Source organism: Streptomyces sp. NPDC007189 (assembly GCF_040703635.1).
In the GTDB taxonomy this organism is placed as follows: domain Bacteria; phylum Actinomycetota; class Actinomycetes; order Streptomycetales; family Streptomycetaceae; genus Streptomyces.
On record NZ_JBEYEY010000021.1, the window covers coordinates 56,223 to 158,211 of the forward strand.

General features: G+C 71.3%; 99 protein-coding genes and 1 riboswitch (1 of these 100 running past the window's edge). Of the genes, 65 read left to right on the forward strand and 34 right to left on the reverse strand.

Translation table 11 applies throughout. The annotated features are described in order from the left end of the window. A protein-coding gene (locus tag AB0950_RS33560) for a hypothetical protein (RefSeq protein ID WP_366780114.1) crosses the window boundary here: on the reverse strand, nt 1-244 show its 5' portion. It extends 20 nt beyond the left edge of the window; only the first 244 of its 264 coding nucleotides appear in the window; it begins with the start codon at nt 242-244; its stop codon lies beyond the left edge, outside the window. 10 nt (nt 245-254) lie between these two features. Between AB0950_RS33560 and AB0950_RS33565 the strand changes: the two genes are divergently transcribed. After that, nucleotides 255-803, forward strand: a complete 549-nt coding sequence (locus AB0950_RS33565; protein ID WP_366780115.1) for a carbonic anhydrase — start codon at nt 255-257, stop codon at nt 801-803. Between the two features lie 75 nt (nt 804-878). Here AB0950_RS33565 and AB0950_RS33570 read toward each other — a convergent pair whose 3' ends face one another. Continuing rightward, nucleotides 879-1,316, reverse strand: coding sequence for a hypothetical protein (locus AB0950_RS33570; protein WP_020941521.1), 438 nt, complete (start codon nt 1,314-1,316; stop codon nt 879-881). Nucleotides 1,317-1,933: 617 nt separating this feature from the next. On the opposite strand from AB0950_RS33570, the gene hemL reads away from it, so the two are divergent. From hemL to AB0950_RS33610, 8 genes are all read left to right on the forward strand, one after another. Continuing rightward, nucleotides 1,934-3,250 carry a glutamate-1-semialdehyde 2,1-aminomutase gene (hemL, locus tag AB0950_RS33575; RefSeq protein WP_360159610.1) on the forward strand — a complete coding sequence of 439 codons (1,317 nt, stop codon included), beginning with the start codon at nt 1,934-1,936 and terminating at the stop codon, nt 3,248-3,250. Nucleotides 3,251-3,294: 44 nt separating this feature from the next. Beyond that, nucleotides 3,295-3,954 (forward strand): histidine phosphatase family protein, encoded by a 660-nt coding sequence (locus AB0950_RS33580; protein ID WP_360575273.1) that lies wholly within the window; start codon nt 3,295-3,297, stop codon nt 3,952-3,954. Nucleotides 3,955-4,102: 148 nt separating this feature from the next. Continuing rightward, the gene (locus tag AB0950_RS33585; protein WP_366780116.1) at nt 4,103-5,368 is read left to right on the forward strand and encodes a hypothetical protein; all 1,266 of its coding nucleotides are present in this window, start codon (nt 4,103-4,105) and stop codon (nt 5,366-5,368) included. A 113-nt stretch (nt 5,369-5,481) separates the two neighbouring features. Then, nucleotides 5,482-6,072: a TlpA disulfide reductase family protein gene (locus AB0950_RS33590; protein WP_366780117.1), complete on the forward strand. Its 591-nt coding sequence runs from the start codon at nt 5,482-5,484 to the stop codon at nt 6,070-6,072. 1 nt (nt 6,073) lies between these two features. Continuing rightward, nucleotides 6,074-6,844, forward strand: coding sequence for a cytochrome c biogenesis protein CcdA (locus tag AB0950_RS33595; protein WP_360159400.1), 771 nt, complete (start codon nt 6,074-6,076; stop codon nt 6,842-6,844). Nucleotides 6,845-6,847: 3 nt separating this feature from the next. Beyond that, a complete protein-coding gene (locus AB0950_RS33600) occupies nt 6,848-8,572 on the forward strand; it encodes a cytochrome c biogenesis protein ResB (RefSeq protein ID WP_360159403.1) in 1,725 nt (574 codons plus the stop codon). Then, entirely contained in the window at nt 8,569-9,651 is a 1,083-nt protein-coding gene (ccsB, locus tag AB0950_RS33605) for a c-type cytochrome biogenesis protein CcsB (protein ID WP_360159406.1), read from the forward strand. The genes AB0950_RS33600 and ccsB overlap by 4 nt, the downstream gene beginning before the upstream one ends. Nucleotides 9,652-9,676: 25 nt before the next feature. Then, nucleotides 9,677-10,165: a hypothetical protein gene (locus AB0950_RS33610; RefSeq protein ID WP_360159409.1), complete on the forward strand. Its 489-nt coding sequence runs from the start codon at nt 9,677-9,679 to the stop codon at nt 10,163-10,165. 15 nt (nt 10,166-10,180) lie between these two features. Here AB0950_RS33610 and AB0950_RS33615 read toward each other — a convergent pair whose 3' ends face one another. The 5 genes from AB0950_RS33615 to AB0950_RS33635 all read right to left on the reverse strand — a co-directional run bounded on the left by AB0950_RS33615 (nt 10,181) and on the right by AB0950_RS33635 (nt 14,954). Then, a complete protein-coding gene (locus AB0950_RS33615) occupies nt 10,181-11,587 on the reverse strand; it encodes a condensation domain-containing protein (RefSeq protein WP_366780118.1) in 1,407 nt (468 codons plus the stop codon). Nucleotides 11,588-11,745: 158 nt separating this feature from the next. Next, nucleotides 11,746-12,711, reverse strand: a complete 966-nt coding sequence (locus tag AB0950_RS33620) for a 2-oxoglutarate and iron-dependent oxygenase domain-containing protein (RefSeq protein WP_366780119.1) — start codon at nt 12,709-12,711, stop codon at nt 11,746-11,748. A 91-nt stretch (nt 12,712-12,802) separates the two neighbouring features. Then, nucleotides 12,803-13,147, reverse strand: a complete 345-nt coding sequence (locus AB0950_RS33625; RefSeq protein WP_360159418.1) for a hypothetical protein — start codon at nt 13,145-13,147, stop codon at nt 12,803-12,805. After that, nucleotides 13,144-13,848: a DUF6232 family protein gene (locus tag AB0950_RS33630; RefSeq protein ID WP_360575244.1), complete on the reverse strand. Its 705-nt coding sequence runs from the start codon at nt 13,846-13,848 to the stop codon at nt 13,144-13,146. The genes AB0950_RS33625 and AB0950_RS33630 overlap by 4 nt, the downstream gene beginning before the upstream one ends. A 131-nt stretch (nt 13,849-13,979) precedes the next feature. Then, the gene (locus tag AB0950_RS33635) at nt 13,980-14,954 is read right to left on the reverse strand and encodes a zinc-binding dehydrogenase (protein ID WP_366780120.1); all 975 of its coding nucleotides are present in this window, start codon (nt 14,952-14,954) and stop codon (nt 13,980-13,982) included. A gap of 97 nt (nt 14,955-15,051) precedes the next feature. Here AB0950_RS33635 and AB0950_RS33640 point away from each other — a divergent pair, with 97 nt between their 5' ends. The 5 genes from AB0950_RS33640 to AB0950_RS33660 all read left to right on the forward strand — a co-directional run bounded on the left by AB0950_RS33640 (nt 15,052) and on the right by AB0950_RS33660 (nt 20,182). Then, nucleotides 15,052-15,414 (forward strand): transcriptional regulator, encoded by a 363-nt coding sequence (locus tag AB0950_RS33640; RefSeq protein ID WP_366780121.1) that lies wholly within the window; start codon nt 15,052-15,054, stop codon nt 15,412-15,414. A gap of 126 nt (nt 15,415-15,540) precedes the next feature. After that, nucleotides 15,541-16,809 carry a hypothetical protein gene (locus AB0950_RS33645; protein ID WP_366780122.1) on the forward strand — a complete coding sequence of 423 codons (1,269 nt, stop codon included), beginning with the start codon at nt 15,541-15,543 and terminating at the stop codon, nt 16,807-16,809. After that, the gene (locus AB0950_RS33650; protein ID WP_360159432.1) at nt 16,806-18,398 is read left to right on the forward strand and encodes a VWA domain-containing protein; all 1,593 of its coding nucleotides are present in this window, start codon (nt 16,806-16,808) and stop codon (nt 18,396-18,398) included. Before AB0950_RS33645 ends, AB0950_RS33650 begins: the two co-directional genes overlap by 4 nt. Then, a complete protein-coding gene (locus tag AB0950_RS33655) occupies nt 18,385-19,143 on the forward strand; it encodes a hypothetical protein (RefSeq protein ID WP_366780123.1) in 759 nt (252 codons plus the stop codon). The genes AB0950_RS33650 and AB0950_RS33655 overlap by 14 nt, the downstream gene beginning before the upstream one ends. 91 nt (nt 19,144-19,234) lie before the next feature. Further along, nucleotides 19,235-20,182: a DMT family transporter gene (locus tag AB0950_RS33660; protein ID WP_360575242.1), complete on the forward strand. Its 948-nt coding sequence runs from the start codon at nt 19,235-19,237 to the stop codon at nt 20,180-20,182. On the opposite strand, the gene AB0950_RS33665 is transcribed toward AB0950_RS33660, so the two are convergent. Both AB0950_RS33665 and AB0950_RS33670 read right to left on the reverse strand, forming a co-directional pair. Further along, on the reverse strand, nt 20,079-20,960 hold the full coding sequence (locus AB0950_RS33665; protein ID WP_366780124.1) for a LysR family transcriptional regulator: 882 nt from the start codon (nt 20,958-20,960) through the stop codon (nt 20,079-20,081). The genes AB0950_RS33660 and AB0950_RS33665 overlap by 104 nt on opposite strands. Further along, on the reverse strand, nt 20,960-21,253 hold the full coding sequence (locus AB0950_RS33670; protein WP_360159443.1) for a PLD nuclease N-terminal domain-containing protein: 294 nt from the start codon (nt 21,251-21,253) through the stop codon (nt 20,960-20,962). The genes AB0950_RS33665 and AB0950_RS33670 overlap by 1 nt, the downstream gene beginning before the upstream one ends. Before the next feature lie 77 nt (nt 21,254-21,330). Here AB0950_RS33670 and AB0950_RS33675 point away from each other — a divergent pair, with 77 nt between their 5' ends. The 9 genes from AB0950_RS33675 to AB0950_RS33715 all read left to right on the forward strand — a co-directional run bounded on the left by AB0950_RS33675 (nt 21,331) and on the right by AB0950_RS33715 (nt 28,493). Beyond that, nucleotides 21,331-22,782 (forward strand): menaquinone biosynthesis decarboxylase, encoded by a 1,452-nt coding sequence (locus AB0950_RS33675; RefSeq protein ID WP_360159446.1) that lies wholly within the window; start codon nt 21,331-21,333, stop codon nt 22,780-22,782. Then, nucleotides 22,779-23,672, forward strand: coding sequence for a menaquinone biosynthesis prenyltransferase MqnP (gene mqnP / locus AB0950_RS33680; protein WP_360159449.1), 894 nt, complete (start codon nt 22,779-22,781; stop codon nt 23,670-23,672). The genes AB0950_RS33675 and mqnP overlap by 4 nt, the downstream gene beginning before the upstream one ends. A 130-nt stretch (nt 23,673-23,802) precedes the next feature. After that, nucleotides 23,803-24,477, forward strand: a complete 675-nt coding sequence (locus AB0950_RS33685) for a UbiX family flavin prenyltransferase (protein ID WP_366780125.1) — start codon at nt 23,803-23,805, stop codon at nt 24,475-24,477. A gap of 57 nt (nt 24,478-24,534) precedes the next feature. Next, nucleotides 24,535-24,990 carry an Lrp/AsnC family transcriptional regulator gene (locus AB0950_RS33690; protein WP_330338438.1) on the forward strand — a complete coding sequence of 152 codons (456 nt, stop codon included), beginning with the start codon at nt 24,535-24,537 and terminating at the stop codon, nt 24,988-24,990. Between the two features lie 41 nt (nt 24,991-25,031). Continuing rightward, on the forward strand, nt 25,032-26,195 hold the full coding sequence (mqnE, locus tag AB0950_RS33695) for an aminofutalosine synthase MqnE (RefSeq protein ID WP_360159456.1): 1,164 nt from the start codon (nt 25,032-25,034) through the stop codon (nt 26,193-26,195). 26 nt (nt 26,196-26,221) lie between these two features. Next, the gene (locus tag AB0950_RS33700) at nt 26,222-26,878 is read left to right on the forward strand and encodes a UdgX family uracil-DNA binding protein (RefSeq protein WP_360159459.1); all 657 of its coding nucleotides are present in this window, start codon (nt 26,222-26,224) and stop codon (nt 26,876-26,878) included. Between the two features lie 16 nt (nt 26,879-26,894). Then, nucleotides 26,895-27,419 (forward strand): GNAT family N-acetyltransferase, encoded by a 525-nt coding sequence (locus AB0950_RS33705; protein WP_360159462.1) that lies wholly within the window; start codon nt 26,895-26,897, stop codon nt 27,417-27,419. A gap of 89 nt (nt 27,420-27,508) precedes the next feature. Further along, nucleotides 27,509-27,817 (forward strand): DUF4229 domain-containing protein, encoded by a 309-nt coding sequence (locus AB0950_RS33710; protein WP_360159465.1) that lies wholly within the window; start codon nt 27,509-27,511, stop codon nt 27,815-27,817. Nucleotides 27,818-27,827: 10 nt separating this feature from the next. Continuing rightward, a complete protein-coding gene (locus AB0950_RS33715; RefSeq protein WP_360159468.1) occupies nt 27,828-28,493 on the forward strand; it encodes a TetR/AcrR family transcriptional regulator in 666 nt (221 codons plus the stop codon). Here AB0950_RS33715 and AB0950_RS33720 read toward each other — a convergent pair. Continuing rightward, complete coding sequence (locus AB0950_RS33720; RefSeq protein WP_366780126.1) at nt 28,490-29,302, reverse strand: MaoC/PaaZ C-terminal domain-containing protein; 813 nt, start codon at nt 29,300-29,302, stop codon at nt 28,490-28,492. The two genes, AB0950_RS33715 and AB0950_RS33720, sit on opposite strands and share 4 nt — an antisense overlap. 268 nt (nt 29,303-29,570) lie before the next feature. On the opposite strand from AB0950_RS33720, the gene AB0950_RS33725 reads away from it, so the two are divergent. Continuing rightward, the gene (locus AB0950_RS33725; RefSeq protein WP_366780157.1) at nt 29,571-31,496 is read left to right on the forward strand and encodes an AMP-dependent synthetase/ligase; all 1,926 of its coding nucleotides are present in this window, start codon (nt 29,571-29,573) and stop codon (nt 31,494-31,496) included. A gap of 161 nt (nt 31,497-31,657) precedes the next feature. Then, complete coding sequence (locus AB0950_RS33730) at nt 31,658-32,542, forward strand: LysR family transcriptional regulator (RefSeq protein ID WP_360159474.1); 885 nt, start codon at nt 31,658-31,660, stop codon at nt 32,540-32,542. Here AB0950_RS33730 and AB0950_RS33735 read toward each other — a convergent pair. Then, a complete protein-coding gene (locus AB0950_RS33735) occupies nt 32,490-32,966 on the reverse strand; it encodes an ATP-binding protein (protein ID WP_366780127.1) in 477 nt (158 codons plus the stop codon). The two genes, AB0950_RS33730 and AB0950_RS33735, sit on opposite strands and share 53 nt — an antisense overlap. 106 nt (nt 32,967-33,072) lie before the next feature. Between AB0950_RS33735 and AB0950_RS33740 the strand changes: the two genes are divergently transcribed. From AB0950_RS33740 to AB0950_RS33760, 5 genes are all read left to right on the forward strand, one after another. Beyond that, entirely contained in the window at nt 33,073-33,927 is an 855-nt protein-coding gene (locus AB0950_RS33740) for a helix-turn-helix transcriptional regulator (protein WP_360159616.1), read from the forward strand. Further along, nucleotides 33,924-34,193: a DUF397 domain-containing protein gene (locus tag AB0950_RS33745; RefSeq protein WP_366780128.1), complete on the forward strand. Its 270-nt coding sequence runs from the start codon at nt 33,924-33,926 to the stop codon at nt 34,191-34,193. Before AB0950_RS33740 ends, AB0950_RS33745 begins: the two co-directional genes overlap by 4 nt. 43 nt (nt 34,194-34,236) lie before the next feature. Beyond that, a complete protein-coding gene (locus tag AB0950_RS33750; RefSeq protein WP_360159483.1) occupies nt 34,237-35,067 on the forward strand; it encodes a hypothetical protein in 831 nt (276 codons plus the stop codon). Between the two features lie 75 nt (nt 35,068-35,142). After that, complete coding sequence (locus AB0950_RS33755) at nt 35,143-35,937, forward strand: AfsR/SARP family transcriptional regulator (RefSeq protein ID WP_360159485.1); 795 nt, start codon at nt 35,143-35,145, stop codon at nt 35,935-35,937. A gap of 142 nt (nt 35,938-36,079) precedes the next feature. Continuing rightward, nucleotides 36,080-39,127, forward strand: coding sequence for a BTAD domain-containing putative transcriptional regulator (locus AB0950_RS33760; RefSeq protein WP_360159488.1), 3,048 nt, complete (start codon nt 36,080-36,082; stop codon nt 39,125-39,127). A 172-nt stretch (nt 39,128-39,299) separates the two neighbouring features. On the opposite strand, the gene AB0950_RS33765 is transcribed toward AB0950_RS33760, so the two are convergent. From AB0950_RS33765 to AB0950_RS33780, 4 genes are all read right to left on the reverse strand, one after another. Further along, a complete protein-coding gene (locus tag AB0950_RS33765) occupies nt 39,300-39,503 on the reverse strand; it encodes a hypothetical protein (RefSeq protein WP_360159491.1) in 204 nt (67 codons plus the stop codon). Between the two features lie 215 nt (nt 39,504-39,718). Next, complete coding sequence (locus AB0950_RS33770) at nt 39,719-40,393, reverse strand: methyltransferase domain-containing protein (protein ID WP_360159494.1); 675 nt, start codon at nt 40,391-40,393, stop codon at nt 39,719-39,721. A 557-nt stretch (nt 40,394-40,950) separates the two neighbouring features. Beyond that, nucleotides 40,951-41,265, reverse strand: a complete 315-nt coding sequence (locus AB0950_RS33775; RefSeq protein ID WP_366780129.1) for an AzlD domain-containing protein — start codon at nt 41,263-41,265, stop codon at nt 40,951-40,953. Beyond that, a complete protein-coding gene (locus AB0950_RS33780) occupies nt 41,262-41,939 on the reverse strand; it encodes an AzlC family ABC transporter permease (protein ID WP_360159501.1) in 678 nt (225 codons plus the stop codon). Before AB0950_RS33780 ends, AB0950_RS33775 begins: the two co-directional genes overlap by 4 nt. Before the next feature lie 116 nt (nt 41,940-42,055). On the opposite strand from AB0950_RS33780, the gene AB0950_RS33785 reads away from it, so the two are divergent. Continuing rightward, nucleotides 42,056-42,637: an XRE family transcriptional regulator gene (locus AB0950_RS33785; protein ID WP_360575233.1), complete on the forward strand. Its 582-nt coding sequence runs from the start codon at nt 42,056-42,058 to the stop codon at nt 42,635-42,637. 115 nt (nt 42,638-42,752) lie between these two features. On the opposite strand, the gene AB0950_RS33790 is transcribed toward AB0950_RS33785, so the two are convergent. Beyond that, nucleotides 42,753-42,956, reverse strand: coding sequence for a cold-shock protein (locus tag AB0950_RS33790; RefSeq protein ID WP_176189615.1), 204 nt, complete (start codon nt 42,954-42,956; stop codon nt 42,753-42,755). Between the two features lie 289 nt (nt 42,957-43,245). Between AB0950_RS33790 and AB0950_RS33795 the strand changes: the two genes are divergently transcribed. The 5 genes from AB0950_RS33795 to AB0950_RS33815 all read left to right on the forward strand — a co-directional run bounded on the left by AB0950_RS33795 (nt 43,246) and on the right by AB0950_RS33815 (nt 48,533). Then, on the forward strand, nt 43,246-44,094 hold the full coding sequence (locus tag AB0950_RS33795; protein ID WP_360575232.1) for a menaquinone biosynthesis protein: 849 nt from the start codon (nt 43,246-43,248) through the stop codon (nt 44,092-44,094). A 78-nt stretch (nt 44,095-44,172) separates the two neighbouring features. Next, complete coding sequence (locus tag AB0950_RS33800; protein WP_366780130.1) at nt 44,173-45,924, forward strand: protein kinase; 1,752 nt, start codon at nt 44,173-44,175, stop codon at nt 45,922-45,924. Next, a complete protein-coding gene (locus AB0950_RS33805) occupies nt 45,921-46,649 on the forward strand; it encodes an A24 family peptidase (protein WP_360159513.1) in 729 nt (242 codons plus the stop codon). Before AB0950_RS33800 ends, AB0950_RS33805 begins: the two co-directional genes overlap by 4 nt. Nucleotides 46,650-46,720: 71 nt before the next feature. Next, nucleotides 46,721-47,920, forward strand: coding sequence for a cyclic dehypoxanthinyl futalosine synthase (gene mqnC, locus AB0950_RS33810; protein ID WP_360159516.1), 1,200 nt, complete (start codon nt 46,721-46,723; stop codon nt 47,918-47,920). A gap of 7 nt (nt 47,921-47,927) precedes the next feature. Further along, nucleotides 47,928-48,533 (forward strand): hypothetical protein, encoded by a 606-nt coding sequence (locus AB0950_RS33815; protein ID WP_360159519.1) that lies wholly within the window; start codon nt 47,928-47,930, stop codon nt 48,531-48,533. Here the strand turns inward: AB0950_RS33815 and AB0950_RS33820 are convergent. Further along, nucleotides 48,530-49,498 carry a chitinase gene (locus AB0950_RS33820; RefSeq protein WP_366780131.1) on the reverse strand — a complete coding sequence of 323 codons (969 nt, stop codon included), beginning with the start codon at nt 49,496-49,498 and terminating at the stop codon, nt 48,530-48,532. The genes AB0950_RS33815 and AB0950_RS33820 overlap by 4 nt on opposite strands. Before the next feature lie 220 nt (nt 49,499-49,718). Between AB0950_RS33820 and AB0950_RS33825 the strand changes: the two genes are divergently transcribed. The 4 genes from AB0950_RS33825 to AB0950_RS33840 are packed head-to-tail and all read left to right on the forward strand — an operon-like array spanning nt 49,719 to nt 54,105. Further along, complete coding sequence (locus tag AB0950_RS33825) at nt 49,719-50,030, forward strand: hypothetical protein (RefSeq protein ID WP_366780132.1); 312 nt, start codon at nt 49,719-49,721, stop codon at nt 50,028-50,030. 19 nt (nt 50,031-50,049) lie between these two features. Then, complete coding sequence (locus AB0950_RS33830) at nt 50,050-52,293, forward strand: glycosyltransferase (RefSeq protein WP_366780133.1); 2,244 nt, start codon at nt 50,050-50,052, stop codon at nt 52,291-52,293. A 1-nt stretch (nt 52,294) separates the two neighbouring features. Then, entirely contained in the window at nt 52,295-53,413 is a 1,119-nt protein-coding gene (locus AB0950_RS33835) for an acyltransferase (RefSeq protein WP_366780134.1), read from the forward strand. Continuing rightward, nucleotides 53,410-54,105: a demethylmenaquinone methyltransferase gene (locus tag AB0950_RS33840; RefSeq protein ID WP_360159530.1), complete on the forward strand. Its 696-nt coding sequence runs from the start codon at nt 53,410-53,412 to the stop codon at nt 54,103-54,105. Before AB0950_RS33835 ends, AB0950_RS33840 begins: the two co-directional genes overlap by 4 nt. Nucleotides 54,106-54,120: 15 nt before the next feature. Here AB0950_RS33840 and AB0950_RS33845 read toward each other — a convergent pair whose 3' ends face one another. Both AB0950_RS33845 and AB0950_RS33850 read right to left on the reverse strand, forming a co-directional pair. Continuing rightward, nucleotides 54,121-54,429 carry a PASTA domain-containing protein gene (locus AB0950_RS33845; protein WP_330338414.1) on the reverse strand — a complete coding sequence of 103 codons (309 nt, stop codon included), beginning with the start codon at nt 54,427-54,429 and terminating at the stop codon, nt 54,121-54,123. Nucleotides 54,430-54,538: 109 nt separating this feature from the next. Beyond that, complete coding sequence (locus AB0950_RS33850; RefSeq protein WP_360159532.1) at nt 54,539-55,057, reverse strand: GNAT family N-acetyltransferase; 519 nt, start codon at nt 55,055-55,057, stop codon at nt 54,539-54,541. Between the two features lie 97 nt (nt 55,058-55,154). Between AB0950_RS33850 and AB0950_RS33855 the strand changes: the two genes are divergently transcribed. Beyond that, nucleotides 55,155-56,447: a geranylgeranyl reductase family protein gene (locus AB0950_RS33855; protein ID WP_360159534.1), complete on the forward strand. Its 1,293-nt coding sequence runs from the start codon at nt 55,155-55,157 to the stop codon at nt 56,445-56,447. Here AB0950_RS33855 and def read toward each other — a convergent pair whose 3' ends face one another. Together def and AB0950_RS33865 are read right to left on the reverse strand one after the other, a co-directional pair. Beyond that, nucleotides 56,448-57,071, reverse strand: a complete 624-nt coding sequence (gene def, locus AB0950_RS33860) for a peptide deformylase (RefSeq protein WP_360159536.1) — start codon at nt 57,069-57,071, stop codon at nt 56,448-56,450. It lies immediately after the preceding gene. Nucleotides 57,072-57,221: 150 nt separating this feature from the next. Then, the gene (locus AB0950_RS33865) at nt 57,222-58,031 is read right to left on the reverse strand and encodes a C40 family peptidase (protein ID WP_361989759.1); all 810 of its coding nucleotides are present in this window, start codon (nt 58,029-58,031) and stop codon (nt 57,222-57,224) included. 753 nt (nt 58,032-58,784) lie between these two features. Here AB0950_RS33865 and AB0950_RS33870 point away from each other — a divergent pair. The 15 genes from AB0950_RS33870 to recQ all read left to right on the forward strand — a co-directional run bounded on the left by AB0950_RS33870 (nt 58,785) and on the right by recQ (nt 76,980). Next, nucleotides 58,785-59,144, forward strand: a complete 360-nt coding sequence (locus AB0950_RS33870) for an NADH-quinone oxidoreductase subunit A (RefSeq protein WP_003992243.1) — start codon at nt 58,785-58,787, stop codon at nt 59,142-59,144. 13 nt (nt 59,145-59,157) lie between these two features. Continuing rightward, entirely contained in the window at nt 59,158-59,712 is a 555-nt protein-coding gene (locus AB0950_RS33875) for an NADH-quinone oxidoreductase subunit B family protein (protein ID WP_007383964.1), read from the forward strand. After that, entirely contained in the window at nt 59,709-60,479 is a 771-nt protein-coding gene (locus tag AB0950_RS33880; protein ID WP_360159540.1) for an NADH-quinone oxidoreductase subunit C, read from the forward strand. The genes AB0950_RS33875 and AB0950_RS33880 overlap by 4 nt, the downstream gene beginning before the upstream one ends. Continuing rightward, nucleotides 60,476-61,807: an NADH-quinone oxidoreductase subunit D gene (locus AB0950_RS33885; RefSeq protein WP_360159542.1), complete on the forward strand. Its 1,332-nt coding sequence runs from the start codon at nt 60,476-60,478 to the stop codon at nt 61,805-61,807. The genes AB0950_RS33880 and AB0950_RS33885 overlap by 4 nt, the downstream gene beginning before the upstream one ends. Further along, nucleotides 61,804-62,670, forward strand: coding sequence for an NADH-quinone oxidoreductase subunit NuoE (gene nuoE, locus AB0950_RS33890; protein WP_360159544.1), 867 nt, complete (start codon nt 61,804-61,806; stop codon nt 62,668-62,670). The genes AB0950_RS33885 and nuoE overlap by 4 nt, the downstream gene beginning before the upstream one ends. Beyond that, nucleotides 62,667-64,016: an NADH-quinone oxidoreductase subunit NuoF gene (nuoF, locus tag AB0950_RS33895; RefSeq protein ID WP_366780135.1), complete on the forward strand. Its 1,350-nt coding sequence runs from the start codon at nt 62,667-62,669 to the stop codon at nt 64,014-64,016. The genes nuoE and nuoF overlap by 4 nt, the downstream gene beginning before the upstream one ends. Then, on the forward strand, nt 64,013-66,517 hold the full coding sequence (locus AB0950_RS33900; RefSeq protein ID WP_366780136.1) for an NADH-quinone oxidoreductase subunit G: 2,505 nt from the start codon (nt 64,013-64,015) through the stop codon (nt 66,515-66,517). Before nuoF ends, AB0950_RS33900 begins: the two co-directional genes overlap by 4 nt. After that, complete coding sequence (gene nuoH, locus AB0950_RS33905; protein ID WP_360159550.1) at nt 66,514-67,878, forward strand: NADH-quinone oxidoreductase subunit NuoH; 1,365 nt, start codon at nt 66,514-66,516, stop codon at nt 67,876-67,878. The genes AB0950_RS33900 and nuoH overlap by 4 nt, the downstream gene beginning before the upstream one ends. After that, nucleotides 67,871-68,512: an NADH-quinone oxidoreductase subunit NuoI gene (gene nuoI, locus AB0950_RS33910; protein ID WP_360159552.1), complete on the forward strand. Its 642-nt coding sequence runs from the start codon at nt 67,871-67,873 to the stop codon at nt 68,510-68,512. Before nuoH ends, nuoI begins: the two co-directional genes overlap by 8 nt. Next, nucleotides 68,509-69,351: an NADH-quinone oxidoreductase subunit J gene (locus AB0950_RS33915; protein ID WP_330338403.1), complete on the forward strand. Its 843-nt coding sequence runs from the start codon at nt 68,509-68,511 to the stop codon at nt 69,349-69,351. Before nuoI ends, AB0950_RS33915 begins: the two co-directional genes overlap by 4 nt. Further along, nucleotides 69,348-69,647 (forward strand): NADH-quinone oxidoreductase subunit NuoK, encoded by a 300-nt coding sequence (gene nuoK / locus AB0950_RS33920; protein ID WP_023547474.1) that lies wholly within the window; start codon nt 69,348-69,350, stop codon nt 69,645-69,647. The genes AB0950_RS33915 and nuoK overlap by 4 nt, the downstream gene beginning before the upstream one ends. A gap of 15 nt (nt 69,648-69,662) precedes the next feature. Further along, nucleotides 69,663-71,609 (forward strand): NADH-quinone oxidoreductase subunit L, encoded by a 1,947-nt coding sequence (gene nuoL / locus AB0950_RS33925; protein WP_366780137.1) that lies wholly within the window; start codon nt 69,663-69,665, stop codon nt 71,607-71,609. Nucleotides 71,610-71,614: 5 nt separating this feature from the next. Continuing rightward, entirely contained in the window at nt 71,615-73,186 is a 1,572-nt protein-coding gene (locus tag AB0950_RS33930) for an NADH-quinone oxidoreductase subunit M (protein ID WP_366780138.1), read from the forward strand. After that, nucleotides 73,183-74,832 (forward strand): NADH-quinone oxidoreductase subunit NuoN, encoded by a 1,650-nt coding sequence (nuoN, locus tag AB0950_RS33935; protein WP_366780139.1) that lies wholly within the window; start codon nt 73,183-73,185, stop codon nt 74,830-74,832. The genes AB0950_RS33930 and nuoN overlap by 4 nt, the downstream gene beginning before the upstream one ends. A gap of 168 nt (nt 74,833-75,000) precedes the next feature. Continuing rightward, nucleotides 75,001-76,980: a DNA helicase RecQ gene (recQ, locus tag AB0950_RS33940; RefSeq protein WP_366780140.1), complete on the forward strand. Its 1,980-nt coding sequence runs from the start codon at nt 75,001-75,003 to the stop codon at nt 76,978-76,980. Between the two features lie 30 nt (nt 76,981-77,010). Here the strand turns inward: recQ and AB0950_RS33945 are convergent, their stop codons facing one another. From AB0950_RS33945 to fahA, 8 genes are all read right to left on the reverse strand, one after another. Beyond that, on the reverse strand, nt 77,011-79,776 hold the full coding sequence (locus AB0950_RS33945; RefSeq protein ID WP_366780141.1) for a fumarate reductase/succinate dehydrogenase flavoprotein subunit: 2,766 nt from the start codon (nt 79,774-79,776) through the stop codon (nt 77,011-77,013). A gap of 11 nt (nt 79,777-79,787) precedes the next feature. After that, complete coding sequence (locus AB0950_RS33950) at nt 79,788-80,579, reverse strand: ABC transporter ATP-binding protein (protein ID WP_366780142.1); 792 nt, start codon at nt 80,577-80,579, stop codon at nt 79,788-79,790. Then, on the reverse strand, nt 80,563-81,483 hold the full coding sequence (locus tag AB0950_RS33955) for an ABC transporter permease (protein WP_366780143.1): 921 nt from the start codon (nt 81,481-81,483) through the stop codon (nt 80,563-80,565). The genes AB0950_RS33950 and AB0950_RS33955 overlap by 17 nt, the downstream gene beginning before the upstream one ends. Continuing rightward, nucleotides 81,480-82,823, reverse strand: a complete 1,344-nt coding sequence (locus tag AB0950_RS33960; RefSeq protein ID WP_366780144.1) for an ABC transporter substrate-binding protein — start codon at nt 82,821-82,823, stop codon at nt 81,480-81,482. The genes AB0950_RS33955 and AB0950_RS33960 overlap by 4 nt, the downstream gene beginning before the upstream one ends. A gap of 14 nt (nt 82,824-82,837) precedes the next feature. Next, nucleotides 82,838-83,065, reverse strand: coding sequence for a ferredoxin family protein (locus AB0950_RS33965; RefSeq protein ID WP_067119265.1), 228 nt, complete (start codon nt 83,063-83,065; stop codon nt 82,838-82,840). Nucleotides 83,066-83,112: 47 nt separating this feature from the next. Then, nucleotides 83,113-83,901: a GntR family transcriptional regulator gene (locus AB0950_RS33970; RefSeq protein ID WP_360159572.1), complete on the reverse strand. Its 789-nt coding sequence runs from the start codon at nt 83,899-83,901 to the stop codon at nt 83,113-83,115. A gap of 133 nt (nt 83,902-84,034) precedes the next feature. Next, entirely contained in the window at nt 84,035-84,973 is a 939-nt protein-coding gene (locus AB0950_RS33975; RefSeq protein ID WP_360159574.1) for a M56 family metallopeptidase, read from the reverse strand. 297 nt (nt 84,974-85,270) lie between these two features. Continuing rightward, on the reverse strand, nt 85,271-86,488 hold the full coding sequence (fahA, locus tag AB0950_RS33980; protein ID WP_366780145.1) for a fumarylacetoacetase: 1,218 nt from the start codon (nt 86,486-86,488) through the stop codon (nt 85,271-85,273). 315 nt (nt 86,489-86,803) lie between these two features. Here fahA and AB0950_RS33985 point away from each other — a divergent pair, with 315 nt between their 5' ends. The 3 genes from AB0950_RS33985 to AB0950_RS33995 all read left to right on the forward strand — a co-directional run bounded on the left by AB0950_RS33985 (nt 86,804) and on the right by AB0950_RS33995 (nt 90,277). After that, entirely contained in the window at nt 86,804-88,048 is a 1,245-nt protein-coding gene (locus AB0950_RS33985; protein WP_366780146.1) for an ATP-grasp domain-containing protein, read from the forward strand. A 45-nt stretch (nt 88,049-88,093) separates the two neighbouring features. Next, the gene (locus tag AB0950_RS33990) at nt 88,094-89,296 is read left to right on the forward strand and encodes an FAD-dependent oxidoreductase (RefSeq protein WP_366780147.1); all 1,203 of its coding nucleotides are present in this window, start codon (nt 88,094-88,096) and stop codon (nt 89,294-89,296) included. Nucleotides 89,297-89,464: 168 nt separating this feature from the next. After that, complete coding sequence (locus AB0950_RS33995; RefSeq protein WP_366780148.1) at nt 89,465-90,277, forward strand: HAD family hydrolase; 813 nt, start codon at nt 89,465-89,467, stop codon at nt 90,275-90,277. A 427-nt stretch (nt 90,278-90,704) separates the two neighbouring features. Here AB0950_RS33995 and AB0950_RS34000 read toward each other — a convergent pair whose 3' ends face one another. Beyond that, entirely contained in the window at nt 90,705-91,193 is a 489-nt protein-coding gene (locus tag AB0950_RS34000; RefSeq protein WP_366780149.1) for a transglycosylase SLT domain-containing protein, read from the reverse strand. Nucleotides 91,194-91,196: 3 nt separating this feature from the next. Continuing rightward, nucleotides 91,197-91,408, reverse strand: a riboswitch (cyclic di-AMP (ydaO/yuaA leader). A gap of 580 nt (nt 91,409-91,988) precedes the next feature. Between AB0950_RS34000 and AB0950_RS34005 the strand changes: the two genes are divergently transcribed. From AB0950_RS34005 to AB0950_RS34020, 4 genes are all read left to right on the forward strand, one after another. Then, nucleotides 91,989-92,999: a polyprenyl synthetase family protein gene (locus tag AB0950_RS34005; protein ID WP_366780150.1), complete on the forward strand. Its 1,011-nt coding sequence runs from the start codon at nt 91,989-91,991 to the stop codon at nt 92,997-92,999. Nucleotides 93,000-93,357: 358 nt separating this feature from the next. Continuing rightward, complete coding sequence (locus AB0950_RS34010) at nt 93,358-94,572, forward strand: sigma-E factor regulatory protein RseB domain-containing protein (RefSeq protein ID WP_360159586.1); 1,215 nt, start codon at nt 93,358-93,360, stop codon at nt 94,570-94,572. A 70-nt stretch (nt 94,573-94,642) separates the two neighbouring features. After that, nucleotides 94,643-95,665 carry an ABC transporter ATP-binding protein gene (locus tag AB0950_RS34015; RefSeq protein WP_366780151.1) on the forward strand — a complete coding sequence of 341 codons (1,023 nt, stop codon included), beginning with the start codon at nt 94,643-94,645 and terminating at the stop codon, nt 95,663-95,665. Continuing rightward, nucleotides 95,652-96,623: an ABC transporter permease gene (locus AB0950_RS34020; RefSeq protein WP_366780152.1), complete on the forward strand. Its 972-nt coding sequence runs from the start codon at nt 95,652-95,654 to the stop codon at nt 96,621-96,623. The genes AB0950_RS34015 and AB0950_RS34020 overlap by 14 nt, the downstream gene beginning before the upstream one ends. A gap of 24 nt (nt 96,624-96,647) precedes the next feature. On the opposite strand, the gene AB0950_RS34025 is transcribed toward AB0950_RS34020, so the two are convergent. After that, nucleotides 96,648-97,235 (reverse strand): NAD(P)H-dependent oxidoreductase, encoded by a 588-nt coding sequence (locus tag AB0950_RS34025; RefSeq protein WP_366780153.1) that lies wholly within the window; start codon nt 97,233-97,235, stop codon nt 96,648-96,650. A gap of 221 nt (nt 97,236-97,456) precedes the next feature. Between AB0950_RS34025 and AB0950_RS34030 the strand changes: the two genes are divergently transcribed. Then, complete coding sequence (locus tag AB0950_RS34030) at nt 97,457-98,608, forward strand: hypothetical protein (RefSeq protein WP_366780154.1); 1,152 nt, start codon at nt 97,457-97,459, stop codon at nt 98,606-98,608. A 43-nt stretch (nt 98,609-98,651) separates the two neighbouring features. Here the strand turns inward: AB0950_RS34030 and AB0950_RS34035 are convergent, their stop codons facing one another. The 3 genes from AB0950_RS34035 to AB0950_RS34045 all read right to left on the reverse strand — a co-directional run bounded on the left by AB0950_RS34035 (nt 98,652) and on the right by AB0950_RS34045 (nt 101,390). Next, on the reverse strand, nt 98,652-99,137 hold the full coding sequence (locus AB0950_RS34035; RefSeq protein WP_360575211.1) for a VOC family protein: 486 nt from the start codon (nt 99,135-99,137) through the stop codon (nt 98,652-98,654). Nucleotides 99,138-99,304: 167 nt separating this feature from the next. Then, nucleotides 99,305-100,357, reverse strand: a complete 1,053-nt coding sequence (gene rarD / locus AB0950_RS34040; protein WP_360159596.1) for an EamA family transporter RarD — start codon at nt 100,355-100,357, stop codon at nt 99,305-99,307. A gap of 178 nt (nt 100,358-100,535) precedes the next feature. Continuing rightward, nucleotides 100,536-101,390, reverse strand: coding sequence for an SDR family oxidoreductase (locus AB0950_RS34045; RefSeq protein ID WP_366780155.1), 855 nt, complete (start codon nt 101,388-101,390; stop codon nt 100,536-100,538). Between the two features lie 91 nt (nt 101,391-101,481). On the opposite strand from AB0950_RS34045, the gene AB0950_RS34050 reads away from it, so the two are divergent. Further along, the gene (locus AB0950_RS34050) at nt 101,482-101,886 is read left to right on the forward strand and encodes a helix-turn-helix domain-containing protein (protein WP_360575209.1); all 405 of its coding nucleotides are present in this window, start codon (nt 101,482-101,484) and stop codon (nt 101,884-101,886) included. Nucleotides 101,887-101,989: the final 103 nt, after the last annotated feature.

The following is a 101,989-nucleotide window of genomic DNA, read 5'->3' on the forward strand; positions in this document are numbered from 1 at the left end:
CACCCATGGACAATGGCGGACGCCTGGAGCGCAGAGCCCTGCTTGCCGGCGGACTTGCGGGGGCCACGGTCGCGCTCGCGGGATGCTCGTCGACCAGCGCCGCCACGTCGGCGACCAGCGCCGCCACGTCGGCGACCAGCGCCGCCACGTCGGCGACCAGCGCCGCCACGTCGGCGACCAGCGCTCCGCCGGAACCGCGTCCGACCACGCCCGCCGCGGCGTTCGCGAGACTGATGGAAGGCAACAAGCGCTGGGTGAGCGGAGACCTTCACCACCCCGACCGGGATCCGGACCGGCGTCAGCTCGTGGCCCAGACGCAGCATCCCTTCGGGGCGATCCTCGCGTGCATCGACTCCCGAGTGCCGCCCGAACTCCTCTTCGACACAGGCCTGGGTGATCTGTACGTGATGCGCACGGGCGGGGAGGCGGTCGGCCCGGTGGTCACCGGTTCCGTCGAGTACGGGCCCATGACGAGTGGCACGCCCCTCATCGTGGTCCTCGGGCATCAGCGCTGCGGCGCCGTCGAGGCGGCGTACAAGTCCATTCGTGACGGCAAACCGCTGCCCGGCAACCTGCAGGCGATCGCCAAGGCTCTACGGCCGGCGTACGAGCAGGCAGTGAGGGAAGGCGGCGCCGACCCGGTCGAGACCATGGCCCGCGCCCAAGCCAGGCTGACCGCGACCGATCTGCGCTCCAACCAGGACCTCGCCCCCCTCGTGCACAAGGGCGCCCTTGCCGTGGTCGGCGCCTACTACTCGCTCGACACCGGCAAGGTCGAAGTCCTGACGGGCGCGCCCTCCTGAACCTGCCGGACGCCCTTGAGCTGCTGCAGCCCACGGGTTCCAGGGCTGCGGCAGAGGCCGTAGAACCAGCGGGGCTCAGGGCCAAACCAAGCAATAAGGCTGATGCCCCGCCTCATGCAACCGATGGCTGAAGTCCTGCCACTCGTGCAGCAGCTGGTACACGTTGAAGGCGTCCCGTGGGCCGCCGCGGTCCGGGACCGTGGACCAGATGAAGGCCGCCGCGCCGACCGCCTCCTCGCCGATGCCGCGCAGGGGGTCGACGACGGTCGTGGGGAGTTTGACGACCGCGTAGTCGGGGTGCAGGACGACCAGTTCCAGGGGCGGGACCTTGTGCAGGGGGACGCCCTGGATGCCGGTCAGCACCATGGCCGCCATGGTCTCCGGCTTGATCTTGGTGAACATGCCGTTCATGCCCAGCTCGTCGCCGCCGAGTTCCTCGGGGCGCATCGAGATGGGGACCCGTGCCGCGGTCGCGCCGTCCGGCGCGCCGAAGTATTTGTACGTCACCCCCACCCGACCACCATTCCTGCTCCCCGCCCTCAGGCGGTCGGCCCGGTGGTCGAGACGGCGGTCCGCCGGCCGGTCCAGCTGGCTCTCCAGCTGCCGGTCGGTCCGCCGGTCGTACCGCTCGGGCTCACCCGGTACACCCTGTGTATGACGTGCGTCGCTCTGCCGTGCCTCGGTCGTTTCCTCCGCGTCGCGCCGGTGCCTTCCCCGCCGGGCACGTCGAGGACCCAGGTCATCAGTCCCCTCGCCCAGTCCGCCACCGCGATGCATATCTCCACCCGACTGCTTTTCTAGGACGCGTGGCCCCCGCCGCGCAACCCGATCATCGTGTCAGTGACCTCCCCCACGGCCGCCCGCCGAAACGTGCGGTGGAACAACAGTCCACGGGTTTTCCCGGCCCCTGATCATTACGTGAGTTTGAGCTGTCTGTATCAGCTCTCAGTCTCGCAGATGGCGGATCGCGGCGCTGTGATCAGTCGCCCGGCCGGTGGCGCGGGGCAGGCCTGCCGTCCGCGGCTCGAGGCGGAGGCGCGCCGCGTTCGTGCCGGGCCGCGGCCTACCCTGAGGGGGTCACCACGCAACCGGAGTCAGAGAAGCCGGAGAAGCCGCACGTCATGAGTGCCCTGAGCGAAACGCCCTATCCCTACGATGCGCCCGCCTCCCAGGCGCTCTTCGACCGCGCCAGTGCCGTCACGCCCGGCGGGGTGAACTCCCCGGTGCGCGCCTTCCGCGCCGTCGGCGGCACGCCCCGCTTCATGGTGTCCGGCAAGGGCGCCTACCTCACCGACGCCGACGGGCGCGAGTACGTCGACCTCGTGTGCTCCTGGGGGCCGATGATCCTCGGGCACGCGCACCCCGAGGTCATCGCCGCCGTGCAGGAGGCCGTCGCCCGCGGTACGTCCTTCGGCACGCCCGGCGAGGGCGAGGTCGCGCTCGCCGAGGAGATCGTCGCCCGGGTGGAGCCCGTGGAGCAGGTGCGGCTCGTCAGCAGCGGCACCGAGGCGACCATGAGCGCCATCCGGCTCGCCCGCGGGTTCACCGGCCGGTCCAAGGTGATCAAGTTCGCCGGGTGCTACCACGGGCACGTGGACGCCCTGCTCGCCTCCGCCGGTTCCGGGGTCGCCACCTTCGCGCTGCCGGACACGCCCGGTGTCACCGGTGCGCAGGCCGGCGACACGATCGTGCTGCCGTACAACGACCTGGAGGCCGTGCAGGAGGCCTTCCACCGGCACCCCGGCGAGATCGCGTGCGTGATCACCGAGGCCTCGCCCGGCAACATGGGCGTCGTCCCGCCGGACCCCGGGTTCAACCAGGGGCTGAGGGACGCCTGCCGGAAGAACGGCGCCCTGTACATCTCCGACGAGGTGATGACCGGCTTCCGGACCAGCCGCGCCGGGTGGTACGGGATCGACGGGGTCAAGCCCGATCTGATGACGTTCGGGAAGGTGATGGGGGGCGGGTTCCCCGCCGCCGCCTTCGGGGGGCGGGCCGATGTCATGGCCCACCTCGCCCCCGCCGGGCCCGTGTACCAGGCCGGCACCCTCTCCGGTAATCCCGTCGCCACCGCCGCCGGGCTCGCCCAGCTGCGGCTGCTGGACGACGCCGCGTACGAGAAGGTGAACGCGGTGTCCGCGCAGCTCCAGGGCCTGGTCACCGAGGCGCTGAACAAGGAGGGCGTCGCGCACCGGCTGCAGAGCGCCTCCAACATGTTCTCGGTGTTCTTCACCGACCGGCAGGTGCGTGACTACGAGGACGCCAAGCGGCAGGAGTCGTTCCGCTTCACCGCGTTCTTCCACTCGCTGCTGTCGAACGGCGTCTATCTGCCGCCGTCGTCCTTCGAGTCCTGGTTCGTGTCCACGGCCCACGACGAGCGGGCCATCCAGAAGATCGCCGACGCCCTTCCGGCGGCGGCCCGGGCGGCTGCGGAGGCCACCGCGTGACCATCCCCACCCACAGCGAAAAAGACGTCACCGTCGTCCACGTCATGCGGCACGGCGAGGTCGAGAACCCGACCGGGATCCTGTACGGGCGGCTGCCCGGCTACCACCTCTCCGAGCTGGGGCGGCGGATGGCCGACCGGGTCGCCGAGCACCTCGCCTCGCGGGACGTGACGTACGTGTGCGCCTCGCCGCTGGAGCGGGCGCAGGAGACGGCCGCCCCGATCGCCAAGGCGCACGGCCTGGACCTGGACACCGACGAACGGCTCATCGAGGCCGACAACGTCTTCCAGGGCAAGACCTTCGGCGTCGGCGACGGCGCGCTGCAGCGGCCCGAGAACTGGAAGCACCTGGTCAACCCGTTCCGGCCGTCCTGGGGCGAGCCGTACGTCGACCAGGTCGTGCGGATGATGGGCGCGCTGAACGCGGCCAAGGACAAGGCGCGTGGGCACGAGGCGGTGCTGGTGAGCCATCAGCTGCCGATCTGGATCGTGCGGTCCTATGTGGAGCGGCGGCGGTTGTGGCACGATCCGCGCAAGCGGCAGTGCACGCTGGCCTCGCTGACGTCCTTCACGTTCCTGGGCGACCGGATCGTGTCGGTCGGGTACAGCGAGCCGGCCATCGATCTGGTCCCGGCCCATCTGCGGGCCGGCGCCAAGCCGCAGAAGGGCCAAGGCACCGCTCAGGGGAAGGCCTTCGGGGCCTGAGGCCCGTTTTCTGACGGTCCGTTTGGCCGGGCTTGGATCATTATTGCCGTAACTGTTGCGAAAAACATAAGAATTACCGGAACCTCTCCGATCGCTGTGCCCTCTCTGTGGGTGACCGACAGCAGGCGCGACGAATCGGGGACCTTCCATGCGCACCTCCCGCACCCTCTCCCGCAGGGGAATACTCGGCCTCGGCGCGGGCGCGGCGACCGCCGCGACCCTCGCCGGCTGCGGGAGTCAGAAGCCGTCCGGCAAGACCGGTGGCTCCGGCACATCCGGCGGCGGCCGGTCCGGGAAGGGCGGCGGCGCGACCGCCGCGCCGCAGGGCCGGCTCATCGGCGACGGCTCCACGTCCTTCACCGGCAAGCAGCCGCACCAGCCGGCCGCGCCCGAACCGCTGGAGCCCGGCCAGACGCCGCCGCAGTTCGTCGTCTTCTCCTGGGACGGCGCCGGCGAGGTCGGCAACGGGCTCTTCCCCCGCTTCCTGGACCTGGCCAAGGAGCACGGCGCGAGCATGACCTTCTTCCTCTCGGGGCTGTATCTGCTGCCCGAGTCGAAGAAGCGGATGTACCTGCCGCCCAACAACGCTCCCGGCGCCTCCGCCATCGGCTACCTCAGCGACCCGCACATCAAGTCCACGCTGGAGAACGTCCGCCGCGCCTGGCTCGAAGGCCACGAGATCGGCACCCACTTCAACGGCCACTTCTGCGGCGACGCCCGCACCTCGGTGAAGTGGTGGACCCCGCAGCAGTGGCGCAGCGAGATCGACCAGGCCAAGTCCTTCGTGAAGAACTGGAAGACCAACACGGGCCTCCACGACATGCCGCCCCTGCCGTTCGACTACGACAAGGAGCTGGTCGGCGGCCGTACGCCCTGTCTGCTCGGCCAGGACAATCTGCTGCCCACCGCCCGCGAGCTGGGCTGGCGCTACGACGCCTCCTCGCCGGGCGGCCTGCAGATGTGGCCGGTGAAGAAGCACGGGCTGTGGGACCTGCCGCTCCAGGAGGTCCCCTTCCCGGGCCGCACGTTCCAGGTCCTCTCGATGGACTACAACATGATGTTCAACCAGTCCCAGTACTCGACCAAGGCGCCCGCCTACCACTACCCGGCCTGGCGCGAGCAGGCGGCCGGTGCGTACATCGCGGGATTCAAGCGGGCCTACGAGACAAACCGGGCGCCGCTCTTCATCGGCAACCACTTCGAGCAGTGGAACGGCGGCATCTACATGGACGCCGTCGAGCAGGCCTTCAAGCGCATCGCCCGGGAGAAGGAGAAGGGCGCCGACGTCCGGCTGGTCTCCTTCCGGCAGTTCTGCGACTGGATGGACGTGCAGAAGCCCGAGGTGCTCGCCAAGCTGCGGACCCTGGCGCCGGGTCAGGCCCCGGCCGGCGGCTGGAAGACCTTCCTGGCGTAGGCGGCACCGGGCGGCCGCCGGAAATGTCCCGTGTAAATACGCCCTGAAATGCGGTTTTCCGCCCGGCAGGGGGGTGCCACAGATCGCCGGAGGGGACATGCGAAACTTTTCACATGAGTACCCGTAGCCGCGCCGTCCTGCTCAGCGCCGTGGCCGGCGCCCTGGCCCTGACCCTGTCCGCGTGCGGCAAGGGCGGCACCTCGGGCGGCGGCGGCAACACCAACTTCGTCACCGGCAACAACGGCATCGCCACCGTGCCGGCGGGCGAGCGCGCCGCGGCCCCGGACCTGTCCGGCAGGACCATCGACGGCAAGACCCTGGACATCGCCGACTACAAGGGCCAGGTCGTCGTCATCAACGTGTGGGGTTCCTGGTGCGGTCCGTGCCGGGAGGAGGCGCAGTACTTCTCCAAGGTCTCCCAGCAGTACCGGGGCAAGGGCGTGCAGTTCGTCGGCATCAACACCCGCGACACCAGCACCACTCCCGCGGTCGCCTTCGAGGAGGAGCACGGGATCAGCTACCCGAGCCTGTACGACCCCACGGGCAAGCTGATGCTCCGCTTCAAGAAGGGCACCCTCAACCCGCAGCTGATCCCCTCCACGCTCGTCATCGACAAGCACGGGAAGGTCGCCGCGCGGGCCCTGGAGGCGCTCGACGACACCTCCCTGCTGAAGATGCTCAAGCCGGTCCTCGCGGAGAAGTGACGTGAGCGCCCTGGTGACGCTGGCCGTGACGGGCCAGAACGAGACGGTCCTCAACGGCGCCCTGCTGATCGCCCTGCCGGTCGCGCTGCTCGGCGGGCTCGTCTCCTTCTTCTCGCCCTGCGTCCTGCCCCTGGTCCCCGGCTACCTCTCCTACGTCACCGGAGTCGCCGGCACCGACCTCGCCGAGGCCCGGCGGGGCCGGATGGTCGGCGGGGCCGCGCTGTTCGTGCTCGGCTTCAGCGCCGTGTTCGTCTCCGGCGGAGCGCTGTTCGGCTTCTTCGGCTCCACCCTGCGCGAGTACCAGGGCACGCTGTCCAGGGTGCTCGGCGTACTCATGATCATCATGGGTGTCTTCTTCATGGGGCTGATGCCCTGGCTCACCCAGCGCGAGTTCCGCTTCCACAAGCGGCCGGCCGCGGGCCTGATCGGCGCGCCGCTCCTCGGCGCGCTGTTCGGCATAGGCTGGACGCCCTGCATCGGCCCGACCCTCGCGTCCGTGAACCTCCTGTCCATGAACCAGTCGAGCGCCGGACGCGGCGCGCTGCTGATGATCGCCTACTGTGTGGGCCTCGGCGTGCCGTTCGTGCTCGCCGCGATCGCCTTCCGCAAGGCGCTCGGCGCCTTCGGCTGGGTCAAGCGCCACTATGTCTGGGTCATGCGCATCGGCGGCACGATGATGATCGTGACCGGCGTGCTGCTGCTGACCGGCGCCTGGGACAGTCTGGTGCAGCAGATGCAGACCTGGTCCGACGGCTTCACTGTGGGGATCTGATCGATGAGCACGACCGAAACCGACAACAGCCGGGACCCCGGCGGCCAGGACCAGGAGGACCTCGGCGCCGCCGGGTCCCAGCTGTCCACCGCCCCGCGCGAGGAACTCTCCGCCGCCCCCGGCCTCGGCGTGATCGGCTGGATCCGCTGGTTCTGGCGGCAGCTGACCTCGATGCGGGTGGCGCTGCTGCTGCTCCTGCTGCTCTCGCTCGCCGCGATCCCCGGCTCGCTCATCCCGCAGTCCGGTGCCGACCTCAACAAGGTCGACGACTTCCGCAAGGCCCACAAGACGCTCGCGCCGGTCTACGACAAGCTCGGCCTGTTCCACGTCTACAGCTCGGTGTGGTTCTCCGCGATCTACATCCTGCTGTTCGTCTCCCTCATCGGCTGCATCGTCCCGCGCACCTGGCAGTTCGTCGGCCAGCTGCGCGGCCGGCCGCCGGCCGCGCCCAGGCGCCTGACCCGGCTGCCCGCCTACACGACCTGGCGTACGACGGCCGGGCCCGAGCAGGTCCGCGAGGCCGCGCTCGCCCTGCTGAAGAGGCGCCGCTTCCGCGCCCATGTCGCCGGTGACGCCGTCGCCGCAGAGAAGGGCTATGTGCGCGAACTGGGCAACCTGGTCTTCCACATCGCCCTGATCGTGCTCCTGGTCGCCTTCGCCTGGGGCCAGATGTACAAGTCGGACGGCACCAAGCTGGTGGTCGAGGGCGACGGGTTCTCCAACGCCCTGTCGCAGTACGACGACTTCAAGTCCGGCAGCCTGTTCCAGAACGACGACCTCGTGCCGTTCAGCTTCGACCTGAAGAAGTTCACCGGCACCTACGAGGTCAACGGCCCGAACCGGGGCACGCCGCGCACCTACCAGGCGAAGATCGACTACAGCCAGGGCGCGTACGGCAAGCAGAAGACGACCACCATCAAGGTCAACTCCCCGCTGCACATCGGCGACGCCAAGGTCTACCTCGTCAGCCACGGCTACGCGCCGGTCATCACCGTCCGCGACGGCAAGGGCGACGTCGTCTACCACGACGCCGTACCGCTGCTGCCGCTCGACGGAAACGTCACCTCCAACGGCGTGGTCAAGGTGATGGACGGCTACAGGAACGCCCAGGGGCAGAAGGAACAGCTCGGCTTCCAGGCCTTCTTCGTGCCGACCTTCGACCCGAAGAGCGGCACGATGCTCTCCCAGTTCCCCGCGCTGGTGAACCCGCTGCTCGCGGTGAACGCCTACCACGGCGACCTGGGCGTGAACTCCGGCATCCCGCAGAGCGTGTACCAGCTGGACAAGACGCACATGAAGGCGTTCAAGGACGGCAAGGGCCAGCTGCTGAAGAAGCTGCTGCAGCCGGGCGACACGCTCACCCTGCCGAACGGCGCCGGGTCCCTCACCTTCGAGAAGGACATCAAGCAGTGGGCCGGCTTCGAGATCGTCCAGGAGCCGGGCAGCGGCTGGGCGCTCGGCGGCGCCCTCGCCGCGATCTTCGGTCTGGCCGCGTCCCTGTTCATCCAGCGCCGCCGGGTGTGGGTGCGCGCGGTGCGGGGCGCCGACGGCGTGACGGTCGTCGAGATGGCCGGCCTCGGCCGCAGCGAGTCCGCCAAGGTGCCCGAGGAACTGGGCGACCTCGCCGGAATCCTCTACGACCAGGCGCCGGGGCCCTCCGACCCCGACGACGAACCTTCCCCATCCCCCGACACCCCAGTCGCATCTGCCGAAGGGGCTGAGAAGTGACTCTCGCCGCCGCAACCAACGAACACCTGGCGAGCATCAGCAACACGCTGATCTACTCGTCGATGGCCGTCTACACCCTGGCCTTCTTCGCGTACATCGCCGAATGGCTCTTCGGCAGCCGCAGCAAGGTGGCCCGTACGGCCGCCGCGCTGACCGCCGAGGGCGCCGCGAAGGCGAGCGCGCCCGCCGTGACCGTGAAGCAGGCCGGCGGCACCGCCGTGCTGGAGCGGCCCAAGGTCGTGGTGCGGTCGGCCTCCGGCGCCCGTGACGTGCCGGACGGTCCCGGGGCGCACGGCGGGGACGCGCAGGGCGACCTGTACGGGCGCATCGCGGTCTCGCTCACCGTGCTCGCCTTCCTGGTGGAGCTGGCCGGCGTCGCCTCCCGCGCGGCCTCCGTGCAGCGGGCGCCGTGGGGCAACATGTACGAGTTCAACATCACCTTCTCCACCGTCGCCGTCGGCGTGTACCTCGCGCTGCTGGCGCTGAAGAAGAACGTGCGCTGGCTCGGGCTGTTCCTGATCACCACGGTCCTGCTCGACCTCGGCCTCGCCGTCACCGTCCTGTACACGGCGAGCGACCAGCTGGTCCCGGCGCTGCACTCGTACTGGCTGTACATCCACGTCTCCACCGCGATCTTCTGCGGCGCGGTGTTCTACGTCGGCGCGGTCGCCACGATCCTGTACCTGTTCAAGGACGCGTACGAGACCAAGCTGCAGACCGGCGGCAAGCCGGGCGCCTTCGCCACCTCGGTGCTGGAGCGGCTGCCCGCCTCCGCCTCGCTGGACAAGTTCGCCTACCGGGTCAACGCGGCCGTCTTCCCGCTGTGGACGTTCACGATCATCGCGGGCGCGATCTGGGCGGGCGACGCCTGGGGCCGCTACTGGAACTGGGACCCGAAGGAGACCTGGTCCTTCATCACCTGGGTCGCCTACGCCTGCTACCTGCACGCCCGCGCCACGGCCGGCTGGAAGGGCCGCAAGGCCGCCTACCTGGCGATGATCGCCTTCGGCTGCTGGCTGTTCAACTACTACGGCGTCAACATCTTCGTCACCGGCAAGCACTCCTACGCGGGCGTGTGACCGCCCGGTCGGTGACACTGGTGTCATGAGCGGTTCCATCGCACAGGGCACCAGTCAGACCCACGGGAACACGCACATACTCCACTTTCTCGTGCGGCTCCCGAGGCGCATGGAAGACGTCTGGCCGGCGGTGGCCACCCCCGAAGGGCTCGGGGCGTGGTGCACCGCCGCCGACGTTCTCGAGGCCCGCCTGGACGGCGCGGTCACCCTGCGGGACCTGGGCTCCGGCCGGGTCACCGCCTGGGACGTGGACCGGGTGGCGGAGTACACCGTCGAGCGCGGCGGCCGGATCCGGTTCCACCTGGAGCGGGGCGGGGACGCGGAGAGCGTCCTGCGGTTCACCCACGAGTTCCAGGGCGAGGGGTCGTCGGAGGCGGACTGGCGCCGGAGATTCGAACGACTGATCCAGGTTCTGGAGTCCCCGCAGGGCCTTCCGGTACGGCAGGCCCCGAAGCCCGCCGAGCCCCCGGAACCCGGCGAGCCGCTGGAGCCCCTGCCCGGGCAGTTCACCTAGCGCGGCGGCGCGCGGTCAGGACACCGCGGACAGGCCCGCGTGGGCCACCGAGGCGATCCGGTCGCGCAGCCGCTCGACGTACAGGCGCAGGTTCTTCGCCGCCACGTCCGTGTCCGGGTAGCGGCTGGCCAGCCACAGCCCCTCGTGCAGCCGGTTCACCCACACGCACACCTGGTCGCCGTACGACACCCGTAGCAGCGCGTGCGCCCGCTGTTCGGTCCAGCGGTCGGCGCCGGGCACCGCGCGGGTGTCGACGTAGGAGACGATCGAGTACAGGTCCGGCGAGACCGGCCGGAAGTCCTCGCCGAGCAGGCTCAGCACCCGGGCCAGCGGCATCCGGGCCAGCGACCGGTTGGCGTGCAGCTCGGTGCGCACCGCCCGCAGGGTGTCGGGGAAGGTCCCGGTACGGCCCACCGGGACCTCGATCGGGGCGCCGCCGACGTACCAGCCCACCGAGTCGCTCCACCGGGACGCCACCCGGGTGTGGAACGGCACCACCGTCCGGTACACCGGCTGCCCGCCCAGTTCGTGCACGATCAGCCCGGTCGCGGCCAGCAGCCCGACCATGCTGCCGCCGTACGGCCTGCAGTACGCCTCGAACGCCGCCGCCTGAGCCGCGTCCGCCAGCGGCTCGCACAGCATCCGCTGCCTCGGCAGCGGGCCGCCCGGCTCCAGGCCCAGGTCGACCGGGAAGCCGGGCAGCGTGCCGTCGCAGCGCCGGATGAAGGCGCGCCAGCGGGCGACGATCGCGTGCCGGGCGTCGATGCCGTCCGCGTCGGCCCGCTCCAGCCGGCAGAAGTCGACGTAACTGGCGGCCGGGGCGGGGGAGCGGGGGGCGGCGCCGGTCAGGCCGGCCGTGTACAGCTCGTGCACCTCGGCGGCGATCCGGGTCAGCGAGTAGGCGTCGACGTTGCTGTGGTCGAAGGCCATGTACACGCTGGCGCCGTCGTCCCGGAGGACCGCCGTGTAGATCAGGTTCGGCCAGCGCAGCGCGTCCGCGACGGCGTCGAAACGGTCCTGGAGGTGCCGGGCCAGCGCGTCCGCGTCGGGGAAGTCGCCCGCGTCCGCCCGGTGCAGGGACACGTCGGCGGCGTCCAGGGTGAACCGGCGCAGTTCGTCGCCGGCCCAGCGGAAGCCGCTGCGCAGCGTCTCGTGCCGTACGGTCCAGGCGCGCAGCGCCTCCTGGAGCACGTCGAGGTCGACCGGGCCCGGCAGGTCGAAGGCGGTGCCGAGCCAGGTCGGCACGAACAGCCCGTCGTCCCGGACGCACTTGGCGGTCCTGATGTGCGACTCCTGGATGTAGGCGGGCGGCCGGGCGTCCTCCGGGAGCGCCGTCGCCGCCGCCACGGTCGCCGGGCTCAGCGTCCACTCGACGAGCCGTCCCGGGCGGACCTCGCAGCGCTGGATGTCAGTGATTCGCACGCGTCTCCCATCGCAGAAGGGGGCCCCTGGATGCGGGCCCCCTTCAAGGCAATGCCGTGGGACGCGGCCGGGACATGCCCGCCGGGCCCATTTCCACGGAACGGGTGGCGGCCCGAACGCGGAAGTGAATAACGGACGGTGACCGGCGGGTGTGCGGTTCAGTGGACGGTGATCGAGTCGAGCTTCTCGCGCAGGTACACATGGGAGTCGACCGGCGGGTACGCCACCCGGCCCACCGGCGCGGGCACGGACTCCACGCGGGTGCCCGGATCGCACTCCCCGAAGTACACGAGCGACATCAGCTCCTCGGCGGGCGCGTCGGCCGGCGGCGGCAGCACCCGGTGCCGCCCGGACCGCCACCGGTCACCGGTCCAACGGGCCAGCAGGTCACCGATGTTGATGGTGAACGCGGCCGGATCGTACGGCGCGTCCTCCCAGCCGCCGGCGTCCGTGTAGACCTGGAGCCCGCCCTTGCCGGCCTGCCGGTCGAGGATGGTCACGGTCCCGAAGTCGGTGTGCGGCCCGATCCGGAACTGCCCCGGCAGCGGCTCGCCGACGACCTCGGTGCCCGGATACCAGTTGATGTTGAAGCCGTACGTGGGACGGTCCATGTGCCGGGAGAAGAAGTCCGGCCGGAGCCCCAGCGCGTAGCCCAGCAGCGACAGCAGCTCCTTCTCCAGGGCGGCCATGCGGGCCAGGTACGTCCGGCACAGCGTGCGCAGTTCGGGGACCTCGGCCGGCCACACGTTGGGCGCGTACCACTCGGCGTTCACCACGGGGTCGTCGAAGGGCTCGTCGGTCGCGAAGGTCAGCGACTCCTTCAGGTCGGGCGGCGTCTCGGTGCCCTCCGCGTAGCCGTTGGCCTCGGCGCCGGGCCCCAGCCAGCCGCGGCCGCCGACCTTCGCCTCGTACCGCCGCTTGGCCTCGACGGGCAGCAGGAAGAACTCCCGCGCCGCCCGCCGGATCCCCGCCCGCAGCTCCGGCTCCACCCCGTGCCCGGTGACCAGCAGGAACCCGGCGGTCTGCAGCGCGGAGTCGACGGTACGGGCGAGGGCGGCCCGGCTCTCCCCGTCGCCGTCCAGCCAGGGCCGCAGGTCGATGGTGGGAACACGCGCGTCGGTCACCTGTGTCCTCGCTCCGCGGCTCGGGGGTCGTCCGGTCCCAGGATCCCAGCACGGCGCCGCCTCCGCACGGGTCACGGCCGCTGCCGGCCCCCTAGCCGCTGATCATCGCGACGATCGCGCGGACCGCCTCGGCGACGGGCTGCCCGACCGCGCCGACGGTGCCCGCGATCCCGGCGATCGCCATCAGCGCGCCCCGCCGCGCCTGCGCGGGCACGGCGGCGTCGGGGCTGAGGGCGGGCAGGGAGTCGTCCAGGAGCTGGGCGTCGGCGGCCGGCACGCGGGTGCGCAACTCGGTGATCAGCCCGTGCAGTTCGGCGAGGGCGGCGGCCAGGGCCGGGTCCTGCTGGGCGGCGCCGGCCTGGTTCTTGACGATGCCCTGGTTGTTCTGGCCGCCGTACATGTTCACGTTGTCGCCGTAGTAATAGTTCGCGCTCATGCGCCGATCCCCACGTTTCCGCTGCCGCCGTACATGTTGACGTTGTCGCCGAAGTAGTAGTTCTTCGGCGAGAAGGTGAGGCTCTCCACCGTGACCTTGAACCCCGTGTCCGGGTGGTCGATGGCGTACGAGATCTGGCCGACGACCTGGTCAAGGAACTGCGGGTCCGGGCTGGTGACCAGCGCGGTGGACGCGCCGGAGGTCTCTACCGCGAGGACGTGGTGCGCGGGGGAGGTCAGGACGCCCATCATGTCGATGAAGAAGTAGATCTCGGCGAGGACGGCCGCGATCCAGACGAAGGTGACGTAGCCGGCGGCGCCGGAGTGCTGCTCCGCGCCGCCGCCGAACGTCAGGTACGGCAAGCTCGGCAGCATCGCGAGGAAGCCGACGATCAGCGTGCCTGCGGTGTACCGCAGGAACCGCAGCACCGCCTCCTTGCGCTTGGGACGCATGACGAAGCTGTAGACACGGGCGATGTTCGCCAGCGGGTACACCGCAGCGCCGATCCACAGGATCCGCTTGCTCACCCGGATGTCGATCCTGGCGGGAGCGGGCCGCGCCGGCGGCGCCGGGACGTCCGGCATGGGCGGAGCCGCGGGCGGCGCGGTCGCCGGCGGCGCCGGTGCGGTGGCCGGCGGGGCGGCCGCGGGCGCCGGTGGCGGGTCCTGGGCCGGGCGCTCGGGTGGCTGGCCGTTCTGCATCTGTGTCTGTCCCCCCAGAGGTCGACGGTCCCTCGCAACTCGGTGACGACCATTAACAACGCCTGTGGCGGGGATGGCAAGTCGTTATGCGGCGATCAAGTGCAGGGATATCAAGGACAGTTGACGGAGAATCAGTGGCCCACGCGCAGCAGCAGCTTGCCCGTGCTCGTCCGGCCGCCCATCAGCCGGTGCGCCTCAGCCGCCTCCTGAAGGGTGAACTCGGCCGTCACCGGCAGGGTCACCGTCCCGTCCGCCGCCTTGGCGAACGCCCGCTGCGACAGCCGGCGCAGCGCGTCCGGCGCCGTCCGGGCCAGGCTCAGGACGGAGAAGCCGGAGACCGAGACGCCGAGCGGGTACAGCTCGCTCTGGCCCACGCTCCACGGCTCGGCGCCGCTCGCGTTGCCGAAGGAGACCAGGCGTCCGAAGACCGCCAGCGAGGCCAGCCCGGCGCGCAGGGTGTCCCCGCCGACGGGGTCCAGCACCAGGTCGGCGCCGCGCCCGCCGGTCGCCTCGCGCAGCGGCTCCTCGAAGGCGCCGACGAACACCTCGTCGTATCCGTGGCTCTTGGCGTGGACGGCCTTCGCCGCCGAGGACACCACCCCGTACACCGCCCCCGCGCCCGCCGCCCGCGCGAGCTGCCCGGCCGCCGTGCCGACCCCACCGGCCGCGCTCTGGACCAGCACCGTCTCGCCGGGCTGGAGGCGGCCGACGGTGTGGACGAGGGCGTAGGCCGTGGGCAGGACCGCCGGCAGGGCGGCGGCGGTGCGCAGGTCGAGGCCGGAGGGGACCGGGAAGACGGTCGCCGCCTCGGCCACCGCCACCTCCGCGTAGCCGCCGCCCTCGAGGAGCGCGACCACCTCCTGGCCGACCGCCGGACCCGTGACGCCGGCGCCGAGGGCACGGACGCGGCCGGAGACCTCAAGGCCCGGCACGTACGGCAGCGCCGGCACCCGGTAGCCGTCCGCGCGGGCCTTGAGGTCGGCGAAGTTCACCCCGGCGTAGGCCACGTCGATGCTCACCTGCCCGGGGCCGGGCTCCGGCGCCTGGGCCGTGACCACCCGCAGCACCTCGGGACCGCCGTACTCCTGGAACTCCACCGCGCGCATGCCGCACCCCCGGCCCGATTGTTCAATGAAAAGCGAACACTCGCGAGTGTATGGTTTTCATCGAACACTTGGCAACCGGCAGGAAGGGGAGCGTGACGTGACCGCCGCCAGTCACCGGGCCGCCCCGGAGCACACCCACCCCGACGACGTGCCCGTCCTCACGGCGCTCGCCGCCCTCGCCGACCCCGTGCGCATCACCCTGGTCAGGGAGCTGGCCGGCTCCGCCGACTGGACCCGCAGCTGCGGCAGCTTCGACGTGCCGGTCGGCAAGGCCGCCCTCAGCCACCACTTCGCGGTGCTGCGCGGGGCCGGCCTGGTGGAGCAGCGCGACCAGGGGCCCCGGCGCGTCAACCGCCTGCGCCGGCCCGAGTTCGACGCCCGCTTCCCGGGGCTGCTGGACCTCGTGCTGCGCGACGACGCCTCCTGGCGGGCCGGCGGACCGATCGGTTCCGTTCGCTGACGGAGTTTCACATTCCTTTCCCCCTGCGTTCGTTGCGAGTTCGAACCGCCATCGTCCGGGCGGTGGACGATCCTGTCCCAGCTGACGCAGGAGACACGGGTGGCCCCACACAGAGCCGATACCGAAATGCCCCGTCGCACCGGTGAGCCACGCCTGCGCGTCGGGGAGCCGGCCATCCCGCAGGGCTCCACGGTGCGCCGCTGGTTCCCGCGCGCCGTCGCCGCCGTCACCGCGCTGTGCGCGGTCGTCGTCCTCGCCCAGGGCCATGCCGGCCTGCCGCTGACCCGCATCACCACGATCGAGGCCAAGATGGCCTCGAAGGCCGACTACTTCGAGGACCCCGAGGTCCAGCGGCTGCTCATCCGGCACGGTTTCCGCGTGCACATCACCCGCATGGGCTCGCGGGGGATCGCCGCCCAGAGCTACGACGGCTACGACGTGGTGTTCCCCTCCGGGCAGCCCGCCGCCGACCTGATCACCAGGAAGCGCGCGGCCGAGGGGCACCCGGCGACGACGTACCGCCCGTTCGTCAGCCCGATCGTGCTCGGCACCTACCGCGAGTACGCCGAGACGCTCCAGGACGCCGGGATCGCCACCCCGTTACCGGGCGTGCCCGCCGGGCAGAAGCCGCTGTACTACTCCCTCGACATGCAGAAGTTCCTGCGGGCGACCGCCGACGGCCGCCGCTGGGACCGGCTCGGCACCGACCGCGCCGGCAGACGCGTCGGCATAGACAGTCACGGCATACACAACGGCAACAAGGTGCTCGCTCAGACCTCCGACATCTGCGAGGCCAACTCCGCCGGAACCTATCTGGGGCTCGTCTCCTACATCTGGAACCACGACGACATCCCGCAGAACACCGCCGAGGCGACCCGGTTCGCCGAGCGCATAAGGCTCCTGCTCAACGACCAGGGCATGCCGTCCTCCGAGAAGAACGAGACCTACGTCTCCGCCGAGGGCAAGAGCATCTCGCCGATCGCGGTGATCTACGAGCACCAGTTCCTGGCCCACCAGATCGCCGCCGAGGAGAGCACCGGGCACGTCGACGGCGAGCGCGTCCTGCTCTACCCCTCCGCCCGGTTCGTCACCGAGCCGCAGCTCATCGCGCTCACCCCGGACGGCGCCCGCCTCGGCGAGCTGATCAGCACGGACCCGGCGCTGCAGAAACGCGCCATGGAGCTGGGTTTCCGGGTCCGCGACGCCCAGGGCGCCTCCGCCACCAGCGACCAGCTGACCCGGTTCCTCACCGGCCACCACATCCAGGCGCCGCTGCTGTCGGACGACGACACCAAGGCGGTGCTGCCCCGGCTCGACCTGCTGGAGAAGATGATCGAGATCGTCGGCGACTGCGCCCCGGTGGCCCAGTCGGCGGCCGGCCAGGAGGCGCCGTGAGGAGCCGCGCGCTGCCGGTCGCGCTGTGCCTGGTCCTGCTCGCCGCGCTCGGCGGACTCCTGTCCTGCTCCGGCGGGGGCGGCGGCCCCGAGACCACCCTGCACGTCCTGGCCAGCGACGAACTCACCGACATGGAGCCGCTGCTGGACCGGCTCCGGCAGGACACCGGAGTCCGCCTGGACATGGACTACCGGGCCACCAACGACGCCGGCGACACCCTGCTGACCGGCCGCCACTCCTACGACCTGGCCTGGCTGTCCTCCGACCGCTACTTCCGGCTCAAGGCGAAGAGGGCCGCCGGAACCCGTCCGGCCACCGTCGTGCAGAGCACCTCGATCATGCGCTCCCCGGTCGTCGTCGGCCTCACCCCCGAGGTGGCCCGCACCCTGCGCGCCGAGGAGCCCGGCGGCCGGCTGTCCTGGGCGGACCTCGCCGACGCCGCCGCCACCGGCACCGTGCGCTTCGGCATGGCCGACCCCCGGCGCAGCAACAGCGGTCTGGCCGCGCTGGTCGGCGTCGCCACCGCAGCCGCCGGCACCGGCGCCGCGCTGCGCCCGCAGGACGTCAGCTGCGACCGGCTGCGCGGCTTCCGCTCCGGGCAGTCCCTCACCGCCGAGACCTCCCACGCCCTGCTGGACGCGTTCGCCGAGCACCCCGGCCGCACCAACGCCCTGATCACCTACGAGTCCGAACTGCTCACCCTGAACGCCTCCGGCCGGCTGAAGCGGCCCCTGGAGATCGTCCACCCCGCCGACGGCATGGTGCTGTCCGACTATCCGCTGCTGCTGCTCGACCAGCGCAGCCGGGACGCCTACGACCGGGTGGTGACGTGGCTGACCGCCGCCGGCCACCAGCGGGAGATCATGCGGCGGACGCTGCGCCGCCCGGTCAGCACCGCCGTCGCCCGCGACCCCCGGCTCACCGCTCCCCTGGACAACGCGCTGTACTTCCCGGACGACCCGGCCGTCCTCGACCGGCTGCTCGCCGACTACGGCGACCCCCGGCGCCGGGCCGCCGACCAGGTCATCTTCCTGCTGGACTTCTCCACCTCCATGCGCGGCGCCCGCACGGCCGCGCTCAGGGCCGCGTTCGCCGGGCTCAGCGGGGCGGACTCCTCCGCCGCGGGCAAGTTCGTGCGCTTCTACCAGGGCGAGAAGCTGACCGTGATCCGCTTCGGCGGACGCGTGCTGGACGAGCGCACCGTCACCGTGCACGGCGCCGCCGACCTCACGGCCCTCACCGACTTCGTCGCCGGCGGCGGCTACGACGGCGCGACGGCCGTCTGGTCCGCCCTGGACCACGGCTACGGCACCGCGGAGGCCACCGTGCGCGAGGACCCCGGACGGGCGGTGTCCCTCGTGCTGATGACCGACGGCGAGAACAACGCGGGCCTCGGCCGCGCCGGCTTCGTCAGCCGCTACCGCTCCCGCCCGGCCGACGTCCGGGCCGTGCACACCTACCCCGTCCACTTCGGCGACGCCGACGCGGCCGAACTGCGCCAGGTCGCCGCGGTGACCGGCGGCCGCATGGTCGACGCCCGCGCACAGTCCCTGTCCGCCGCGTTCAAGGAGATCCGTGGCTGTTCTTGACGGCACCTGGTGGAGCGCCTGGTGGAGCGCGATGGTGTGGTGGCTGGTCGCCTTCGCCGGGCTGGCCGTGCTGGTGGTGCTCGCCGTGCGGTCCGTCCTCCGGCGGCTCGGGGAGAAGGCCGAGGAGCCCCACTACCTCCCGCTGTACCTGGACAACGACGCGGTCATGGACGTGTTCAAGATGCGCAACCACCAGTCGGCGCTGCGCAAGGAGGTCGAGGAGCGCAACGTGCGCAACACCGGCTGGCTGGCGGCGATTCCGGTGCTGTCGTGGATGTTCCAGCTCACCGGGGACCGTGCCACCGAGATCGTCGCCAAGTACGTCAAGGAGAGCGAGCCGATCCAGGTGATCGGCCTGCTGCTGTCCGTGCTGCAGCGGGGCGACGGGCTCGCCCAGGTCCGGCTGCGGGAGGACTCCGCGACGGTCCGGCCGAACCGCGCCCTTCTCGCCGCCGGGGTCACGAACGACGTGGTGCTCAGCGAGATCGGCGAATTCGTCATGATCACCGCCCGGTTCGAGGCCCAGGACGCCGAGGGGGACACCCTGGTGATGCGGGCCTCCTACGGGGACGGCGAGCAGTCGGCGCACCTGCGGGTCGTCCTGCGCGTCGGCGGACTGCGCCCCTCGGGCAACAGGACGCTGCCCGAGGGCCAGTTCCGGGCCCACTGCCTGGGCAAGGTGACGACCTGGCGCCCCGACACCCGCGAGGTCGTGCTCCAGTACCCGGTGGCCGTCTTCCAGTGACCTGCCCCCATCGGCGCCGCCGATGGCCCCATCGCCAACGCCCCGCACGCGCGCGTGGACCGGTGTCCGGGCCGGTCCTAGCGTCGGTGCCATGACTCCGGAACTCAAGGGCACCGCCCAGCTGACCACCGCCATGATGCTCTCGGGGACCCTCGGCGTCTTCGTCGTCGAGTCGGGAGCCCCGCCCTTCGACGTCGTCTTCTTCCGCGTGCTGTTCGGCGCCCTCGCCCTCGGCGGCTACGTCACCGCCCGGGGCTGGCTCCGCGACCACGGGTTCACCCGCCGCACCCTCGGACTCGCCGTGCTGGGCGGGGTGTTCATCGTCTTCAACTGGGTCCTGCTGTTCCAGTCGTACGCGAACACCTCCATCTCGGTGGCCACGGTCGTCTACCACACGCAGCCCTTCTACGTGGTCCTGCTCGGCGCCCTGCTCTTCCGTGAGCGGCTCACCGCCGCCAAGGCCGGCTGGATCGCGGTGGCCTTCGCCGGTCTCGTCCTGGTCTCGGGGGTCACGCCCGGCGACTTCACGGGCGGCGGGTCGTACGTGCTCGGCGTCGGCCAGGCGCTCCTCGCGGCCCTGCTCTACGGCCTGTCCACCCTGGTGACCAAGCGGATCACCGGGGTCCGCCCGCACCTGATCGCCCTCGTCCAGGTCCTCGTCGGCATCCCGCTGCTGCTGCCCTTCGCGGACTTCGGCGCGATGCGCGGCGCGGGCTGGCACTGGGGCTGGCTGGCGGGCCTCGGCCTGATCCACACCGGGGTGATGTACGTCCTGATGTACGCCGCGTACGTCAAGCTGCCGACCGCGAAGATCGCCGTCCTGGCCTTCGTCTACCCGGCCGTGGCCATGCTGATGGACTGGCTGGTCTACGGCCACCACATCGGGCTCGTCCAGGCGCTCGGCGTGCCGCTGATCGTGACGGCGAGCCTGAAGGTCACGCTTGCTCGGCCACGAGCCGCCGCGCCTGCTCCACGAACAGCCGCGCATGCGCCGGAAGCCGCTTCTCGGCCCGCCACGCCAACTGCGTGTGAAGCCTGAACGGCGGCTCCCAGTCCAGCCGTACGAGGCTTGCGTCCGCGAGTTCGGCGGCGACCGTCACCTCGGGCAGCAGCGCGATCCCGAGGCCGGCCGCCGCCGCGCGCTTGGTGGCCTCGATCGTGCCGAACTCCAGGAAGTCCACGTCGCCCAGGGCCCTCAGCTCCCGCTCGAACAGGTCCCGGTAGGCGCAGCCCGGCTCGGTGGCCAGCAGCGGCCGGCCCACCAGGTCCGCGGTGGCGACGGCCGCCCCGGTCAGGGGGTGCCCCGGCGCCGCGACGAGCGCCAGCGGCTCCTCGGCGAGCACCGCGGTCGTCAGGCCCGGGTGCTCGGTCCGCTCCTCCATCAGGAACCCGACGTCGTAGGCGCCCTGACGCAGCGCCTGCCGGGTCTCGTCGCCGATGGTGGTGCGCAGCGCGAGCCGCACCCCGGGGTGGCGGTGGTGGAAGTACTCCAGCAGCGGCGGCAGCCGGTAGGAGGTGAGCGATTCCATGGTGCCGACGGTGAGCGTGCCGGACGGCTCCTCCGGCTCGACGACGGCCGCCCGGGCCTCGTCCGCCAGCTCGATGATCTGCCGGGCGTACGGCAGCAGCCGCTCGCCCGCCTCGGTGAGCCGGATCCGGCTGCCCAGCCGGTCGAACAGCTCCACGCCGAGGGAGGACTCCAGGGCGCGGATCTGACCGGTCACGCTGGACTGCGCGTAACTCAGCTCGGCCGCGGCCCGGGTGAAGCTCAGGGCCGTGGCGACCTTCTCGAAGGTGACGAGCAGCCGGAGTTCCATCAGCTCTGCTCGGGGTCGTCCCGGTTCAGGGACTTGAGGAACTCGGGGTTGTCGTCGGGGGCGACCCACCGCCCGGCTCCGGCTCCGGCGCCGCCCGCCGGCACCGGCCGGCGCGCCCTGCCGGTGATCAGCCAGGCCACCGGTCCGACCAGCACCTCGCCGAAGAGCAGGATGATGATCACCCACACCACCTTCGGCAGATGCCGCACCTCGTCCTCCGGGGTGTTCAGACAGTCCACGAAGGCGTAGATCCACAGCGCCAGCACCAGCAGGAACGGCAGATACCTGAGCATGGCGTGCAGGGTATACGAGCGCCCGGAACCCGCACCCGGCAACAGCCCGGAACGGTCTGTCGGCGATACTGGACCGCATGGCTTACGACGATCTTCGCTCCCTGCTGCGCGCGCTGGAGCGCGAGGGCGACCTCAAGCGCGTCAAGGCCGAGGTCGACCCGTATCTCGAAGTCGGGGAGATCGTCGACCGGGTGCAGAAGTCCGGTGGTCCGGCGCTGCTCTTCGAGAACGTGAAGGGCTCGGCGATGCCGCTCGCCATGAACGTCTTCGGCACCGACCGGCGGCTGCTGAAGGCGCTGGGCCTGACGTCGTACGGCGAGATCTCCGAGAAGATCGGCGGTCTGCTGCGCCCCGAACTGCCGCACGGCTTCGTCGGCGTGCGCGAGGCCTTCGGCAAGCTCGGCGCGATGACGCACGTGCCGCCGAAGAAGGTCAGGGAGGCTCCCGTGCAGGAGGTCGTGCTGCACGGCGACGAGGTGGACCTCGACCGGCTCCCGGCGCTGTTCACCTGGCCCAAGGACGGCGGCTCCTTCTTCAACCTCGGGCTCACCCACACCAAGGACCCGGAGACGGGCATCCGCAACCTCGGGCTGTACCGCCTCCAGCGCCACGACAAGCGCACCATCGGCATGCACTGGCAGATCCACAAGGACAGCCGCAACCACTACCAGGTGGCCGCGCGACGGGGCGAACGCCTCCCGGTCGCCATCGCCTTCGGCTGTCCGCCCGCCGTCACCTACGCCTCCACCGCCCCGCTCCCCGGCGACATCGACGAGTACCTGTTCGCCGGGTTCATCGCGGGCAAGCGGATCGAGATGGTCGACTGCAAGACGGTCCCGCTCCAGGTGCCGGCGGGCGCCGAGGTCGTCCTGGAGGGCTGGCTGGAGCCGGGCGAGATGCTGCCCGAGGGCCCCTTCGGCGACCACACCGGCTTCTACACCCCGCAGGAGCCGTTCCCGGCGCTGCGGATCGACTGCGTGACGATGCGCAAGCGGCCGCTGCTCCAGTCGATCGTCGTCGGCCGCCCCCCGACGGAGGACGGCCCCCTCGGCCGGGCGACGGAGCGCTTCTTCCTGCCCCTGCTCAAGATCATCGTGCCGGACATCGTGGACTACCACCTGCCCGAGGCCGGCGGCTTCCACAACTGCGCGATCGTCTCGATCGACAAGAAGTACCCGAAGCACGCGCAGAAGGTCATGCACGCGATCTGGGGGGCGCACATGATGTCCCTGACCAAGCTGATCGTGGTCGTGGACGCCGACTGCGACGTGCACGATCTGCACGAGGTCGCCTGGCGCGCCCTCGGCAACACCGACTACGCCCGTGACCTCACGGTCGTCGAAGGCCCGGTCGACCATCTCGACCACGCCTCCTACCAGCAGTTCTGGGGCGGCAAGGCGGGCATCGACGCGACGAAGAAGTGGCCCGAGGAGGGCTACACCCGGGACGGGGGCTGGCCGGACATGGTCCTGTCGGACCCGGCGACGGCGGCCCTGGTGGACCGCCGCTGGAAGGAGTACGGCCTGTGACGACCGCAGTCATTCAGCCGGGCAGGACGCGGGCCTTCCTGCGCCTGGTGATGATCGAGCACTCGATCTTCGCGCTCCCCTTCGCCTACATCGCCTCCCTGACGGCGATGTACGAGTGGGACCGCAACATCCACTGGGGCCGGCTGCTGCTGGTCACCGTCTGCATGGTGGGCCTGCGCACGTTCGCGATGGCCGTCAACCGGATCATCGACCGCGAGATCGACGCCCGTAACCCCCGTACGGCCCACCGCGAGCTGGTGACCGGCGCGATGACCGTCCGGCACGCGTGGACGGGCGCACTGATCGCGGTCGTCGTCTTCCTCGGCGCCGCCGCCCTGCTCAACCCGCTGTGCCTGGCGCTGGCCCCCGTCGCCGTGGTCCCGATGGTGGTGTATCCGTACGGCAAGCGGTTCACCAACTTCCCGCAGGCCATCCTCGGCCTCGCCCAGGCCATGGGCCCGATCGGCGGCTGGCTGGCGATCACCGGCGAGTGGTCCTGGACGTCGGTGGTCCTCGGCCTCGCCGTCGGCGTCTGGATCGGCGGCTTCGACCTGATCTACGCCTGCCAGGACGTCGAGACCGACCGCGAGATCGGCGTGATGTCGGTCCCGGCCCGCTTCGGCGTCCCGGCCGCGATCTGGGGCGCGCGCGCCTGCCACACGATCACGACGGCCCTGTTCGTCTGGTACGCCCTCGCCACCCACGCGGGCGCCTTCTTCTGGCTGGGCCTGCTGATCGTGGCGGCCGCGTTCGTCTACGAGCACTCCATCGTGCGCCCGCACGACCTGTCCCGCCTGAACCGCGCGTTCTTCTCGGTCAACGGCTTCATCGGGATTGCCCTGTTCGTGTGCGCGCTGCTCGATCTCCTGGTCCGGGGCCTGACCGTCTGAACACGGTGCCGCCTACCATCGGCTGCAGATCCCAGGGAGGCCGCCATGATCCGCACCGCCTCCCTGCCCGTCGACCCGAAGGCCCCCCACCCGGCCTGAGCACTCCCCGACCCACCGGTACGCTCAAGGTGTGAACGCAGGAGAAAAGCAGCGCACGCCTTGGATCGTGGGGGTGTCCGGTGCTTCCGGGACGCCCTATGCGGCCGCCGTGCTGCGGGGGCTGCTGGACGCGGGGGAGTCGGTCGACCTCGTGGTCAGCCGGGCCTCGCGGCTGACGCTGCTGGACGAGACGGGCATCGCGTTCCGGGACGCCCACTGGCAGGACGACCTGCGGGAATGGCTGGCCCGGGGCGCCGACGGCAAGCCCGGGGCCTTCGACGCCGACGTCAGCGCGGTCCGGTACTGGAGCGCGGGCGACCTCGCGGCGGGCCCGTCCTCGGGGTCGTACCCGGCGAAGGGGATGCTCATCGTGCCCGCCTCCACCGCCTGCGTGGCCGGCGTGGCGCTCGGGCTGTCCAAGGACCTGCTCCAGCGTGCGGCGAGCGTCACTTTGAAGGAGCGCCGGACCCTGGTCGTGGCCGTACGGGAGACCCCCTTGAACGGCCAGACCCTGCGGCACCTCGTCGCGCTGGACGACGCCGGCGCCCGCGTCGTGCCGACCTCGCCCGCTTTCTACGCGGGCGCCACCCACATCCAGGACCTGGTGGACTTCGTCGCCGGGCGGGTGCTGGACGCGGCGGGCGTCGAGCACGGCCTGTACCGGCGCTGGAAGGGCGAACTGGGCGGCAGCACACCGGGCGAGTAAGGCAAGCAGCAGTACCTCTCATCACTTCAGGAAATTTCACCGGAAGGCTTCGATCGCATGGACGCGGTGGACAGGCAGCTCATCCAGGCCCTGAGGGAGAACGGCCGGGCCTCGTACGCGGAGCTGGGGCGCCTCGTCGGCCTGTCGGGCCCCAGCGTCACCGACCGGATCAACCGTCTCGAGGCGGCCGGTGTCATCACCGGCTACCGCGCCACGGTGAACGCGGCCTCGCTCGGCCTCGGCGTCACCGCGCTGATCGGCATCTCGCTCTCCGACGCCGCCGACCACGAGGACGTCGCCCAGCGGCTGCGGGACCTGCAGGAGATCGAGGACTGCTGGTTCATCGCCGGCGACGACTCCTACATGCTCAAGGTGCGCGCGACGGACGTGGACGGGCTGGAGCGGATCATCCGGCGGCTCAGCGGCACCAAGGGCGTCTCGCGGACCCGTACCACCATCGTGCTCTCCACCAAGTGGGAGAACCGGGTCGGAGAGCTGCCCGAAGAGGTCTAGGGATACGGTGGGCCGTGCTGTCGTAGAAAGGGCGTGTTGGCATGGACGTCGGGCTCAAGCGCGAGCTGGAGGAGAAGGTCCGCTCCGGTGAGCGGCTGACCCGCGAGGACGGCGTCGCGCTGTACGAGTCGGACGACTTGGCGTGGCTCGGCGGCCTCGCGCACGAGGTGCGCACCCGCAAGAACGGTGACGTCGTGCACTTCAACGTCAACCGGCATCTCAACATGACCAACGTGTGCACGGCCTCCTGCGCCTACTGCTCCTTCCAGCGCAAGCCGGGGGAGAAGGACGCGTACACGATGCGCATCGAGGAGGCGGTGAAGCTCGCCCAGGCGATGGAGTCGGAGAACCTCACCGAGCTGCACATCGTCAACGGCCTGCACCCGAACCTGCCGTGGCGCTACTACCCGCGCTCGCTCAGGGAGCTGAAGAAGGCCCTGCCGAACGTGTCGCTGAAGGCGTTCACGGCGACCGAGATCCACCACTTCGAGACCATCTCCGGGCTGAGCGCGAGCGAGATCCTCGACGAGCTGATCGACGCGGGCCTGGAGTCGCTGACCGGTGGCGGCGCGGAGATCTTCGACTGGGAGGTCCGGCAGCACATCGTGGACCACAAGACCCACTGGGAGGACTGGTCCCGCATCCACCGCCTGGCGCACGAGAAGGGTCTGAAGACCCCGTGCACCATGCTGTACGGCCACATCGAGGAGCCCCGCCACCGGGTCGACCACGTGCTGCGGCTGCGCGAGCTGCAGGACGAGACCGGCGGCTTCCAGGTCTTCATCCCGCTGCGCTACCAGCACGACTTCGTGGACATGAAGGACGGCAAGGTCCGCAACCGCCTTCAGGCCCGTACGACGATGGCGACCGGCGCCGAGGCGCTGAAGACGTTCGCGGTGTCGCGGCTGCTGTTCGACAACGTCCCGCACGTGAAGGTCTTCTGGGTGATGCACGGGGTGCAGACCGCCCAGCTGGCCCTGCAGCACGGGGCGGACGACATGGACGGCTCGGTCGTCGAGTACAAGATCACCCACGACGCGGACAACTTCGGCACGCCGAACAAGCTGACCCGCGAGGACCTGCTGGAGCTGATCCGCGACGCCGGCTTCCGTCCGGTGGAGCGCAACACCCGGTACGAGATCATCCGCGAGTACGACGGCCCCGACCCGGCGCGCCGGGACTCGCCCCAGCCGATGCGCGTCTGACTTTTCAGCGGGGGTACCCGGGGGCCATGGCTGTCACCAAGGCCCCCGAGGACGCCTACACGGCGGAGCCCTTCGTCCCGGAAGGCGCCGGTCTCGCGGCCCTGCGCAAGGCCGCGGCCGACTGCCGTGGTTGCCCGCTGCACGAGAACGCCACCCAGACGGTGTTCGGCGCGGGCAACGCGCACGCGCGCGTGATGCTCGTCGGGGAGCAGCCCGGCGACCAGGAGGACCGGCAGGGCAAGCCGTTCGTCGGCCCGGCCGGCAAGCTGCTCGACAAGGCGCTCGCCGAGGCCGGGATCGACCCGGGGGACGCCTATGTGACCAACGCGGTCAAGCACTTCAAGTTCACCCAGGCCGAGCCGCGCAAGCGCCGGATCCACAAGGCGCCGAGCCTGCGGGAGATGACGGCCTGCGGGCCGTGGCTCGCGGCGGAGCTGGCGGTCGTCGAACCCGAGCTGATCGTCGTCCTCGGCGCCACCGCGGGCAAGGCGCTGCTCGGGTCCTCGTTCCGGGTGGGCGAGGTGCGCGGGTCCGTACTGGAACGGGAGATCCACGGCCGGCCCGAGCGGCTGGTGCCGACCGTCCATCCGTCGTCCGTGCTGCGGGCGCAGGACGAGGACCGCAGGGCCGCGTACGAGGGGCTGGTGGCCGACCTGAAAGTGGCTGCGCGCGCCCTGGGGTAATGGTTAGTATCGCCGTATGCCACTTACCTTCACCCTGGATCCCGCCATCACCCCTGCGCTGCGCGACGGCATCCTCGATCTGTGGACGGACGTCTCCGACGCGGGCGGCGCCGTCGGCTTCGTGCCGCCGGTGAGCCGGGAGGACGTCCGGCCCGAGCTGGTGAAGCACTTCGTGGCCATGGCCGAGGGACGGCACCGGCTGCTCGTCGGGTGCGACGAGACGGGCGCGCCGGCCGCGACCGCGTTCTTCGCCTTCAACACCCACCGACTGATGCGGCACTGGGTGTGGCTCTACACGGTGATGGTCCACCCGAAGCACCAGGGCAAGGGGTACGGCCGCGACCTGCTGGCCGCCGCAGCGGACGCGGCCCGCGGTTTCGACGGCATGGACGCGATACGGCTCACCTGCCGGGGCGGCCTCGGCCTGGAGCGGTTCTACGGCTCCTGCGGCTACAAGGAGGTCGGCCGCGTCCCCGGAGCCATCCGGGTGGCGCCCGGCGACGACCGCGACGACGTGATCATGCTCCTGCCGCTGCGCTGACGCCCCGCTGCCGACCCCCCTGCAAGATCTGTTGTCTGTCATGCTTCACTGGACGATGACCCTGTTTGGAATCGGACGACTGGATTGAGATGCTCCGCTACACGCTGATGCGCCTCGGCATCTTCGCCGGCTGCCTCGTCGTCGTCTGGGGAGCCGTCTACTCCGGCATCTTCCCGCGCGGCTTCGGCGACTCCAACGGCCTGTGGGTGCTGCTGCTCGCCCTGATCCTCTCGGCGCCGATCAGCTGGGTGGTGCTGCGCAAGGAGCGGGAGCGCGCCTCGGTGCAGATCGTGAACAGGGTGGACCGGATGAAGGCCAACCTGGACGCCAACCGCAGCCAGGAGGACATCGCCGACGACGCCGCGCGGGCGCAGGGCGGCGCAGCCGCGTCCAACTAGTCTTGCCCCCATGGGCGGGGCGAGGACCAGGCGGATGCCGCGGGCGGTGCGCGAGCAGCAGATGCTCGACGCCGCGGTACGGATTTTCGGCCGGCGCGGCTACACGGCCGCCTCCATGGACGAGATAGCCGAACTCGCCGGTGTCTCCAAGCCGTTGGTCTATCTCTACCTGAACTCCAAGGAAGACCTCTTCACCGCCTGCGTCCGGCGTGAGGCCGCCGCCCTGACGGAGGCCGTGCGCGCCGGGATCCGCAACGACCTGCCCGCCGACCGGCAACTCTGGGACGGCCTCCGGGCGTTCTTCGCGCACACCGCCGAGCACCCCGACGCCTGGTCCGTGCTGCACCTGCAGGCCCGTACGCACGGGGAGCCCTTCGCGGCCGAGGTCGCCGCGATGCGCGCGGAGATCGTCGCGTTCGTGACCCGGCTGTTCGCGGCCGCGGCACGACAGGCCCACGGCGACCCCGACCTGCCCGAGCGCGAGGTCGCGGGCCTGGCCGAGGCACTGGTGGGCGCGGCGGAGTCGCTGGCCGCGTGGGCCAACGCGACGCCCGGTGTCACCGCGAGCCAGGCGGCGGCCACCCTGATGAACTTCGCGTGGTCGGGACTGGGCGGTCTGCTGTCCGGCCGCCGGTGGACGCCGCCGGCGACCGCAGAGCACCCCGGCGGCGCCTAGCTCACCTCACCGCACAGGTGCAGCCGGCCGTCGTCACCCCGCAGCTCGAACCGGCCGGAGCGGTCCGCCCCGTAAGCCACCACCCCGGGCAGCAGCACCGGCGCCAGGAACCGGACCCGCACCCGTGTCCCGCCGGAGGCGTCCGCCGCCAGACAGCGGGCCGCCGTCCACATCCCGTGCGCGATGACCCGGGGAAAGCCGAAGAGCCGGGCGGTGAACGGGTACAGATGGATGGGATTGCGGTCGCCGGACACGGCGCCGTACCGCCGCCCGATGTCCCCGCCCAGCCGCCACTCGGCGACGACGGGCAGCGGGCCCGGCTGCTCGTCCCGGGCGCCGGCGGCCCCGCTGGTCCGGTGCCGCGCGAGATACGTGCTGCGCGACTCCCATACGACCTGTCCGGCGGCCCGCATGTCGGTGGCCACCGTGACTTCGGTGCCGCGCCGGTGCGGGGCCAGGCCCTCGATGCGCACGGCGAGTTCGTACTCCCCGGCCGCCGGGAGCGGGGCGTGCCGGGTGATCTCGATCGACGTGTGGACGAGACCGAGCAGGGGCAGCGGGAAGGCCGGGTCGGTCATCAGCCGCATGGCCAGGGGGAAGCCGAGGACGTGCGGATAGGTGACCGGGAGGTCGCCGTGGTCGGTGGGGAAGCCGCAGACGCGCTCGTAGGCGGCCAGCCGGTGCTGGTCGACCCGTACACCGGGCCGCACCAGCCGGGTGCGGGGGAAGCCGGCCCCGGGGGAGGGCCGTTTGAACGGGGATCGCAGCGCGCCGCGTACCAGTAGCAAGCCGAGACCGTCGGCTGTCATGTCCTGCCCCCACCGCTTACTCTGGAGTAAGTTACCGGCGGTAATGCTACGTCACAAGGGAGTCGGCGCTCAAACGTGAGCCTCCCTCGCATAACCCCCGAGGTTGCACACCCCCGGCCCCGGACCACCCCCGAACCCGCACAACCCCCTCACGGCCGACCCGTACCATCACCTCCCTAACCTGCGGTAACCCCTTTTTCGTCGAGGCGCCGCAGGTGCACGTACGCCACAGGAGCCGCCCGTGTCCAGCCCGTTCCCGAACACCCCCGTGTCCCCCGGGCCCACCGTCTCCGCCACCGACTACGACGGCCGGCCGGTCCTCGTGGAGCCCTGGGTCCAGCGGCTGGACGGCGCCGTGCGGGAGGTGTCCGTGCCGCCGTTCGCACCCCCGGTCAAGCACGGCTCGCTCGCGGACCTGCCGTTCGACAACGCGGACGCCGCCCCCGCCGCCGTGGTGCTCAGCCGCAGGCAACACGACGGCCGCTGGCGGGACGTCACGGCCGCCCACTTCGCCGAACAGGTCCTCGCCGTGGCCAAGGGGCTGATCGCCGAGGGGCTGACGCCGGGCGACCGGATCGCCGTCATGGCGCGTACGCGGTACGAGTGGACGCTGCTCGACTTCGCCGCCTGGGCCGCCGGCCTGGTCACCGTGCCGGTCTACCCCACCTCCTCGGTGTTCCAGACCCGGTGGATCCTGCACGACTCCGGCGCGGTCGCCCTGATCACCGAGACCGCCGCCCAGGCCGCCGCCATCGGCCCCGAACTCCAGCACCTGCCCGACCTGCGCCATCTGTGGGTGATGGAGAAGGACCACGTGACCCGGCTCGCCGAGGCCGGTGTGCAGGTGCCGGACGCGGAAGTCGCCGTACGGCGCGGCATGCTGGGCCCCGACACCATCGCCACCCTCATCTACACCTCCGGCACCACCGGCCGCCCCAAGGGCTGCGCGCTCTCGCACGGCAACTTCTTCGCCGAGGTCGACAACGCCGTCGAACTGCTCCACCCGGTCTTCAAGGCCAAGGACGAGATCCCGTCCGTCCTGCTCTTCCTGCCGATGTCCCATGTCTTCGGGCGCATGGTGGCCATCGCCTGCGTCCGGGCCCGGGTCCGCCTCGGACACGCACCGAGCCTGGCCGCCGAGGATCTGCTGCCGGACCTCGCCGCCTTCAGGCCGACCTGCCTGCTGACCATCCCGTACATGCTGGAGAAGATCTACAACTCGGCCCGCGCGAAGGCCGAGTCGAGCGGCCGGGGCGCGGTCTTCGACCGGGCCGCGGCGGTCGCCGTCCGCTACGGCGAGGCGCTGGAGGCCCGGCAGACCGGCGCCGGCAGCGGTCCGGGCCGCTCCCTGAAGACGGCGCGCACCTTCTACGACCCGCTGGTCTACCGCAAGATCCGCACCGCCATGGGCGGCCGGGTGCGGCACGTCATCTGCGGCGGCTCCCCGCTCGGCCGGCGCCTCGCCGCGTTCTACGCGGGCGCCGGCATCGAGATCTTCGAGGGCTACGGCCTGACCGAGACCACCGCCGCCACGACCGTCACCCCGCCGCTCAAACCCCGCCTGGGCACGGTCGGCTGGCCGCTGCCCGGCACCCGCGTGCGCATCGCCGCCGACGGCGAGATCCTCGTCTCCGGCGACCATGTGCTGCGCGGCTACTGGGACCCGCAGGCCGGCGGCGTCGTCCCCGCGACCCGGGACGGCTGGCTGCCGACCGGCGACCTCGGCGAGCTGGACGACGAGGGCTATCTGACCATCACCGGCCGCAAGAAGGAGCTGCTGATCACCTCGGGCGGCAAGTCGGTGGCCCCGGCGCCGCTGGAGAACTGGCTGCGCCAGCACCCGCTGATCTCCCAGGTGATGCTGGTCGGCGACGACCGCCCGTACATCGCGGCCCTCATCACGCTCGACCCCGACGGCATCGTGCACTGGCGCCAGATGATCGGCAAGCACCCGGTGCCGCCCGAACTGCTCGTCGGCGACCCGGAGCTGGAGGCTGTCCTGCAGCGTGCCATCGACGAGGCCAACAAGCTGGTGTCCCGCCCCGAGTCCATCCGCCGCTTCACCGTCCTGCCGACGGACTTCACCGAGGAGGCCGGGCACCTCACCCCGTCGATGAAACTGCGCCGCGCGCAGATCACGGCCGACTTCGCGACCGAGGTGGAGGCCCTGTACGGCCCGGACACCGGGCCCTGAGCAGGCCGAGGACCCTCACCTGAGGGTCGGCACCCGCTCCTCGCGCGCGGAGCGGGTTGCCGCCCGGGCCGGCCGTGTCCCGTCAGTGATCCTCGTACGGCCCCTGACATCCAGTCAATCCTTGGGTTTGCTGTCCAGACCCAAGGGACAGCTTGGGTGTTGTGACCCTCGACGACCTCCGTGTGTTCGTGGCCGTGTGCCGCGCCGGCAGCCTCAGTTCCGTCGCCCGGGACCTCGGCTGCACCCAGTCCGCCGTCAGCCAGCACGTCAAGCGCCTGGAGCGGGAGACGGGGGTCGCGCTGCTGGAACGGCTGCCCAGGGGCGTCCTGCCGACCCAGGCCGGGCGGATACTGGAAGCCGCCGCCGCGGAGGGCATCTCCGGACTCGACATCGCCGTACGGCGACTGCGCGACCTGGTGGACGGCCACAGCGGGTACGTCCGCGTCGCCACCGGCGCCACCACCGTCCGGCACTTCATGTCCGAGGCGGTGGTCGCCTTCCGCCGCCGCCACCCCCGGGTCAGCCTGGAGTTCCGCACGGTCAGTTCGGGACGCGGCACCTTCGACGCCCTCGCCGACGGCACCCTGGACCTTGCCTGGATCACCGTCGGCTCCCCGGTGCGCGGCATCGAGCAGCGGACGGTCGCCGAACTGCCCTGGGTGCTCGCCGTCGCCGCCGACGACCCCCTCGCCGGGCGCACCCGCCTCGACGCGGCCGACCTCACCGGCGTACGGCTCATCCGGCTGCCCCCGAACTCCACCTCGGCCGTCCACCTCGACGCGGCCTGCACCGAGCTGGGCGTCCGCTTCACCTACGACACGAGCGTCGCCGACTGGGACACGGCACTGCTCCTCGCCGAGCTGGGCGTGGGCCGGGCCGTCGTCCCCGCCGTACCCGGCCTTCCCGTGCCGGTGGTGGGCGAGCTGCGGCTCGTCCCGCTGCCCGGCCTGCGGCCCCTGCCCGTCGGCTGGGCCGTCCGCCGCTGGGACGCCCTCAGCCCTCCGGCACGGGCGTTCGCCGACACGGTCGCCGCTGCCGCGGGCTGAGCGGGAGTTCCGCCCAGACCGTCTTGCCGACGGTGCGCTCGGTGACGCCCCACCGCGCCGAGAGGACGAGGACGATCACGAGCCCACGCCCGTGCTCGTCCTCCGCCCCGCCCTCCAGGAACCGCGGCGCCTTGTCCCCCCGGGCGTCGCTCACCTCGATACGCAAGGTGTCCTTCTCCGCCGGCAGCCGCAGCCGCAACTCGAAGTCCCGGCCGGGCACGCGACCGTGGGTGACGGCGTTCGCCGCCAGCTCCGACACCAGCAGCTGAGCGGTGCCGTTCTGGTCGCTGTCATGGGGATACCCCCAGGTGGCGAGCTGCTGAGCGGTGAGCCGACGGGCCAGCCGCGCGCCGAGAGGCGTGGCACTGAGGCGCTGGAAGAGTTCGGTGGCGTCAGTTGCGGGGGTGGAGATTTCTGCGTTCACGTCACCGAGAGTGGTCGGTTCTCCCTACGCTGACCAGGGGATGCCTTGCGACTGAGCGTAGTCGTACGGGTGCGAAAGGTTTGGTGTACGGGAGTCGGAGGTGACGGTGGAGGAACGGAGGCCGGAGACGCCCGCCGAGGCCAACGGATCGGCGACTGTCTTCGTCGTACTGGGTAAGCAGTTGAAGTTGCTGAGGGAGAAGGCGGGGCTGAACCAACGGGAGTTCGGAGATCTGGTGGGGTACGGCCCCGACCAGATCTCGGCCATGGAACGAGGGGTCCGGACGCCGAGGCCGGAGTTCCTGAAGAAGGCGGACGACTTCCTCAACGCGGGCGGGCTGTTCATCGAGGTCATCCCGCAGGTGGAGGAGGCCATGAGCAGGGCGCGGACGCGACATCCGGAGTGGTACCGGAGCTATGCGGCGATGGAGGCGGAGGCGGTGGAGCTGCACTTCTATGCGAATCAGGCGATGCCGGGCCTCTTGCAGACCAAGTCCTACGCTCAGGCCGTATTCCGGCAGCGGCGCCCGTTCCTGAGTGAGGAGACCATCGAGAAGCGGGTGGCCGACAGGCTCTCCCGGCAGCAGGTCTTCGACCGGTGGCCCCCACCCATCGTGAGCTACGTGCTTGAGGAAGTCCTGCTGGATCGGCCGATCGGAGGGGTAGCCATCTTCAGGGACCAGCTGTGCAATTTGCTGCGGGTAGGCGACATGCGCAACGTCGAGATCCAGGTGATGCCGACGCGCTGCGAGGAACACCCCAATCTGGACAGCGCGTTCAACCTTCTGGTCCCCAAGGGGCATGGACAGGTGGCCTACATGGAGGCCCAGGGCTTCCCGCAGCTCGTCACCGACCGGGAGGAGGTCCGGAAGGTCGCCGACCGCTATGGGATCATGCGCGCAATGGCGCTCAGTCCCATGGAGTCCCGCTCCCTGATCGCGCAGAAGCTGGAGGAGCTATGAGCATCAGGAACCACACGTGGTTCAAGTCCAGCTACAGCAGCGGCGAAGGCGGTGAATGCGTCGAACTCGCCTACACCTGGCACAAGTCCACCCACAGCGACGGCGAGGGCGGCGAATGCCTCGAAGTGGCTCTCCACCCCACCGCCATCCACATCCGTGACTCCAAAACCCCCACCACCCCCCACCTCACCGTCAGCCCCGCGGCATGGTTGGCCTTCCTCTCCTCGGGAACCGACCGGGACCGGATCGGTAACCGCCGTTCGTAGCCTGCCTTTCCACCCTCGCCGACTCCTCCCCCCGAGCAGAGGCATGAAAGAAGACAACGACGTTCGCCGGATCTTCCTGCTGAACCCGGACCGGCGTCTCCTCCGTGAAGCCGCGCGGACCGGTGTCCAGGTCCGGTCCGCCGAGGCCGACCCGCTCGACGAGCGGGCGCTGCGGCCCGTACTGGACGAGGCCGCCGCGGCCGGGCTGTTCGTCAACCCGGCCCGGTCCCTGCGGGTGCTCGCCGACCCGGAGGCCGTACGGCGGCTCGTGCGTGACAACCGGCTGTCGCCGGACGCCGCCGGGCCCGCCGCCGGCGGCACGCGGCTCAGCGTGGAGACGCTCAGCGTGCACGGGATGCACCAGACCGTGGGGATCACGGCCCGCATGCCGTACGGGCTGCTGTACCCGGCGCCGCTGACGGAGGACACCGCGGCCGAGGTGCGGGCCGTGGTGACCGCCCTGCTGGACCTGACCGGATACCAGTACGGGCCGGCGCACACGAACGTCGTGCTGACCGCCCGCGGGCCGGTGATCACCGGCTGCCGTGCGGAACTGGCCAGGGACCCGGTGCCGGAGCTGCTCGAGGTCGCGGGCGGGTTCGAGCTGGCGGCCGGGGCCGTGGCGGTGCTGGCCGGCCGGCTGGTGGACACGGTCCGGCCGGGCCGGTACGCGGCGGCGGCCGTGCTGAACCCGCCGTGGCGGCTGGAGACCGGGGAGGTCGGCGTGCTGCCGCACGTGCGGCACGTGTCACCACCGGACTCGCTGCGCCCCGGGCATCTCGTCGTGCACGCGGACTCGCCCGAGGTGGCGGCCCAGCGGGTGACCTCCCTGACGGAGCTGGTCACCGGGAACGGATCGGGAACGAACCGGTAGAGCCGCGCCCCACTGTTGATACGTCGCCGGAATCAGGACGACGACGCCAGCGACGTCGACAGGAGGCCGAGTCAGATGCTGAAGTTCTCGATCCTCGGGGCACTGCAGATCCGCACCGTGTCCGGGCCCGCGGAGATCTCCGGCGATCTGCAGCGCGTCCTCGTGCAGACCCTGCTGGTCAGCGAGAGCCGCCCGGTGTCGGGGGAGAGCCTGGTCGAGGAGATGTGGGGCGAGGCCGTACCCGACAACCAGGCGAACGCGCTGCAGGCGCACGTCAGCAGGCTGCGCCGCAAGCTGCGCGCGCTGGAGCCGGACCGGCCGGCCTCCCGGGTCACCATCCACCCCTCCGGCTACCGGCTCGTCGTCAGTGACGGGGAGCTGGACGCGGCCGAGTTCGTCGGGGCGGTACGGCAGGCGGAGTCGGCGTCGCCCGACGACGCGGCGCGCGTGGCCCGGCTGCTCGGCGAGGCGCTCGGCCTGTGGCGCGGTCCCGTCTTCGGCGGCTTCCCCGGCGGAACCCTGTGCCAGCTGGCCGGGGCCCGCTACGAGGAGTACCGGATGCGCGCCATGGAGCTGCGCTTCGACGCCGAGCTGCGGCTCGGCCACCACGCGGCCGTGCTCGCCGAACTGGCCGAGGCGCACACCAACCACCCGCTGCGCGAACGCTTCTGCGAGCAGCTGATGGTCGCCCTGTACGGCTCGGGCCGCCAGGCCGACGCCCTCGACGTCTTCCGGCGCATGCGCGGCCGGCTCGACACGGAACTGGGCATCGAGCCGTCCCCGGCGCTGCGCAAGGTGGAGAGCGCCATCCTCCGCCACGATCCGGCACTTGCCCCGGACATGGGCCCGGCCCTGCTTCAACTGGCTTGAAAACAGCGCCCGTCCGGCTCGTACCGAGAGACGTCGGGCGGTAGCGTGGAGAAGCCTTCACGCGCCTGCCGGCTCGGGTACAACCTAGGATTGGCCCGAACGTCTCGGGCTGGGCGACGAAACGTAGCGGGGGGAACGGTACGTGGAATCGGCGGCATTGGGCCATCCTGTCGTACGGTTCAACATCCTCGGCCCGCTGGAAGGCTGGCACGGTGAGCACCGGGTGCGACTGGGCAGCCCCACACAGGAACGGGTGCTCGTCACCCTGCTGCTGGAGCAGGGCCGGATGGTGCCGCTCAGCCGGCTGGTGACCGCCGCCTGGGACGAGGAGCCGCCGCAGACCGCGGGCCACCAGGTCCGCAAGGCCGTCGCCGCGCTGCGCACCCGCGTCCCGGACGGCTCCCGGCTGATCGTCACGGACGGCCCCGGATACCGCGCCGTCCTCGGCGAACACCAGCTGGACCTGCACGAGTTCGGACAGTGGTCCCGGCAGGCCCGGCAGGCGATGGCCGACGGCCGGCCCGAGGAGGCGGTCGGCCATCTGCGGGCCTGCCTGGACCTGTGGCGCGGCCCGGTCATGGCCGGCGCCGGCGGCACGGTGATCTCCGCCGCCTCCCTGGCGCTGGAGGAGCGCCACATGGCGATCGCCGAGCAGTACTACGAGCTCCAGCTCGAACGCGGCCAGTCCGGCGAACTCATCGGCCCGCTCCGGGAGCTGGTGACCGCGCACCCGCTGCGGGAGACCCTGCGCGGCCGCCTGATGCTGGCCCTGTACCGGGCCGGCCGGCAGGCGGAGGCGCTGGAGGAGTTCGGCCGGGTGCGCGAGCTGCTCGTGGAGGAGCTGGGCATCGACCCGGGCGTCGAACTGACCGGGCTGTACGAGGCGATCCTGCGCGACAGCCCCGAGGTCGCCCCCCGCCTGCCGCAGTCCGTGGCCGACCGCGCCGCCCTGCTGCTGCCGGCCCCGCTCGCCCGGACCACCGGTCCCGAGGCCGCGCCCTGCACCCTGCCCTACGACCTGCCCGACTTCACCGGCCGGGACGAGGAACTGGCCCGCCTGCTCGAGGTGGGCCGGGCCCCGGCGAGCGGGGGCACCCGGATCATCGGGGTGGACGGCATGGGCGGCAGCGGCAAGACCGCCCTCGCCGTGCACGCCGCCCATCTGCTCGCCGCCGACTACCCCGACGGGCAGCTCTTCGTCGACCTGCGCGGTTTCAGCCCCGGCGAGAAGGCCCAGGAACCGGGCGCCGTGCTGCACTCGCTGCTGCGCACCCTGGGCGTCCCCGACGAGCGCATTCCGGACGACCTGGAACGGCGTACCACCTTGTGGAGAACCGTTTCCGCGCAGCGGAAGCTGCTGCTCGTCCTCGACAACGCCGCGGGCGCCGCCCAGGTACGGCCCCTGCTGCCCGCCTCCGAGGACTGCCTCGCCGTCCTCACCGGCCGGGTCCGCATGCTCGACCTCGACGGCGCCGAGTGGCTCTCCCTCGGACTGCTCTCCGCCGACGACAGCGTCACCCTGCTCACCCGCATGCTCGGCGCCGACCGCACCGGCGCCGAACCCCAGGCCGTCGCCCGGCTCGCCGGCCTGTGCGGCGGGCTGCCCCTCGCGCTGCGCGTCACCACCGCCCGGCTGCGCAACCGGCCCCGCTGGACCGTGCAGTACCTGGTCGACCGGCTCGCCGACGAGACCCGGCGGCTGCGTGAGCTGAGCGCGGGGGAGCGCAGCGTCGAGGCCACGCTCCGGCTGTCGTACCAGGCCATGGAGCAGGAGCAGCGCGCCGCCTTCCGGCTGCTCGGGCTGCACCCCGGCAGCGCCATCGACGTCCACTCGGCCGCCGCCCTGCTCGGCGCCGCCGCCCATGACGCCGAGGACGTCCTGGAGGACCTGCTCGACGCGCATCTGCTGGAACAGCACGAGGCGGGGCTGTACGGCTTCCACGACCTGGTGCGGACGTACGCGATGAGCGTGCGGGAGGCGGAGGACGACGCGGAGGGCGCGGTCGAGCGGCTCGTCACGTACTACACGCTCGCCACCGACCAGGCCTGCGAGATCCTCTTCCCCGGCCGCAACCGCTACGGCGACGTGCCCGAGCCGGGCGCGGCCGAACTGCCGCGCCTGGACGACGACGAGCAGGCGCTGTGCTGGTTCGACCGGGAGCACGAGGCGCTGCTCGCGGTCGTCGCCCAGGCGGGCACGCACGGCATGCACCGCACCGCCGCGCTCCTCGCCCGCAACGTGCTCTTCTACCTCCATCTGCGCGGCCACTACCAGGAGTTCCGGGTCGTCAACCGGGTCGCGGTGACCGCCTGCCGGCAGCTCGACGACCCGGTGCTGCTGAGCCTGAGCCTGTGCAACCTGGCCGTGGGCCAGTGGTGGCTCGGCGACTTCCACGACGGCATCACCACCGCCCAGGAGGCCCTGGAACTCGTCCACGGCACCGATCCGCGCACCCGCGCCTTCAGCATCGAGGTGCTCGGCCTGCTGCACGGGGCGCTCGGCGACTTCGACGAGGCCCGCGCCTACCTCGCCCAGGGCATCGCCCTGCACCGGGAGCTGGGCATGGACCGGGCGGAGGCGGAGGCGCTGGTCAACCTCAGCACCGTACAGACCTGGTCGGGCCACTACGCCGAAGGCGCCTCGCTCGCCGCCCGCGCCACCGAGCTGAACCGGCGCCTCGGCGAACGCAACCACGAGATCTCCTCGCTGGCCTGGCTGGCGCTGGCCCACTTCGGCCTCGGCGAGGACGAACGGGCCCGGGCCTGCCTGTCCCAGGCGCTCGAACTGTGCGACGAGTCCCGCCAGCCGGGCAACGTGGCCTTCGTCCTCGCCCACTGGGCCCGCGTCTGCCAGCGCTTCGGCGAGGTGACCCTGGCCGCGGAACACGCCGAGCGCGCCCTGGACCTGGTCGCCACCGGCGGCACGGTCCTGCGCCAGTCGTCGGTGGTGAACGTGGTGGGCGCGGTCCACCTGCGGGCGGGAGCGGCCGACCGCGCCATGGAACTCCACCGCCGCGCCCACGAACTGGCCACCCGCCTCGGCTACCGCATCGAAATCGCCCGCGCCCTGCACGGCATGGCCGAGGCGGCCGAGGCCCTGGGCGACGGCAGGACGGCGTCCCGGCACCTGCGGGCGGCTCAGGCGCTGTACGACGCGATGGGGGTCACGGAGGCGGGGCGGCGGTTGTAGGGAGGGGATCAGGGCCGGCCGATGGCCGGTGATCTCGGTGTACTCGGTGTTCTCGGTGTTCTCGTGGAAACGGCACCGGCCGGGGGGTGAGCCCGGTCGGTGCCGTTGGCGTTGCGCTGACCGGTGCGCGGGGCGCGGGGCGGTCAGGGGCCGACGCTGGACGCTGGGCGCGTCAGCGTGCGACGACGAAGGGGTCGCGGTCGTCCGCCAGGGCCGGGCCGGGGTGCGCCGGGTGACCGGTGAGGTCCGCGGCGACGCGCACGAGCGGGCCCGGCACACCGGCCGCCGGAACTGCCGCCGCGGCGCCGAGCGCGATGACGCCCGTGCCGGTGAGCGCGACCAGAACCGTCTTCGTACGCGATGCGATGGAACGCATGTGGAAACCCCCTGGAAGAGACGGATCGGTGACGGATCACAGGAGCGGATCGTCATCCGGCCGCCGGCTGCTTCCCGGCGACGCGACTGATGCTCTTGGTCGCCGATCCCCATGCCTTCCCCGCTGGTTCCCGGAGCAGGTCAGCCCACCGGTACTCCTGGTTTCAAGTGATTCTCGAGTGGTCCTCGAGCGTTTCTCGAGCGATTCTCAAGCGCTCAAAATCGCTCTTGCGCGCCTGCCGGGCCGGAGTGTTTACGGGCGAACAGGAAGGCCTGCGGGCCGGACTCCCCGGCCCGCTCCTCCGATGCGCGCACGGTGCTGGAGCCGAGCGCGAACCCGGCGTCCTCCAGCAGCTCGGCGATCCGCTCGGGACGGCGCCGGTGGAAGTCCAGGACGACGGGGTGACCCCACGGCTGGTCGTGCCGCCGTGTCTCCTCGCCCACCTGGAAGGCGAGGAGCAGGTGTCCGCCGGGCCTCAGCACCCGGTGGAACTCGGCGAACAGAGCGGGCAGTTCGCCGACGGGGGTGTGGATGGTCGAGTACCAGGAGACGGCGCCGGCGAGCGAACCGTCGGCGAGGTCCAGGTCCAGCATCGAGCCCTGCTGGAAGCGCAGTTCCGGGTGACGGCGGCGGGCGACGGCGAGCATCGACTCGGACAGGTCGATCCCGAAGACGTCGACACCGAGGGAGGCGAGATACGCGGTGGCCACGCCGGTCCCACACCCGAGGTCGGCGACGCCTCCCCCGTCCCCCACCATCTCGGCGAACCCACCGAGCAGGGCCCGCTCCAACGGCCTCTCCCGCAGGTGATCCCGGAACTGCTCGGCGTAGTCCTCGGCTACGGCGTCGTAGAAGGTACGGGTGGCAACAAGAAAGTCATCCTCGATCACGCCGCGCGACGCTACAGCCCAGCACCGACACCGCCCTTCGCCAGCCTCACCCGCAACCCGCCCACCGAGCCGGAACTTCCCAACCGAGTCGGGCGGGCGGGTGGGTAAGCGCGCGCCGATCACGACCCGCACCCACGCGCCCGCATCCGCCTCCGAAGGGATCCTCTTCAACCGACCGAGTCGGGCGGCGGGTGGGTAAGCACGTGCCGACCACGACCCGCACCCACGCGCCCGCATCGGCCTCCGAAGGGAACCTCTTCAACCGACCGAGTCGGGCGGCGGGTGGGTAAGCACGTGCCGATCACGACCCGCACTCACGCGCCCGCATCCGTCTCCGAAGGGATCTCCTTCAACCGACCGAGTCGGGCGGCGGGTGGGCAAGCACGTGCCGATCACGACCCGCACTCACGCGCCCGCATCCGTCTCCGAAGGGATCTCCTTCAACCGACCGAGTCGGGCGGGCGGGTGGGCAAGCACGCGCCGACCACGACCCGCACCCACGCACCCACATCCGCCCTCGAAGGGAACTCTTCAACCAGCCGAGTCGGGCGGGCGAGTCAGGCGACGCCGACCGCCCTCGACAACGCCGTCACTCCCACCGCCCCCAGGACCACCACGACGAACGGCGCCCTGAACCACGCCAGCAGGACCCCCACCGCCACGCCGCCCAGCCGGGCACCCCCGGCGAATCCCCCGCCCTCGGTCAACGCCCCCGTGCCGGCCAGCGCGACCAGCAACACCACCGCCCCGGCCGACGCCAGTTCCGTCACCCGCTCCGGTATCGCGACCCGCCCGTGCAGCACCGGCCCCACCAGCCGGAGCGCATACGTCCCCACGGCCAGCACGAGAATCACCACGACACCGGCACTCATACCGCGCCGTCCTCCCCACCCCGCCGGCGGCGGAAAAGAATCAGCCCGCTCAGAGCGAGCAGCACCGGCACCCCGGAAGGCACCGCGGGCGTGACCGCCAGAGCCACCCCCGCCCCGGCCAGCGCACACCGCCGTACCACCGCATCGGCCCGCACCTGAGGCAGCACCAGCGCCACCAGCACAGCCGGGAACGCCGCGTCGAGCCCGTACCGCGCCGTGTCCCCCAGCGCGCCCCCGGCCAGCGCACCGCCGAGCACCCCGATGTTCCACACGGCGAACAACCCGAGCCCGGAGATCCAGAACGCCTGCCGCCGCCGTACCGGATCCTCCTGGGCGAGAGCGAAGGCGACGGTCTCGTCGGTGACCAGATGCGCCCCGAGGAACCGGCTCACCCGCCCGTTCCCCAGGACGTCCGCCACCGCCAGACCGAACGCGGCCGTACGGGTGTTGAGCAACAGCCCCGTCGCCGCCGCGGCGGCCGGACCGCCCCCGGCGAGCAGCACCCCCACCGCGCTGAACTGGGCCGACCCGGCGTACACCACCAGGGACATCACCACCGGCACCCACACCGGCAGCCCCCCGGCGACCGAGACGGCCCCGAAGGACACGCCGACGACCCCCGAGGCGAGCCAGACGAGCGAGCTGTCCCGCACCAGGGACAGGCGGTTGGACATCCCCGACGTCCGCACCACTGAGCCTGTTCGTTTCACCGAACGCATGTTTTCTACAATGGACAACGACGCCACCGTCCGTCAAGCCGAACGATCGTACCGATGGAGCGAACGAAGTCATGTCCGAGCCGCCGTCTCCCCGGCCCCCCGCCGCCCGCCTCCCCCTGGAATGGATCGCCGCCTCGCTCAAGCGCGAGCGCACCCGCACCGGCCTGTCCCTCTCCGAGCTGGCCAAGCGCGCCGGCATCGCGAAGTCCACGCTCTCCCAGCTGGAGGCGGCGAGCGGCAACCCGAACGTGGAGACGCTCTGGGCGCTCGCGGTCGCGCTGGGCGTGCCGTTCAGCACCCTGGTCGAACCACCGGCGCCGAGCGTGCGGGTGATCCGGGCCGGCGAGGGCCCGGCGGTCGCCTCGGGGAAGGCCGACTACGTCGCCACCCTGCTGTCCGCGAGCCCTCCCGGCGCCCGCCGGGACATCTACCGCCTGTGCGCCGAGCCCGGCGCGGCCCGCGTCTCCGAACCCCACATCCCCGGCACGGTCGAGCACCTGATCGTCGCCTCGGGCCGGGTGAAGGCGGGCCCGGCGGGGGAGGAGACCGAACTCGGCCCCGGCGACTACCTGACCTGCCGGGGAGACGTGCCGCACTCGTACGAGGCGCTGCTGCCGGGCACGACCTTCGTTCTCGTCATGGAGCACACATAGAGAATTCGCCGGAAATTCATCAGGGCCACCGTGATCGAAAAGGGCAGGAGCCCCGTCGCCGGAACGGCGCGGGGCTCCTTGGGTACTGCACTCAGGTTCTGCGATCAGGCAGTGATCAGACGGGAGTGACGTTCTCCGCCTGCGGGCCCTTCGGGCCCTGCGTGACGTCGAAGGACACCGCCTGGTTCTCCTCGAGGGAGCGGAAGCCAGTGGCGTTGATCGCGGAGTAGTGAACGAAGACGTCGGGGCCGCCGCCCTCCTGGGCGATGAAGCCAAAGCCCTTTTCGGCGTTGAACCACTTAACGGTTCCGGTAGCCATAAGCCCTCCTTGGGCTCAAAAAGGGTTGCCCTGCTCCAGAACCTGCAAGTGTGAAACTGGTGCTGCACAACTGCATACGTCTGAAAACGACGAGAGCCCGCGGTCACATGCTCCGCAGGCTCTGTACTGCAAGGGAAACCAAACTGCAACTTGCGGGCAAGCCTAGCATCCGGGCAGCCGAATGCAATAGAGGCCAAGATCACGTCACCCGGATGTTTGAACAGCCGCTAACCCGTTCGGCGGTGGGCCCGGTACCGGCACGGCACAGGGCGGGGTCTAGTCTCGCGATGTGGACAATTCTCGCACCCGGCCGCGCGTCGGCCACATCCAGTTCCTGAACTGTCTCCCCCTCTACTGGGGCCTGGCGAGAACCGGCACCCTGCTCGACTTCGAGCTCACCAAGGACACCCCGGAGAAGCTCAGCGAGCAGATCGTGCGCGGCGACCTCGACATCGGCCCCGTCACCCTCGTCGAGTTCCTGCGCAACGCCGACGACCTGGTCGCCTTCCCGGACATCGCCGTCGGCTGCGACGGCCCGGTGATGTCCTGCGTGATCGTCTCGCAGGTCCCGCTGGACCAGCTGGACGGCCGCCGGGTCGCCCTCGGCTCGACCTCCCGGACCTCCGTCCGCCTGGCCCAGCTGCTGCTCGCCGAGCGCTACGGCGTCCAGCCCGACTACTACACCTGCCCGCCCGACCTCAGCCTGATGATGCAGGAGGCCGAGGCCGCCGTCCTCATCGGCGACGCGGCGCTGCGGGCGAACCTGCACGACGGCCCGCGCTTCGGCCTGGACGTGCACGACCTGGGCACGCTCTGGAAGGAGTGGACCGGCCTGCCGTTCGTCTTCGCGGTGTGGGCGGCCCGCCGGGACTACGCGGAGCGCGAGCCGGCCATCACCCGCAAGGTGCACCAGGCCTTCCTCGAGTCCCGCAACCTCTCCCTGGAAGAGGTCGCCAAGGTCGCCGAACAGGCCGCCCGCTGGGAGGCCTTCGACGAGGCGGCCCTCGCCGAGTACTTCACCACCCTCGACTTCAGCTTCGGCCCGACGCAGCTGGAGGCCGTCGCCGAGTTCGCCCGCCGCGTCGGCCCGACCACCGGCTTCCCGGCGGACGTGAAGGTGGACCTGCTGCAGCCCTGAGCGCACGTCACTAGGCTGCCTCCCACAGGCGCCGACGTCGCAGGCGCCGGGGTCGCCAGGTGGTGGGGGGAGCACGGCATGCAGCCGTTGGACGCGGACGAGCCGGCCGCCGTCGGGCCGTACCGGCTGCTCGGCCGGCTCGGCTCCGGCGGCATGGGCCGGGTCTACCTCGGCCGCAGCGCGGGCGGCCGTACGGTCGCCGTGAAGGTCGTGCACCCGCACTTCGCGCTGGACGAGGAGTTCCGCGCGCGGTTCCGGCGCGAGGTGGCCGCCGCGCGGCGGGTCGGCGGCGCCTGGACGGCGCCCGTCCTCGACGCCGACCCGGACGCGGCCGTCCCGTGGGTCGCCACGGCGTACGCGGCCGGCCCCTCCCTCGCCGCCGCCGTCGCCGACACCGGCCCCCTGCCCGCGCACACCGTACGGGCCCTGGGCGCGGGCCTCGCCGAGGCGCTCGCGGCCGTCCACGAACTGGGACTCGTGCACCGGGACGTGAAGCCGTCCAACGTCCTGCTGACCCTGGACGGGCCGCTGCTCATCGACTTCGGCATCGCCCGGGCGATGGCCGGCACGGCGTCCCTGACCTCCACCGGCGTGTCCATCGGCTCGCCCGGATACATGGCGCCCGAGCAGATCCTCGGCAAGGGCGCCACCGGCGCCGCCGACGTCTTCTCCCTCGGCGCGGTCCTCGTCCACGCGGCCACCGGTGAACCGCCCTTCCGCGGCGACACCTCGGCCGCGCTGCTCTACAAGGTCGTCCACGAGGAGCCCGAACTCGACTCCCTGACCGGCGAGTTGCGGGAGCTGGCGGCGGCCTGCCTGGCCAAGGACCCGGCCTCCCGCCCCGCCCCGGCCGACATCGGCCGCCGCCTCGCCCCGGAAGGCGCGAGCCGCCTGATCTCCGGCGGCTGGCTCCCCGGCCCCCTGGTGGAACAGGTCAGCCGCAGCGCCGTACGCCTGCTGAACCTGGACACACCGGTCACGGGGGAGCCGGCGCACTCGGGACCGGTGGCCTTCGACACGCCCGCGGTGACGGGCCCGGCGGTCCTGCCCGCCCCCAATCCGGTGAGCCAGGGCGGTGTCTTCGGCCCGGCGCCGGTGATGCATGCCGGGGGCCCATCGCCCATGCCGCCCGGCGCGCCGGGGGTTCCCCTTCCCGGGGCTTCACCGAAGACGGTGACCGGTGCGGACGGGGCCGTGCCCGGGCCCCGGGACGCGGAGTCGCCCGGCCGGCTCTCCGTCAGCGTGGCGGCGGCCTCCGCGCCGGGGGACAGCGGCCGGGGCCGCCGGCTGAGCTGCACGGTCGTGCTGGCGGTCGCCGGGGCGCTGGTCGCGGGCGGCCTGGGGACCGGGCTGCTGCTGCGGCCCTGGTCCCACGACGACACCGCGACGGGCGAGGGCAGCCGCCCCCCGGCCTCCAAGGCGCCGACGGCGGCCTCCAGCGACGCCGCCGAGCCAGGCGGGAGGCCCGGCGCGGTCCCGGCCCGCTACCTCGGCACCTGGGAGGGCCAGGCCACCGCCCTCGGCGGCACCCTCCCCGCGGGCGCCTTCCGGCTCACCGTCCACCAGGCGGCGCTCGGGCGGGAGTTGGGGCGCCTGCGGCAGACCGACCAGATCGGCGGCGTGTGCACCGACGTCCTCACCCTGAAGAAGGTGACGAAGACCCAGGTCCTCGCCACCTCGAAGGGCGCCGAGGACAACCCCGGCCACTGCGTGCCCACCGCGCACCAGGTCGAGCTGACCCCGGTCGGCGACGACCTCAGGTTCACGTCGGACAGTTCCGCCGAGGGCAACCCGGTGGCCCGCCTGTCGAAGGTCGGCAAGGCCCGGTGAGCACGGGCGCGCTGGCCGTCGCCGCCGCCCTGTGGGGCGCGCTGGCCGGTGCGCTGCTGCCCCGCGCCGCCTACCGTTTCGCCGTACCGTCCGGTGAACCCTGGCGGGACCGCTGCCCGGACGGTCATCCGCTCCGCGGCTGGCTCGGCCGGCTCGCGTGCGGCGCCTGCGGAGCAACCGCCCGCCGTACGGCCGTACTCCCCACCGCCGTCGCCACGGCCCTGACCTGCGCCGCCCTCGCCGCCGCCACCGGCACCCGGCCCGAGCTGGCGGTGTGGCTGCTGCTCGCGCCCGTCGGGGTGCTGCTGGCCGTGGTCGACCTGCGGGTGCGGCGGCTGCCCGACCCGCTGACCCTGCCCCTCGCCGCCGCCGCCCTCGCCCTGCTGGGCCTCGCGGCGCTGCTGCCCGAGCACGCCGGGCACTGGCCCACCGCGCTGTACGGCGCCCTCGCGCTCGGCGCCGGCTACTGCGCGCTGTACCTCGTCAACCCGGGCGGCATGGGCTTCGGCGATGTGAAACTGGCCGTGGGCATGGGCGCCGTCCTCGGCTGGTACGGCTGGCCCACCGTCCTGCTCGGCGCCTTCGCCGGCTTCCTGCTCGGCGCGCTGTACGGCGCAGCGCTCGTCCTGGCACGGCGGGCGAGCCGGAAGACCGCGGTCCCCTTCGGTCCTTTCCTGCTGGCCGGCGCCCTCGCCGGGCTGCTGATCGGCGCGTACGCGGCCTGACGTCCGTACCGTGAAAGCGCTGGCGTAGGCTGGTTCGGTCCGTCCACAACCTCCCCGAAAGGGACGCCCTGGTGACCGAGAAGGCCGACCTCCAGTCTGTCCTCGACCGTGCCGCTGCCGGTGGGCGGATCACTCCGGAAGAGGCGCTCGCCCTCTACCGGGACGCCCCGCTGCACGCGCTGGGCGCCGCCGCCGACGCCGTCCGCCGCCGCACGTACGCCGGGACCGAGCACATCGCGACGTACATCATCGAGCGGAACATCAACTACACGAACGTGTGCGTCACGGCGTGCAAGTTCTGCGCCTTCTACGCGGCCCCCAAGGACACGGAGAAGGGCTGGACCCGCGACCTCGACGACATCCTGCGCCGCTGCGCGGAGACGGTCGAGCTGGGCGGCACCCAGATCATGTTCCAGGGCGGCCACCACCCGGACTACGGCGTCGAGTACTACGAGAAGCACTTCCGGGCCATCAAGGAAGCCTTCCCGCAGCTGGTCATCCACTCCCTCGGCGCGTCCGAGGTCGAGCACATGGCCCGGATCTCCGGTGTGACGGTCGAGGAGGCCATCACCCGCATCCACGAAGCGGGCCTCGACTCCTTCGCGGGCGCCGGCGCGGAACTGCTCCCCGAGCGCCCCCGCAAGGCCATCGCGCCGCTGAAGGAGTCCGGCGAGCGCTGGCTGGAGATCATGGAGACGGCGCACCGGCTGGGCGTGGAGTCCACCTCCACCATGCTGATGGGCACGGGCGAGACCAACGCCGAGCGCATCGAGCACCTGCGGATGATCCGGGACGTGCAGGACCGCACGGGCGGCTTCCGCGCGTTCATCCCGTACACCTACCAGCCGGAGAACAACCACCTGAAGGGCCGCACCCAGGCCACGCTCTTCGAGTACCTCCGCATGATCGCCATCGCCCGCCTCTTCCTGGACAACGTCCGGCACATCCAGGGCTCCTGGCTGACCACGGGCAAGGAGGTCGGCCAGCTGTCGCTGCACTACGGCGCGGACGACCTCGGCTCGATCATGCTGGAGGAGAACGTGGTCTCCTCGGCCGGCGCCAAGCACCGCTCCAACCGCCTGGAGATCATCGACCTGATCCGGAAGGCGGGGCGGGTCCCGGCCCAGCGCTCCACGACGTACGAGCACCTCGTCGTCCACGACGACCCGGCGAACGACCCCCTCGACGACCGCGTGGTCTCCCACATCTCCTCCACGGCCATCGACGGCGGCACGGCCCACCCGGAACTGAAGCTGCTGACCTCCAACTGAGCGCGCGTTGCTGACGATCCACACCGACTCCAGGGGGCGCGCCCTCGCCGTCGAGGGCGCGCTGATCGCGGGCGCCGGTCCCCTGGAGGAGCTGGCCGCCGCGTACCCGCACGCGCGCGTGCGCACCTGGCCCGGCATCATCACCCCCGGGTTCGTCAACCCGCATGGCACGGAGCTGCTGGAGGAGGCGTACCACCCGGATCCCCGGGAGGCCGGCGACCTCGGCACCGAGCCGCTCACCGGCGACGCGCTCACCGCGCTCGCGCTGGACGACGTCCGGTGGGGAGCGAGCGCACGGCGCGGGGTGCAGCGGATGCTGGCCCACGGCACGGTCGCGGCGGCCTGCGAGCCGTTGCGCAACCGCGCGGTCCGCGACGCCGTGCGGCGCACCGGACTGACGCTCGCGGGCCGCTCCGAGCGCCCCGGAGGCGTCCCGTCCCTCGACCCCCTCGCCTCCGGTCTGCCGCCCGTGACCGCACCCCCGCGCACCCCGGGCTCCGCCGCCCGCTTCGCGGTCTTCGACGTCCACGACGAGACGGAACTGACCGAGCGCGGAGCCGGCACCTGCGTGGCGACGGTCATCGAGGGCCGCCTGCTCTTCCGCCGCCGCTAGCTTCCCGTGAACGCCCTGCCGAACGCCCCCTTCTCCTGCTCCACCCCGCTGCAGTCGGTCGCCGCGTCGTCCGCTCCGGACTCTCCGTCCGCGCACTGCCGGTCCCGGAAGGACGACCACATGGAGACCCAGGCGATCCGCTCGCGGTCCGCGAACTTCCGTACGCGCGCCGCGTCGGACAGGGTGAACGTCTCCCCGGCGACGTCGTTCACGCCGATCATCGAGGTGAGCGCCATGCCCCGCCACGCCGCGGCGTCCGACAGCCCGAAGACCTTCTTCAGCTGGGCGTGCGCGGCCTCGGCGGAAGTGACGGCGTAGCCGGCCATGTCGCCGGTGTAGGACTCGCCGTAGTTCATGGTCATCAGGTTGACCGTGGAGACCTGGACGTCGTACGTGTTCGCGGACTCCAGCAGCGCGACCCCGTCCGCGTCGAGCCCCGACGGCATCACCGGCAGGGTGAACGACACCTTGAGATCCGGCCGTTGCTTCTGCAGCCGCGCTATCGCCCGCGAACGCAGCGCCACGGACGCGGAGTCGGTCAGTTCGTCACCCTCGATGTCGAAGTCGGCCCGGCTGGAGCCGGCGGCGTCCAGCGCCTTCGCGTAGGCGGCGGCCAGTTCCGCGGCGCTGCCGCAGGTCGCGGCCAGCTCCTTGCCGGAGGCCCCGCCGAAGGAGACGCGCACCTCGGCGCCGTCCTTCCTCAGCCCCGCCGCCCGGGACTTCACCGCCGCGTCGCCGATCGCCTCGGTGCCGTTCCACATCGGCGTGCAGCCGCTGCCACCGGAGATCACGAAGGCGAGGTTGTACGCCGACGGCGACCCGGCGGAGTCGGTGTCCGAGGCCGCGGTGGCGCTGACATAGGGGGCGTAGGCGGGCGTCGGGGGAGTGCTTCCGGTGGAACAGCCTGTGATAGCGAATGCAAATGCGCAGGTGATCCCCGCGAGCGGTGCCAGTGAATTCCTCATCGTGTCCGCACTCTTTCACACGAACGCGGGATCCCCGGAAAACGCTCAGCGAAGTAACAGATTGCCCTGCTGTTCATGGGTGGTTCACAAGATTCACTGGGAAAAGCACACATAAAGGCCGCCTAATATCCGAGGAATGCAATCCGAACCCGCCATCGAAAGTCGCGCCGCGCGGCGTGGTCGCCGCCGCAAACATGGCAACGGGTCCACCGAGGGGCCCGTGTTCGTTGACACCACCGGCCGCCGCTCCCGGGTGCTGCGCCGCATCGGCCTGCTCGTCGGCGCCGTCTGCCTCGCCTACGCGGGCGTGCTCGCCGCCGCCTTCATGGGCTGGGGCACTTCTCTCAACCCGGCCTCGCTGCTGCCCTTCGGCGCGGCCGGCGACGGCCGGAGCCCCGGCGGCGTACGCCCCCAGGGCGGCATCGGGCCCCGGACGGGACTCCCTTCCCCGGGTGCCCGGCCCCTGTCTCCGTCCCCGTCCTCGTCCCCCTCCTCGTCCCCGTCCTCGTCCGCCTCCGCGGACGACGACTGACCGGAGCGCAGCGCCCGTCATGACCACTCCGACCTCCTCGCGCGGCCGCCGGCGCGCCCCCACCCGCATCGAACGCGCCGCGGGCCGGGCCGCCGCGCTCCAGCGGCCCCGCGTCATCCTCGCCCTTCTGCTCCTGCTGGCCCTGACCTGTGTGATGCTGCTCGACGGCTATCTGCGCGCCGAGGTCGGCGGCGACCAGCGCGTGCGCTCGAACGCCGACTCCAGCAAGGTCCCCGACAGCATCCTGAACGGCGGCCCGGTCCTCACCTTCCGCGGCGGCCGGGCGACCACGGTCTCTGTGCCGGACAAGACCATCGCGCTCACCTTCGACGACGGCCCCAACCCGACCTGGACCCCCAAGGTCCTGGCGATCCTGCGGAAGTACGACGTGCCCGCCACGTTCTTCCTGGTCGGCTCGATGGTGTCGCGCTACCCGGGCATCGTGAAGACGATGGTGGCGCAGGGCGACGAGGTCGGCGTCCACACCTTCACCCACGTCGACCTGTCGTACCAGAGCGGCGCCCGCATCCGGCGCGAGATGGAGCAGACGCAGCTCGCCCTCGCCGGCGCCGCGGGCATCACCACGACCCTGTTCCGTGCGCCGTACTCCTCCGAGACCGACGCCATCGACGACTACAGCTGGCCGGTCTACGAAAAACTCGGCAAGGAGGGCTACACCAGCGTCTTCGTCGACACCGACAGCGACGACTGGAAGCGCCCCGGGGTCTCGAAGATCGTCCGGTGGGCCACCCCCAAGGGCACCGAGGGCGCCTCGGTCCTCTTCCACGACGCGGGCGGCGAGCGGTCGCAGACGGTCGCGGCGCTGCCGCGGTACATCCAGAAGATGCGGGCGAAGGGCTACACCTTCACCACCATCAGCGGCGTCCTCCAGCAACAGCGCGCCGCCGCAGGGCAGTCGGCGCCGGGCCTCGGCACCGCGCAGCAGGCAGACGCCCTTCAGGCCGCCCAGCACCGGGCCACCGGCATGACCCTCTACGAGGGCAAGGCGCTCATCGCGGCCGTCGCCGTCGCCGAGTGGGCGCTGCCGGTGCTCTCCGTGGGGCTGATCATCGTGGGCGTGGCCGTGATGGGCCGCTTCGCGATGATGGTCGTCCTGGCCCGCCGCCACCACCGGCAGCGCAACAGACGCCGGTTCGGCTGGGGACCGCCGGTCACCCGCCCGGTGAGCGTGATCGTCCCGGCGTACAACGAGAAGGAGTGCATCGCCAACACCCTGAAGTCCCTGGCGCTCAGCACCCATCCGATCGAGATCATCGTGGTCGACGACGGCTCGACCGACGGCACTTCTTACATCGCGCGCGCCGCGGCCGAGTCGCTGGGCATGACGAACGTCCGGGTGATCCGCCAGGAGAACGCGGGCAAGCCGGCGGCGCTGAACAACGGCGTGCGCAGCGCCTCGTACGACATCGTGGTGATGATGGACGGCGACACCGTCTTCGAGCCGGAGACGGTACGGCACCTGGTGCAGCCGTTCGCCGACCCGTCCGTCGGCGCGGTCGCCGGCAACGCCAAGGTCGGCAACCGCAACACGGTCATCGGCGCCTGGCAGCACATCGAGTACGTGATGGGCTTCAACCTCGACCGGCGCATGTACGACCTGCTGCGCTGCATGCCGACCATCCCGGGCGCGATCGGCGCGTTCCGCCGCGAGGCGGTGCTCGCGGCCGGCGGGATGAGCGAGGACACCCTCGCCGAGGACACCGACATCACCATCGCCCTGCACCGGGCGGGCTGGCGCGTCGTCTACCAGGAGCACGCGCGCGCGTGGACCGAGGCGCCGGGCTCCCTGAAGCAGCTGTGGTCCCAGCGCTACCGCTGGTCGTACGGCACCATGCAGGCCCTCTGGAAGCACCGCAGGTCCCTGACGGACCGGGGACCTTCGGGCCGCTTCGGCCGGGTGGGCATGCCCCTGGTGGTGATCTTCCAGATCGTCACGCCCGTCTTCGCCCCGCTGATCGACGTCTTCACCCTCTACTCGATGCTCTTCGTCGACTTCCGGGCGGCCCTTGTGGCCTGGCTCGCCGTGCTCGGCGTCCAACTGGCCTGCGCGGCCTACGCCTTCCGCCTGGACCGGGAGAAATACCGCTACCTGCTGATGATGCCCCTCCAGCAACTGGCCTACCGCCAGATGATGTACCTCGTCCTCATCCACTCCTGCATCACCGCCCTCACCGGCGGCCGCCTGCGCTGGCAGAAACTGCGGCGCACCGGCGAGGTCGGCACCCCTGCGGGGGCGCGCTGAGATGGGAGCGCACAGCAGAACCGCGGCCGTACCCGCCGTACGGCCCGCCCGCCCGGCGCCCGCCGGCCGCGACCGCTACTTCGACACCCTCAGGGCGCTGGCGCTGATCAGGGTGGTGACGTACCACGCCTTCGGCTGGGCCTGGTGCGGCCTGGTGTTCCCCTCCATGGGCGTCATGTTCGGCCTGGCCGGTACCCTCATGGCGAAGTCCCTCGAGCGCCCGGCCGTGAAGGTGCTGAAGAGCCGGCTGCGCCGCCTGCTGCCCCCGTTCTGGTTCTGGGGGTTCTTCGTGGTGCTCGCCATGCTGATCCACGGCTGGATGCCGGGATGGCAGATCGTCTACTGGATCGTGCCGCTCGGCGACCCGCCCGGCAACGCGTGGGGCGAGCAGGCCTGGGAGATCCTCTGGTACCTGCGCACGTACCTGTGGTTCGTCCTGCTCTCCCCGGCGCTGCTGTGGGTCTTCCGCAAGGCGCCCGTCCCGGTCCTGCTCCTCTCCCTCGCCCCCGTCCTGGTCCTGAACTTCCTCTGGTCCGGCCCGGACAACCGCTTCGGCAGCGCCCTGTGGGACCTGTCGACGTACCTGTTCTGCTGGATCCTCGGCTTCGCCCACCGCCAGGGCGTGCTCCAGCGGATGAGACCGGTGCTCGTCTGGGTCCTGTCGGGGGCCGCGATGGGCTACGGCGCCTGGTACGCCTTCGCCCACCAGGCCGACTTCGGCACCTACGACCTCGACGAGAACCCGCTCGCCCAGGCCTTCTGGTCGGCCGGCTTCGTGACGCTGCTGATGTGGGCGAAGGCGGCCTTCCGCATCGACTTCGCCTGGCTCACGCGCCTGCGCGGGCTCGACCGGACCGTCGCCGTCTTCAACGCCCGCGCGGTGACGATCTACCTCTGGCACGAGATCGCCCTCGTCCTGGCCGTCCCGCTGATCGACCGGTTCTGGGACGTGCCCGCCTTCGAGACGTACCTGCCGCTGGACAGCCAGTGGTTCATGTTCGGCATCGGCTGGATCCTGATCGCCGTGCTCGTCCTGCTGTGCGGCTGGGTGGAGGACGTCGCGGCGCGCAGGAAGCCGAGGCTCCTGCCGTCAGGGGGTGCTGCAACAATGGGCGGGTGACCCGCGCTTCCCTGAACAAGCAGCCGCACGAAGTCGCCTCGATGTTCGACGACGTGGCGGAACGGTACGACCTGACGAACGACGTGCTGTCGCTCGGCCAGGACCGGCGCTGGCGCAAGGAGGTGGCGAAGGCGGTCGACGCGCGCCCCGCGCAGAAGGTCCTCGACCTCGCCGCCGGTACGGCGACCTCGTCGCTGCCCTTCGCGCGCACGGGCGCCTACGTCGTCCCCTGCGACTTCTCCCTGGGGATGCTCCAGGTCGGCAAGAAGCGGAACACCTGGCTCCCCTTCACGGCCGGCGACGCCACGCGGCTGCCGTTCAAGGACGACACCTTCGACGCCGTGACGATCTCCTTCGGGCTGCGCAACGTGCAGGACACGGACGCGGCCCTCGCGGAGATGTACCGGGTGACCCGGCCCGGCGGACGCGTGGTGATCTGCGAGTTCTCGCATCCGACCTGGGCGCCCTTCCGCACCGTCTACACCGAGTACCTGATGCGGGCCCTGCCGCCGGTCGCGCGCGCGGTCTCCTCCAACCCGGACGCCTACGTCTACCTCGCCGAGTCCATCCGCGCCTGGCCCGACCAGCCCGCGCTCGCCGAGCGGCTGCGGAAGGCGGGCTGGTCGAAGGTGGCGTGGCGCAACCTCACCGGCGGTGTGGTCGCGCTGCACCGGGGGTTCAAGGAGAGCTGAGGCCCGCGCAGGGCTTCAGCGGTCGATCATCTCGAAGGCGTCGCCGGGCTCGCCGAGTTCGCGTTGCAGCCCTCCGGCCGGCGGCCGCGGGATGCGCGGCTCGCGCACGCCTCCGCCGCCCTCGCCCTCACCGAAGTCGAACCACACGTACACCATCGAGTCCCGCGGCACCTCGGCGCCGGGCTGCGGATACTGGCGCACCACATAGTCGACGACCGCCCGGTGGAAGTCCGGGCGGTCCGGCGCATTGAGGAACAGGCCCTGCGCCCGGGCCGTCTCGCGCGCGTCCACGGCCATCAGTCCGACCAGCCGTGGCACGCGCACTTCGGGTGTTTTGGGTGTTATGCGCACAGATGTCACCCCCAGCGGTACTGGAAGGGTAACTCCCGTGCGCCCCGCCCGGAAGGGATCGGTGTCTTTCCGTAACGGAAGATTACTGTCCGTTATCGATGCGGAGCCGGAAGCAGAGGGCGTCCTCGTCCAGCGTGGGATGCGGATAGCTCTCCGCCGGCTTCATGCCGAGCCGGCGGGTCACCGCGATCGACCGCTCGTTGCCCGGCCGGACCATCGCCACCACCTCCGGCACCCGGGCCGCCCGCAGCCGGCGCAGCGTCTCGCGCGCGGCCGCGGTGACGTACCCCTTGCCCCAGTGCGCGCGTCCGAGCCGCCAGCCGATCTCCGTCTCGCCGACCGGTCCCCAGTCGGGCCGCCAGGGCTGCGCTCCGGTGAACCCGAGGACCTCACCGGACGCGTCCAGCACCGTCCACAGGCAGAAGCCGAGTTCGGCGTCGTGCCGCCGCTGCCGCGCGGTGAGTTCCTCGTAGACCGACAGGGCCGCCGGCTTGCCGCCGTAGAACTCCATGACCTCGGGGTCGTCGAAGACCCGGTGCCAGGCGACCGCGTCCTCGTGGGTGGGAACACGCAGCCGTATAGCGGGGAGAGGTCGGTTCACAGGGCAGCCCTTCAGCCGGGTGATCCATTCTGCTGAATAGACTGCCCCTGTCCAGTGCCGGTCGGCACGCAGATTTCGAACTTGGGGAGATCCCGCCGTGACCGTCGTGAAGGAGCCCCTCTCCGAGAACACCGCCGACGTCATCGTCGTCGGCGCGGGGCCGGCCGGCTCCACGACCGCGTACCACCTCGCCAGGGCCGGTCTCGACGTCCTGCTGCTGGAGAAGACCGAGTTCCCGCGCGAGAAGGTGTGCGGCGACGGCCTCACCCCGCGCGCGGTCAAGCAGCTCGTCGCCATGGGCATCGACATCTCCGAGGAGGCCGGCTGGCTGCGGAACAAGGGCCTGCGCATCATCGGCGGCGGCTCCCGCCTCCAGCTGGACTGGCCGGAACTCGCCGCCTATCCGAACTACGGACTGGTCCGCAAGCGCGACGACTTCGACGAGCAGCTTGCCCGCAACGCCCAGAAGGCGGGCGCCCGCCTCTTCGAGCGCTGCAACGTCTCCGGCCCGGTCGTCGACGACCGCACCGGCCGCATCACCGGCGTCACCGCCAAGCTCGGCGAGGAGAAGCGCGAGGTCACCTTCCACGCGCCGCTCGTCGTCGCCGCCGACGGCAACTCCACCCGGCTGTCCCTCGCGATGGGCCTGCACCGCCGCGAGGACCGCCCGATGGGCGTCGCGGTCCGGACCTATTTCGAGAGCCCCCGCCACGAGGACGACTACCTCGAGTCCTGGCTGGAGCTGTGGGACCGCCGCGGCCCCCAGGACCGCCTGCTGCCCGGCTACGGCTGGATCTTCGGCATGGGCGACGGCACGTCCAACGTGGGCCTCGGCGTGCTGAACACCTCCGCCTCCTTCAAGGAGCTGGACTGGCGCGAGATCCTCAAGGCCTGGTGCGCCTCCATGCCCGAGGACTGGGGCTACACGCCCGAGAACATGACCGGCCCGATCCGCGGCGCCGCCCTCCCCATGGCCTTCAACCGCCAGCCCCACTACACGCGCGGCCTGCTGCTCGTCGGCGACGCCGGCGGCCTGGTGAACCCCTTCAACGGCGAGGGCATCGCCTACGCCATGGAGTCCGGCCAGATCGCCGCCGACGTCATCGTCCAGGCACACGCGCGTGCCACCCCGGCTCAGCGCGAGATCGCCCTGCAGCGCTACCCGCGCGTGCTGAAGGACACCTACGGCGGCTACTACACGCTCGGCCGCGCCTTCGTGAAGCTCATCGGCAACCCGAAGGTCATGCAGATCGCCGCCCAGCGCGGCCTGACGCACCCGCTGCTGATGAAGTTCACCCTCAAGCTGCTGGCGAACCTCACCGACCCCACGGGCGGCGACGCGATGGACCGCATCATCAACGGCCTGAGCAAGGTGGCCCCGAAGGCCTGACTAGGAGCTGAGCGCCGCCGCGTTGGCGGCCCGGCGGGCGAGGACCTCCTCCCGCCGGGCCGCCATCTGCCGCAGCGCGTCCTTTTTCTCCCGCTTGGCGAGCCGGTCCAGGTAGAGATACCCGTTGGTGTGGTCGGTCTCGTGGGCGAGGCAGCGCGCGAAGTACCCCGTGCCCTCGATGACGAGCGGGTTGCCGTCCTTGTCCAGCCCGCGCACGACGGCCCGGTCCGGCCGCGGTACGGCCATCACCGCACCCGGCACCGACAGGCAGCCCTCGTCCTCGTCCAGCAGCCGTCGCCCGCTCGTGGGCGTTTCGAGCACCGGATTGACGATGTGCCCGACATGTCGGATTCCGTCGTCATCGGGGCAGTCGTACACGAACAGCCGCAGATCCACCCCGACCTGATTCGCCGCCAGGCCCGCGCCTTCGGCGGCGTACAGAGTGAGGAACATGTCGTCGATGAGGGCGGCGAGGTCGGGCCCGAACTCCGTGACGTCCCGGCACGGCCTGTGCAGGACGTCCTCGCCGACCTCGGTGATCCGGCGCACCGCGCCGCGCCCGGCCTCGGGGGCGTGGCGGGGGTAGTGGTCGGCGGGCCTTCCCTGTACGAACACGCGTGGCATCGCGCGGTCTCCTTCGCTCGTGGAGGACCGCCGGACGGCGGCCCGAGCGAGAGCATGTCAGGAACACCGCTGTGGCGCGCCGGGAACGGCGCGAGGGCCGCTGCCCCCGAGCGGCTGCGGCCCTACGCGCGTGAGAGGTGCCAGGTGCCCTCAGAGCACCCGCACGGCCCCGCTCGGCGGGTCGTACGACAGCGGGTGCTCCCCGACGCCGCTGGAGGGGTTCTGCGCGCCGACGAACATGCCGTCGCCCACGTACACCGCGACGTGGTAGGCGCTGCCCGCGCCGCCCCAGTACAGGATGTCGCCCGGCTGCAGGTTGCTCAGCGACACCTGGGTGCCGGCCGTGGACTGGTCCTGGGAGACGCGCGGCAGGCTGATGCCCACCTGCTTGAAGGCGGTCTGCACCAGGCCGGAGCAGTCGTACGCCGACGGGCCGGTGGCGCCGGAGACGTACGCCTTGCCGATCTGCGCCTTGACGAAGGCGACGACGGCGGCGGCCGAACCGGTGGCCGTGGAGCCGCTCGTGGAGACGCCGGAGCCCGTCGTGGCGGCGAGCGTGGTCCGCTCGGCGTTGCGGGAGGCGCGCGCGGCGGCGGCCTTGCGGGCGGCCTCCTCGGCCTTCTTCTTGGCCGCGGCGGCCTTCTGCTTCGCCTCGGCGAGGTCCGCCTTGGCCTGCTTCGCGGCCTTCGCGGCGGCCGCGTCACGCTCGGCCTGCAGCTGGTAGTTCGCGGCGGCCTGCTGGGTGGCGTCCGCGGACTGGGCGGCCTGAGCGGCCAGGTCGGCCGTCAGGGTGGGCAGTTCGAGGGTCTGCGTCACCGGCTCGGCCGCGTTCGCCGAGCCGGACGCCCCGGCGACTGCCAGGGTGCTGAGGACGCCACCGGCAACTCCGGCCCGCATCGCGAGGGACGACGCGCTGCGGCGGGGCTTCCGGTGGCTGCGTATGTGAGCGGTGTGGGACATGGGAACAACCGGTACCAGGGGCTCCTTCATATCTTCAAGAAACGTGTGCTCCGCCACAGTTGCTCAATCGAGACCGAGGAACCCGGGCGCGTCGCTCTTTATTGACGCCGTAACGGACATTGCGGACGCCGGTGATCAAGGGCTTGATCACGGTCTTTGATCATTACGTCCGAATTGCTCCCCGCCTACCACCGGTTGAGGTGATTGGCCAAGCCCGGTTCTCAGAGATCTCTCATCGATGTGGCGGAGGTCACGGAACGGTTACCTGGAACGCGGCGTCCTGTGCGCGCAGGGCTCGTGAACGCGTGCACGCGTCCGGGCCTCCGTCCACACCGCACCCCGCGGCTCCCTCTGATGTGTGAACGCACGCCTTTACCAGCCGTCCGCGTCCAGCGCCAATTTGCATGCACCGGAACACTCTTGATATGGAGACGCGCCCTCCTGCCTGCGACGACGAGCGAGAATGTCACTTCTGGTGATCAACTGAACGCTTCGCGTATGAAGATCACTCATCATCCGACTTCATGATCCTTCGTCAGGTGGTGGAGATCACAAAGGTCATGCAATACCCCGTGTCGCAGATCACAGAGCGACGGGCATAAGATGCGTGGCAACTGGGCTTGTGACCTGCTTCACATGTTCTCGATCTTCGCCCGGGACGGCGGGGTTCCAGGGGACCAGTGAGGCGGAAGTGAGCGCAGTGCACCAGTGCAACCGCCAGCAGTCAGCGCCGACTGAGAGGAGCGAGGAGCGGTGAACGCGTATGCGCCCATCCTCGTACTGGGAGCCCTCGGGGCAGGCTTTGCGATCTTCTCCGTGGTCATGGCCACGCTGATCGGTCCGAAGCGGTACAACCGCGCCAAGCTCGAGGCCTACGAGTGCGGTATCGAGCCGACCCCCACGCCGGCCGGCGGCGGGCGCTTCCCCATCAAGTACTACCTGACGGCGATGCTCTTCATCGTCTTCGACATCGAGATCGTCTTCCTGTACCCCTGGGCCGTCACCTTCGACGCCCTGGGGATTTTCGGGCTCGTGGAGATGCTGCTCTTCGTGCTCACCGTCTTCGTCGCGTACGCGTACGTATGGCGGCGCGGCGGCCTGGAATGGGACTGAGGGGCCTTTAGACATGGGACTCGAAGAAAAGCTGCCGAGCGGCTTCCTGCTGACCACCGTCGAGCAGGCCGCGGGCTGGGTGCGCAAGGCGTCCGTCTTCCCCGCGACCTTCGGCCTCGCCTGCTGCGCCATCGAGATGATGACCACCGGCGCCGGCCGTTACGACCTGGCGCGCTTCGGCATGGAGGTCTTCCGCGGCTCACCGCGCCAGGCCGACCTGATGATCGTCGCCGGCCGGGTCAGCCAGAAGATGGCGCCGGTGCTCCGGCAGGTCTACGACCAGATGCCCAACCCCAAGTGGGTGATCTCCATGGGCGTCTGCGCCTCCTCGGGCGGCATGTTCAACAACTACGCGATCGTCCAGGGCGTCGACCACATCGTCCCGGTCGACATCTACCTGCCGGGCTGCCCGCCCCGCCCCGAGATGCTGATGGACGCCATCCTCAAGCTCCACCAGAAGATCCAGTCCTCCAAGCTCGGCGTCAACGCCGAGGAGGCGGCCCGCGAGGCGGAGGAGGCGGCGCTCAAGGCCCTGCCCACGATCGAGATGAAGGGGCTGCTGCGGTGAGCGACGCGAACGGCAACGGCACGCACGGCGTGAACGGGTCCGCGAACGGGGTGAACCCCGAGAAGGACCTCTCCGCTTCCAACCTCCCCGGCCAGCGCGGCCAGGGCGGCGAGGAGATCCGCGTCCAGCGCGGCATGTTCGGCGCCAACAACGGCGGCGACACCTCCGGCTACGGCGGCCTGGTCCGCTCGGTCCGACTCCCGGGACCGGCGAGCCGTCCCTACGGCGGCTGGTTCGACGAGGTCGCCGACGAACTGGAAGGCGCCCTGGAGGAACAGGGACTCCTCCCCGGCAACGCCATCGAGAAGACGGTCGTCGACCGCGACGAGCTGACCTTCCACATCGAGCGCGAGCACCTGGTCCGCGTCGCCCGGACCCTGCGCGACGACCCGGCCCTGCGCTTCGAGCTGTGCACCGGCGTCAGCGGCGTCCACTACCCGCACGACAAGGGACGCGAGCTGCACGCCGTCTACCACCTGCGCTCGATCACCCACAACCGGCTGGTCCGCCTCGAAGTCAGCGCCCCCGACGCCGACCCGCACATCCCGTCGCTGGTCTCCGTCTATCCGACGAACGACTGGCACGAGCGCGAGACGTACGACTTCTTCGGAATCGTCTTCGACGGTCACCCGGCCCTGACGCGGATCATGATGCCGGACGACTGGCAGGGCCACCCGCAGCGCAAGGACTACCCCCTCGGCGGCATCCCCGTCGAGTACAAGGGCGCCCAGATCCCGGCTCCGGACCAGCGGAGGTCGTACTCGTGAGCACGCAGTCAGCATCCGCCGCGTCGGCGCGCGAGACCACCGAGGGCACCGTCTACACGGTCACCGGTGGCGACTGGGACGAGGTCGTCCAGTCCGCGACCCGCGCCGACGACGAACGCATCGTCGTCAACATGGGTCCCCAGCACCCCTCCACCCACGGAGTGCTCCGCCTGATCCTCGAGATCGAGGGCGAGACGGTCACCGAGGCCCGCTGCGGCATCGGCTATCTGCACACCGGCATCGAGAAGAACCTCGAGTACCGCACGTGGACGCAGGGCACCACCTTCGTCACGCGCATGGACTACCTGACGTCCTTCTTCAACGAGACCGCCTACTGCCTCGCCGTCGAGAAACTCCTCGGCATCGAGGACGACATCACCGAACGCGCCAAGATCATCCGGGTGCTCCTGATGGAGCTGAACCGGATGTCCTCCCACCTGGTGTGCATCGCCACCGGCGGCATGGAGCTCGGCGCCACCACGATCATGATCTACGGCTTCCGTGATCGTGAAATGATTCTCGACCTCTACGAGCTCATCACGGGCCTTCGGATGAACCACGCGTACATCCGCCCCGGCGGACTCGCCCAGGACCTGCCGCCCGGCGCCGTGGACCAGATCCGCGAGTTCGTGAAGAAGATGAAGAAGAACCTCCCGGAGTACGACAAGCTCGCCACCGGGAACCCCATCTTCAAGGCCCGCATGCAGGACATCGGCTACCTGGACCTGGCCGGCTGCATGGCCCTCGGCGCCACCGGCCCGATCCTGCGCTCCACCGGCCTGCCGCACGACCTGCGCAAGGCACAGCCGTACTGCGACTACGAGACGTACGACTTCGAGATCCCGACCGCCGACAGTTGCGACGCCTACGGCCGTTTCCTGGTCCGCCTGGAGGAGATGCGGCAGTCGCTCAGGATCATCGAGCAGTGCCTGGACCGGCTCCAGCCCGGCCCCGTCATGGTCGCCGACAAGAAGATCGCCTGGCCCGCCCAGCTCGCCCTGGGCCCAGACGGACTCGGCAACTCCCTCGACCACATCAAGAAGATCATGGGCACCTCCATGGAGGCCCTGATCCACCACTTCAAGCTCGTCACCGAGGGCTTCCGCGTCCCGCCGGGACAGGCGTACGCGGCCGTCGAGTCCCCCAAGGGCGAGCTCGGCGTGCACGCCGTCTCCGACGGCGGCACCCGCCCCTACCGGGTCCACTTCCGCGACCCGTCCTTCACCAACCTGCAGGCCATGGCGGCCATGTGCGAAGGCGGCCAGGTCGCCGACGTCATCGTCGCCGTCGCGTCCATCGACCCCGTGATGGGAGGCGTCGACCGGTGACCACCTCTTCTTCGGAGCGGGGCGTCAGCCTGGGCATGCCCGAACTGCCCGCACCCGCGTATCCGGACGACGTCCGGGCCCGGCTGGAGGCGGACGCGCGCGAGATCATCGCCCGCTACCCGGACTCCCGGTCCGCCCTGCTTCCGCTGCTCCACCTCGTGCAGTCGGAGGAGGGCCATGTCACGCGCACCGGAATGCAGTTCTGCGCGGACATGCTGAACCTGACCACGGCCGAGGTCACCGCCGTCGCCACCTTCTACACCATGTACCGGCGCAAGCCGTCCGGTGACTACCAGGTCGGCGTGTGCACCAACACGCTGTGCGCGGTGATGGGCGGAGACGCGATCTTCGAAGCCCTCCAGGAGCACCTGGGCGTCGGCAACGGCGAGACCACCGACGACGGCAAGGTCACCCTGGAGCACATCGAGTGCAACGCGGCCTGCGACTACGCGCCGGTCGTGATGGTCAACTGGGAGTTCTTCGACAACCAGACGCCCGCCGCCGCCAAGCGCCTGGTCGACGACCTGCGCGCGGGACGGCCCGTACAGCCCACGCGCGGGGCGCGGCTGTGCACGTTCAAGGAGACCGCGCGGATCCTGGCCGGCTTCCCCGACGAGCGGCCCGGGGCCGTCGAGGAGGGCGGCAGTGCGGGACCCGCGTCGCTGGTGGGCCTTCGCCTGGCGAAGGGAGAGGCCGCACCCGCGCGCGTGGTCCATCCGCGCGGAGGTCCGCATGAGGAGCCGCAGGACAGGGTGCACGAACCGTCGCCGTCCGAGCACCTCAGCTCCCATGACGCGCCGCAGGAGACATCGGCCTCCGACCCCGCCCACCCGGCAGGGCCTACCGCCGAGGAGGGGGAGTGATGACCGTGGTACCCGAGGTCAAGGACACGAGCCCCGAGAAGCTGCTCGCACCCGTGCTGTCGGCCTTCTGGGACGAGGACCGGTCCTGGACACTGGACGTCTACCGGAGGCACGAGGGGTACGAGGGGCTCCGCAAGGCGCTCGCCATGTCACCGGACGACGTGATCGCGTACGTCAAGGACTCAGGTCTGCGCGGCCGCGGCGGCGCGGGATTCCCGACCGGAATGAAGTGGCAGTTCATTCCGCAGGGTGATGGAAAACCGCACTATCTAGTTGTCAACGCCGACGAGTCGGAGCCGGGCACCTGCAAGGACATCCCGCTCCTCTTCGCGAACCCGCACAGCCTCATCGAGGGCATTGTGATCGCGTGCTATGCCATCAGGTCGTCGCATGCCTTCATCTATCTGCGTGGCGAAGTCGTCCCCGTTCTGCGGCGGTTGCACGAGGCCGTGCGCGAGGCCTACGCGGCGGGCTACCTCGGCGAGAACATCCTGGGCAGCGGACTCGACCTGACCCTCACCGTGCACGCCGGCGCCGGCGCGTACATCTGCGGTGAGGAGACCGCGCTGCTGGACTCGCTCGAAGGCCGCCGTGGTCAACCGCGGCTGCGTCCCCCCTTCCCTGCGGTGGAAGGCCTCTATGCCTGTCCGACTGTTGTGAACAACGTCGAGTCGATCGCGTCGGTTCCCGCGATCCTGAAAAACGGCAAGGACTGGTTCAGGTCGATGGGCAGCGAGAAGTCCCCGGGCTTCACGCTCTACTCGCTCAGCGGCCACGTCGCCGCCCCCGGCCAGTACGAGGCCCCGCTCGGCATCACGCTGCGCCAGCTGCTCGACATGAGCGGCGGCATGCGGCCCGGCCACCGGCTGAAGTTCTGGACGCCGGGCGGCTCCTCGACGCCGATGTTCACCGACGAACACCTCGACGTCCCCCTCGATTACGAAGGAGTGGGCGCCGCGGGCTCCATGCTCGGCACCAAGGCCCTGCAGTGCTTCGACGAGACGACCTGCGTGGTGCGCGCGGTGACCCGCTGGACCGAGTTCTACGCCCACGAGTCCTGCGGCAAGTGCACGCCCTGCCGCGAAGGGACGTACTGGCTGGTGCAGTTGCTGCGGGACATCGAGGCCGGCAAGGGCACCATGGCCGACCTCGACAAGCTCGCCGACATCGCCGACAACATCAACGGCAAGTCCTTCTGCGCCCTCGGCGACGGCGCCGCGTCCCCGATCTTCTCCTCGCTGAAGTACTTCCACGAGGAGTACGAGCAGCACATCACGGGCCGGGGCTGCCCCTTCGACCCGGCCAAGTCGACGGCCTGGGCGGACCGCCCGGAGGTGAACGCATGACCGTGACCACCAGTGCTCCCACAGGTGGGGGAGAGGCGGCGGTCCCGCCGGAAGACCTCGTCACGCTGACGATCGACGGCATCGAGATCAGTGTGCCCAAGGGCACCCTGGTCATCCGGGCCGCCGAACAGCTCGGCATCGAGGTCCCCCGGTTCTGCGACCACCCCCTGCTCGACCCCGCCGGCGCCTGCCGTCAGTGCATCGTCGAGGTCGAGGGCCAGCGCAAGCCGATGGCGTCCTGCACCATCACCTGCACCGACGGCATGGTGGTGAAGACACAGCTCACCTCCCCGGTCGCGGAGAAGGCCCAGAAGGGTGTGATGGAGCTGCTGCTCATCAACCACCCGCTGGACTGCCCGGTCTGCGACAAGGGCGGCGAATGCCCGCTGCAGAACCAGGCGATGTCGCACGGCAACGCCGAGTCCCGCTTCGACGGCAAGAAGCGCACCTACGAAAAGCCGGTGCCGATCTCCACCCAGGTGCTGCTCGACCGCGAGCGGTGCGTGCTGTGCGCCCGCTGCACCCGGTTCTCCAACCAGATCGCGGGCGACCCGATGATCGAGCTGCTCGAGCGGGGCGCGCTCCAGCAGGTCGGCACCGGCGAGGGCGACCCCTTCGAGTCGTACTTCTCCGGCAACACGATCCAGATCTGCCCGGTCGGCGCGCTCACCTCCGCGGCCTATCGTTTCCGCTCCCGCCCCTTCGACCTGATCTCCTCGCCGTCGGTGTGCGAGCACTGCGCGGGCGGCTGCGCCATCCGCACCGACCACCGGCGCGGCAAGGTCATGCGGCGGCTCGCCGAGAACGACCCCGAGGTCAACGAGGAGTGGATCTGCGACAAGGGACGCTTCGCGTTCCGGTACGGGCAGCTCAAGGACCGCCTCGACACCCCGCTCGTCCGCAACGCCGACGGCGTCCTGGAGCCCGCCTCCTGGCCGGAAGCCCTGGAGGCGGCCGCGCGCGGACTCGCCGCCGCCCGCTCGCGGGCCGGTGTCCTCATCGGCGGCCGGCTGACCGTCGAGGACGCCTACGCCTACAGCAAGTTCGCGCGCGTGGCGCTCGACACCAACGACATCGACTTCCGCGCGCGCGTGCACAGCGGCGAGGAGGCCGACTTCCTCGCCTCCCGGGTGGCCGGCCGCGGCCGCGACCTCGACGGTACGGGCGTCACGTACACCGCCCTGGAGAAGGCGCCCGCCGTGCTGCTCGTCGGCTTCGAGTCGGAGGAGGAGGCCCCCGGCGTCTTCCTGCGGCTGCGCAAGGCTTGGCGCAAGCGCAAGCAGAAGGTGTTCGCGCTGGCCACGCACGCGACCCGGGGCCTGGAGAAAGCGGGCGGCACCCTGCTGCCGGCCGCGCCCGGCACCGAGACCGAGTGGCTGGACGCCCTCGCGAGCGGCGTCGGCCTGGAGGAGCCCGGCACGCTGGCCGCCGAGGCGCTGCGCACCGAGGGCGCGGTCATCGTCGTCGGCGAGCGGCTCGCCGCGGTCGCCGGCGGCCTCACCGCCGCCGTACGCGCCGCCACCGCCACCGGCGCCCAGCTGGTGTGGATCCCGCGCCGGGCCGGTGAGCGGGGCGCCATCGAGGTCGGTGCGTTGCCGTCGCTGCTGCCGGGCGGCCGCCCGGCGACCGACCCGCGCGCGCGGGAGGAGGTAGCCGCCGTCTGGGGGCTCGCCGAACTCCCGGGGCGCTACGGCCGCGACACCCACCACATCATCGAGGCCGCCGCCACCGGCGAACTGTCGGCACTCCTGGTCGCCGGGGTCGAGGTCGCCGACCTGCCCGACCCGGCACGCGCGCGTGAAGCGCTCGACAGCGTCGGCTTCCTGGTGTCGCTGGAGCTGCGGCCCAGCGAGGTCACCGAGCACGCCGACGTCGTCCTGCCGGTCGCCGCGGCCGCGGAGAAGGCGGGCACGTTCCTCAACTGGGAGGGCAGGGTGCGGTTCTTCGAGGCCGCCCTCAAGCCCGACCAGATGACCCGCCGTCTCGCGCCGACCGACACGCGCGTGCTGCAGATGCTCGCCGACGCCATGGACGTCCACCTGGGCCTGCCCGATCTGCGCACCACGCGCGCGGAGATCGACCGGCTCGGCCTCTGGGAGGGCCCGCGCGCCCTCGACCCCCACGAGACCGCGGGCGCGCTGCCCCGCCCGGCCGCCGGGGAGGCCGTGCTCGCCGGGCATAGGCTCCTGCTCGACCAGGGCGTCCTCCAGGAGGGCGACGAGGCACTCGCCGGCACCCGGCACGCCGCACACGCGCGCGTGTCCGCCGCCACGGCGGCCGAAGCAGGAGTCGAGGACGGCGAGGTCCTCGCCGTCACCGGCCCGGCCGGCGTCGTCGAACTCCCGCTGCGGATCACCGAGATGCCCGACCGGGTGGTCTGGCTCCCGCTGAACTCGGCCGGCGCGGGCGTCGCCTCCGACACCGGGGCACGACCCGGCTCACTCGTCCGCATCGGCCCGGCGGCATCCGCCGAACAGGCCCCCAAGGAGGTGGAGGGATGAGCCCGTACCTCGCAGCTGAAGACCTCTCGATGTTCGGCCGCGACCCCTGGTGGCTGGTCGTCGTCAAGGCCGTGTTCTGCTTCGCCTTCCTGATGGTGACCGTGCTGTTCTCCATCGTCTGGGAGCGCAAGGTCGTCGCCTGGATGCAGCTGCGCATCGGCCCGAACCGGCACGGCCCCTGGGGCATGCTCCAGTCGCTCGCCGACGGCGTGAAGCTGATGCTCAAGGAAGACATCATCGTCAAACGCGCGGACAAGGTCGTCTACGTCCTCGCGCCGATCGTCGCGGCCATCCCGGCCTTCATGGCGATCGCGGTGATCCCCTTCGGTCCGGCCGACAACGAGATCTCGGTCTTCGGCCACCGCACCGCGATGCAGCTCACCGACCTGCCGATCGCGATGCTCTACATCCTCGCCATCGCCTCCGTGGGCATCTACGGCATCGTGCTGGCGGGCTGGAGCTCCGGATCCACCTACCCGCTGCTCGGCGGCCTGCGTTCCTGCGCGCAGATGATCTCCTACGAGATCGCCATGGGCGCCGCGTTCGCCTCGGTGTTCCTGTACTCCGGGTCGATGTCGACGTCCACGATCGTGGCGCAGCAGCACGACCGCTGGTACATCCTGCTGCTGCCGGTCTCGTTCATCCTCTACATCGTCACGATGGTCGGCGAGACCAACCGCGCCCCCTTCGACATGCCGGAGTCCGAGGGCGACCTGGTCGGCGGCTTCAACACCGAGTACTCGTCCATCAAGTTCGCGATGTTCATGCTCGCCGAGTACGTGAACATGGTGACGGTCTCCTCCGTGTCGACCACCCTGTTCCTCGGCGGCTGGCGGGCACCCTGGCCGATCAGCACCTTCTGGGAGGGCGCGAACCACGGCTGGTGGCCGCTGCTCTGGTTCGTGATCAAGGTCCAGCTGCTGCTGTTCTTCTTCATCTGGCTGCGCGGCACGCTCCCCCGCGTGCGCTACGACCAGCTGATGAGGCTCGGCTGGAAGGTCCTGATCCCCGTCTCCGTGACCTGGCTGATGCTGGTGGCGACCGTGCGGGCCCTGCGCAACGAGCACTACGACTTCGCCGACATCGCCCTGCCCGTCGGCGGCGCGGTCCTCGCCCTGGTGGTGATCTCCTACCTCGTCGACATGTTCCGCGAGAAGGCCAAGGCGGCCGAGCAGCCCGCCGCCGAGCAGGCCGGATTCGACCCGATGGCGGGCGGGTTCCCCGTGCCGCCGCTGCCCGGACAGGAGCTGCCGCCGGTGCCGAGGCGCCGGCCGCGCCGCGCGCACGAGCTGATTGTCAGTGGCGGGTCGGACACTGTCAGTGACGGATCTTCGGAGGGAAAGGAGGCGTCCGATGGCTGAGGAGCCCAAGGAGACCAAGCCCGGTTTCCTGAACCCCGTGGCCGGCTTCGGCGTGACCTTCAAGGCCATGTTCAAGAAGCGGCTGACCGAGCAGTACCCGGAGCAGAAGAAGACCACGGCTCCGCGGTTCCACGGACGGCACCAGCTCAACCGCCATCCGGACGGCCTGGAGAAGTGCGTCGGCTGCGAGCTGTGCGCCTGGGCCTGCCCCGCCGACGCCATCTACGTGGAAGGCGCCGACAACACCGACGAGGAGCGCTACTCGCCGGGCGAGCGGTACGGCCGCGTCTACCAGATCAACTACGCCCGCTGCATCCTGTGCGGCCTGTGCATCGAGGCGTGCCCCACGCGCGCGCTGACGATGACCAACGAGTTCGAACTGGCCGACTCCAGCCGCGCCAACCTCATCTACACCAAGGAACAGCTGCTCGCCGGCCTCGAAGAGGGCATGGTCGACACGCCTCACTCGATCTTCCCCGGGACGGACGAACAGGACTACTACCGGGGGCTGGTGACCCAGGCCGCGCCCGGCACGGTCCGCCAGGTCGCCGTGTCCAAGGGCGAGGTCCCGCAGGAGGCCGCGTCCACCTTCGGCGAGGACGAGCCGGCCTCGGAGAAGGTGATCGGCCGATGACCGCGCAGCTCGCCGCCTACACCACCTCCACCGGTGAGGCCTTCCAGTTCTGGGTCCTCGGCACCGTCGCGGTGATCGGCGCCCTGTGCACCGTCTTCATGAAGAAGGCCGTGCACAGCGCCCTCTGCCTCGCCGGAACCATGATCGTCCTGGCGGTGTTCTACCTCGCCAACGGCGCCTACTTCCTGGGCATCGTGCAGATCGTCGTCTACACCGGCGCGATCATGATGCTGTTCCTGTTCGTGGTGATGCTCGTCGGCGTCACGGCCGCGGACTCCCTGAAGGAGACCATCAAGGGCCAGCGCTGGCTGGCCCTGGTGTGCGGGATCGGCTTCGGCGTCCTGCTGTTCGCCGGCATCGGCAACGCCTCCCTGAAGGAGTTCGCCGGCACCGGCCAGGCGAACGCCAACGGCAATGTGGAGGGCCTCGCCTCCCTCATCTTCACCAAGTACGTCTTCGCCTTCGAAATCACCGGCGCCCTGCTCATCACGGCCGCCGTCGGCGCCATGGTGCTCACCCACCGCGAGCGCACCGAGCGCGCCAGGACCCAGCGCGAGCTGTCCGAACAGCGCGTCCGCGACGGCAAGTACGTACCGCCGCTGCCCGCCCCGGGCGTCTACGCCCGGCACAACGCGGTCGACATCGCGGGTCTGCTCCCCGACGGCACCCCGTCCGAGCTGACCGTCAGCAAGACGCTGCGCGAACGCGGCCAGATCCGTGACGTGTCGGCCGAGGCGCTCAACGACCTGCGGGCGCTGGAGCAGCGCGCGGAGGAACGCCTGGAGCGCAGGGCGATCGAACCGGCGACGTTCAAGCGGCCCGAGGAGGCGTCGAAGTGAACCCGGTCAACTACCTCTACCTCGCCGCCCTGCTGTTCACGATCGGCGCCACCGGCGTACTGATCCGGCGCAACGCCATCGTGGTCTTCATGTGCATCGAGCTGATGCTGAACGCCTGCAACCTCGCGTTCGTCACCTTCTCCCGGATGCACGGCAACCTCGACGGCCAGATCATCGCCTTCTTCACGATGGTCGTCGCCGCCGCGGAGGTCGTGGTGGGCCTCGCGATCATCGTGTCGCTGTTCCGCACCCGCCACTCGGCCTCGGTCGACGACGCCAGCCTGATGAAGCTGTAAGGGGTCGGAAGAATCGTGGAGAACCTGATCGCGCTGCTCATCGCGGCGCCCCTGCTCGGAGCGGCCGTCCTCCTGGTCGGCGGCCGGCGGCTGGACGCCGTCGGCCACTGGATCGGCACGCTGCTGTCGTTCGTCTCCTTCGCCTTCGGTCTCGCCCTCTTCGCCGATCTGCTGGGCAAGGGCGCCGACAACCGGACGCTGACGCAGCACCTGTTCAGCTGGGTGCCGGTGGCCGGCTTCCAGGCGGACGTCACCTTCCGCCTGGACCAGTTGTCGATGACGTTCGTCCTGCTCATCACGGGCGTCGGCTCGCTGATCCACCTGTACTCGGTCGGGTACATGGAGCACGACGAGCGGCGCCGCCGCTTCTTCGGCTACCTGAACCTGTTCCTCGCGGCGATGCTGCTGCTCGTCCTCGCCGACAACTACCTGCTGCTGTACGTCGGCTGGGAGGGCGTCGGCCTCGCCTCCTACCTGCTGATCGGCTTCTGGCAGCACAAGCCCAGCGCCGCGACGGCCGCGAAGAAGGCCTTCCTGGTCAACCGCGTCGGCGACATGGGCCTGTCGATCGCGGTCATGCTGATGTTCACCACCTTCGGCAGCTTCGCCTTCGGCCCGGTCCTCAGCCACACCGGCGACACCTCCGAGGGCAGGCTCACCGCCATCGGCCTGATGCTGCTGCTGGCCGCCTGCGGCAAGTCCGCCCAGGTGCCGCTGCAGTCCTGGCTCGGCGACGCCATGGAGGGCCCGACCCCGGTCTCGGCCCTGATCCACGCCGCGACGATGGTGACCGCGGGCGTGTACCTGATCGTCCGCTCCGGAGCCATCTTCAACGCCGCCCCCGACGCGCAGCTCGCCGTCACCGTGGTCGGCGCGGTCACGCTCCTGTTCGGTGCGATCGTCGGTTGCGCCAAGGACGACATCAAGAAGGCACTGGCCGGCTCGACCATGTCGCAGATCGGCTACATGGTGCTCGCCGCGGGCCTCGGCCCCATCGGCTACGTCTTCGCGATCATGCACCTGGTGACGCACGGCTTCTTCAAGGCCGGCCTGTTCCTCGGCGCCGGCTCCGTCATGCACGGCATGAACGACGAGGTCGACATGCGCAAGTACGGCGGCCTGCGCAAGTACATGCCGGTCACCTTCATCACCTTCGGCCTCGGCTACCTCGCCATCATCGGCTTCCCGGGCCTGTCCGGCTTCTTCTCCAAGGACAAGATCATCGAGGCGGCGTTCGCCAAGGGCGGCACCGAGGGCTGGATCCTCGGCGGCGCGGCCCTGCTGGGCGCGGCCATCACCGCCTTCTACATGACGCGCGTGATGCTGATGACGTTCTTCGGCGAGGAGCGCTGGAAGGACCAGCCCACCCGCTCCCCGGAGGCCCCGAGCGCGGAGCCCGCCGCCGAGCACCGGGGCGAGCACGCCGAGCCGCACCCGCACGAGTCCCCGAAGGTCATGACGATCCCGATGATCGTGCTGGCCGTCGGCTCGGTCTTCGGCGGCGGCTTCTTCAGCATCGGCGACCGCTTCCTGCACTGGCTGGAGCCGGTCACCGGGCACAGTGAGGGCCACTCCCCGGTCGGCGCCGCGACGGTCACCGCCGCGACCATGGTCTGCCTGGTCATCGGCGTCGGCATCGCCTGGGCCCAGTACGGCCGCAAGCCCGTGCCCGCCGTCGCCCCGCGCGGCTCGCTGCTCACCCGCGCGGCCCGCCGCGACCTGCTCCAGGACGACTTCAACCACGTGGTCCTGGTGCGCGGCGGCGAACACCTCACGCGCTCCCTGGTGTACGTCGACCACACCCTGGTCGACGGCGTCGTCAACGGCACGGCGGCCGGCTTCGGCGGCCTGTCCGGCCGGCTGCGCCGGATCCAGAACGGCTTCGCCCGCTCCTACGCGGTCTCGATGTTCGGCGGTGCGGCACTCCTGGTCGCCGCCACCCTGCTGATGAGGGCGGTCTGATACCGATGTCCTTTCCTCTGCTGACAGCGACGGCGGCGCTCCCGGCCGTAGGGGCCGTCGCCACGGCCGCCGTACCGGCCGCGCGGCGCACCGCCGCGAAGTGGCTGGCGCTGCTCGTCTCGCTCGCCACGCTCGCCCTGGCGATCGTCGTCCTGGTCCGCTTCGACCCGGGCGGCTCCCGCTACCAGCTCACCGAGTCCCACGCCTGGATCAAGAACTTCGGCGTGCGCTACGAGCTGGGCGTCGACGGCATCGCGGTGGCGCTGATCGCCCTGACCGCCGTCCTGATCCCGTTCATCATCCTCGCGGGCTGGCACGACGCCGACCCGCTGGAGACGGGCAGCCGCCGCTGGCGGCCCACCCAGGGCTTCTTCGCCCTCATCCTCGCCGTCGAGGCGATGGTGCTCATCTCCTTCGAATCCACCGACGTCTTCCTCTTCTACATCTTCTTCGAAGCCATGCTCATCCCGATGTACTTCCTCATCGGCGGCTTCGGAGACCGCGCCCACGCGCAGGGCGAGGCAGCGGCCTCGACCCAGCGGTCGTACGCGGCGGTGAAGTTCCTGCTCTACAACCTGGTCGGCGGCCTGATCATGCTGGCCGCGGTGATCGGCCTCTATGTGGTCGCCGGGAACTTCAGCCTCCAGGAGATCGCGCAGGCCCGCGCCAACGGCTCGCTGCACATGGCGACGAGCACCGAACGCTGGCTGTTCCTCGGCTTCTTCTTCGCGTTCGCGGTGAAGGCGCCGCTGTGGCCGCTGCACACCTGGCTGCCCAACGCCATGCAGGAGTCCACCGCCCCGGTCGCCGTCCTCATCACCGCGGTCGTCGACAAGGTGGGCACCTTCGCGATGCTCCGCTTCTGCCTCCAGCTGTTCCCGCAGGCCAGCAAGTGGGCGACGCCGGTCATCCTGGTCCTGGCGCTGATCAGCATCGTCTACGGCGCACTGCTCGCCGTCGGCCAGCGGGACATCAAGCGCCTGGTCGCCTACGCGTCGATCTCGCACTTCGGCTTCATCATCATGGGCATCTTCGCGATGACCAGCCAGGGCCAGTCCGGCGCGACCCTCTACATGGTCAACCACGGCATCTCCACGGCCGCGCTGATGCTGGTCGCCGGCTTCCTGATCTCCCGGCGCGGCTCGCGGCTCATCGCCGACTACGGAGGCGTGCAGAAGGTCGCCCCGGTCCTCGCCGGCACCTTCCTGATCGGCGGCCTCGCGACCCTCTCGCTGCCCGGACTCGCCCCGTTCGTGAGCGAGTTCCTGGTCCTGGTCGGCACCTTCGCGCGCTACCCGGTCATCGGCATCATCGCCACCTTCGGCATCGTCCTCGCCGCGCTCTACACCCTCGTGCTGTACCAGCGGACGATGACGGGCCCGGTGAAGCCCGAGGTGTCGGCGATGCCCGACCTCCGTGTGCGGGAACTGGTGGTCGTCGCCCCGCTGATCGTCCTGCTGATCTTCCTGGGCGTCTATCCGAAGCCCGTCACGGACATCGTCAACCCGGCGGTCAAGCAGACCATGTCCGACGTACACAAGACCGACCCCAAGCCCTCGGTGGAGGCGGCCAAGTGAGCGCAACAGCCGTCCACAGCCTGTGGACAACCGCGGCCGACCCGATCACGAAGATCCCGGCACCCAAGATCGAATACGGACAATTGTCGCCGACGCTGATCGTCGTCGGCGCGGCCCTGGTCGGAGTGCTGATCGAGGCGTTCGTCCCGCGCAGGTCCCGCTACTACGCCCAGGTGTTCGTGTCCGTCGTCGCGCTGTGCGCCGCGTTCGCCGCGGTGGTCGCGCTGGCCGCCGACGGCTACGGCACCACCAAGGCGCACATCGCGGCCATGGGGGCGATCGCGGTCGACGGCCCGTCCCTGTTCCTGCAGGGCACGATCCTGCTGGCCGGACTCGTCGGCCTGTTCACCTTCGCCGAGCGGCGCCTGGACCCGGCCGCGCACGGCAACCGCGTCGACTCCTTCGCCGCGCAGGCCGCCTCCGTGCCCGGCAGCGACAGCGAGAAGGCCGCGGTGAAGGCCGGTTTCACCACCACCGAGGCCTTCCCGCTGCTGCTCTTCGCGATCTCCGGCATGCTGGTGTTCCCCTCGGCCAACGACCTGCTGACCCTGTTCGTGGCCCTGGAAGTCTTCTCCCTGCCGCTGTACCTGCTGTGCGCACTGGCCCGCCGCAAGCGGCTGATGTCGCAGGAAGCCGCCGTCAAGTACTTCCTGCTCGGCGGGTTCGCCTCCGCGTTCACCCTGTTCGGCATCGCCCTGCTGTACGGCTACGCGGGCTCGGTGTCGTACGCGCGCATCGCCCAGGTCGTCGACGGCACGGTCACCAACGTCGACCCGGCACTCGCGGGCACGATGGGCAACGACGCGCTGCTGCTGCTCGGCAGCGCCCTGATCGTGATGGGCCTGCTGTTCAAGGTGGGCGCCGTGCCGTTCCACATGTGGACGCCGGACGTCTACCAGGGCGCGCCGACGCCCGTCACCGGCTTCATGGCGGCGGCGACGAAGGTGGCCGCGTTCGGCGCGCTGATGCGCCTGCTGTACGTCGTCCTGCCCGGGATGCGCTGGGACTGGCGGCCGGTCATGTGGGCGGTGGCGATCGTCACCATGCTCGGCGGCGCGATCGTCGCGATCACGCAGACCGACATCAAGCGGTTGCTCGCGTACTCGTCCATCGCGCACGCCGGATTCATCCTCGCGGGTGTCATCGCCACCTCCAAGGACGGCGTCTCCTCGGTCCTCTTCTACCTGGCCGGCTACTCCTTCGTGACGATCGGCGCGTTCGCGGTGGTCACGCTGGTGCGCGACGCGGGCGGCGAGGCCACCCACCTGTCGAAGTGGGCGGGCCTGGGCCGCCGCTCCCCGCTGGTCGCGGCCGTCTTCGCCGTCTTCCTCCTCGCCTTCGCCGGCATCCCGCTGACCTCCGGTTTCGCGGGGAAGTTCGCCGTGTTCAAGGCGGCGGCGGACGGCGGCGCGGCCCCGCTGGTCGTGATCGGTGTGATCTCCTCCGCGATCGCCGCGTTCTTCTACATCCGCGTGATCGTGCTGATGTTCTTCAGCGAGCCCAGGCCGGAGGGCCCGACCGTGGCCGTCCCGTCCCCGCTGACCATGATGGCGATCGCCGTCGGCGTCGCGGTGACGCTGGTGCTCGGCGTGGCCCCGCAGTACTTCCTGGACCTGGCCAGCCAGGCGGGAGTGTTCGTCCGCTGACACCTCCCGGCAGCACGACGGCCCGGCACTTCGGGGGGTGCCGGGCCGTCGCGCTGCCCGCGGCAGGTCCGCGAGCCTGTGGATAACTCCGAGGCTGTCGGTCCGGACCCCTATGGTGGAGGCAGCGGTCGAGATACGACACACGGGGGACCGGCGGGGGACAGGACGATGGGTGCGACGGGCGGGATCAGCGAGATGCCACAGGTGACCGAAGGGCCGGACACGGCCGGCAGCGAGACGCTGGCCACACTGCACCGGGTCTTCGGATACGGCGCCTTCCGGGGCGAGCAGGAAGCCGTCATCGAGCATGTGGTGGCGGGCGGCGACGCCGTCGTCCTCATGCCCACCGGCGGCGGCAAGTCGCTGTGCTACCAGATCCCGGCCCTGGTCAGACCCGGCACCGGCGTGGTGATCTCCCCGCTGATCGCCCTCATGCAGGACCAGGTGGACGCCCTGCGCGCCCTCGGCGTGCGCGCCGGCTTCATGAACTCCACGCAGGACTTCGACGAGCGGCGCATGGTCGAGGCCGAGTTCCTCGCCGGCGAGCTGGACCTGCTGTACCTGGCACCCGAGCGGCTGCGCCTGGACGCCACGCTCGACCTGCTCTCGCGCGGCAAGATCTCCGTCTTCGCGATCGACGAGGCGCACTGCGTGTCCCAGTGGGGCCACGACTTCCGCCCCGACTACCTCACCCTCTCCCTCCTCGGCGAGCGCTGGCCGGACGTCCCGCGGATCGCCCTCACGGCCACGGCCACCCATGCCACCCACCAGGAGATCACCCAGCGGCTCAACCTGCCGACGGCCCGCCACTTCGTCGCCAGCTTCGACCGGCCCAACATCCAGTACCGGATCGTGCCCAAGGCCGACCCCAGGAAGCAGCTCCTGGCCTTCCTCCGGCAGGAGCACCCCGGCGACGCCGGCATCGTCTACTGCCTGTCGCGCAACTCGGTGGAGCGGACGGCGGAGTTCCTGACCGCCAACGGCATCGAGGCCGTGCCGTATCACGCGGGCCTGGACGCGGGCACACGCGCCGCCCACCAGTCCCGGTTCCTGCGCGAGGACGGCCTGGTCGTGGTGGCGACCATCGCCTTCGGCATGGGCATCGACAAGCCGGACGTACGGTTCGTCGCCCACCTGGACCTGCCCAAGTCGATCGAGGGCTACTACCAGGAGACCGGCCGCGCCGGCCGCGACGGACTGCCGTCCACGGCCTGGATGGCGTACGGCCTGAACGACGTCATACAGCAGCGCAAGCTGATCCAGTCCGGCGAGGGCGACGAGGCGTTCCGCCGCCGGGCCTCCGCCCACCTCGACGCCATGCTCGCCCTGTGCGAGACGGCCCAGTGCCGCCGCAGCCAGCTGCTCGCCTACTTCGGCCAGGACCCCGACGCGGCGGCCTGCGGCAACTGCGACACCTGCCGCACCCCGCCGGAGACCTGGGACGGCACGGTCGCCGCGCAGAAGGTGCTGTCGACCGTGGTACGGCTGCAGCGCGAGCGCGGGCAGAAGTTCGGCGCCGTGCAGATCGTCGACATCCTGCTCGGCAAGCGCACCGGCAAGGTCATCCAGTTCGACCACGACCAGCTGTCCGTCTTCGGCATCGGCCAGGACCTCACCGAGGCCGAATGGCGCGGCGTCATCCGGCAGCTGCTTGCGCAGGGGCTGCTCGCGGTCGAGGGGGAGTACGGCACCCTGGCGCTCACCGAGGCGAGCGGCTCGGTGCTGCGCGGCGAGCGCGAGGTGCCGCTGCGCAAGGAGCCGAAGAAACCGGCCGCCACCCGGTCGCGGCAGGCCGGCGCCTCCGGCGACCGCAAGGCCAAGGCGGCCGCCGCGGAACTGCCCGACGAGCTCCTGCCCGCCTTCGAGGCGCTGCGCGCCTGGCGCGCCGAACAGGCCCGCGAGCAGGGCGTACCGGCGTACGTCATCTTCCACGACGCCACCCTGCGGGAGATCGTCAGCCGCCGGCCCGCCTCGGTGCGCGAGCTGGGCACGGTCAGCGGTGTCGGCGAGAAGAAGCTGGCGACCTACGGAGAAGGCGTGCTGGCCGTGCTGGCCTCCCTGGACGGACCCGCCCCGGCCGCCGACGACACGCCGGCCGCCGACTGGCCGGAGCCCGACCAGGAGCCGGAGCCGGACGACTGGATATAGCGAGCCCGTCCGAGGGGACGCGGGGGACGGTCACAGACCCCGTGCCGCGTAAGCCCTGACGTCCGCGTCCGGGTCGGCCGTGGCCGTGGCGAGCGCCGCACGCGCCTCCTCGGCGGCCCGGTGCCGGGTCAGAGCCAGCACCGCCGCCTTGCGGACGTCGGCGTTCGAGTCGGCCAGGGCCTTGGCGAGGGCGGGGACCGCGGTCTCGGCGGAGGCGACCGACAGCGCGGTGGCGGCGCCCGCGCGCACCTGCCAGGCCGGGTCGGACAGCGCGGCCACGGCACGCCCGGCGAGCGGCGCCGGGCAGCCGGTACCGGCCAGCGCGGCGAACGCGGCGCCGCGAACCAGCGGATCACCGTCCTCGGTGAGCCGGCCCAGCGTGGCGGCCGGCAGATCACGGTCGGCAGAGGCCAGGGACTCGGTGGCGACGGCGGCCAGGGCCTTGGCCACCGCGACCCGGACCTCCCGGGACGGATCGTCCGCGGCGCGCGTGAGGGGCCGGACCGCATCGACGGACACGAGCGCCCGTACGGCCTCGGTGCGGACGGCGACGTCGGGGTCGCCCAGCGCCGCCGCGAACAGCCCGGCCTCGCCGAGCCGCAGCGCGCGCAGCACGTCGAGGGCGGCGGCCCGGACCACGGGGTCGGTGGCGGCGAGGGCCCCGGTCAGGGCGGTGCCCAGGGCGGGTTCCGGCGGCAGGGTCTCGACCAGTTCGCGCAGCGCGGCCGCGGCGGTCGCACGGACCTCGGCATCGGGGTCGAGGAGGGCACCGGCCAGGGCCTGTCCGGTGCCGGGCGGCACGGTCTCGGTGAGGACCGAGACCGCCGTACGGCGGACGGCGGGGTCGGAGTCGCTCAAGTAGTGCTCCAGCAGGACTAGTTCGGGTTGAGCCTCGGCCAGCTCCAGCAGTTCCAGCAGCCGGGGCGATGCGGTGCCGGGCGTCCCGGCCCGGTCGGCCGGGGCGGTGGCGCGCACGGACACCGGTCCGCCGGCGACCGGTGCCGCCTCGCGCGGCCCGGCCGTGGCCACGTCCTCGGCACGGACCTCGCCCAGGCGGCGGGAGGGACCGCCGACCGGCGTGAACTCCTCGACCGGGACCAGATAGGGAGCCACGGGACGAGCCGTGAACTCCATCGCACCAGAGGGGGACTTGTGCAGATCGAGATGGTGGAACCAGGACACGTCGTCGCGGCCGGGGTGGTCGAGACGGTCGTGGTAGAGGCCCCAGCGGGACTCGGTGCGGGCGAGCGAGGCACGGGCGGCCATCTCGGCGCAGTCCCGGATGAACGTCACCTCGGCGCAGCGCATCAGCTCGTGCGGGGTGCGGGCGCCCATGGCGGCGATGTCGGCGCGCATCCGCTCGAAGGCCTCCAGGCCGAGGGAGAGCCGGGCGCCGGACTTCGGCGGTGCCACGTAGTCGTTCACGAAGCGGCGCAGTTTGTACTCGACCTGGGGCTGCGGCGGGCCGTCCGGGTTGCGCAGCGGGCGGTAGATCAGCTCGTGCGCCTCGGCCACCTGGTCGCCGGGAAGCTCCCCCTCGTACGCCGTGTACTGGGCGGCGTCCGCGCCCGCGAGGTCGCCGAAGACGAAGGCGCCGATCATGTAGTTGTGCGGGACGCAGGCGAGGTCGCCGGCGGCGTACAGACGGGGGACGGTCGTACGGGCGTGGTCGTCGACGCGGACACCGGAGGCGGAGTGGCCGCCGCACAGGCCGATCTCGGAGATGTGCATCTCGACGTCGTGGGTGCGGTAGTCGTGCCCGCGGCCGGCGTGGAAGGTGCCGCGGGTGGGCCGCTCGGTGGAGTGCAGGATCGACTCCAGCGCGGAGACCGACTCCTCGGGGAGGTGGCTGAGCTTGAGGTAGACCGGGCCGCGGTCGCTGGCGACCTCGGCGGCGAACTCGGCCATCATCTGCCCCGACCAGTAGTCGGAGTCGACGAAGCGCTCGCCGTGCCGGTTGACCTGGTAGCCGCCGAAGGGGTTGGCGACGTAGGCGCAGGCCGGCCCGTTGTAGTCCTTGATCAGCGGGTTGATCTGGAAGCACTCGATGCCGGTCAGCTCGGCGCCCGCGTGGTAGGCCATGGCGTACCCGTCACCGGCGTTGGTGGGGTTCTCGTAGGTGCCGTAGAGGTAGCCGGAGGCGGGCAGGCCGAGCCGGCCGCAGGCGCCGGTCGCGAGGATCACGGCGCCCGCGCGGACGGTGACGAAGGCGCCGGTGCGCGTGTGGAAGCCGACGACGCCCACGGCCCGCCCCCCGGCGGTCAGGACCCGGACCGGCATCACCCGGTTCTCGATCCGGATCCGCTCCCGCATCTCGCGCCGCCGCAGCTGCCGGTACAGGACCTTTTTGACATCCTTGCCCTCTGGCATCGGCAGTACGTACGAGCCGGAGCGATGCACCTGGCGCACCGCGTACTCTCCGTGCTCGTCCTTCTCGAACTTGATCCCGTACGACTCCAGCCGCTGGACCATCGCGAACCCGCGCGTCGCGGTCTGGCGGACCGTGGACTGGTCGACGATGCCGTCGTTCGCGCGAGTGATCTCGGCGACGTAGTCGTCGGGTTCGGCGCGGCCGGGAACGACCGCGTTGTTGACGCCGTCCATGCCCATGGCGAGCGCGCCGGAGTGGCGGACGTGGGCCTTCTCCAGCAGCAGGACCCTCGCGCCGCGCTCGGCGGCGGTCAGCGCGGCCATGGTGCCGGCGGTGCCGCCGCCGACGACGAGGACGTCACAGGTCAGCTCCTCGGCGTCGGTGACGGCGGGAATCTCCAGGGAAGTGGACGCGGGCGTGGTCACCGGGGTGCCTTTCAGGAGCCGAGCGAGGAGAGGATGTCGCGGCGCAGGGCCACGCGGGCCGGATCGCCGAGGGCGCCGCGGTCGCGTGGCCCAGGGACGTCCCGTACGGCGGCCACCCGGCCGGAACCGAGCAGGGCCACGCGGTCGCCGAGGAAGAGGGCCTCGTCCACGTCGTGCGTGACGAAGACGACGGTCGCGCCGGTGCCGCGCAACACCTCGACCAGCAGGTCCTGCATGCCCGAGCGGGTCTGGGCGTCCAGGGCGCCGAAGGGCTCGTCCATGAGGAGGGCACGCGGACTGTCCGCCAAGGCGCGGGCCAACTGGGCGCGCTGGCGCTGCCCGCCGGACACCCGGTGCGGCAACTGCCCGGCCTGCAGGCTGAGTCCGACCCGGTCGAGCCACGACTCGGCGCGCGAACGCCGTTCCGCGCGCGGCACGCCGCTGATGGCGAGCGGCAGTTCGACGTTCCCGCGCAGGGTGCGCCAGGGCAGCAGCGCGTCCTCCTGGAACACCAGCGCACGGTCCGCCGACGGCCCCGCCAGCGGGACGCCGTCCGCCTCCACCGCGCCGCCCAGCGCAGACAGCAGCCCGGCGAGCGTGCGCAGCAGCGTGGACTTGCCGCAGCCGGAGGGGCCGACGACGGTGAGGATCTCGCCGGGGGAGACGTCCAGGTCGACGTCGTACAGCACCGGCGCGTCCGGACGGCCGAGCGTGGCGGCCCGGAAGGTGAGCCGGGTGCCGCGCACGGCGGCCCCGGAAACCGGCGCGACGGGAGCGGCGACGGTCTCAGACGAGGTGCTCATCACGGGCCTCCTCGGTGTCCTTCTCGCCCTGCTGCTCGCGCTGGGCCTGGTGCTCGGGATCGGGCTCGCGGTCGGTGGGGACGGTGGCTGTGACGGGCCGGGGCGCGCGGGTGCGGCCGGCGGGGACGTACGAGGCGCGGGGCAGCCAGTGGGTCAGGCGCCGTCCGAGGAGTTCCACGGCCGTGGAGGTGACCCAGCCGAGGACGCCGATGGTGACCATGCCGACGAAGACGCCCGGGTAGTTCACCACCGTGTAGTCCTGCCAGGTGCGGTAGCCGACCCCGTACTGGCCGGAGATCATCTCGGCGGAGATCACGCAGATCCACGACACACCGATGCCGACCGACAGCCCGCCGAAGATGCCGGGCAGCGCACCCGGCAGCACGACCGAACCGAGGATCCGCAGCCGGCCGCCGCCCATGGTGCGCACCGCTTCCTCCCAGACAGGCGGCAGCGCGCGGACCGCGTGCCGGGTGGAGACCAGGACGGGGAAGAAGGCGGCGGTGCAGGTGATGAAGACGATGCCCTGCTCGTTGGAGGGGAAGAGCAGGATCGCGACCGGGACGAGGGCGATCGCCGGGATCGGGCGGATCACCTCCAGGACCGGACCGAGCAGATCCTCGGCCAGGCGCGAGCGGGCCACCAGCACGCCGGTCGTCACGCCGAGGACGGCGGCCAGCGCGAATCCGGTGAGGATGCGGGTGAGGCTGTCGGTGAGATCGGTCCAGTAGTCGCCGCCGGAGAGCCGGCCGGCGAAGGCGCGGGCCACGTCGGCGACCGTCGGGAACTGCGAGAAGCGCAGCCACAGATCGACGTTCAGGCTGGTCAGCACCTGCCACAGCCCGAGAAGAGCGGCGAGGGAGCCCGTCCGGAGCGCATACCGTGCCAGGGGATGCCGGGTCATGAGGCATGCTCCAGGGCCTCGCGGTACGACACCGTGCGGGCGCCGCCGTGGGCGGTGACGTACGCCTGAGCCGTTGACGGGGCGACGAACGGCAGCAGGCGGTCACCGTCGGCCACCCACACCGCCTTGTCGGCGAACCAGAGAGTGCCGGTGGTGGCGTCCGGCACGTAGGCGGCGCGGATGCCGCCCTGGTGCGCGGCCACGTAGGTCAGCAGGTCGTTGGGCGACTTGAAGGAGACGGTCTTCTCACTGCCCTTGGGCCATACCTCGCCGGCGGCCGGCGCGGGTCGGGCGGCGAGCCGCCGGGTGTAGGACGCGCCGAGGGCCTTCTTGACGTACTGGTCGTCGACGAAGGAGTCCACGTCGATGTCACCGGTCAGTTTGGCGGCCTTCAGCACGGACACGTCCTGCTTCAGCGCGGAGACGAGTTGCGGTTTGACGGCCGGGTCGAAGGTGGCGATGCCGTGGGCGCCGTTGTAGAGGTAGACGACCTCGGCGGGCAGGCCGGTGGCCTTGGCGACCTTCTCGGCGGCGGCCACGGGATGGGCGTTGAGGTAGTCCGTCGCCTCCGCCTGAGCCTTCAGGAAGGCCTCCAGAACGGCCGGATGGCGCTGGGTGAAGTCCTCGCGTGCGGTGACGCCGTGGAAGGTGGGCAGGTTCAGCTCGGCGCCGTCGTACAGCGCCTTCGCCTTGCCCTGGTAGGCGAGCAGGCCCGGCCACGCCACGAACTGCGACAGGGCGTCCACGCCGCCCGAGGAGAGCGCCGAGGCGCCCACGGCGGGCTGCTGGTTGAGTTTGGAGATGCCCTTGTCCGGGTCGACGCCGGCACGCTGCAGGGCCCGTACGAGCGTGCCGTCGGCGGCGGACCCGATGCTCGTGGAGACCTTCTTGCCCGTCAGGTCCTTCAGGGTGGTGAGCTTGGCGTCCGGCGCGGTGACGACCGTGTTGAGTCCGCCGCGCAGGTTGTAGCCGGTCACCGAGACCAGGCGGGTGGGGCGTCCGAGCTGCTTTCCGCGCGCCGCGTTGAGCAGCAGCGGGAAGTCGCCCATCGAACCGATGTCGATCTTTCCGGCGGTCATCTGGGCAGTGATCGGGGCGCCGGTGGCGTAGTCCTGCCAGTCGACCTTGTAGGTGTGCCCGTCGTGCAGGGAGTCGAGCTGCTTCTCGAAGGAGCCCAGGGAGCGCAGCAGGGTGCCCGCGGTGACGGTGTTGATGGTCTTGGACTGGTAGCCGACGGTCACGGTGACCGTGGAGCCGCTGCCCGCCTCCGCGCTGCCGCCGCAGGCGGACAGGGGAAGCAGAAGTGCGACGGCGGATGCGGCAACTGCGGTTCGTTTCATGGTGGTTGTACCTCTCACCGGAGCAGGTAGGGCATGTTGACGGTGACGGCTCCGGTGGGGCAGCGGGCCGCGCACGGGCCGCAGTACCAGCACTCGTCGACGTGCATGTACGCCTTGCCGCTGGTCTCGTCGATGGCGAGGGAGTCCAGCGGGCACATGTCCACGCAGAGGGTGCAGCCGTCGATGCACTTCGACTCGTCGATGGTCACGGGCACGTCGGCCCGCTGGGGCGCCAAGGGCATGGCTGTCTCCAGGAAACGTGCAGGCAGGGGTGAGTGCGGCGGGTGTGCTACGACCGGTGGAGCAGGCCGCTCATGGTGATGCGGTCGCCGCGGAAGCGGATGAACTCCAGGTCGACGGGGCGGCCGTCGGCGAGGTGGGTGAGGCGTTCCAGCATGAGTACGGCGGCGCCGCGCGGGGCCTGGAGGACGGCGGCGGAGTGGGCGTCCGCCGTCACCGCCTCCAGGGTGATCTCGGCGTGGCCGAGGGGCTGGCCGGTGATGGCTTCCAGCAGGCGGAAGACATCGGTGTTCTCCAGGTCGGCGCCGAGCAGGGCGGTGCCGAGGTCGAGCGGGATGTAGGTGAGGTCGAGGGAGAGGGGCAGGCCGTTCAGGCGGCGCAGGCGTTCGATGTAGAGGACGTCGGCGCCGGCGGGAACGCGGAGGCGGTCGGCCACCGGGGCGGGTGCGGGGGCGGGGCCCATGGTGCGGACCTCGTTGGTGACGCGGCCGTGTTCGCGGAGGGTTTCCGCGAGGCCCATCAGACGGTCGAGCCCGTGCGGGTATTTGCGGGCGACGACCACGGTGCCGACACCGGGCAGCCGTTCCACGAGGCCCTCGGCCCGCAGCAGGTCCAGGGACTGGCGGACGGTGTTGCGGGAGGCGCGGTAGTCGGCGGCGAGGGTCGACTCGTGGGGGAGGGGGCCGCCGTGGAAGGCGCCGGTGAGGATCTGGTGGCGCAGCAGATCGGCGAGTTGCCGGGCCCGGTCCGCACGCAGCCGACGACGCGTGCGGTGGGCGGCGACGGTGGTCGCGGCGCCCTGACCGGCATGGTCGCGGGGACGGTCGGTGGCTGGCATGGCTGGAACCATACCGATGGGGTAGGGAAAGTGGTGTTGCCGCAGTGTTGCGCCGCCTGAGGGACCGTGGGATACGGCGCTGAGCTGCGCGTCTGCCGGTTCCGCCGGGTAGATGCGCCACCCGGCGGGCCGCTCAGGACAGTGCCGTCAGGCCCGGGGCGAACGTGATCAGCAGGGGCAGCAGGGGCACCAGCGCGGCCACCGTCGTCGTCAGGGCCCGGTGCCGGCGCAGCAGCCGGGGCGGCGGCTCCAGCAGGCGGTCCACGCGTTCGCCGAGGAGGCGCCGGCTGGAGGCGCAGGACAGCACGCCCCGGTGCTGGTTCAGCTCGATCAGGGCGAGGGCCGTGGTGAGGTGCCCGCAGCGCCGGGACGCGGCGTCGTCGGCGGCCAGCTCGACCAGGCGGTGCGTCTGGTCGCAGAAGTGCGCGAACAGCGGCACGCGCGGGAAGCCCGTGGCGAGCGCGGTGGACAGGTGCAGCAGCCAGTCGTGATGGGCACGCGCGTGCCCGCGTTCGTGAGTGAGGACGGCGTCCAGCTGGTGATCGGTGAGGCGTTGCAGCGCTCCCGTCGTCACGACCAGCTGCGGCGGGTGCCCCGGCATCCACCAGGCGTCCGGGTACTCGTCCTCCAGCACCAGCATCGGGCCGCGCGCCGCCGGAAGCCCGGCCGGCAGGTCGGGGGCGCGCTCCCGGAGCTGCGCACGGACCTGGCCGCGGCTGCGGCGGGCCTCCACCAGTTCCCGGGCCAGCATCGCCGTCGTCCAGGCGGCCCCGCACGCCAGCAGCATGGTGAGGGCGGTGGCCCACACCGGTGTGGAGGAGAGGTCGTAGGCGGCGGTGACGGAGGGCGGCGCGGGGGCGAACACCCGGTCGCGGACGGTGTGGAAGACGGCCGCCGCACCCAGGACCAGTGCGGCCAGGCAGCACAGCAGCACGGTGGCGACCAGGCACTGCCACACCCACAACGCGACCACCGGTTCCCGCTCGGGCCATGCGGCGCGGGTCAGCGCGCGCGGTGCCGGCAGGGCGGCGGTCAGGGCGACGACGCTCAGCAGGAGCAGGCAGACGGTCATGCCGGGGCTCCGGTTCCTGATCGGAGAGTTGTCGGGTGTCGGTGATGCGGAGCGATGCGCCGCGGGCGCGTCGCGTGGTGCGTGCCCGCCCAGTATGACGGTGAGGGGCGGCCGGAGTCAGGTCTCGGAGACGATCCGTTCCGCGGTTCCGGCCGCCTTTTCCCTTCGCGTCGGCGTGCCCGCCCCACCGGCGCGGCAGCGTCACGCAGCCACAGGGCGGCGGCGGGGGAGACGAGCGCCGGCGGTGGCGGGATCACCAGGACGCCGGCGCCCGCGTTCAGGCGGTGCCACTGTCCGTCAGCCCGCCGCGATCCGCCCGCTGACCTCCCCCAGGCCGACACGGAGACCGTTGGCGCCAGGGGCCCAGGCCGAGAGGGTCACCACGTCGCCGTCCTCCAGGAAGGCGCGTTTGCCGTCCGGGAGGTCGAGGGGGTCCCGGCCGTTCCAGGTCAGCTCCAGCAGCGAGCCGCGCTGGCGGTCCTCGGGGCCGCTCACCGTGCCCGAGCCGTACAGGTCGCCGGTGCGCAGCGAGGCGCCGTTCACGGTCATGTGGGCGAGTTGCTGGGCGGCGGTCCAGTACATGGTCGAGAACGGCGGCTCGGAGACCACGTGCCCGTTGACGGCGATGGAGATCCGCAGGTCGTAGCCGCCGGGTTCGATGCCGGGCGCCGAGTCGTCCAGATAGGGCAGCAGCGGGTGTGTGCGCTCGGGAGGCGCCACGCGCGCGTGCTCCAGCGCTTCCAGCGGGGTGATCCACGCCGACACGGAGGTTGCGAAGGACTTGCCGAGGAAGGGGCCGAGGGGGACGTACTCCCAGGCCTGGATGTCGCGTGCGGACCAGTCGTTGAGCAGGCACAGCCCGAAGACGTGGTCGCGGAAGCGGTCCAGCGGCACCGGGCTGCCCAGCGTGGAGGGGACGCCCACGACGAAGCCGACCTCGGCCTCGATGTCCAGCCGGACCGACGGGCCGAAGACGGGTGCCGGGTCGGCCGGGGACTTGCGCTGCCCGGACGGCCGTACGACGTCCGTGCCCGACACGACGACCGTGCCGGAGCGGCCGTGGTAACCGATCGGCAGGTGCTTCCAGTTGGGGGTGAGGGAGTCCTCGGCGTCGGGGCGGAAGATCCGGCCGACGTTGCGGGCGTGGTTCTCCGAGGCGTAGAAGTCGACGTAGTCCGCCACCTCGAAGGGCAGGTGCAGGGTCACCTCGGACAGGGGGTGGAACAGCGGCTCGACGGCCTCGCGGTGCGCGGGGTCGGTGACCCAGTCCGTGATCGCGCCCCGTACCTCGGACCAGGCCGGGCGGCCGGCGGCCAGCAGCGCGTTGAGGGTGGGCCGCGCCAGCAGTGCGTGGTACGGCGAGCCCAGGGCGGCTGCCGCGGCGCCCGCGTCGAGGACCTGGTCCCCGAGCCGGACACCGACCCTGCGCTCCGTGCTGCCGGAGGGCGAGAACACGCCATAGGGAAGGTTGTGCGGGCCGAAGGGGTCGCCCTCGGGGACGTTGAAGGGGGGCATGGGGTGCTGCCTCACTCTCATCCGGGCCGTGCATGGCGATCGTTCCATGTGGTCGGGCCACACGTTACGGCCGTGATGCGTGTCTTGGGCAGAGCCCCATGCCTAGCCCCGAGGAGTGTCCGGGAAGTGTCCGAAAGGTGCGTGTCGAGGGGTCTTCAAAAGGTTGCCCGCACCCCGCCTAAAGAGTTCGCAATGTCCGAATAGGCCTTGTCGGAGGCGGCAATTCCGGCTTAGCGTCCTTTGGGACACGGACGGGGTGGGTCCGTTCCATTGGGGGGACACGTGGGGGGACCCGTGGCCGGAGACACCGTCGGTGTGCCATTCGAGGCGAACCGGGACGTGCCGGGACTGATCGTCAAGTTCGGCGACTATCCGCTGCACCACGGCGGCGTCGGCGCCATCCGCAGCCTGGGCCGGCTCGGTGTGCCCATGTATGCCATCACGGAGGACGCGTACACGCCCGCGGCGTCCTCGCGCTATCTGAAGAAGGCCTTCGTGTGGCCGACGACCGGCGCCGAGAACCCTGGTCACCTGGTGGAGGGCCTGCTGCGCATCGGCCGCCGCATCGGCCGCCCCACCGTCCTCGTCCCCACGGACGAGGAGGCCGCCGTACTGATCGCCGAGCATCAGGACGAGCTGGCCGGTTCCTTTCTGTTCCCGCGCGTCGACCCGGGGCTGCCGCGCCGGCTCGCCAGCAAGCAGGGCCTGCACGAACTGTGCGTCGAGCACGGCCTGTCCAGCCCCGCGTCGGCGTTCCCGGAGTCGTACGAGGACATCGTCGCCTTCGCCGACACGGCACGCTTCCCGGTGGTGGCCAAGAACCGGGAGGCGTTCGTCCGGCGCAGCAAGCCTGCCGTCAACGGCACCACGAAGATCGCCACGCGCGCGGGGCTGCTCTCCCTCGCGCGTGACTGGGGCGAGAGCCCCGGCGTGATCCTCCAGGAGTACCTGCCGCGCGAGGAGGCCGAGGACTGGATCGTGCACGCCTGCTTCGACCAGGACTCCAGCCCGCTCGCGCTGTTCACCGGCGTCAAGGTGCGCTCCTGGCCGCCGCACGCCGGCATGACGGCCAACGCGTACGTCGTCGACAACCCGGAACTCACCGACCTCGCCGCGCGTTTCATCAAGCAGATCGGCTACAGCGGCATCATCGACCTCGACCTGCGCTTCGACCGGCGCGACGGACAGTACAAGCTTCTCGACTTCAACCCGCGCATGGGCGCCCAGTTCCGGCTGTTCGAGAACGAGTCGGGAGTGGACGTCGTACGCGCCATGCACCTGAACCTGACCGGCCGCCCCGTTCCGGAGGGGGAACAGCGGGCCGGCCACCGCTACATCGTGGAGAACATCGACCTGCCCGCCCTCCTCGCCTACCGCCGCAGCGGCTATACGACGCCGCACGCGCCGGCGAAGGCGAGCGGGACGGAGCTGGCCTGGTTCGCGGGTGACGACCCGCTGCCGTTCCTCACGATGCTCGCCCGCTTCGTGCGCCCGGGCGCGAAGCACCTGTACCAGCTGTGGCGGACCAACCGCCGCGGCAGCGGCACTTCCACGAAGTAGGCAAGGCCACCGCGCGTGGCACACCGTGTCCTGGGGAGGGACTTCGTGACTCGACCGGTTGCAGTGATCGGGGCCGGGCCGTTCGGCCTGTCCACCGCCGCCCATCTGCGGGCGCGCGGCATTGCCGTCCGCGTCTTCGGCGACCCCATGGTCAGCTGGCGCGACCACATGCCCGAGGGCATGCTCCTGAAGTCCACACCCGCCGCCTCGAACTTCGACTGCCCGCAGCACGGACACACCCTCGCCGACTACTGCGACGCGGCTGGGATCCGCCGCCTGGTGACCGACGAGGACATCATCCCGGCGGAGACGTTCATCGCCTACGGCGAGTGGTTCCAGCAGAAGCTGGTGCCCGGCCTGGAGCGGGTGCGGGTGGTCTCCGCGGACCGCGACAACAGCGGCGGCTTCGAACTGAAACTGGACTCGGGCGAGATGTTCACCGCGCGAGCGGTCGTCGTCGCCACCGGGTTGTCGGGCCTGGCGCATCTGCCGGCGGAGCTCGCGGGGGCCGCGGCCGACGGGCCGGCGCCCACCGCTGCGGTCTCGCACAGTTCCCAGCACCATGACCTGGGCTGTTTCGCCCGCAAGGAACTGATCGTGATCGGCGCCGGCCAGTCCGCGCTGGAGACGGCGGCGCTCGCGGCCGAAGCGGGGGCACGCGTGCGTGTCGTCGCGCGCGGCCGTGGCCGGGTCGCCTTCGGCGCCCCGCCCTGGGAGCAGCCGAAGCTGCGACCCGAGTCCCCGTTCGGCCGCGCCTGGTCGCTGTGGGCGCTCAGCTACTACCCGCACCCCTACCGCTATCTGCCCGAGGCCACCCGGCACTTCCTGGTCCGCCGGGTCCTCGGCCCGCTCGGAGCCTGGTGGCTGCGCGAGCGCTTCGAGAGCGCCGTACAGGTGCAGGACGTGCAGCGGGTCGTGGCCGCGGAGGCGCCGGACGGCAGCCCCGACCTCACCGTCCGCACCCACGGCGGGCGCACCGAGCGGCTCACCGCCGACCACGTCATCGCCGCCACCGGCTACCGCGTCGACATCGCGGCGATGGACTTCCTCGGCCACGGACTGCGCACCCGGCTCGCGGTGAGTCGCGGCGCCCCGAAGCTCGGCGCCGGCTTCGTGTCGTCCGTCCCCGGCCTGTACTTCACCGGCCTGCCTGCGGCGTCGTCGTACGGCCCGGTGATGCGTTTCGTCTGCGGCACGGAGTTCGCCTCCCCGCGCCTGGCGAAACACCTGGCGTCGGCCCACGGCTGACTTGGGCGCGCAAAACCCGGTCCGGATGTGTCACGTAACCGGCCCACGTCCGGTCACCTCCAAGTCGGCCAGCAGGGAGCCGGCGGGCGCCACTTGGGGCCGGTCAGCACGCAAGTGCGCAGCACGGCACGGTGAGTCGAGGAGGCGCGGTATCCGTATTCTCTGATCATGGCAGCCTCCCCCGCATATGCACTGATCGCCACCGACCTGGACGGAACGCTGCTGCGCGGCGACGACACCGTCTCCGACCGGTCGTTCGCCGCGCTCGCGCGGGTGGCGCGGGCCGGCGCCCGGCACCTGGTGGTGACGGGCCGCCCGGCCCCGCGGGCACGGCCCCTGCTCGCGCGCCTCGGCTGCACGGGGCTCGCGGTGTGCGGACAGGGCGCACAGGTCTACGACGCCGGGACCGGCCGGCTGCTGTGGTCGGTCCGGCTGGACCGGGAGCTGGCCGAGACGGCGCTCGGCAAGATCGAGGCCGAGGTGGGGCAGGTCTACGCCGCCGTCGACCAGGACGGCGTGGAGGGTCTCACGCTCATCGAGCCCGGGTACCGGATGCCGCACCCGACCCTGCCGGCGGTGCGGGTCGGCCGGCGCGACGACCTGTGGTGCGCGCCGATCAGCAAGGTACTGCTGCGCCACGCCGCCCTGTCGGACGACGAGTTGGCGGCCGTGGCGCGCGCGGTGGTGGGCTCGCTGGCCACGGTCACCATGTCCGGGCCGGGGACCGTGGAACTGCAGCCGTCCGGGGTGACCAAGGCGACCGGTCTCGCGCTGGCCGCCGAGCGGCTCGGGATCGCGGCGCGGGAGGCGCTGGCGTTCGGCGACATGCCCAACGACATCCCGATGTTCGACTGGGCGGGGCGCGGGATCGCCATGGCCAACGCGCATCCCGAACTCAGGGCGGTGGCCGACGAGATCACCCTGTCGAACGAGGACGACGGCGTCGCCGTCGCCCTCGAACGACTGTTTCCGGTCCACTGACCCTCGCGCACCGGACCGACTGACCGGCACATCGGTGCGCGGCCGCCTGGAGGAGGCCGGCACCGGCCGGGTGCGGCACGCGCGCGTGTGCGCCGGATGCCGACCGGCCGCCCGGTACGCCCCCGCTCGTCAGGTGCGGGGAACGTGCCGGGCGGCCGGGGTCGGGGCGGCCCGCGGCGTCGGCAGCGGCCGGGTCGCGGGACCGTTCAGGGGGCGTCCCGTGGGGGCGCGGCGGCCCTCAGGGAGCGGTTTTATGCGCCGCAGGGGTCCTTCAGGAGCGGTCCGTGGATCGCAGGGGGTCCTAAGGGAGTGGTCCGTGGCCGCAGGGGGCTCTCACGGAGTGGGCTGTGGCCACAGGGGGCCCTCAGGGAGCGGTCTGTGGCCACAGGGAGCCTCAGGGAGTGGGCTGTGGACTGTCTGGGGGGCGTCAGTAGGCGCTGTGGACGTTGTCGATCGACCCGTAGCGCGCGGCGGCGTAGTTGCAGGCCGCGGTGATGTTGGCGACCGGGTCGTACGGGCTGAAGGAGGTGCCGGCCACGTGGTACGCGTTGAACGTGGGGTCGATCACCTGGAGCAGTCCCTTGGACGGGATGCCGGCGGCGGCGTTGGAGTCCCACAGGTTGACGGCGTTCGGGTTGCCGGAGGACTCCCGCATGATGTTGCGGTAAATGCCGTTGTAGGTGCCGGGGATGCCCTTCTGGGACATGATCGCGAGCGACTGGCGGATCCAGCCGTCCACGTTGCCCGGGTGCCCCGCGGGGGTGGTGGGGGTCGTGGTGCTGCTCGTGGTGGCCGCGGAGGCGCTGGTGGCGCCGATGAGCGGCAGGGCGAGTACGGCGGCGCCGGCGCAGGTGGCGGCGAGGACGCGGGCGAGGCGGCTGTTGCGGGGTCGGCGGTGCCGAGCGGCTGCAGGCATGGGGACGTTCCTCTCCTACGCCTGCGAGGTGAGCTGTCGGGTTCGGGCGGGGAGGTGCCCGGCCGTGCCCGGAAGAGACACGGCTTCACCCCTAGCCGTACCGGTGCGGTGCGGTGCCGACCGGTCCGGCGACTTACCTGGGTCCCCCGCTCCTGCCGTACGAATGGTCCGTGGATGGGTGAGCGGGCGGCGGCAGGATTCGGCGTCCGCCCGACGGCCGGGAAGGTATGCGAGAGCACACGCCGGGAACAAGTGTCTGCGTCACACAACGCCCCATTTGACCTTGGCCGATGCCATATGTGGTACTTGATCCTTTGCGGTTGCCAAGCCTCAACTCGCCGGTCGGGCAAGGAGGGAGAGAGGCGTGGCGGGTTCCCGCGTGCGAGACCGCGCGTGACCCAACTCACGAAATAACAAAGTATGCCAAATCCGATATGGGGTATTTGCGCGGATCGGCTGAGTGGTGGAACCCGTGGCATGGTGCCCGTCGTTGTCGTGCTGATCGCGGTGTCTGTCGGTGTCGTAGGTGATCGCGGTGGCGCGGGGAGGGTGTGCGGGGTTACTCCGCCCGCCTGTCGTTCGCGACAAAGCGGGTGGGTTCCTGTTAAGTCGATGAATGTCCGTTTTTACCACTTGATCGAAAACATACCGGTCATGATCTGATAGCACCCGGGCTGGACCGGTGGGCGCTATCGGTGATCGAACAGGGACCGGATACGCTGACTTGAGTGATGGCAGCGACCTATCGACAAACCGTGTAATCGCCAGCAGACACCAGCAGACAGGAGACCCCTCGTGACCGTCGTCGGGCCGTTCGGGCTGAGCGTGCGGGACCAGGCTCTGGAAGCCGATGTCCAGGCCGGATTGACGGCTGTCGAGGAAGGCTTGCTCGAGGCCACCAAGAGCGAGGTCCCGTTCATCACGGAGGCAGCGCAGCATCTCGTACGGGCCGGCGGGAAGCGGTTCCGGCCGCTGCTCGTGATGCTCGCGGCCCAGTTCGGCGACCCCTACGCGCCGGGCGTCGTGCCGTCGGCCGTGGTCGTGGAGCTGACCCACCTGGCCACGCTGTACCACGACGACGTCATGGACGAGGCGGCCGTGCGGCGCGGTGTGGACAGCGCCAACACCCGCTGGGGCAACTCCGTCGCGGTCCTCACCGGTGACTTCCTCTTCGCCCGCGCCTCCCAGATCCTCGCCGACCTCGGCCCCGAGGCGGTCCGGGTGCAGGCCCTCGCGTTCGAACGGCTGGTCACCGGCCAGATCCTGGAGACCGCCGGCCCCTCGGACGGCCGCGACCCGGTCGAGCACTACCTGGACGTGCTCGCCGGCAAGACGGGCTCGCTGGTGGCCGTGTCCTGCCGGTTCGGGGCGATGATGTCGGGTGCCGACGAGACGGTCGTCGACGTGCTCACCCAGTACGGCGAGCGGCTCGGGGTCGCCTTCCAGCTCGCCGACGACGTCCTGGACATCGCCTCCGACTCCCACGAGTCCGGCAAGACCCCGGGCACCGACCTGCGCGAGGGCATCCCCACGCTGCCCGTGCTCCGGCTGCGCGAGCGCACCGCCCGCCTGCGGCTGCCCGAAGACGTCGCCCTGTGCGAGCTGCTGGACTCCGACCTCAGCGACGACGCCCGGCACGCCGAGGCGCTGGCCGCGCTGCGCGCCCACCCCGCGCTGGAGCAGGCCCGCCGGGACACCGTCCGGTACGCGGAGGAGGCCCGCGCCGCGCTCGCCCCGCTGCGGGAGTGCGACGCCAAGGCGGCGCTGCTGGAGCTGTGCGACGCGGTCGTCCACCGCGCCGGCTGACCCGGCCCTGCCCCACACGTCTCCGGCGGCCGCGCCACGGCGGCCTCCGACGGCCCACCACTCGTACGGCCACGCGCGCGTGCCCGTACGCCATCGCGCTCGTGCCCGCGCGACCCTCCCCGCCCCGTACGGCCCCCTCCGTTCTGATGAGACCCCTACGGGTCGGCGGAGCCGGGTGCCCTGCGCGTCATACCGCAGGAGTACGCGGAGTTGGCTCCGAGGTCTGACGCTTCCTCAAGGCCGATTTGGTGAGATGGAAACCACGGAAATCACCACTCCTCACCGATTCGGGTGAGAATGGCGGCTCGGGTGGACCAGCGTGAGAACAGCCGCCGCCGACGACGGAGGTAAGGCAGACATGGCACCGTACGAATCCGACGACGCAGTGGACGCCGCACGAGTGGACGCCACGCGGGACGAGGAAGCGCACGCCGGCCGCCGCAAGGCCGCCCGCTACGCGGTCCCGGTCGCGGTGGTGGGCGTGGCTGCGGCCACGATCGGTCTGGTCCCGGCGCTCGCCGCCTCCGGTGACCCCGACCTGCCCAAGATCACCGCACAGCAGCTCATCGAGAAGATCGCCAAATCGGACGTGCAGCAGATGTCCGGGACCGTGCGGATCGACACCGACCTCGGCCTGCCCGACCTCGGTGGCCTGGAGAACAGCCTGGCCTCCGGCGCCGCAAAGGGCTCCGGGGACGGCTCCTCCGCCGACCCGCAGTCCAAGCTCACCGAGCTGGTCTCCGGCACGCACACCCTGCGCGTCGCCGCCGACGGCCCGGAGAAGCAGAAGCTGTCGCTGCTGGAGAGCGGCTCGGAGTACAGCCTCATCCACAACGGCAGGAACGTGTGGGGCTACGACAGCAAGAGCAACGAGGTCTATCACGGCACCTCGGCCGACTCCGGCAAGGAGCACCGGGCCGAGCCCCCGGCCACGCCTAAGGACTTCGCCGACCAGGCGCTGAAGTCGGTGGACGACACCACGTCCGTCACCGTCGACGGCACCGAGCGGGTCGCCGGCCGTGACGCCTACAAGCTGCTGGTCAAGCCCCGCCAGTCCGGCACCACGGTCGGCGCGATCAGCATCGCCGTCGACGCGAAGACGGGCATGCCGCTGAAGTTCACGCTGACCCCGAAGAGCGGCGGCGCCGCCGTCCTCGACGTGGGCTTCGCCCAGGTCTCCTTCGCCAAGCCGGCCGCCTCCACCTTCGCCTTCACCCCGCCCAAGGGCGCGAAGGTGACGGAGCAGAAGCAGGACACGGCGCCCGGGAAGCACGAGCGGGCGGCCGGCGAGGGCTTCGGCAAGGGCATGAACGGCTCCGACGTCCTCGGCAAGGGCTGGACGTCCATCGCCACCTTCGACACCGGCGCCAAGGGCGGCCTGCCGACCGGGTCCAAGGCCGGTGACCTCGGCGGCTTCCTCGGCTCGCTGGGCGACAAGGTGTCGGGCGGGTTCGGCAAGGGCACGGTCTTCTCCACCCGTCTGGTCAACGCCCTGATCACCGACGACGGCAAGGTGTACGTCGGCGCGGTGACCAAGGACGCCCTGGTGAAGGCGGCCGACGCGGGAAAGTGATCCGCTTCGGGCACTACGGACCGTGACCGTGCGTTGACCCTTCAGAAGAGCACGCATCGAGGGGGAGCCGATGGACGGACCGTCCGCCACGCAGCGGGAGGCGGGGGACGCGGAGGAGCGTGCCCCGGGGCAGCCGGAGGAGCGTGTCCCGGGGGACGCGGAGGCGAGCGTCATCGCAACCCGTGGCCTGACCAAGCGCTACCGCGGCGGACAGCTCGCCGTCGACGGCCTCGACCTGACCGTCCCGGCGGGCAGCGTCTTCGGCTTCCTCGGTCCGAACGGCTCGGGCAAGACCACCACCATCCGCATGCTGATGGGCCTGATCGAGCCGACCGCGGGCACGGTCCGCGTGCTGGGCCGCCCGATGCCCCGGGCGGCCCGGTCCGTCCTCCCCCAGGTCGGCGCGCTCATCGAGGGCCCGGCCCTGTACGGCTTCCTCTCCGGCCGGGAGAACCTGCTGCGCTACGACGCCGCCGACCCGACCGCCGACCCCCGCACGCGGCGTGCCCGCGTCGCCTCCGCCCTGGACCGGGTGGGTCTCGCGGCGGCCGCCGGCAAGAAGGCGAAGGCGTACTCGCTCGGCATGAAACAGCGCCTGGGTCTCGCCGCCGCGCTGCTCCAGCCGCGCCGGCTGCTCGTGCTGGACGAGCCCACCAACGGCCTCGACCCGCAGGGCATGCGCGAGATCCGCGCCCTGATCCGTGAGCTGGCCGCCGACGGCACGACGGTCTTCCTCTCCTCCCATCTCCTCGACGAGATCGAGCAGGTCTGCAGCCATGCCGCGGTCATGGCACGCGGCAGGCTCATCACCCAGGGCGCGGTGGCCGACCTGGCCGCCGGGGCGCGCGGCCGGCTGGTGGTGACGACCCCGGATCCGGCAGAGGCGGCCAGAGTGCTGAAGGAACAGGGCGTCGCAGACGTCACCGCCGAGGGTGAGCGGGTCACGGGCGAACCGCCGGCGCGGGACCTGGCCGAGGTGAACGCGGCCCTGGTCGCGGCGGGGATACGGGTCCGGGGCTTCACGGTCGAACGGGCCTCGCTGGAGGACGCGTTCGTGGCACTGACGGGGGAGGGCTTCGATGTCGCGGGCTGAGACATTCCCGAGTGACGAGCCGGTCCCCGTGTCCGGGACAACTCCGGAGGCCGAGCCGGTCTCCGCGTCCGGGCCAGCACCAGGACCCGAGCGGGTCCCCGTTCCGGCCGCACGCAGGCCGAGCCCCCTGTGGACGCTCGGGCTGCTGCGCAGTGAGCTCGTCACGACGTTGCGCCGATGGCGCACGCTCGCGCTGCTCGGGGTGCTGGCCGCGGTGCCGGTGCTGGTGGGGATCGCGGTGAAGATCCAGACGCGGGGCGGCGGGACGGCGGACCACAGCGGCCAGGGCCCGGCGTTCATCACGCAGATCACCAACAACGGCCTGTTCCTGGTGTTCACGGCCCTCGCCGCGACGCTGCCGTTCTTCCTGCCGATGGCCGTAGGGGTCGTCGCGGGCGACGCGATAGCGGGCGAGGCCGGCGCGGGCACCCTGCGCTATCTGCTGGTCGCGCCGGCCGGCCGTACCCGGCTGCTGCTCACGAAGTACACGACGGTGCTGGCCTTCTGCGTGCTGGCCACGCTGGTCGTCGCCGTCTCCGCGCTGATCGTCGGTGCGCTGCTCTTCCCGCTGGGCGAGCTGACGACGATATCCGGTACGCGGATCAGCTTCGCCGAAGGCCTTGCCCGGGCTCTGCTGATCGCCCTCGTGGTCGCGGCCTCACTGGTCGGCGTGGCCGCCCTCGGCCTGTTCGTGTCGACGCTCACGAGCAGCGGCATCGCGGCGATGGCCACCACCGTCGGACTGCTCATCACCGTGCAGATACTCGACCAGATACCCCAGCTGCACGCCCTGCGGCCGTACTTCTTCTCGCACTACTGGCTGTCCTTCGCCGACCTGATGCGCGACCCCGTCTACTGGGACGACCTGACGAAGAACCTCGGCCTGCAGGCGCTGTACGCGGCCGTGTTCGGCTCGGCGGCCTGGGCGCGGTTCACGACGAAGGACATCAGCGCGTAGGCGTTCCCCGACTTGAAGAGCGTGCTAGGCGGTCTGGTACGGGAACCGCGCGAGGGGCGCGTCCTGTGCGAAGAACGTCTTCGCGCGGGCCAGCGCGTCGGCGTCCTTCAGCACGTCACCGGGCGCGCTGCCGTTGCCGAGCAGCACCCCGCCGAAGCGCATCCCCAGGTAGGCGGCCGAGTTGTTGAGCGTGCCCACGTAGGGGTCGGCGACCGAGGGCTCGGAGTCGGCGAGCGCGGCGACGCCCCAGAGCGTGCGGCCGGCGAGGGTCGCCCTGAAGTCGATGCCGGGGGTGCGCAGCCAGGCCGACCAGTAGTCCAGGTAGCGCTTGGTGAGGCCGGACACCGAGTACCAGTACAGCGGCGAGGCGATCACGATGTCCGTGGCCGCGAGGGTGGCGTCCAGCAGCAGACCGGTGGTGCCGTCGGACGGCGGCCGCACGTGGTCGCTGTCGTGCCGCAGGTCCACGAAGTCGGGCATGGGATGCTCGGCCAGGCGGATCCAGCGCTGCTCGACGTCGCCGGGCAGTTGCTCGGCCGCCGCGCGGGCCAGCAGCTCGGTGTTGCCTTCGGCACGGGCGCTGCCCAGGACGAAGAGGAAACGACGGCTCATATGGGTCCCCCAGGGTGTGCTGCCGTACGACTGATAAAGGCGCATGCATTTTATGCATACGCAAGCAATGCGCGCCAGGGGTGGCACCGCGCCGGGTGCCGGGGTGCGGCTGGTGCGAGGCTGTGACGCTGCGGTGACGCGGAAGCCGAAGCGGGCCGACACACTGGTTGGCAGGACGCTTACGACCGGATCGCGACGCCGGGGGAGTGAGGGAAAAACCGATGTCTCGACTCAGCTTCGAGAAGAAGCGGGCGCAGCAGCCCGCGGCGCATCCGGCGGTGATACCGGTCCGGGTGTTCGGCGCGGGAGGCGCGTCGGTGGGCGGGACGTCGGTGGTGGCGGCGCCGGGCGAGGAGATCCAGCAGGCCGTCCTCGACCACCTCCAGCGCCTGGCCATCAGCGTCGGCGCCCCCATACGCGCCACGATCCAGGACGACCGTGAGGGCTGCGTGGTTCCCTTGGAGGTCTCGACGGACGGCTCCAGCCGGGTCACGGGGGAGGCGGTCCGGGTGGCCGCGCCGGTGAACCCGAGCGCGGCGGACGCAGCCACACAGGCGCAGTCGGGGACGGCGGCCGGGGTGTCGCGGGGCGAGCCGGCCAGGGTGTCGCCGGAGCAGCCTGCCGTCGCGGACGCCTCCTCGCCGAAGGGCGTGCAGGACGCGCCCCCCGCGACGCAGCCGCAGCCGCAGCCGCAGCCCGTTCCGGCCGGTACCTCACAGGCGCCGACGGGACAGTTCGGCCCCGCGCCGGTCATGCGGGCCGTGCAGCCCCCGGCACCCGTCGCGGCCGTCCCGGAACCCGACCCCGTCTCCATGGCCCCGACCACGGCCACTCCCACTCCTCCCCGGGGCTTCGACGCCGTGGCGGAGGAGGTACTCGGGGACGGACCCGTGACCGAGACCGCGGAGGGCGCCGAGCTGCTCGCCGAGCCCATGACGCGGATCAACGAGGCCGTGCGGTCCGGCCGTATCGAGGCGGCGGCGGAACTCGCCGACCGTACCGTCACCGAGGCGACCACCGTGCTGGGCCCCCGCCACGCCGAGGTGCTGCACCTGCGCGAACTGTCCGCCTACATCGCCTACTTGGGAGGCGACCCGGTCCGCGCCTGCCGGCAGTCCCTGGACCTCGCCCGGCTGCGCCGGCAGGCGCGGGACGCGGAGGCCGCCTACGGGAACGTGCAGAGCGCGGCGACGGCGTGGCGCGCGGTGCGCGACCCCGAGGAGGGCCTGCGGCTCGGCCACGACCTGATCGAGCTGTGGACGGACCTCACCGCAGAGCCGGGCCCCGCCGCCGACGACCCGCGCCCGCTGGAGTCGGCCCGCGCCCGCATGGTCCGCCTCGCCGACCGGGCGGCCCGCGCCGCGCGGCCGTAACCGGCGGCACCCGCACAGTCCCGCCCACTGCAGGTCAGCATTCCTACTGCAGGCAGAATTCGTTGCCCTCCGGGTCCGTCATCAGCAGCCACTGCCCGGCGGGCTCCTTCACCTCGCGCACCACGCGCGCGCCCAGTGCCTCCAGCCGGGCCGCCTCCGCCGCGCGCTGCTCCGGGCCGACGTGCAGGTCGAGGTGGAGCCGGTTCTTGACGGTCTTCGCCTCCGGCACGCGCTGGAACAGCAGCCGCCGCCCGAGCCCGGTGCCGGTCTGAGGGTCGTACGGGTCCTCGGGATGCCGTACGGCGATCAGATCGCGGAAGGCGGGCCGGCCGCGGTACTCGACCGTGGCCTCGACGGGCAGCGCGCCGAGGGACAGCAGCCGCTCGACCAGGGCGCTGTTGTCCTCGGCCGTGTAGTGCAGCGCGGCGGCCCAGAAGTCGGCCTGGGCGTGCGGGTCGGCCGCGTCGACGACGAGCTTCCAGTGCAGCGGCGCGGGCGTCGGCGTGGCGCCGGGTGTCGGGGTGGTCATGGTGACCACTTATAGCCGTGCCCGCCTGCCGGAGGAGGCAGTTCCGCGCAGGCTCCCGATCACCTCTGCTCAGGACTCGGTCATCCCGGCTCAGCTCCCGGTCGTCTCCGCGCAAACACCCCCGGCCGGTTCCGCCCTCACGGCCTCTTGACGACGCCCGGCTACGGCTACGGCGTCGCGGCTTCCGCCTCCGGATCAGGTCCGGGGGTCACGTTCTCCGCGTCCGGGACGGGCTCGGGGTGCACGCTCTCCGCCGTGCGTACGGCCCCGGCCGTGCCGGTGGGCAGGCCGTTGCCCGGAGCCGCGGTCGCCCTGGCGAGCGCTCGCGCACCCCGGCGCGCGGAGCGCAGCGCGTCGCCCGTGAGCAGCATCAGCGCCAGCCAGACCAGCGCGAACCCGGCCCAGCGCTCGGGCGGCATGGCCTCGTGGAAGTAGAAGATGCCGAGCAGGAACTGGAAGACGGGCGCCAGGTACTGCAGCAGGCCCAGCGTGGACAGCGGGACGCGGATCGCCGCCGCGCCGAAGCAGACCAGCGGTACCGCGGTGACGAGACCGGTGGAGGCGAGCAGTGCGGCGTGCCCGGCGCCCTCGTTCACGAAGCTCGCCCTGCCGTGCGCGCCGAGCCACAGCAGATAGCCGAGCGCGGGCAGGAACTGGATCGCGGTCTCGGCGGCCAGCGACTCGACGCCGCCGAGGTCGACCTTCTTCTTCACCAGGCCGTAGGTGGCGAAGGAGAACGCGAGGATCAGGGAGATCCACGGCGGGCGGCCGTAGCCGATGGTCAGGACGACGACGGCGGCGAGGCCGGTGGCGACCGCCGCCCACTGCACGGGCCGCAGCCGCTCCTTCAGGAGCAGCACGCCCATCGCGATGGTCACCAGCGGATTGATGAAGTACCCGAGGGAGGCCTCGACCACGTGGCCGGCGTTCACGGCCCAGATGTAGACGCCCCAGTTCACGGTGATGACGCAGGCGGCCACGGTGACCAGCGCGAGCCGGCGCGGCTGGCGCAGCAGCTGCCCCGCCCAGGCCCAGCGCCGGACGAAGAGCAGGGCGACGGCGACGACGAGCAGCGACCACACCATGCGGTGGGCGAGGATCTCCATCGCCCCGGCGGGCTTCAGCAGGGGCCAGAACAAGGGCACCAGGCCCCACATGCCGTAGGCGGCGAAACCGTTCAGCAGGCCTATCCGGTGCTCACCCTTGGACTTCTCGGCCACCGGCCCCTCCTCTCGCAGTCAGACACGCGAGAACGAAGGTAGCGCCGAGGACCCCCGGCTGTCATGCGCGTATCGCCATACGGTCATGACAGCCGGGGTGGCCAAGGGGTGACAGCCAGGGTGGCCAAGGGGTGACGGCCGGGGTGGCCAAAGGGTGACAGCCGGGCGGGATCCGGGATCAGCCCTTGAGGGCGGCGGTGACCGCCTCGGCCAGCGGAGTGGTGGGGCGTCCGATCAGCCGCGACAGGTCGCCGGAGGTGATCGCCAGCTCGCCCTTCTCGATCGAGGCGTCCACGCCGGCCAGGATCGCGGCGAGCGGCCCGGGCACCCCGGCGCCGGTCAGGATGCCGGTGAGGGCCTCGACCGAGACCGGGGTGTAGGCGATCTCCTTGCCGGTCTGCCGGCTCAGCTCGGCCGCGTACTCGGCGAAGCTCCACGCCTCGTCGCCACCCAGCTCGTACGTCGTGTTCCCGTGGCCCTCGCCGGTGAGCACCGCGACCGCCGCGGCGGCGTAGTCGGCGCGGGCGGCCGAGGAGACCCGGCCGTCGCCGGCGGCCTGGACGACCGCGCCGTGCTCCAGCACCGGGGCCAGGTTCTCGGTGTAGTTCTCGTGGTACCAGCCGTTGCGCAGCAGGCTGTACGGCAGGCCGGAGGCGAGCAGCGCCTCCTCCGTCGCCCGGTGGTCGTCGGCGAGCGCGGCGGTCAGGCTGCCCGGGGCGCTGGTGTACGCGAGCAGCGCCACGCCGGCGGCCTTCGCCGCGTCGATGACGACCTGGTGCTGCCCCACCCGGCCCTTGTCGAACTCGTTGCCGGAGATCAGCAGAACCTTGTCGCCGGCGGCGAACAGGTCTTCGAAGGTCTCGGGCGTGTTGTAGTCGGCGACGGCCAGCTTGACCCCGCGGGCGGCGAAGTCGGCGGCCCTCGCCTTGTCGCGCACGACGGCGGTGATCTGCTCCGCCGGAACCTTCTCCAGCAGCTGCTCCACGACATGGCGGCCGAGGTGGCCGGTGGCTCCGGTGACGACGATGCTCATGGTTCACGACTCCTTGTGTGGTGGGTATGCCACTCACCCTAGGAATTGCGCTAACTTCTGGAAAGTACCCACTTTGAAGTAAGGTACTAGCATGTCGGTAAGTGATCGGTTGGGCGACGCCGAGGCCATGTGCCCGCACCGCCTGGTCCTGGAGCACGTCACCAGCCGTTGGGGGGTGCTGGTGCTGATCCAGCTCCTCGACCGCCCCTACCGGTTCAGCGAGCTGCGCCGGGCGATCAGCGGCCTCGGCGGACGCGGCGTCAGCGAGAAGATGCTCACGCAGACTCTCCAGACCCTGGAGCGCGACGGTCTTGTGCACCGGGACGCCAAGCCCGTCATCCCGCCGCGCGTCGACTACTCGCTGACCGACCTCGGCCGTGAGGCGGCGGAACAGGTACGGGCGCTGGCCCGGTGGACCGAGCGGCGCATGGACGACGTGCTCAGCGCCCGCCGGGCATACGACGAGGCCCGGGACGCTCGGTCCCGGGCCTCGTGACGGAAGGGCGTCGTCAGCCGATGACGGTCCAGGTGTCGCCGCCGGCGAGGAGGGCGGCGAGGTCGCCCTTGCCCTTGTGTTCGATGGCGGTGTCGAGCTGGTC

Bases quoted from the DNA above. Each gene is read 5' to 3' on its own strand.
- AB0950_RS33960 (WP_366780144.1), bottom strand. From the start codon at position 82,823: ATGAAACGAACCGCAGTTGCCGCATCCGCCGTCGCACTTCTGCTTCCC.
- AB0950_RS33835 (WP_366780134.1), top strand. From the start codon at position 52,295: ATGGGAGCGCACAGCAGAACCGCGGCCGTACCCGCCGTACGGCCCGCC.
- AB0950_RS34035 (WP_360575211.1), bottom strand. From the start codon at position 99,137: ATGACCACCCCGACACCCGGCGCCACGCCGACGCCCGCGCCGCTGCAC.
- AB0950_RS33820 (WP_366780131.1), bottom strand. From the start codon at position 49,498: ATGAGGAATTCACTGGCACCGCTCGCGGGGATCACCTGCGCATTTGCA.
- AB0950_RS33585 (WP_366780116.1), top strand. From the start codon at position 4,103: ATGCGCACCTCCCGCACCCTCTCCCGCAGGGGAATACTCGGCCTCGGC.
- AB0950_RS33715 (WP_360159468.1), top strand. From the start codon at position 27,828: ATGGGCGGGGCGAGGACCAGGCGGATGCCGCGGGCGGTGCGCGAGCAG.
- AB0950_RS34030 (WP_366780154.1), top strand. From the start codon at position 97,457: ATGTCTCGACTCAGCTTCGAGAAGAAGCGGGCGCAGCAGCCCGCGGCG.
- AB0950_RS34050 (WP_360575209.1), top strand. From the start codon at position 101,482: ATGTCGGTAAGTGATCGGTTGGGCGACGCCGAGGCCATGTGCCCGCAC.
- AB0950_RS33830 (WP_366780133.1), top strand. From the start codon at position 50,050: ATGACCACTCCGACCTCCTCGCGCGGCCGCCGGCGCGCCCCCACCCGC.
- AB0950_RS33670 (WP_360159443.1), bottom strand. From the start codon at position 21,253: ATGCTCAGGTATCTGCCGTTCCTGCTGGTGCTGGCGCTGTGGATCTAC.
- AB0950_RS33865 (WP_361989759.1), bottom strand. From the start codon at position 58,031: ATGTCCCACACCGCTCACATACGCAGCCACCGGAAGCCCCGCCGCAGC.
- fahA (WP_366780145.1), bottom strand. From the start codon at position 86,488: ATGCCCCCCTTCAACGTCCCCGAGGGCGACCCCTTCGGCCCGCACAAC.
- recQ (WP_366780140.1), top strand. From the start codon at position 75,001: ATGGGTGCGACGGGCGGGATCAGCGAGATGCCACAGGTGACCGAAGGG.
- AB0950_RS34020 (WP_366780152.1), top strand. From the start codon at position 95,652: ATGTCGCGGGCTGAGACATTCCCGAGTGACGAGCCGGTCCCCGTGTCC.
- AB0950_RS34000 (WP_366780149.1), bottom strand. From the start codon at position 91,193: ATGCCTGCAGCCGCTCGGCACCGCCGACCCCGCAACAGCCGCCTCGCC.
- def (WP_360159536.1), bottom strand. From the start codon at position 57,071: ATGCCACGCGTGTTCGTACAGGGAAGGCCCGCCGACCACTACCCCCGC.
- AB0950_RS33705 (WP_360159462.1), top strand. From the start codon at position 26,895: ATGCCACTTACCTTCACCCTGGATCCCGCCATCACCCCTGCGCTGCGC.
- AB0950_RS33875 (WP_007383964.1), top strand. From the start codon at position 59,158: ATGGGACTCGAAGAAAAGCTGCCGAGCGGCTTCCTGCTGACCACCGTC.
- AB0950_RS33665 (WP_366780124.1), bottom strand. From the start codon at position 20,960: ATGGAACTCCGGCTGCTCGTCACCTTCGAGAAGGTCGCCACGGCCCTG.
- AB0950_RS33750 (WP_360159483.1), top strand. From the start codon at position 34,237: ATGAAAGAAGACAACGACGTTCGCCGGATCTTCCTGCTGAACCCGGAC.
- AB0950_RS33645 (WP_366780122.1), top strand. From the start codon at position 15,541: ATGCCCCGTCGCACCGGTGAGCCACGCCTGCGCGTCGGGGAGCCGGCC.
- AB0950_RS33630 (WP_360575244.1), bottom strand. From the start codon at position 13,848: ATGCAGAACGGCCAGCCACCCGAGCGCCCGGCCCAGGACCCGCCACCG.
- AB0950_RS33995 (WP_366780148.1), top strand. From the start codon at position 89,465: ATGGCAGCCTCCCCCGCATATGCACTGATCGCCACCGACCTGGACGGA.
- AB0950_RS34010 (WP_360159586.1), top strand. From the start codon at position 93,358: ATGGCACCGTACGAATCCGACGACGCAGTGGACGCCGCACGAGTGGAC.
- AB0950_RS33975 (WP_360159574.1), bottom strand. From the start codon at position 84,973: ATGACCGTCTGCCTGCTCCTGCTGAGCGTCGTCGCCCTGACCGCCGCC.
- AB0950_RS33745 (WP_366780128.1), top strand. From the start codon at position 33,924: ATGAGCATCAGGAACCACACGTGGTTCAAGTCCAGCTACAGCAGCGGC.
- AB0950_RS33970 (WP_360159572.1), bottom strand. From the start codon at position 83,901: ATGCCAGCCACCGACCGTCCCCGCGACCATGCCGGTCAGGGCGCCGCG.
- AB0950_RS33930 (WP_366780138.1), top strand. From the start codon at position 71,615: ATGTCCTTTCCTCTGCTGACAGCGACGGCGGCGCTCCCGGCCGTAGGG.
- mqnE (WP_360159456.1), top strand. From the start codon at position 25,032: ATGGACGTCGGGCTCAAGCGCGAGCTGGAGGAGAAGGTCCGCTCCGGT.
- AB0950_RS33785 (WP_360575233.1), top strand. From the start codon at position 42,056: ATGTCCGAGCCGCCGTCTCCCCGGCCCCCCGCCGCCCGCCTCCCCCTG.
- AB0950_RS33755 (WP_360159485.1), top strand. From the start codon at position 35,143: ATGCTGAAGTTCTCGATCCTCGGGGCACTGCAGATCCGCACCGTGTCC.
- AB0950_RS33950 (WP_366780142.1), bottom strand. From the start codon at position 80,579: ATGAGCACCTCGTCTGAGACCGTCGCCGCTCCCGTCGCGCCGGTTTCC.
- AB0950_RS33600 (WP_360159403.1), top strand. From the start codon at position 6,848: ATGAGCACGACCGAAACCGACAACAGCCGGGACCCCGGCGGCCAGGAC.
- AB0950_RS33690 (WP_330338438.1), top strand. From the start codon at position 24,535: ATGGACGCGGTGGACAGGCAGCTCATCCAGGCCCTGAGGGAGAACGGC.
- AB0950_RS33775 (WP_366780129.1), bottom strand. From the start codon at position 41,265: ATGAGTGCCGGTGTCGTGGTGATTCTCGTGCTGGCCGTGGGGACGTAT.
- AB0950_RS33900 (WP_366780136.1), top strand. From the start codon at position 64,013: ATGACCGTGACCACCAGTGCTCCCACAGGTGGGGGAGAGGCGGCGGTC.
- AB0950_RS34015 (WP_366780151.1), top strand. From the start codon at position 94,643: ATGGACGGACCGTCCGCCACGCAGCGGGAGGCGGGGGACGCGGAGGAG.
- AB0950_RS33710 (WP_360159465.1), top strand. From the start codon at position 27,509: ATGCTCCGCTACACGCTGATGCGCCTCGGCATCTTCGCCGGCTGCCTC.
- AB0950_RS33675 (WP_360159446.1), top strand. From the start codon at position 21,331: ATGGCTTACGACGATCTTCGCTCCCTGCTGCGCGCGCTGGAGCGCGAG.
- AB0950_RS33915 (WP_330338403.1), top strand. From the start codon at position 68,509: ATGACCGCGCAGCTCGCCGCCTACACCACCTCCACCGGTGAGGCCTTC.
- AB0950_RS33720 (WP_366780126.1), bottom strand. From the start codon at position 29,302: ATGACAGCCGACGGTCTCGGCTTGCTACTGGTACGCGGCGCGCTGCGA.
- AB0950_RS34045 (WP_366780155.1), bottom strand. From the start codon at position 101,390: ATGAGCATCGTCGTCACCGGAGCCACCGGCCACCTCGGCCGCCATGTC.
- AB0950_RS33765 (WP_360159491.1), bottom strand. From the start codon at position 39,503: ATGCGTTCCATCGCATCGCGTACGAAGACGGTTCTGGTCGCGCTCACC.
- AB0950_RS33610 (WP_360159409.1), top strand. From the start codon at position 9,677: ATGAGCGGTTCCATCGCACAGGGCACCAGTCAGACCCACGGGAACACG.
- nuoH (WP_360159550.1), top strand. From the start codon at position 66,514: ATGAGCCCGTACCTCGCAGCTGAAGACCTCTCGATGTTCGGCCGCGAC.
- AB0950_RS33955 (WP_366780143.1), bottom strand. From the start codon at position 81,483: ATGACCCGGCATCCCCTGGCACGGTATGCGCTCCGGACGGGCTCCCTC.
- AB0950_RS33965 (WP_067119265.1), bottom strand. From the start codon at position 83,065: ATGCCCTTGGCGCCCCAGCGGGCCGACGTGCCCGTGACCATCGACGAG.
- AB0950_RS33660 (WP_360575242.1), top strand. From the start codon at position 19,235: ATGACTCCGGAACTCAAGGGCACCGCCCAGCTGACCACCGCCATGATG.
- nuoI (WP_360159552.1), top strand. From the start codon at position 67,871: ATGGCTGAGGAGCCCAAGGAGACCAAGCCCGGTTTCCTGAACCCCGTG.
- AB0950_RS33780 (WP_360159501.1), bottom strand. From the start codon at position 41,939: ATGTCCAACCGCCTGTCCCTGGTGCGGGACAGCTCGCTCGTCTGGCTC.
- AB0950_RS33625 (WP_360159418.1), bottom strand. From the start codon at position 13,147: ATGAGCGCGAACTATTACTACGGCGACAACGTGAACATGTACGGCGGC.
- AB0950_RS34025 (WP_366780153.1), bottom strand. From the start codon at position 97,235: ATGAGCCGTCGTTTCCTCTTCGTCCTGGGCAGCGCCCGTGCCGAAGGC.
- AB0950_RS33635 (WP_366780120.1), bottom strand. From the start codon at position 14,954: ATGCGCGCGGTGGAGTTCCAGGAGTACGGCGGTCCCGAGGTGCTGCGG.
- AB0950_RS33700 (WP_360159459.1), top strand. From the start codon at position 26,222: ATGGCTGTCACCAAGGCCCCCGAGGACGCCTACACGGCGGAGCCCTTC.
- AB0950_RS33590 (WP_366780117.1), top strand. From the start codon at position 5,482: ATGAGTACCCGTAGCCGCGCCGTCCTGCTCAGCGCCGTGGCCGGCGCC.
- AB0950_RS33800 (WP_366780130.1), top strand. From the start codon at position 44,173: ATGCAGCCGTTGGACGCGGACGAGCCGGCCGCCGTCGGGCCGTACCGG.
- AB0950_RS33580 (WP_360575273.1), top strand. From the start codon at position 3,295: ATGCGGCACGGCGAGGTCGAGAACCCGACCGGGATCCTGTACGGGCGG.
- AB0950_RS33790 (WP_176189615.1), bottom strand. From the start codon at position 42,956: ATGGCTACCGGAACCGTTAAGTGGTTCAACGCCGAAAAGGGCTTTGGC.